Source organism: Rhizobium sp. R634 (assembly GCF_002211305.1).
In the GTDB taxonomy this organism is placed as follows: Bacteria; Pseudomonadota; Alphaproteobacteria; order Rhizobiales; family Rhizobiaceae; genus Rhizobium.
Genome location: NZ_LOKW01000001.1, coordinates 572,859 through 683,895, shown reverse-complemented (window position 1 = coordinate 683,895; position 111,037 = coordinate 572,859). Strand labels below are relative to the sequence as shown.

Sequence of the window (111,037 nt, the reverse complement as noted above, 5' to 3'; positions counted from 1 at the left end):
CTGCGACAGCATGACATTGCCGCCGACGGTCAGGTGCGGAAAGAGGTTGAACTGCTGGAAGATCATGCCGACCTTCTGCCGCAGCGCCTTCAGATGCACCTCGTCATCCATGAGCTGGGCACCGGCCACCGAGATCGAGCCTTGCGTGATCGATTCCAGCCCGTTGATGCAGCGTAGCAGCGTCGATTTTCCCGATCCGCTCTTGCCGATGATGGCGATCACCTCGCCGGGCTCGACATTCAGGTTGATGCCCTTCAGCACCTCGTTGTCGCCGTAGCTCTTGCGGATCTCAGTGATTTCGATGAGCGACATTGAGCTTCCTTTCGAGGATCTGGCTGCTCTTGGACAAGGGCCAGCAAAGCGCGAAATAGATGAGCGCGACGAGGCCGTAGACGGTGAAGGGCAGGAAGGTGGCGTTGGTGACGATCGTTCCGGCCTTGGAGAGTTCGACGAAGCCGATGATCGAGGTCAGCGCCGTGCCCTTGATGACCTGGACGGAAAAGCCGACCGTCGGCGGAACGGCGATCCGCATGGCCTGCGGCAGCACGACGTAGCGCAGCTGCTGCAGCCAGCCCATGCCGAGGCTGGCGGAGGCCTCCCATTGGCCCTTGGCGACGGCTTCGACGCAGCCGCGCCAGATCTCGGCAAGAAAGGCGGCGGTCCAGAGGATCAGCGCCAGGCCCGCCGCAAGCCAGGCCGGCACGTCGATGCCGAACAGGCCGAGGCCGAAGAAGGCGATGAACAGCTGCATCAGCAGCGGCGTTCCCTGAAACAGCTCGATGTAATATTTCGCCAGCGCGCGCAGCCCCTTGCGCTTGCTGATGCGCAGGAAGAGCAGGCAAAGCCCGACCGCGCCGCCGCCGGCGAAGGAGACGAGCGAGAGAAGAATGGTCCAGCGCGTCGCCAGCAGCAGGTTGCGCAGGATGTCCCAGGTGGAAAATTCGATCATCGGGCAAGCCTTCTTGGAAAGATGATCCCGCCGATGACCGCCAGCACCTGCCGGAGCAGGATTGCCAGCACCAGATAGATTGCGGTCGAGACCATATAGGCTTCGAAGGCGCGGAAGGTCCGCGACTGGATGAAATTGGCGGCGAAGGTCAGGTCCTCGGCGGCGATCTGCGACACGACGGAGGAGCCGAGCATGACGATGACCACCTGCGAGGAGAGCGCCGGCCAGATGCGCTGCAGCGAGGGCACCAGCACCACATGGCGGAAGGTCTCGAACGGGCTCATCGCCAGGCTGGCGCCGGCTTCGAATTGACCCTTCGGCGTCGCCTGGATTCCGGCGCGGATGATCTCGCAGCTATAGGCGCCGAGATTGATCACCATGGCGATATTGGCCGCGGTCAGCTCGCCGAGCTGCAGCCCGAGCGAGGGCAGGCCGAAGAAGATGAAGAAGAGCTGGATCAGGAACGGCGTGTTGCGGATGAGCTCGACATAGGTGGCGACAACAGGCTTCAGCCATAAGGGGCCGAGCGCGCGCACCCAGGCGCAGACGATGCCGAGCGAAATGCCGAGCACGCCGCCGATCGCGATGAGCTGCAGGGTGATCAATATGCCCTTGACGATCTGAGGGTAATATTGGAGCAGCCAGCTGAATTCGAAATGATAGCTCAAGGACGTTCTCTCTTTTGCAGAGGGACGGTTGGCGTCATCCCGTCAGGACCGGGATGACGCGCTTTCTCCGTTCGGACCGGAGGCGAGTGGCTTTAGAGATCGGCAGGCAGGTCCGTCTTCAGCCACTTCTGCGAAATGGCGTTGAGCGCGCCGTCCTTCTTTGCCGTGGCGATGATCGTATTGACCTTTTCGAGCAGCGCCGGCTCGTTCTTGTTGAGGCCGATATAGCAGGGCGAGTTCTTGATCAGGAACTTCAGCTCCGGGCGCTTCGGCGGGTTCTTGGCGAGGATCGCGGCCGCGACGACGTTGCCGGTGGCAACGGCTTCGACCTGGCCGGACAGGAAGGCCGAGATCGTGGCGTTGTTGTCCTCGTAGCGCTTGATCGTCACGTCGGAGGCGGCGATCTTGGTGAGTTCCAGATCCTCGACGGCGCCGCGGGTGACACCCACCACCTTGCCGGAGAGATCCTCTACCTTGGCGGCCGCGAGCTCAGCCGGGGCGAAGATGCCGTTGTAGAAGGGCGCATAGGCGGCGGTGAAATCGATGACGGCTTCACGCTCGGCATTCTTGCCGAGGCTCGAAATGACGAGATCGACCTTGTTGGTCTGCAGATAGGGAATGCGGTTGGCGCTGGTCACCGGCACGAGTTCGGTTTTGACGCCGAGCTTTTCGGCAATCAGATTTGCGACGTCGATGTCGTAGCCCATCGGCGCCATGTCGGTGCCGACGCTGCCGAAGGGCGGGAAGTCCTGCGGAATGGCGACGCGGATCGTGCCACGCGCGGTGATGTCGGCGAGCGCATCGGCGTGCGAGGCCGAGCCGAAGCCGATGGTGGCCGCGAGCGTTGCGCATGCGAGGAACAAGCGTCTTGAAAACATGTGTCTAGTTCTCCTTTGAGGTTCAGGTTTTTCTTGCGCCGGACCGGCGGGATGTCTTGGAAGCGGTGTCGGCAGGCAGCGACAGGGAGGTGCGCAGGTCCGACAGCGGATCGGCGCGCGCCGTCAGGTCGAGCCCGGTTTCCACTTCGTCCAGATGTTCGATGGAAAGTTCGGCCGCCCTTACGAAATCCCCCTCGGCCATGGCCTCGAAGATGCGGCAGTGTCCGCGGTGGGACTGGGCCGCATGGAATTCCGATTGGTAGAGCATCGAAATGAGGATGGTCCGCGCGGTCAGGTCGCGCATGATCTCGACGAGAATGGGATTGCCGTGGAGCTCAGCGATCCGGATATGAAAATCGCCCATCAGGCAGGTGAGGCGCCGCCGGTCGCCCGCGGCCATCGCGGCCTTCTCCTCATCGAGATGGGCGTCGAGCACCTTGCGCCCGTCATCGGTCAGCCCGCGCATGCTGCGCAGCAGGCCGGACTCGATGACACGCCGGGCGGCATAGACGGTCATCGCTTCCTCGGCCGAGGGCTCGACCACGAACCAGCCGCGCCGGGGGCTGACCTGGACGATCCCGCGAGTTTCGAGCCGCATCATGGCTTCGCGGACAAGGGTCCGGGAGACGCCGAAAAGCGTTGCGAGCTGGTTTTCGCTGAGGCGCGTGCCTGGCCGGATGCGCGCCGAAAGCACGCCGGAGACAATCGTCTCCTCGATATTCGCCTGCCGGTTCTGCTCGGTATGTAAATCTTGCATACAAGCAAGAAAAGCAAAGCCCGTGCCAGCCCGTGCTGCGTGCTGGGAATCACCGGCCGGGCTGTACAGCACTTTCTAAAATGCTCAGATTCTGGTCTGCCGGAAAGGCAGATGCCGGAAAAATAGAACCAAAAAGAGCGATCTGCCGGCTTTTAAAAGCAGGCCGCTGCCGTTCCGCGTCCTGCGGTTCGGATCATCTTCGGGCCATTTACGGGCTCGTGGGCCGGTCGTTACGGCGCTTCACGCCATCGCGACGCCGAACACGATCACAAGGCCAACCAGCATCACGGCTCCGATATAAATCATCAGGGCGTGACGATCTGCTTCGTGGTTCATCTCTCCTCTCCTTCAGATCTGGCGTTTCGATTTTCGCAAAGGCCCGATCAGCCGCTCGTACTCCTCCTCTGCCTTGCCGTAGGCGTCGGAGGCGAATTCCTCGAGGCCGGCGCGGTCTCTGACGATCACCATGCCGCGGAGGGAGCGGATGAAATGGTTTCCTTCCAGCATGTGCAGGGCGGTGGTGACGCTCGGGCGACGGACCGCCAGCATCAGCGCGATGAACTCATGCGTCAGCTCGAGCTTGTCGCCGTCGATCCTGTCGTGGCACATCAATATCCAGCGCGCCAGGCGTTCGTTGATCTCATGGACCGCGTTGGAAAGCGCGGTAAAACCGGCCTGGGTCGCCAGGACATGGACGCCCTTGTGTAAGAGGCCGGCAAAAGCGGGCTGCGTCCGCATCAGATCCGGCAGCCGGGCCTGCGGCAGCCGGTAGGCGAAGCCCGGCACCTGGACGGCGACTTCCGAAATGCTGACACCGGCATCGATCGCAGCCGCCGTCGGCGCAAAGCCGTCGCGGCCGAACAATCCCGCTTCGACGCGATTGCCCTCGGGCGAGACGTTGATGACGGAGCCGATCCCCGTACACGGGAAGTAGACATAGTCGATCGGCGCATCTGCCTCGACGATGACGAAGCCGCGAGGGGTTTCACAGGGGGCGAGATGGGCCGCAACGGCCCTGTATTCCTCCTCCGGCAAGAGGGCGAGGAGGCGGTTCTCCTTCGGCTGTGTCATCTCTGCCAATGGTCGCCCTCCGTCAGTGCGGGGCTGTTGAGGCAGTATCGCCAGTTCTATTGCCACGGCCGGCTTGCCGGCCTAGGCCGCAAAATTGAAACTCTTTGGCACGGCCTTTGGTTCCTGTCGGAACAGGAGGTCAGCGGAAGGCGTCGTTGCCAGGCTTGCCGGGCTTTGCCGGATCAAGGTCGTAGCGCCCGCCTATGGGGACGGCAATATCGCGGAAATTCGCCGCGAGCTGCCGCAGCTTGCCGCGCACGATCTGCCCTTTCACCGGCAGGCCGTGTCCGGAGACGATCAGTTCCGGCTCCAGCGAGGCCAGCAGCGCCACCGATTTTTCCGCCTCTTCCCAATCAGGCGTGAAATAGCGTGGCGGCCCATGCATCTCAGGCGTCCGCGCGATGGCCTCGTAGGCTGATTCCTGGCCGGTGGTGATGATGGCGTCGCCTGCGATCAGCGTGCGATCGCTTTCGCGCCACAACGAGATGTGGCCGGGCGAATGGCCGGGCGTGTGGAGCCATTTCCACCCCGGCATCCCCGGAACCGTCTGGTCGGACGGCAGAGATTTCAGCCGCGCCCGCACGTCGACAGGCGAGCGTGGGTAGAGCGGCGAAAGCAGGGTCATGGCGCCGCCGCCGGCCAGCGGATCGGCTGGAGGATAGGACGCCTGTCCTTCCAGATATGGTCTTTCCAGCGGATGCGCGTAGACCGGCACGTCCCAGTGACTTGCCAAGCTCTCGACGGAACCGGCGTGATCGAAATGCGCATGGGTCATCACGATGGCGGCAGGGCGAGCATTGTCGCCGAACCGCAGCGAGGCGCAGGCCCTGATGCGGTCGCTCGAGGTCGAAAGACCGGTATCGATCAGCACCCACGGACCCGGCCTCGTCGGATCGCCGTAAAAGACGACGTTGACGATCGACATCGTTCGGTAGGCAAGATCGGGCGCGATGACGCTCGTCCCGTCAGCCGATTTCCTGACGGGCGCAAGGTCGGCATCGGACAAGGGAAGCTGATTGACCATGCCTCAGACCTTTGCCGTCGCGCCCGCCTGGCGCAGCGAGAGGAACTTTGTCGTCAGCGCGACGAGATTGTCGTTGATCCATTCCGCCATCGCCAGCTCTTCAGCCAGATTTGCCTGAAGGCCCGTCACGGCGTTGCCATATCCGCCGGCTTCGGCAATCACGAGCAGCGACTTGTAGGCCGCAGCCTCGAAATTCTCGAAGGCGAAGTTGGCAAAGGCGTTCTTCAGGATTTCGTCGCCGGCAACCGTGTGGCCGAGCGCCGCCATGGATCCACTGAAGGAAAGCGCCAGGTCCTTGAGTGTCGAGTTATCCTCGTTCAAGCCGTCGAGGATCTCCTCCAGCCGGACGATCTGACCATCGGTTTCGCGGATATGCTGATCGAGCTTGTCGGCGACTTCAGGATAGTTCTCGATCCGCTTCAGCTGCGGTTTCATGATGCTCAGCGCCTGGTTTTCCATGGCGTGTGCGTTTCTCAAGCCAACGACGAAGATGTCGCGAATTTCATTCTCTGCCATATCGGGCCTCCTTTTTCGCGAGGTCTAACAACGATGCCTTGCCGCGGTTCCCTCAGGCTCGCGAAATCGAAGCCGGATCTCGCCCAGCGCCGGGAACCGTCGCCCGCCCCGGATGTTGGAACCGCATTTCAACGGCTCGAGCCCAACCGGGAGAACAATCATGACGCTGACATTCAGGCTTTGCCTTCTATTCCTGCTCGCCGCGCCCGCCTTCGCGGCGGACGAGGCTGCGCGTCAAAAGGCAACCGACTTCGCTGCGCGTGCCGCCATGGCAAACATGTTCGAGGTGGAAGCAGCAAAGATCGAACTTGCCAAAGGCAAAGCCGAAGATGCGAAGCAATTTGCGGGCGACATGCTGAAGGATCATGAGCGTGCGGGGGCTACCCTTGCCGATGCCGCCAAGGAGGATGGCATCAGCTTGCCCGCCGCGCTGGACGACGAGCACAACAAGAAGCTTGAAGCACTCAATCAAAGCGATCAGGCTAATCTCGACCAGGCCTATCTTTCGACGCAGGTGGCGGCGCATCAGGAGGCCGTGGCGCTTTTCCATGATTATTCACGAAACGGTCCAGACGGCGCCCTGAAGCGCGCATCGCAGAAGATCCTGCCGGACCTCAGAATGCACCTGACCAAGATACAGGGGCTGACGTCGAAGTGAAGAAGGCGGCGGCGAGACACCATAGCGAGACGGTGTTCACCCGCGCGGAACTCAGCGGCGCCCGCAAGCTGAATGCGGTCCTCGACCTTCTCCCGCGCTATCACACCGACCGGCGCTGGAACGCCAAAGCGGCGCAGGCCGCCATTTGCACGCTTCAGCGCCTGTCTCCCGATCGACTGTTCCGCCGAAGTCGCACCATAGGGCGCACTATCGTCGTCAACGGCCGGCGGATCGGGCTCAGGCTGATCCTTCCCGACGGGGTCCGCCGCGGCCTTTACATCCATTTCCATGGCGGCGCCTGGGTGATGGGCAATGCCCGGCTCGACGACGGCATCACCCAGCCAATCGCCAGAGAGTGCCGGATGCTGGTGGCCGGCGTCGATTTTCATAATGCGATCGACGACCGGCTCGACGTTGCCGTCGACGACTGCAAGGCCGCGGCCGAGTGGCTGGTCGACCATCTTGCCACGCTCGAGGTTGAGCGGGTCATACTCGGCGGTGAATCTTCAGGCGCACATCTCGCAGCGGAAGCGCTCCTTCATCTTCGCGCGAGCGGCAAGGCCAAGCCCGTTGTGGGGTTTATTTCCATGTGCGGCGCTTTCAATCTCGACGGGTCCGAAAGCCTTCGGCAGTCGACCGGCAGAAGCCTGCTGATCGATGCCCCTTCGGCGCTCCGCAACCTCGAGCGGCTGACGCCAAGCCTGTCCGGTCGCGAGGCGAAGGGCCCATTGTTTGCCGATCTCTCGGGCCTGCCGCCCGCCTTGCTGATCGCGGGAGCGCTCGATCCGATCGAGGACGACAGTCTTTCGATGTTCAGGCGGTGGCAGAGCCAAAGCAACAATGCCAACTACGTTGTCTTCCCCGAAGCACCGCACGGCTTCAACCGATTGCCGACGAAGCTGGCGGCAAGGGCAAACGGCCTCGTGAAGATATGGATGTCGCAAGTGCTGGACGGGTCCACTGCCGCAGGTGGCAATTGATCGCGCGCCAACCCGCCTGTCTGTACGCTATTGCACAATGTATTGCTCAATGATTCTAGATGGTTAGGTTCGCCCGCAGCAAGGGCCGCATTATCACCGATGCGCGGATGGACATGAACGATCAAGAATTGAGTTTTCGGAATGAACTTTTGCGCGCCATGGGGCCGCAGGAGCGCGAACTTCTGCTGCCCCATCTGGAGCCCGTCGATCTCGAAGTGCCTCTGATCCTTGAAACTGAGAACAGGCCGGTCGACGACGTCTACATTCTCGAATCGGGGCTTGCCTCGATCGTGGCGAGCTTCCCGGGCGGGCGCGATATCGAGGTGGGCATCGTCGGACGCGAGGGCATGACCGGCGCGGCGGTCATTCTCGGCGGCGTCCAATCGGCGAACCGGACATTCATGCAGGTCTCCGGCCATGGCTTCAAGCTGCCGGCATCGGTTCTTTCAGCCGCGATAGAGGAAAGTCGTCCCTTACGCAGCCTGCTTCTTGCCTATGTCCAGGCGCTGCTCGCGCAGACGACTTCCACGGTGCTTGCCAACGGCCATGCCAAACTGGAGGAGCGGCTGGCGCGCTGGCTGCTGATGGTCCATGACCGGACCGATGGCGCGACCATCTGGCTGACACATGAGTTTCTGGCGGTGATGCTCGGCGTGCGCCGCGCCGGCGTCACCGTTGCTCTGCATCTGCTCGAAGGCAAGGGGCTGATCCGCTCGACGCGGCGGCAGATCGTCATCCTCAACCGGCGGGGCCTGATCGAAGAAGCGCATGGGTCCTATGGCTCGGCCGAAGAGGAATACCGGCGGCTGATCGGCAAGGATCTCGCACGCTGACAGGCGAGCGTTGATGGCGGGGTCAGCCCGATCCCGAGTTGATGCTCTGCTCGTCCTTCTCGGGCAGCGAGCCGGCGCCCGGCGTTTTGCTTTGGTCGATGAGATGATCCTTGGCGTGAGGACCGGCCGGCGGGTTTTTGTCTGTTTCGGCAGGTTTCTTGTCGGCTCCCCCGACGTCGGCCCGCGGCTTTTCATTGTCGTTCATGCGCTGTTCCTCGTCAGGCTGGCTTGAGGGGCCGGCCATTTTTCTTTCGCCCGGCGGCACCGGCCGTGACGGGGGAGGGCGCCGTTTGCGCCGACGCCAGCCTGCCGACCGAGAGCAGCTTTTCTTCGTCGGTCACGCCATGGCGGTAGAGGCGGATCAGCAGCGCCGCGATCTCCTGCATATCGGGCGCGCGCAAGGGCTTGCCCGCCTCGCGGCAGATCACGTTCAAAACCGCCTGCAGATGGTGGAGATCCGCCGAATCGAGTGCTTTCAAATGAATAGACTGAGAATCGAGCATGAGGTTTTCCCCGCTCCCGAGGCCGTCATTCGCGAGTTTTAATAATGGGACTCGAATGAGGCCGAAACAACTCCTCGTCCCCCAATTGTACGGAACCGAACAGCTAATGATAATAGGATGGGTCCCGCCCAAACAAAGCGGCGATCATCGCGTCGATATCGGAAGGACGCCCGCTGACGACGAACCCGCCGGGCGGCGTTGCCGACCGTTCGTCATGAGCGAAGATGAAGGGAATCCGGCGCGTCTCCAGCCATTCGTTCAACCAGAGCATGGCCTCGTCGGAGATCGCGATGTCGATGATCACAGCGTCGAACATCAGGCCTTCGCTCAGGCATTCCATCGCGCTGGAAACGACGACGGGACCGGCGAGCACGGCCTGGAGCGCGACCAGTGCGGCCCTGGCATCCTCCGGAAGGAAGCCAGCCTCACCGATGATCAGAATCGTCTTGCCGGCGACCGGGCTGAGGGACTTCATGGCGGACGCCTATCGTAATCCTCGTTGGGGGGGCGATCATGCTGTTCAGTGCGGTTCGAAGCATCAGGCGGTCCGCGCCTGTACAGTGCCTACCATATCCGAGCCTGTCATGCGACGTTGATTTTGCCCTTACCGCCGAACCCCGGAAGGTCGGCCTTGTTCCCCGCTGCGCCGAATCGGCATGCCGATTGTCTGATCCGTACGCTTCCGCACTAGCAGTTGAAATCGAAGACCCGAAGTTTAGGATTGTCGCATATAATGGGAGGGAGGCGCCCGAATGATCCAGCACGCGGGAATCACCAAGCCGGCGCTGCAGCCCGATGATCTGGCGATGCTGACCGCCGTGCTCCAGGGATGGTGCCGGGAAAGATCATGCGGGATCGACAGCCCGGCAGCCGAACACGTCGCCAGGGAGCTCGTCTCCTGGTTCGAATGCGGCATCCGGGACAGGCACAGGCTCGCCGGCCTGATGCGGCATATGCATCTGGATCTGTCGGACCTGCCGCCCGCTTCGGATGCGGGCTCCTGCGCCGCCGCGCGCGGGAAAACCGGACAAGCGGCGTATCACGATGGATAGGAGCCGGCAAAGCGCGTCGATCAGGCTGGTTTCCTCCGGCCTCAATTTCGCGGATCGGCAGATAGCCCTGCGAGAGATCGTCGACGATATCAGGAGCCTGCGCGATCGCGCGCCGCACGGCGCGTTCGATCGATCCCCGGCGCTCGATCGCCTGCTTCAGATGATCACCGCTGCAGTCATACCGATCGCCAGAGCGGACGACGAAGATTGGGAAAATATTCTTATGGAGCTTCTTGACCTTCGGGCAGCGATGGCGCGTATTGGAACCGGAGCCGCGCAAGCACCCCATTGAGTCGATATTCCTGAGGAAAACGAGAGGGATTGGAGGGCTTTTCCCGGGAACATTACCGCAACTTATGGCATTGTTTCTTCAATAATGGGGCGGCTGATGCCACGATTTTACTTCAACGTCGTTTCAGAGGCCGGCATGGTCCCTGATTTGGAAGGTTCGGAGCTGGCGACGATCGAGGATGCCAGGCAGGAAGCCGTGCAGGATGCGAGAGCCCTCATGAGCGAGGCAATTCTTGCCGGAAGAGACATATCGGCGAGAAAGATTCACATCTGCGACGAAGAAGGCACCCTCATCCTGATCGTTCCCTTCATCGAGACCTTCAGGCGTTCCGTGTAGAGGACCGTCGGATCGGCAGGCCGATCAGACGTTCGTATTCCCGCTCCGGGATGCCGTAGCTGCCGGCCGCGATCTCTTCCAGCCGCTCCCTGTCGAGGATCCGGACGTTGGCGCGGGTCGACCTGATCACTCTCAGCCCTTCGATGACATGCAACTCGTTCGTCACGCCCGAGCGGCGCACACCGAGCATGAGCGCCAGGAATTCATGAGTCAGCGGCAGGTCGTTACCATCAAGCCGATCATGGCACATCAGCAGCCAGCGGGCGAGGCGCTCATGCATGTTGTAGCGCCCGTTGGCGAGCGCCGATTGCGCAAGCTGGATGTCGCAGCAATGCACATAGTTGAGGAACAGATCGTTGGCGGCTGGAAACTCCGCCAGCATGCGTTTGAAATTTCCGACGGAAACCTGCAGGCCGTCGCCGGCGACCTGGATGAAGGTCCGGTTCGGCGTCGTATCCGTCTTCAGGACCACATGCGATCCCGTTATGCCCTCATAGCCGATATGGCCGACTTCGACCGACTCGTCCTCGCCATTCGATGCCACCATCGATGCAAGGCCGCTCTCAATGAAGCAGACATGCTCGTTCACCTGATCGGCTTCGACCAGGACGTGTTTGACAGGCAGGTCGATGGTTTCGGCGTCAGCGATGAGAATGTCGAAGGCCCTAGCAGGAAGGGCTCTCAACAGCAGGTTATGAACATCGCGCTGACCCAGTGCGGCCATTGACTGTCTCCTGCGGGAGGGAGCCCGCGCTCATACCGACAGTCTCCGTGATCACGGTAATGGTCAGCTTATGCGCCAAATCGGCAGGCATAGCTATATTCGTGAAAGGCTTTGTGCGGTTTTGACCAAACGCCGCGATCAAAAGAAAATACGGGATGTCAAAGAAGGCAGGAACGGAGAAGATTTACGACTTCCTCGGCAGAAGCCGTCAGCTCTCTCGCGGCAGCCGGATCACGAAGCCGGCGCCGGGCAGGCGATCCTCGACTTGTAGCTCGGCCTTCAACTGCTGCACGAGCCCGCGCACGATCTTCATTCCGAGGCTTTTTCCATCATTCTCGAAGGCCAGCACCTCCGCGGGCAGGCCACGTCCGCCGTCGGCCACCTCGAGACGGATCGCATCGCCAAGATTGCGGGCGCTGACGGTGACGGCGCCGCAGATATCAGGATAGGCGTGCTTGAAAGCATTGGTCACCAGCTCGTTGACGAGGAGCGCGATCTGGATGGCGCGATCGGCATCGACCATGCATGGATCGGCCTCGACCGTCAGCGTGTGGCGGGAGCTCGATTGCTGCAGGCGCTGACAGAGGCTCGACAGGAAATCCGCCAGATCCACCGTTTCGGTATGCGGCTGGCGCCACAATTGGTCGTGCACTTCAGCAATGGTTCCGACCCTCGCCTCGGCGTCGCGAAGGGCCTGTCCGACTTCCTCCTGTTTGGCCGAGCGGGCCTGCATGGCGAGCACGGCCGCGACCAGAGAAAGGCTGTTCTTGACGCGATGGCTCATCTCGCGGAGCATGATTTCCTGGTGCTCGTCGGCGCAATGACGTTCCGTCTCGTCCCGCAGCACCTTGAGATAGCCGGCACGCTGGGCACGCAGCGGCATGGTCAGGCCGCTGCCCCAGAATGTCGACCCGTCCTTGCGCAGGTGAAACCGTTCGTTCTCCGCTCGGCCACGCTCAAAGGCCGTTTTCATTTCGCGTTCCGGCACGCCCTCTTCGCGGTCTTCGGGGAGAAAGAGAATACGTGCGTCGCGGCCGAGGATCTCAGCTTCCTCGTAACCGAAGATGCGGCAGGCTCCGGTGTTCCAGCTGATAACAAGTCCATCCCGATCGAAAGCAAAAATCGCATAGTCGATCGCGCTCTTGAGGATCAGCTGAAGCCGCTCTTCGCTGGCGCGCAAGGCCTCCTCCGCATGAAGCCTTTGCGTCCGGTCACGGACGATCTTCATCAGGCCGTAGATCTCGCCCGCATTGTTGCGCAGCGGCATCATCAGCCCCGAAGCCCAGAAGGAGCTGCCGTCCTTTCTGACGTGCCAGCGATCGTCGCCGGCCCGGCCGGCGGTGAGTGCCAGCCGGATTTCCCTGAGCAGGACGCCGGCGAGCTGATCCTCGAACGAGAAGAGGAGGCTGCCGTTCTGGCCGATGATTTCGGCGGCCGGATAGCCGAAAAGTTTCGCGGCGCCGGCGCTCCAGGTGAGGATGGTGCCATGGCGATCCATCGCAAAAATGGCATAGTCCGCAGCACTCTCGACGATGTGCCGATAGATTTCCGTTTCCTCGTTTGAAAGAGGATATTGATCCATGCCAGTGCGCCCTCGAACTGCCGTCAATGACATTAGCACTTGCTAAAGCATTTGCACTGCGATGTGCGGTTACGCACAAAACTCGTCACGGAACCTTTTGTCGGCCCATCGTGTTTAGGTCGGAGCGCCTTGCGATCAGCCGTCTCCAATTCATGATTTTCCTGCGGCCGAGCGGACTATGACGCTGGCGGCTGGACACGGTGTTCTCTTGCCAAACAAAGAGCAGAGCGATGCGCGCTTTCGAAAGCGAAAATCTCATCCTGTCGCAGCTGGCGGATCCGGAGCTTCTGGCTCTGGAACGCATACTGGAACCGCTTCCTCTTCCGCGCGATTTCGAGCTCGTCCATCTGGGCATGCCGGTCAGCCATTATTATTTCCTGGAAAACGGCATCGCCTCCATGGTGGCGACGAGCCCCGAGGGCAGGAGGGCCGAGGTCGGCGTGCTCGGCAGGGACGGAATGTCGCCGCCGGCGCTGACTGTGGATGCTGAGCGATTTTCGTTCGATGTGATGATGCAGGTCGGCGGTCACGGCCGCCGTGTGGAAGCCGGCGCCCTGGCAGGTTTCCTGGACGAGCGGCCCGACGTCCGCCGGCTGCTTTCGCGCTTTCTCCATACCTTCTTCACCCAGGTCGCCAGCACCGCGCTTTCGAACGCCGTTCACAAGATCGATGTCCGGTTGGCGAAGTGGATCCTGATGTGCCACGACCGGCTGGAAGGACAGGAGATCGAAATCACCCACGAATATATGGCGAGCATGCTCGGCGTACGCCGCTCCAGCGTCACCGATGCCCTGCATGTCCTCGAAGGCCAGCATCTCATCTATTCCACCCGCGGCCTGGTGATTATCCGCAATCGCACTTCGCTCGAAGCCTTCGCAGCGGACGCCTACAACGTCCCCGGCATAACCGGCCACGACTGGCCGCAAACCAGCCGCCGGCCTCTGGCCATGTACCGCTAAGCCAATTGGATAAGTGCCTGCACGCGCCATCCCGCGTATCCGGCAGCCTGCCATTCCTGCCGGTCGCCGTGTCACTGACCCGGCAGATCCTCTCTCGTCGTCGCGGCACCGGGAAGCGCGTTTTGCGATCCTTCCCGATCGGAAGCGCGCATCGGGGCCGTGGGTTCCTTGCTGACATAGACGCCAAGTCCCAGCGCGCCGATGGCAACGATGAAGGCGCCGGCAATCGCGGCGACAGACCGCTTTCCATCCTGCTTGATCATTCCGAATGCGAGTGCGAATCCGAGAAGGGCTGCGCCTCCCGCCACGGCAAAAAGCCAGATATAATTCATTCTCATGCTCCCGATATCAGGACCACCCAACCCGGAAGATTAGCGAAGGTTCCCGCCTCTTCCGCGACCGCCGGCGCTTCCCCATGCCCGGCATTTACGCGCGGCAGGCGCTTGGCTACTACTTCTGAAATCGTCACCGGAAATGGACCACGCAACATGGCGACCGACAGCACTACACCGTCCAGCCCCGCGATCCCGCTTGCGGCGATCGCGGATTTTTGCAGGCAGATCCTGGTCGCGGCAGGCGCCGACCAGCCGACTGCGGAGGCCGCGACCCGGGCGATGATGCACGGCACCCGCCACGGCATCGACAGCCACGGCGTGCGGCTGCTGTCCCATTATGTGAAGGGACTGGTCGAGGGCAGGCTCAATCCGCGCCCCAGGCTGGCGCTCGCCAGCGCCTTCGGCGCGGTCGCCTCGCTCGACGCCGACAATGCCCATGGGGCGCTGGCGACCTACACGGCCATGGACCATGCGACCCGCCTCGCCAGCGAATTCGGCATCGGCGCGGTCGCGGTTCGGAACTCGTCGCATTTCGGTCCCGCCGGCGCCTATGCGATCGACGCAGCCAGCCGTGGCTTCATCGGCTTTGCCTTTTGCAATTCCGACAGCTTCGTGCGTCTGCATGACGGCGCGATGCGCTTCCACGGCACCAACCCGATCGCCTGCGCCGTGCCGGTCGAGGGGCAGGACCCTTGGCTCTTCGACATGGCGACGAGTGCCGTGCCCTATAACCGAGTGCAACTCTATCGAAGCCTCGGCCGGGAACTGCCGGCCGGCGTCGCCTCCGACGAGCGGGGCCACGACACCAGAGATCCCGATGTGGCCGACATGCTGGCGCCGCTCGGCGGCGAGTTCGGCTTCAAGGGCGCCGGGCTTGCCGGCATTTCGGAAATCCTGAGCGCGGTGCTGACCGGTATGCGGCTGAGCTTCGACATCGCGCCGATGCCGGGGCCCGATTTCTCGACGCCGCGCGGCATCGGCGCGTTCGTCATCGCGCTGAAGCCCGGCGCGTTTCTCGACATCAACACCTTCGATGCCGCCATGAAGCGCTACCTCGACACGCTGCGCAGCTCTCCGGCGCGCGAGGGCTTCACGGTGATGGCGCCTGGCGACCGGGAATGGGCGGTCGCCGCGCAGCGCGAAAGAGACGGCGTGGAACTCGACCCGGCGACGGTCGGCGCCTTCCAGGCGCTCGGCTCCACCTATGGCATCAACGCGCCTGTCTGAGTTTCATGTGGCGGATTGACGCACAACCCGAGCGGTGATACCTGTTGGTTAATTGGTCAGGCCAGTTGACCAGCTGCGGACTTGAGGAGAAGCCGCCGGGGAGGCCAGAATGTTTTCGCCTGTTGAATCGCGCCGCCTCTACAGGCAGGTCGCGGATCAGATTCGTTCGATGATATCAGGCGGCGAGCTTGTCGTCGGTCAGAAGCTGCCGGCCGAGCGCGAGCTTGCCGAGCAATTGTCCGTATCGCGCCCGACGGTGCGCGAGGCGCTGATCGTTCTCGAGGTCGAAGGACTGGTCAACATCCGCATGGGCTCCGGCATCTATGTGGTGCGCCGGCATGCGGTCAGCATGGCGGCAAGCGAAAGCGAGCCGGTGGAGGGGCCTTTCGAGCTGCTGCAGGCGCGCGCCATCATCGAATGCGCCATCGCCGAGGAAGCGGCCGGTCGCGCCAGGCCCGAAGATATCGACGTGCTCGACGAGGCGCTGATGCGCATGAGCGGCGGCGTCAACGATGCCGCGACCGTGCTCGCCGCCGACCGCGCCTTTCATACCGGCATTGCCGCCATCGTCGGCAATGCGACGCTGATCCGCGTGACCGGCGAAATGTTCGATATGCGCATGACCCCTTATTTCGAAAAGCTTGCGAGCCACTTCGAGGGGCCGACGACATGGCGCAAAGCCGTGGACGAGCATCGCGCCATCCGCGATGCGATCGCATCCGGCGATGCGCCGGGCGCGAAAGCTGCGATGCGCGCCCATCTGACGTTATCGCAGAAGAGATTTTCCGAGAGCTTCGGGGAGGAGTTTTCGGGAGAGGAGGAGCGCGGCCGCGACAAGGCGGCCGCGAAAGGAGCCAACAAGACTTAAACCCGAGCTCGGGAGGAGCAAGCAATGAAGACGAGACTGGCAACGATACTTTGCACCGCAGCCGCGATCATGGCGACGACGGCGGTCGCGCACGCCCAGACGGTGTTGAAATGGGCGCATGTCTACGAAACCTCGGAGCCTTTCCACACGGATTCCGTCTGGGCCGCCGAAGAGATCGCCAAGCGCACCGACGGGCGCTACAAGATCGACGTCTATCCGGCCTCGCAGCTCGGCAAGGAAGCCGATATCAACCAGGGCCTCAAGCTCGGCACGGTCGACATCATCATCTCGGGTTCGAGCTTTGCGGCGCGCGACTACAAGCCGATCGGCGTCACATACTTTCCCTATATCTTCCGCAGCCCCGACCATCTGATCGCCTACACCAAGAGCGACGTCTTCCAGCGCCTCGCCAAGGGCTATGAGGACAAGACCGGCAACCACATCGCCGCCGTCAGCTATTACGGCACGCGCCACACGACGTCCAACAAGCCGATCGCCAAATGCGCCGACATGCAGGGCCTGAAGATCCGCGTGCCCGACGTGCCGGCCTATCTCGCCATGCCGCGCGCCTGCGGCGCCAACACCACGCCGATCGCCTTCGCCGAAGTCTATCTCGCCTTGCAGAACGGCACGGTCGAGGCGCAGGAAAACCCGCTGACGACGATCGAGGCAAAGAAGTTCTTCGAAGTCCAGAAGAACATCATCCTCACCGGCCATATCGTCGATCACCTGAACACGGTTGTTTCCAAGCAGCTGTGGGCAAAGCTCTCCGACGAGGACAAGAAGATCTTCGGCGAAGTGATGCAGCAGGCCGCCGAGCGCACCACCAAGACGATCGCCGGCAAGGAAACCAGCCTCGTCGCCACCTTCAAGGAGAAGGGCATCAACGTCACCGAAGTCGATAAGGCCGACTTCGAAAAGAACGTGATGGAAAAGGTGAAGTTCGAAGACTTCGGCTACGAGAAGGCCGATTGGGAAGCGATCCGGGCGATCCAGTAAGAGCCTGCAGCGATAACTGCCCCTCACCCTAACCCTCTCCCCGCTCGCGGGGAGAGGGGACGTGCCTTGCGAGACATAAGCGAGGGACGAAAAGGTCACGGCACATCCCCTTCGCCCCGTTTACGGGGAGAAGGTGGCGGCAGCCGGATGAGGGGCGGGGACGCCGCCGAGCAATAACGAGGTTTGTCGACGCACTGAAAGGGCCGCCATCTCCTCTTTCGTCATGCTCGGGCTTCTGCCCCAAGCATCTGCCCCCGTTCGATAGGGCAGCAGACCCTCGGCACAAGACCGAGGATGACGCCGAGCGAGGAGCGAGGCTCGTCATCAAGGTTAGGCGCGCCGCCCAGGCGCCGCGCCCTCCTTCCCCAACAGGAACAAGGCCGATCATGTCGCAAGAAATTCACACGCCAATCACGGCCGAGGAAATCGGCCACGAATTCGAAGGGCACGCGCCGACCGCCAATGTTGCGGATTATGGCATCGAGGACTGGATCACGCTGATCGTCTTCTGGCTGATGACAGCTTGCGTCTTCCTGCAGTTCTTCACCCGCTATGTGCTGAACGACAGCTACGCCTGGACCGAGGAGATCGCGATCAACTGCCTGATCGGCGTCGTCTTTCTCGGCTCCGCCATGTGCGTGCGCATGTCGCGGCACATTCAGGTGGATGTGTTCTATCACTATATGCCGGCGGGTCTGGCGCGTGTGCTCGCGACCTTCGTCGATATCGTCCGCATCGGCTTCTTCGCCTATGGCTGCTATCTGATGTGGCGCTACGTCGAGATCGTCGCCGACGAACAGATGGTCACCGTCGAGCTGCCGCGCAACATCGTCTTCTATTCCGTCCTTGTTGCCTTCGTGCTGATGCTGATCCGCGCGGTCATCGTCTTCATCGCCAATATGCGCCGCGGCTACTCCGTCCTGGAGCGGCCCGAAGAATTCCAGACCGTCGAGGGTTGATCCGATGCTGCTGCTGCTTGGTTCGTTTCTGCTGCTGATGCTTGTCGGCGTGCCCGTCGCCATTTCGATGGCCGTCGCATCCGTGCTCTATATCGTGCTCTACGATGTGGCGCCCGACATCATCGTCGCCCAGCGCATGATCGCCGGCGTGGAAAGCTTTCCGCTGCTCGCCGTGCCCTTCTTCATCCTCGCCGGCAACCTGATGAATTCGGCCGGCGTCACCGGCCGCATCTACTCCTTCGCCGTCGCGCTCGTCGGCTGGATGAAGGGCGGGCTGGCGCAGGTCAACATCATCGGCTCGGTGATCTTCTCCGGCATGTCCGGCACCGCACTTGCCGATGCGGCCGGCATCGGCACGATCGAAATCAAGGCGATGAAGGACCACGGCTATCCGGTCGAGGCCGCCGTCGGCGTCACGGCGGCGTCTGCAACGCTCGGGCCGATCTTCCCGCCGTCCCTGCCTTTCGTGATCTACGGCATGATGGCCAATGTCTCGATCGGCGCGCTCTTCATGGCCGGCATCCTGCCCGGCGTCGTCATGACGCTCCTGATGATGGTCACCGTTGCCGCCTTCGCCTACAAGAAGCGCTGGGGCTCCGACGCGCCTTTCGATATCAAGCAGCTCCTGTCGGCGGGCATGGAAATCGTCGTGGTGCTGCTGGTGCCCGTGGCGATCTACCTGATGATGCGGGCCGGCCTGTCGATGAATGCCGCTGCCGGCATCGCTCTGCTCGCACTTCTGGCGGCCGATTGGTATTTCGGCTTTTCCGCCGTCATGGCGCTGATGACGCCGGTCATCCTGATCGGCGGCATGACGATGGGCTGGTTCACGCCGACGGAGGCCGCGGTCGCCGCCGTGCTCTGGTCGCTGTTCCTCGGCCTCGTGCGCTACCGCACGATGACGCTCTCGACGCTCGCCAAGGCAAGCTTCGACACGATCGAGACGACGGCCTCCGTGCTCTTCATCGTCACGGCGGCCTCCGTCTTCGCATGGCTGTTGACGGTGAGCCAGGCGGCACAGCTGCTCTCCGATGCGATCCTGTCGATAACCGACAACAAGTGGGTGTTCCTGATCCTGGTGAACCTGCTGATGCTCTTCGTCGGCTGCTTCCTGGATACGATCGCGGCGATCACCATCCTCGTGCCGATCCTTCTGCCGATCGTCGCGCGGTTCGGCATCGATCCGGTGCAGTTCGGCCTGATCATGACGCTGAACCTGATGATCGGGCTGCTGCACCCGCCGCTCGGCATGGTGCTCTTCGTCCTGTCGCGCGTGGCGAAACTCTCGGTCGAGCGCACCACGATGGCGATCCTGCCCTGGCTGGTGCCGCTCTTCCTGGCGCTGATCCTGATCACCTTCATCCCCGCCGTATCGCTCTGGCTGCCGCAGCAGCTCGGGCTGCTGAGATAGGAGGACAGGATGCAGACGCGTCTGGCACGGCTTTACCAGAAGGGCGACCTCAGGGTCGAAACCGACAGCGTTCCGACGCCCGGTCCGGGCGAAGTGCTTCTGAAAATGGCGGCCGCAGGCATCTGCGGCTCCGACCTGCATTATTACCAGGATGGCGGCTTCGGGCCGGTGAGAGTCCGCGAGCCGATCATACCCGGCCACGAGGCGGCGGGAAGGGTGAGCCAGGCGGGCGAGGGGGTCGACCTCAAGGCCGGCGCGCTGGTCGCGGTCAATCCGAGCCAGCCCTGCGGCCAATGCGAATATTGCGCGAAGGGACTGCCGATCCACTGCCTCGACATGCGCTTCATGGGCAGCGCGATGCGCCTGCCGCATGAACAGGGCATGTTCCGGGAATGGCTGGTCGTGCCGGCCAAACAGTGCGTCGAAGTGGGTGCCGCGACGACGCCTGCGGAAGCTGCCTGCAGCGAACCGCTCTCCGTCTGCCTGCATGCGGCATCGCGCGCCGGAGAGATATCGGGCAAACGCGTGCTGGTCACCGGCGCCGGCCCGATCGGCTGCCTGATGGTCGCCGCCGCCCGCCATCACGGTGCCGCCGAAATCGTCGTGACCGATCTCGCCGATGCGGCGCTGGAGCGGGCAAAGGCGATGGGCGCAAGCCGCGCGATCAATGTATCCCGCGATGCGGCAGCACTTGCCGAATTCGAGGCGGGCAAGGGCTATTTCGATCTCGTCTTCGAATGCTCGGCCGCAGCACCCGCCGTCCGCAGCGCCATCGCCGCCATCCGGCCGCGCGGCACGATCGTTCAGGTCGGCGTCACCGGCGAGATCCCGGTCCCGCTCAACGCCATCGTCGGCAAGGAGCTTCATATCCACGGCACGCAGCGCTTCCACGAGGAATTCGCCACCGCCGTCAAGCTGATATCGAGCCGCGAGATCGACGTCCGGCCGATCATCAGCCACAGCCTGCCGCTGGAAGACGCCACGGCCGCCTTCACACTCGCCGGCGACCGCACGGCTGCCTGTAAGGTGCAGCTTACGTTTTAGGGCGCGAAACAGGGAGGTCAGGCCTCATTCGCTGCGTTGGCCAACGTATCGAGGCTTTCGGCGACCCTCCGTCGGCTGTCGGTTGTGGAGCTATTTGGAACAGGTGCGCAACACGACCGTTTCCAGTATAATCGACGTGGCATCGGAGACAAATCCGCATGAACAGGGCTTTTGACAAACCTGCGGAAAGGGTTGTCCTGGTCGTCGAGGATGACTACGTCCTGGCGAGTGATCTCGCTTCGAAACTGAGCGAAATCGGCGTCAAGGTGGCTGGCCCCGCCCCTAACGTCGATCAGGCGCTGAGATATATCGACGAATTTCCGCGGATCGACGTCGCCATTCTGGATATTAATCTCGCGGGAACCATGGTATTTCCGGTCGCCGACGAGCTATCAAGGCGCAAGATCCCCTTCTTTTTTGCAACCGGCTACAGCCGAGACGTTGTTCCTCCCCGGTTTGCCGATCGGATCTTCGTTGAAAAGCCGTTGGACGACGGCGCGATTTTCAACGCGCTTTCCGACTGCCGACGTTCGATCGAAAGGGCCGCCGGCAGTCAAAAGAACATGATCCTCTCGAGGCTTTCCCGCCGCGAAAGCGAGATCATCCGGCCGCATCTGAAACCGGTTCGCCTGGTCCAGGGCGAAATCCTGGAGCAGCAGTTTTCAGACATAACGACCGTGTCCTTCATCGAAAGCGGCGTTGTTTCTCTCGTCGCGTCGTCTCTTGACGGCAGGCAGGTCGAGGCCGGCCTGATCGGGCGTGAAGGCGTGACCGGTGCCGGGCTGTTGGAGGGCGATTGGCGGACGCCTTACAATCTCATGGTACAGATTGAAGGATCCGCTAAACAGATCGACGTCGACAGCTTCCTGCGCCTCACTCATAGAGCCCCGCAACTGCGCTCACTTGCACATTCCTTTTCGCGAGCGCTCGGAATCCAGATCAGCTATACCGCCCTGGCCAACGGGCGATATTCCATCGAGCAGAGACTGGCGCGCTGGTTCGTGATGCTGAATGATCGAACAGACAGTCAGGTCCTCAATCTCACCCATGAATATATGTCTTTCATGCTGGGCGTAAGGCGTTCCGGAGTCACCGGCGCGCTTCATGTCCTGGAGGGCGAAAGGCTGATCCGGTCCGTCCGAGGAAAGGTCATCATCATCGATCGGGCAGGGCTCATCAGCAAGGCTCATGGATCCTACGGCATCCCGGAAGCGGAGTACGAGCGGCTTATGGGATTCTCCTTGAGTGCGACGAAGGAGCCGGAGAGGAATATCGTCGATCAAGCTCATACTTTCGAATTCCCGAAAGCTGCGCAACGAGGACGCCAACAAACGTCTGCAATGAGAACAGCCAGAACGTGGTGACGGCCATAATCCTTTCAAGGCGCAACTTTCGTCGCCGGCGCGAGTTCGGGGACGCGAAGGAGCTGGATCATGCACATCCCGGCAGCGCTCGCGGGGCGCTTCTACCTCATCGTCGAAGACGAATATCTCGCAGCTTCCAGCATGATGGCAGCGCTGGAGGACGCAGGGGCACAAGTCGCCGGACCTGTGTCCACCATCGCCGGCGCTTTGGAGCTCGTCTCCAAGCGCAAGCAGGAGCTTGACGGGGCGATTCTCGACATCAACCTGCGCGGAGAGATGGCCTATCCGGTGGCAGAGACGCTCTTGAAGCGAGAGATCCCATTCGTTTTCGTAACGGGTTACGACTGCCATTCCATGCCTTCACCATTCCAGATCATGCCTTGTCTCAACAAGCCCTGCGATGAGCAAGAACTGCTCATGGTGCTTGCCGACCTGCCGGCACGGCAACGTCCTGGTCCATCCGGGTAACTCATCGGCTATCGGGTCGGAAAGGTTTTCAGTGGAAAAGAGCCATTACACGAAACTCTTCTTCGGGAAGCGCATCCTAATCGTGGAGGACGAATATTTCCTTGCCGATGAAACCCGCAGGAAGCTGGAGGAATTCGGCGCGACCGTCATCGGCCCGGCTGCGAACGTCGGCCGCGCGCTTGACCTGATCGAACGGGAGCATATCGACGCGGCGATCCTCGACGTCTACCTCGGCGACGAGCTGGTGTTTGCCGTCTCCGATGAACTGGAGGACCGAAAAATCAACTTCGTCTTTGCCACCGGTTACGATCCTTCCCATATCCCCACCAAGTATAAGGGCTTCGCGCTCTGCGAAAAGCCGACAGAACTCGCAACCATCGCCTTGGCTCTCTTCGGCCCGGCAAGTGGTTTGGAACGGCCGAATTGATCGCCTCGCTTCACAGCTGCCGGTAGCCGTTCATTTGCCGTGGTCCGCTCGCCGCGACTTGGCCCGGAGCATTAGGCCTCCGCGGTCTATGCCGCTTCGCACAGACTTATCGGGCGCTATGCGGAACCATGAGGGCTCAGCGACTGTTGAGCTTGATCATGAAAGGGAAAAGACGATGTCTTCGAGCGCCAAACGAGATATTATCGCCATCGGCGGATCGGCGGGGAGCGGCGCTGTTCTTCGGACGCTGGTTGCTGATTTACCCGCCGAGCTTCCGGCTAGCGTATTCGTCAGCACCCACATTCCTGCAAACTCACCTGGTTATCTGCCGGAAATCCTCGCGGCCAAATCCAAGCTCCCGGTGACGCAAGCGGTAGACGGCCAGCCGATCGAGCGGGGCCGCATCTACATCGCCGCACCCGATCGCCACCTGCTGCTGATGGGCGAGACGATCAAGTTCGGCGCCGGCCCCCGGGAAAACATGGTCCGCCCATCGATCGATCCGATGTTCCGTTCGGCTGCGCTGTCATTCGGCCCGCGCGTCGTGGGTCTTGTCCTGACCGGGATGCTGAACGATGGAGCTGCGGGATTGCACGCGATCAAAGCCAGTGGCGGGATGACGGTGGTGCAGCACCCGCTCGACGCCGAGGCGGATCAGATGCCCTTGGCGGCGCTTGAAGCTGTCGAAGTCGATCACGTAGCTCCGGCAGCCGATCTCGGCAGACTTCTGACCGACATCGCCGGAAGCGATGCGCCGCCGCATCGCGCTTCGTCGTCGGAGGATCTGCGGCTGGAAGTCGAGATCGCGGCTGGCGCGCGCCTTGGCAGCGCCAATCTTAGTAAGATCGCCGCTCCCACCGCCCTAAGCTGCCCCGACTGTCACGGCGTGCTTTCCGAGATCCGGGGTTCGAGCCCGCTGCGATTTCGGTGTCAGATCGGCCACGCTTACACCGCCGACGCGCTCGCTTCCCACATAGATGAGGTCGACGATGCCATCCGGATAGCGATGAGAGTTATGGAGGAGCGGGTGACGCTGGTCGAGCGCATGGCACGGGACGCCCGCGACACGGGTCGCACCGCCGTCGCCGAACTTTACGAGGCAAGGGCTGTGGAATACCGGCAGTATGCCGCGACCCTGCGCGACGCTGCCCTGACGTCTCTGCGGTTCGGTCGCACGTCCCGTTTCCAGGATCTCTGATAAAGTTGTATCCTTCTGGCGCGCCGACCGTTTAAGGTCGGCGCAACAGAGGCATGGATCGACGATGGCGTACGACGAACGGGAAGACATTGAGCAACAGGCAACCACGCCTGAACGGGATCAACGCGAACAGCCGGTCGTGATCGTCGGCATTGCGGCCTGCGCACAGTCACTCCCGTCGCTGGAGCAGATATTCGCGGACATCGGCGTAAGTCTCGGCGCATCCTACCTCGTCGTGGTGCGCCAGCAGGAGGGGCTCGACGCCGCGGCCGTGCTTGACGCGCTGAAGCGGCAAGAGCGACTGACGGTAACGGTCGCAGTCGATGGGGAGCGGATTCTCCCCAATCATATCTACATCGGCGGCACCGACGATATGATGACGCTGGAAGATGGTCACATCCGCATACGGCCGGCCTCGGAGCCGATCGGCCATCGCGGCACGGTCGACACCATGCTGATCTCGCTGGCCGAACATGCCCATGAGCGCGCGATCGCCTTGGTTCTGGCAGGGCTCGAAAACGACGGCACGGCGGGGGTGGCGGCCACCAAGAAGTTTGGTGGCCTGTCGATCGTCGAGATTGGCGAAAGCGAAGATGGAACCCCCGAGGAAGGCGGAGGAACCTTGGCGATCGCTGACTTGCGCCTGCCGGCGCAGGGCATTGCGACACAGATCGCGCTTTATGCCGCCAATGTTGCCGAGGAAGAAGACGCCGGCCTGGACTACGAGCCGCCGAGCGCCATCGAGGCTCAGATTACGCAGATTGCCACGGTTCTTCGCAATGTCACGAGCCATGACTTCCACGGATATAAGCGCGGGACCTTCACGCGGCGCGTTCAGCGGCGGATGCAGGTGCTGCAGATCGGCAGCATAGACGGATATATCGAACGGCTGCGCGCCAGCCGGGACGAGGTCCAAAACCTGTTTCAGGACCTGCTGATCGGCGTGACGCAATTCTTCAGGGATCCGGCCGAGTTCGAAGCGCTCGAGCGTGAGATTCCAAGACTGTTCCAGGGCAAGGAGCCCGGCGATCAGTTGCGCGTATGGGTGCTCGGCTGCGCCACCGGCGAGGAGGCCTACTCGATCGCCATGCTGCTGCGCGAGCACATGGCCACCATGGATTACCCTCCCGATGTACAGATATTCGCGACGGATCTCGACGCCCGCGCGCTCGGGATCGCGCGCGCCGGCCGTTACTCCGCTGCGATAACATCCCAGGTCCAGCCCGAGCGGCTGGCCCGCTGGTTCGTGCGGGAGGGCGATACCTATTGCGTCGTCAAGGAATTGCGGGAGATGTGTATCTTTTCCCCGCACAACATCGTCAAGGATGCGCCGTTTTCTCGCATCGACATCCTGTCGTGCAGGAACCTGCTGATCTATCTCGACAGCGACCTGCAAAACAGAGTCATACCCATCTTCCACTTCGCGCTCAGGCCAAGCGGAATTCTCTTTCTCGGCTCTTCGGAAAACGTCACCCGCCACGGCAAGCTCTTTGCACCTGTCGACCGTAAAAACCGCCTGTTTCGAAGGCTGGAAACGGCGACCCGCATCATCCCGGATTTCCCGCTCAGTCCGCGCCCGCGCAGCCCCGACAATCCGCTCGCAGCACCGGTTCCTACTTTGCAGACGGGCCGGCTGTCGGCAACGATCAGCCGGCAGGCCGAAGTCGTCGCCGAGCGCTTCGCTCCGGCCTATGTCGTCGTCGATTCGCATTATGACGTGCTGCATTTCTCCGGACGCACCGGCCGTTATCTCGAACCGGCATCGGGCACCGCCACGCTCAACCTCCTGAGCCTTGCCCATCGCGATCTCCGGCTCGATATGCGTTCCGCCCTGCAGCGCGCGACGACGGAAGCAATCAAGATCGAGGTGCCGCGGGTGCTGCTGCGACAGGACGATCGCACCTACGCCGTCAACATAATCGTCGAACCGCTCGGCACCGGCGACGTCACATCGTTGATCGTGCTCTTCCAGGACGCGGGGCAGGTCGCCGAGGGAACGGCGCCCGATGGCGGAAGGCTGACAAGCGAAGAACATGTCCAGCGGCTTGAGACGGATCTGCGCGTGACGCGTGACCGGCTACAGGCGACGATCGAGGAGCTCGAATCGACAAATGAGGAGCTGAAGTCCTCCAATGAGGAATATCAGTCGATCAACGAAGAGCTGCAGTCGGCCAATGAAGAGATGGAAACCTCGAAGGAAGAGCTGCAGTCGGTCAACGAGGAACTGCAGACGGTCAACGGCGAGCTTGCTCATCGCGTTACCGAACTTGACCGCACCAATTCCGACTTGAAGAACCTCCTCGAGGCGACCCAAATCGCCACCGTTTTCCTCGACAACGATCTGCGCGTCAGGAGCTTCACACCAGCGGCGACCGAAATATTCCATCTGCTCGACACGGATGTCGGTCGGCCGCTCGACCATGTCGTATCACGCGTCGCCTATCCGGAACTTCTGGACGACGTTCGCCTCGTCCTTAGAACGCTAGTCCCCGTCGACCGAAAGGTCAGCGATCCGGCCAACAAGAAGCACTACGCCGCGCGCGCACTCCCTTATCGCAGTGTCGACAACTATATCAGCGGCGCCGTCGTCACCTTCACGGACCTGACGGCCACCTATGAGGCCGAAGTTGCGCTTCGGCGGAGCGAGGAGCGCCTGCAGCGCGTTCTGGAGACGGATGCCGTCGGGGTGATTTTCCTGAATGAAGAGGGCGTCATCTTCGACGCCAACGAAGTCTTCTTGAAGATGTCCGGTTACACCCGCTCACAAATGGCGCGCGGCGAGCTTCATTGGCGGCGGCTGACCCCGCCGGAACACCTCGCCGAAAGCCAGGCGCAGATGGAAGCCCTCAGAGAAACCGGCAAGATCGGGCCCTATGAGAAGGAGTATTTCCTCGCCGACGGGTCGCGCCGTTGGATGCTCTTTGCCGGCCGCGACCTCGGCGACGGAACCGTTGCCGAGTTCTGCATAGACATTTCGGCTCGCAAACAAGCGCAAGCGGCGTTGCGGCAGGGCGAGGAGCAGTTCCGGCTCTTCGGGGAAGCCTCTTCCGACGTATTGTGGATTCGCGACGCGGAAACCTTGCAATGGGTCTATCTGACGCCGGCCTTCGAAACCATTTACGGCGTCGATCGCGAGCAGGCCATGACGGGCAATAATTTCCGCAGCTGGGCAGAATTGATCATTCCCGAAGATCGGGAACAGGCGCTCTCGGAGATCGGGCGCGTGCGAAACGGCGAGCGCGTGGAATTTGAGTACCGCATCAGGCGCGCTTCGGATCACGAAATTCGCTGGCTCAGAAATGCCGATTTCCCGCTGTTCGGCGAGGAAGGAAACGTCAAGCAGATCGGAGGCATCGGCCGTGATATCACCGATGAAAAGGCCTCCGCCGACCGGATGAAAGTCCTCGTTGCCGAGCTTCAGCACCGCACGCGCAACCTGATGGCCGTGGTCCGGTCGATGGCCGACAAGACCATGCGCACCAGCACCGATCTGGCAGACTTCCACGAGAGGTTCCGCGACCGCCTGGACGTCCTGGCGCGGGTGCAAAGCCTGCTATCGCGGCTGCAGGAGGGGGATCGCATCACTTTCGATCAACTCATCCGATCCGAGCTAAAGATCCACGGCGCGCCGGAAGGCGAATTGAGCCGTATCACCTTAGAGGGGCCGGAAGGCGTCAGGCTTCGCTCGACGACCGTGCAGACAATGGCGCTGGCGATGCATGAGCTCGGCACGAACGCCGCCAAATACGGAGCGCTCAGCCAACCTCAGGCGCATTTAGCGATCACCTGGCGTGTCGAACAAACGGGGGAAGGCGGAAAACCGTGGCTGCATGTCGACTGGCGCGAGAGCGAAGTCAAGATGCCGCCGCCCGGTTCCGAACCACAAGGGGGTGGCCAGGGTCGCGAGCTGATCGAACGAGCTCTGCCTTACCAGCTCGATGCCAAGACGTCTTTCGTTCTTGGTCAGGACGGCATCCACTGCACGATCGCGATTCCTGTTTCACTCACCAATCTGGTCGAGGACGAAAGCTATGGCTGAGGGGATGCTGCATGAATGCCGCGTGCTCGTCGTCGAGGACGAATTCATGCTTGCTGAGGAGCTGTCCCAGGAGCTGGCGGAGTCCGGAGCCATCGTGATCGGGCCAGCGCAAACTCTCGAGCGTGCGATCGAGCTCCTCGCCTCGTCCGATGTCCTTGACGCAGCCGTCCTGGACGTCAATTTGCAAGGCACGCCGGTTTATCCCGCCGCCGACAGGCTCTTAGAGCGTCATGTCCCTTTCGTATTCACCACTGGCTATGACATAGCTGCGTTACCGGCCCGGTTCGTGTCGACCGGCTGCTGCGCGAAACCCGTCGATATGCCGCGGCTGATAGCTGCCCTGCGGGCTGCTATCGATGCGGCAGGCAAGGCATAGTTCTTTCGCCCGCTATCGGCGGCACATCGAGCCTTTCTGCCGACTGCCGCGGCAACCGGCTCATGCTGCTCCTCGTGGCCACGCTAGAAGTTCCGCTTTGAGCCTGTCCACGTGAGCAAGATGCATGATCTGAGACTCTTCGAAATTCATCAGAAGACGCTTAGCCTCCGTGACGTCGGCGCCGCGATTGGTCAGCTCGGTCAGGATTTGGCGCTGCCGAGCGAGATGCATTTCTCCCGCGGCGACATGCTCGCGAGCCTGCTGCAGATGTCTTTCCACCATCGCCCTATCCATGGCGATCTCCTTCCCCGCCGAGCAGATCATGCGCCTATTCTCTGCCTTAGGAAACGGAAATCGCTGCGGCCCGGCCTCCTGTAAGTGGGGCTCACGTCTTGTAGGCCTGACGCCGGTGCAGCCTCATTCCGTTCCGGCACGCCATTCGCGCCAGGCGAGATGGATTTTCGCGCCGATCGTCGTCAGCGGCTGCGGCGGCAGCAAGACCGGCGCCGCCAGGCGGCTGTAGATCCGGCCGAGTTCGGAATCGTGACCCAGCACCCGTTCGGCGGCGGCGATGCCGGCGGCAGTTGAATTCGATGCGCCGAGCCCGTTGCAGCCGCAGGCGGCGAAGACACCGCGCTCGATCTCGCCGAAGGCCGGCACGTGATTATGCGTCAGCGCCATCGCGCCGCCCCAACGGTATTGCATGCCGACGCCGGCAAGCGTGGGGAAACGGTGAGAAAACTTGCCGTCATGCAGGCGGCCGGCGCTACGGATATCGGCGTCGCCGATCTCGATGCCGGGATTGTAGCTGTAGCGCGAGCGTATGAGGATGCGGTCGCCGCCCTCGGTATCGATGCGCCGCACCGTCGTTCCCATCGGCAGCGCCGGGGTCGCTGCCCATTTCCTTTCGCCGCCGAGCCGACCCGGATCGAATTCCTCCGTCAGAGAGGCATAGGTGAAGACATGGAGGAGGCGCCTACGGAAGAAGCCGAAGCTTTCCGCATGGCCGTTATTGGCCATGATGATCTTGACCGCCCGCACCGATCCACTCGGCGTCTTCACCAGCCAGCCGTCGCCGCAGCGCTCGAAGGAGAGAGCCGGCGTCTGCTCGAACAGCCGCACCGGCTCTTTCAGGCAATCGGCGACGCCTCTGATATAGGCGGCCGGCTGGATGATGACGGTGCCGGGCGAGAACAGGGCCGAGGTAAAGGCCTTCGATCCGGTCACGGCTTCGATCTCCGCGCCTTTGAGCAGGCGATGGGATTCGCCCATCTTCGCAAGCTGCTGCGAATAGGCATAGAGATGCTTGTCGCCTTCGGCGCTCATCGCGATGCTGTAGCGGCCGCAGGGATCGAACAGCTCCTTACCCCAGCCGTTTTCGCCGGCGAGGTCGCTCGCGAGCGCGATCGCCGAGCGCTGCAGCAGCACGGAGTCGCGGAACTTGCCTTCGGATTCGCCGCTGAAATCGTCCGAGGAAACCTCATGCGGCAGGTCGATGATGAAGCCGGAATTGGCGCCGGCCGGACCTTCGCCGATGATACCCGCTTCGAGTATGGCAACCCGCAGCGTCGGGTCGAGCCGGAAGAGGCGATGCGCCGCCGTCAGGCCGGCAAAGCCGCCGCCGATGATCGCGACATCGGCGCTGATCGCTTCGCCCAAGGCCGGGCGCGGCGTGCGCGGCGGAAGTGTTGCCACCCATCCCGACACGCCGGCACGTTTGGGGAGCCTCGATGCGACGAAGACGGTCTTTGCGGCCTTGTTCACAGTCAGATCGCTTCCCGCTCCATGAGCGCTTCGAGGGAACGCTTCAGCGCCGGAAGCTTTTGCGGGGCGAGCGCCCGCAGCGGCTTGCGCGGAACGCCGGCGCCGTAGCCGACCATATCGGCGGCGGCATAGACGGACTGCACGTAATCGCCTTCCCAGATCAGGCCCATTGCCGGCTCCAGGATTTTCCAGAGCGCCCGCACCTCATCCCACTTGCGCTCGGCCGCCGCCGCAACGAGGGCGACTGACGTGCGCGGCGCGAAGTTCGCGCCGCCCCAGATCAGGCCGTCGCATCCGGCATAGAGCGCATAGGGAACGAGAGGATCGGCGCCGTTCATGACGAAACGGCCGGTGCGGATGAGCGCCGCCTGTTTTCCCAAATCGCCGCTGCTGTCCTTGACGGCTGAGAAGCCCGGAATTTCACTGAGCTTGTCGAGAAGCTCCGGCGTGATGGCGACGCCGACCGCCTGGGGCACGTTATAGCCGATGACGGGAAGGCCTGTTCTGGCGACCTCTGCGTAGAAATCGAGAATGCCCTCATCGCCGGTCGGGCCTTCGAAGAAGGGCGGCAGCACCATGACGCCGGCGGCGCCGGCATCGCGGGCGCGCGCCGTCCGTTCCACCACGTCCTCCACCAGCAGCGCCGAAGTCTGGGCGATCACCCTGGCGCGGCCGTTGACGATCTTCGCGCCACGGCTGACCAGCTCTTCGGATTCGGCCTTGGAGAGATAGACGTGCATGCCGGTGCCGGAGCTGAAGAGGAAGCTGCGGACGCCGGCTGCGAGATAGCGCTCGACATTGATTTCAAGCCGCCCGTAGTCGATGCGGCCGGCATCGTCGAACGGCGTGGTGATGGCGAGATTGAGTCCTGGAAAGGGAAAAGCGGTCATCGATGAAATCCCGTTGCGTTGGATGCTATTGTTCCTGGGCGGCTTAGAGAGCCGGCGCTTCCAGCCCCTCGGGGGCCGCGTACATTGCGATGTTGCGACGGGAGAGCTCGATGTGGAGCCGCGCCAGCTCGCCCGAAGCTTCGGCGTCGCGCCGCTCTATAGCCTCGATCATCTCGTCGTGCTGATCGCAGGCGAGCTCGAGTTCTTCCTGCATGCGCGGCGTGTTCGGATGCTGGTAGAAGATCTTGCCGATGCGGGCGTGGTCGATCTGCAGCCGGCGCAAGCTCGGGACGACATAGACATTGTGGGCCATCTCGCCGATCTGGCGGTGGAACTGGTCGTTCTGGAACACCCGGCTTTCCACATCGCAGTCCTCCACCGCCTTGCGGAAGGCGCGCTGGATCTCCTTGAGCACCGCAAGCTCGGCCTTCGTCCGGTTCTCGGCCGCGAGCTTGTTGGCGGTGATGTAGATCATCGGCGCAAGCAGGAAGAAATCGCGCAGCGACTGGTAGCTCATGGCGCTGACCCGGGCGGCGCGGTTCGTCTCGAGGTCGATATAGCCCTCTCCGGCCATCTGCCGCATCAGCTCGCGCACCGGCGGGCGGGAAAGGCCGAATTCTTCGCTCAGCGCCACTTCATCGAGGACCGCGCCCGGGGGCAGTTCCATGGTGAGGATGCGTATGCGCAGCGCAAGTTCGAGACTCGCCTTGCGGTCGGGTCCAGCGATTTCGGGCATCATACGCCTCCGTTCTATTATTCTTTTGATAGACATTAAGTAGACAACGCCGTCACGTCAAGCTTCAATGTCGGCTGGACCGGCCGAGCAGACGCCGGCACCCATCTGGAGGGCAGTTCGTACAGAAAGTGCGATATCGAACGGAAACAAAGGGGAACCGGCTTTGTTAATGATGAACCTACGCAGGAACGTTTCCTTGTCGGGCGTGCATCCGCGACGGGAGCAGGAAAATGGACACACCAACCCAGTGGGCATTTTTTCTCGGTGCGCTGACGTTGGCGAGCCGGATAGCGGCCGTTTTTGGAAGTGCGGAAATCGGCCGCCACCGGCAAAAGGCAGCGGAATATCTGACGTTCGGATTGAGCGCCGCCGCCTTCGTCTCGGCAGTCGCCATGGTCGCCTACCTGGTGATGCGATGACATCGATTACCAGGGTGAGCACTGACCGGAACTTTCCGCGGTCGTCGGGCATCCTGTTCGGCCTGGGACTCGGCGGCTTTTTCGACGGCATTGTCTTTCACCAGCTGCTGCAGTGGCACCATATGTTCAGCGCCTGGTATTCGATCGATTCCGTCGAGAACCTCGAATTCAACACCTTCTGGGACGGCGTCTTCCATTCGGCGACCTATCTGTTTCTTCTCGCGGGCCTGTTCATTCTCTGGCGCGCCGCGCGCCGCCCGCATTTTCGCTGGTCGACCACGGAGTTGATCGGCGCGGTGCTTACTGGCTTCGGCCTATTCAATCTCGTCGAGGGAGTGATCGACCACCACCTGCTCGGCATTCACCATGTCAACGAAACGGTCGACCAGTCGGCGTGGCTCTACTGGGATATCGGCTTTCTGATGTGGGGGGCAGTCATGCTTGCTGCCGGCTGGAATATGATCCGGAGGCCGTATGACTGATCGCAGTGCCTCTCTGCTTCGGGAATTCGGGGCCGCTGCCATCTGGGCAGCGTTCGCGCTGGGTTTCCTCTTCGCCACGCAGCCGGTCTGGGCCTCGCTTCTGTTCGGAGTGCAGATCTCGGCCGAAGACTATCTCTCGATCCGCTGTTTCGGTTTTACACCGTGATCGCAGCCGCGCCGCGACCGTCAGCCCTGGCGTCTCGCGGCGATCGGCGCGGACGGCGCGGCCTGGTGCTGGCGGCGGAAGACCGAGACCTGATTGCGTCCCGCTTCCTTGGCGCGATAAAGCGCCATGTCGGCCTCGTGCTGGAGATTGGCGAGCGAAATGTCGGTGTCGCGCACCGATTTCAGGGCGACGCCCACGCTCAGCGTCACCGAAGGGCCGACGCCGGACGACGGGTTAGGTAGGGCGGCGGCTTCCACGCTCTCGCGGATGCGAGTGGCAACCGCCACCGCCTCTTCTTCGTCGACATCGGGAAGCACGATCAAGAATTCCTCGCCGCCATGGCGCGAGACGAGATCGCGATCGGCGCGCACGCAGCTCTGGATGATGCCGGCGACTTTGACGAGGCAGCGGTCGCCTTCGCCATGGCCGAGCTTGTCGTTCAGCGCCTTGAAGTGATCGATATCGCACATCAGCATGGCCGCGGCGACGCCGGTGTCGCGGCCGCTCAGCCAGAGGCCTTCAAGGGTCTCCATCATCCAGCGCCGGTTGGCGATGCCCGTCAATGGATCGGTTCTGGCGAGCCGCTCCAATCGGGCGTTCGCATCGGCCAGTTCCGCGTTGCGGCGCTGATCCCGGCAGTCCAGGAGGAATGTCTTCTGCGCCAGGATGTTCATCGTTCGCCGGGCGACCACGGTGGCGATGATACCGCAGGAAAAGAACAAGGTCCCGGCGACGACGCTGCCGGCTTCCACGAGCGGATTGTACCACTGCAGGATAAAATAGAGGCTGAGGGCATAACAGGCGATCACGATCGTCCAGGCGAGCGGCACACTGAAGATGGTGATCGCGCTCGTGGCGACGAACAGCATGATGGTCAGATGCCGCTCGTAGAATTCGCCTCCGGCAAAGACGCCGACGAGCGTGACCGACAGCAGAATGAGACACATGCCGCCGAGAAGCGATGCGCGCAGAACGGCGGCGGCGCGCGGCTTGCGCCAGATCAGGGCCGTGGCAATCGCCGCCGGCGGCAGAAGGCAGGCAGGAGCGACCATCGACAGCGCGACGTCACTGGGAAGCAGGAGAGCGTTCAGTGCCAGCGTCAGTACATCGACGAAGGCCACCCATGTCATCCAGGAGCGGATGACCTTCGACGTCTGGCGCCATGACCGTTCCTCAAACCGGCCGCGGAGATCGCCCGTCAGGCGGATATCGCGGGTCCGGCCCGACAAGAGGCGCTCGACTTCGTTCGCCATCGCGGCAGTCAGCGGCCGCGGCGAGAAAGGCCCGGCTGCAGAACCTTCGGAGGAAGTGTTCTTGGCATCGTTCATCCCCCCATTATCTAGCCGCGATCGGAGGCGCGGCAAGGTTCGAGCGTAAACGTCCGGATACGTACGTTGATATTTTGTAAACAAGATTCCGCGTGTGATCCGTGCGGGATCGTTCCGATCATGCTACCAACCCTCTTGCGAGAGGAGACGGGATGAGACTCAAGCTTGTTGCAGTTGCGGTCGCGGCGCTGGCGCCTGTCGTCGCGATGCTCGCCTATAACGAGGTAGCGCTGCGCCACGAACGCAACCAGGAAGTCCGCGCCTCCGCGGCGCAGGCGGCAAGACAGGCATCCTCGGAAGTCGAGCGGATCGTCGAAGGCCTGCACGCCCTTCTCGTTTCGGTTTCCGCCATGCCTTCCGTCCGCAACCTCGACGTCGACGCCTGCAACGCGGCTCTCAAATCGGTCGCCGAGAGCATTGCGAACATCCGTACCATCTTCGTCGTCGGGCTCGACGGCCGGCCGATCTGCGGCAGCATGCCCTTTCCCGACGGCGTGGTGTTTTCCGATCGCGACTATTTCCAGGAGGCGCTGAAGACCAGGAATTTCGCCGTCGGCACCTATGCTGTGAGCCGTCTTTCCGACAAACCGGTGCTGCCGCTCGCCATGCCTTTGATGGAGGGCGATGTCGTCAAGGCCCTCATCGTCAGCGGCATCCGGCTGGACTGGCTGCAGAACCGCATCACCGAGCGCGGTGTGGCGCCCGGCAATGCGGTGACGATCGCCGACGGCAAGGGAATCATCGTCGCGCGCGTGCCCCTTCCCGAGCAGTTCGTCGGCACCGCCATCCCTGAGGAGTATCAGCGCCTTGTCCATGCCGAACAGCCTGATGTGATCGAGATCATGAGCCAGGACGGGACCGAGCGGATTCTCGGCTATCGCCCGATAGCGCTGCCCTCCAGCCCTCTCTATGTCAGCGCCGGATTTTCGAAGCCCGAAGCATTCGCGCCGATCAACCGGGCGACGCTGATGAATACGCTCGCCATCATCGGCGGCGCGCTGTTTTCCTTTGCCGCCGCGATCATCATCGGCAACCGCTTCATCCTCGTGCCGATTTCGCGGATCGCCGAGGTGATGGAGAAGTGGCGCAGCGGCGAGACCACGGCGCGAACCAGGATGACAGGGTCGGACGAGCTCGATGTCGTCGGCGCCACCTTCGACCGGCTGCTCGACGAGCTGGATGAGCGAAGGCGCCGGAACGAAGAGGCGGAGGAGGAGCGCATCCTTCTCGTCCGCGAGCTGGCCCACCGGGTCAAGAACGGCTTCACCCTGGTTCAGGCGATCGCCCGGCAGACCTTCTCGCGCTCCGATCCGGAAAGGTACAATTCTTTCGCCGAAAGGCTTGCGGCGCTCGCCGGCACTTATGACCTCATCCTGTCGCGCGAGGGCTCGGCCTCGCCCGTCCGAGAGATCGTCTCGGCAGCCCTCAGGGCGCATGTCGCCTCGGAGGCGGAACGCATCCGCCTCGACGGGCCGGAAGTCGTTCTGCCCGCCGATATCGCCTTGCCGCTTTCCCTGGTGATCCATGAACTCGCGACCAATGCGACGAAATACGGAAGCCTCGGAAGCGAGGATGGAACCGTCGCCATCGAATGGAAATACGAGAACGGGCGCGTGCTTCTGCTATGGACGGAATCCGGCGGGCCGACGGTGTCGGCGCCGACGAAAAGGGGGTTCGGCTCCGTGCTGATAGAGCGCGCCTTCCCTGCGAAGGCGCAGGCGCGGTCGCGCTCGGACTTCAGACCGGAAGGCCTTGTCTTCGAAGTTATATTCTCGGCGGCGGAACCGGCGGCGAAGGGGGAAGTTGAAAGTTCAGATAGGGATATGGTGCATTCGAGCAAAACATGAAAACCAAGGTAGTCGTGGTAGAGGACGAGCCCCTGCTGCTCATGATGGCGGTCGAAATTGTCGAGGAGGCCGGCTTCGAAGCGCTTGAAGCGCGCGATGCCGACGAGGCCCTTCACCTCCTCGAAACGGTCCCGGGCATCCGGATCCTGTTGACCGATATCGACATGCCGGGAAGCATGGACGGACTGAAGCTGGCGAGGGCCGTGCGTGACCGCTGGCCGCCGGTGGAAATCATTGTCGTCTCCGGCATGAAGCAACCCGACGCCGACGAATTGCCGGAGCGCGGCGTCTTTTTCCCGAAACCCTATGACGGCAGAAAGCTCTCCGATACGCTCGTCCGGATGGCGGCTTAGCAAATGCGGATGGCATGCATCCTTTTGGAATCTGGCGCGTTTTGCCTGCTCCAACAGCAAGGAGACGATCATGTCCAAACGTGAGCTCATAGATACCGGCACCGACAAGCGCTACGTGCGCCGCGACGATCAGGGCCGTTTCAAGGAATCCGACGATGTCGGCCGTTCGTTGTCCGCGGACAAACGGCGCAAGGCAAAGAGCGACGCGAAGCCCGGCGAAGGCGACCGCGGCGACCATTCTGCGAGAAAACACTGAAACCACCCGGAGCAGGCGTTACCGGACGCCGCTCCGGAATTCGGACCTTATGGGCGTTGCAGGTCGATGCGGCTGGTCACGACCGACCGGCCCGAAAGCAGATCCTTATCGACCGTCTGCAGCCGAAGTTTGTTCTGACCGACTTTCTCGATCATCAGCGTTGCCTTCCGGTCGCCATTGACCACACGCGCCCAGGTGACATCCAGGTTCAGCCTGTCGCCCCGCCTGCTGCCGATGAGCCTGGACGGCTGGCCCGACGGGCCGATGTAATTGCCGGAATAGCGCTGGCCCGAGGCCTTGACGTTGGCCGAGAACGTCCGGACGAAAACCGCAAGCCCGCGGCACTTGCCGTTCATCGAAACTGCGGACTGGCTGGCGTCCGATTTCAGGGTGCAGGAGACGTTGAAGTTCGTGCCGCCGATCTTGGTGAGGACCATTCCGGTCCCGCTCCAATCGCCGGCCAGAGACTTCAGAAACCCTGCATCCTGCCCGTGGGCGGGCAGAGAGCAAAGCGAAAGCAAAGTGGCGATCAGCACCGCACGCATGACATCCCCCTTGGTTGCGTGCGGTAAAAACAGATTAGCATGGCAGATTGTTCCCTGCTTCACCTGTCCCGCGGCCGCGAGGCGGCATCGACCTTCCGGAGTTTGAAGAAGTAGCGCCTGATGTCCCCTCGCACGCACATCATGCCGGCGAGTTCATCCTCGCATATTCTGCGAAAATAATCGACGATCGGCTGCCTGTCGTAGATCATTGCGGCGGTGGCGGCATCTTCCAGGGTCTGGAGCTTCAGCGATGCGGTTGTGCCCCGCGCGCGACAGGCCTTCTGCAGATAGGAGAACCCGCTGCGGGCGATGGCCGTCCGGCCGAAGGGCGCCGCCCTGATCGCAAGCCCGATCGGAAAGAAGCCGGGCTCGATCGCCACCAGCCGGCCCGGCCGCCACTGAAAGAGCAGCGCGTCGGCGCGCATATCCGCGTGGAAACGCTTGCCGAACCAGCCGAGATTCTCCAGCACGCCGTCAAGCGGGTGACGCGAAGGGATGCCGGCGCCTTTCCAAAGGCCAAGCATCTCCGCCGGCTGGACCGGCTCCAGCGACCGGAACCAGGCTGTCCTCTCATCCTGCAACGCCGCGCTTTTCATCGATCATCCCTCGCCCTACCATCGGATCATAGGTAGATCTGCCTTTGCCGGCCCACAAGCCGCCGGCTGTTTTCATCGCTTGGCGCTCGGCAACTTCCTTGGGGAGGTGTTCGTTTCAACCGCATGAGCACGGATGACGTTCCAATCTCCGAAGACGAAGCGCCTGTCGAGACGGTCTCCTTCCCCTTCGACAGGATGACCGTGCAGCGCTTCCGCGAGACCTTTCCCCGCGCGCGCTGGAACGACGCGCTTTGCGCATGGACGGTTCCCGGCAAGACGGCCCGGCGGCGCATCGACCGCTGGCTGGCGCACGAAGCCACGCGCACCGATCTGTTCGCCACAGAGAAGGGACGGGACGCCTATGCCTTCGAGCCGATCCTCAGCCCCTATCTCGACGTCATCAAGACGGGTTTCCGCATCCGGACGCCCTTTTCGCGAACTGTTGTCGATGAGTTGCGCCAGGTGCCTTTCGCCCGATGGAACGGCGAGCTTCGTGTCTGGGAGGTTCCCTTCGCCTCCTATGACGAACTCCAGCATCGCTGGGATGCGATCGAGGCCGCGGCGAAAAGAGCCGAACCGGAAGAGCGCCGCAAACGCGCCGAAGCGCGTAAAGGCACAGAGGAAGAGGCGAAGGCCAAGAGCCGCTCGGCCGAGCGCAAACGCCACCGCCTGCCGGTGCCATCAGACGATCTTCCGCCGCTCGACCGCCCGGTGGCGACGAGCGCTTACGGCATCGTCGTCATCACAGACGTGACCGGCGAAATCGTCGATCCCGATCCGGTCTGCGAGTTCTATCCCGATGTCGGCCACGATCATGTATGGGCCAATTGGCGGCTGCCGACTCTGGAGGAACTCGTCCACACCTGGCCGGCCAAGACCGTGGCCGGCGAGCATGACCGCAAGCGCGGCTGGTGGCAGCCTGACATCGAGGAACTCAGGGAGGCCAGGCGGACGGCGCGGTCGCGGGAGCGGAGAAAGTCCCGCTGACGCGACCTGCCGGGCGCCGCCGGCTCACCGGGACTTCTTGTAGAGCTTCTCGGCGATCTCGAACATCTCCTCGGGAGCGTAATCCGGTGTGAAGGCGGAGGGCACGCCGACGAGCTGGTGGATCTTGCCGCCTTCCGGCATGCCCTCGACGACTTCGAGTTCGCCCGGCGGATCGTCGGGAAGCGCCACCTCGTCATTGCTCCAGATGCCGGCGATCTCCTTGTAATCGTTGGGACTCCAAGTGTAGAGGCGGCGATGCGATCCCTCGTCGAGATATTTCTGCGCCTCCGGAATATTGGCGAGCGGAATGTTGGGGCAGGGGAGGAACTTCTCGATCTCGACGCCGGTGATCTTCTTCAGGGCAAGCGCGTAAGCATGCGCGTGCACGGAGCCGCGGACGAGCAGATAGCCGCAGACTTCACGCCCCGTCGGGTCTGTGACGGTCTCGTAGACCCTGAGCTTGTGGAGCCTTGCCCCGCATTCCAGATGGAAATTGTGCAGGAGATCGAAAACGATGTTGCCGGTGGTGGTGATGAAGTCGTTGTTCCACGAGGCGCCGTTGCTGTTGACCGGCATCGCGCCGCCGCCGCCCGACAGGAAGCTTGCGGCAAGGCGGATATCCGCCATGTCCGCGAACGGCGCGTCGGAAATGTCGCCGCCATCGCCTGCATCGCCATCCGGTTTGTCAGGGCCGTTGGCGAGCATGGCGACGCCGTTGCTGACCAGCTCGACATGGCCGAGCTCTTCCGCCGTGATGCTGGCGACCAGGCTATAGAACGGCCGGAGCTTCGACTTGGAGCGGAAGTTGAAGCTCTGGAACATGTAGTTGCCGAGCGTCGACATCTCGCCGTATTTGCCGCCCAGCAGTTCCTGGAGGGCTGCGGCCGCGTTCGGGTCGGCCGCCTTCGGCGCCGGCAATTCCGCCTGCAATTGATCCACGCGCATGAACATCGGGAAGCTCCTTTGGTTGGAAAACGTCCAAACCTCGCTCGGCATCGACGGTTCCCGTGGCTTCCGCGTATTCTTGGTCTACGATTTCGCCTATTGCGGCGGCTTCACCGACAACAGCGTTTCCAGCGACACCGGCCGTAACCCTTGAGCATCGACACCGACATCGTATTGCCGGGGCAAAGGCTTCAGGCGGCCATGGGAATGGCCGTGCAGGTTGAGCGATTTCTTGCCCATCTTGTTCCAGGTGCGGAACGGGTAGTGGCAGAGGACGAGCAGCTGATCGTCGAGCGTCATCTCGTGGTAGTGCTGGACGCTCGTCCAGCCCCTCGCTTCCGTCGTCGTCTGCGGATCGTTATTGCCGATGATCAGGTGCTTTCGCCCGTTCAGCATGGAAAGAAGCTGGTCGCAGTCGCCGCCGCGGGAAGACATGAAGTCGCCGAGATGCCAGATATCGTCCTCAAGCCCGACCACCTCGTTCCAATAGCGTATCAGGGTGACGTCGTGGGAGGCCATGTCGGGAAAGGGGCGCCGGTCGATCCTGAGGATGCGCGGATCTGCGAAGTGGGTGTCGCTGGTAAAATAGATCATCCGACAGAGATGGGGCGCTCGGCGCGGTTGAAAACCCGCCCCTTGCTAATGACCGGGCCTCGGAATCGACTGCTTGACGTCGTCAAGCGACGGGCCGCGGACGATGCGGTAGCGCGCTTCGACCAGATTGTAGATGCCGAAGGCCGCCAGTCCGGCCGCGACGACGATGTAGAGGATGGAGCCGAAAGGAAGCTGCCTCACCCAATCCAGCGCATCGGCCATGCTGCCGGCCTGCTGCGGATCGACGCGAAAACCGGCATAGGCGAAGAAGATGCCCATGATCGCGAACACGAGGCCGCGCGCGACGAGCCCATATATGCAGATCAGGGTCACGACGCCGCTGCTGTCGGCGAGCTTGAGGTAGCGCTCGAACTTCTTGGTGAGGCCTTTGGCCGCGGTTACGACCCCGCCGATGATGAAGCCGAGGCCGACCGCGATGGCCAGGTAGGCGCCGAAGGGTTGCGACATGATCCAACCGGCCAAACCCTTCTCGCCCGAGCCTTCGCCCCCGCCGCCGCTGAAGAGCGCGTGCCCCAGCGCATATCCCGCCAGCCCGAGATAGGTGACGGCGCTGCCGAAAAGGACCGTGCGGATGGCGATCGCCTTGGCGTCGCTGCCATGGCCGTCGCTGTCGGCCAAGGATTGCGCCAGGCGCCAGGCGACGAAACCGAGAAGGCCAAGGCCGATCAGCCCCACCCAGGCGCGGCCGAAAGGCTGTCCCAGAAGCGTCGACAGCGCCGATTTCGTTTCCGGCCGGCCGCCGGCGATGCCGGAAAAGAGCGCGAGACCCGCAATCAGCAGGAAGACGACGCCGCGCGCGACATAACCGCTCTTGGCAAGCAGCTCGAAACGAAATCCCTTTGGCATGATATTCTCCGCGCATCGCCGTGATCGTCATCACTAACGCGCCACCGCGCCGAAAGTTTTCGAAGATCGGCCCGCCGCGAGGAGCTTTCCGCCCCGCCTCAAAAAAAATTTTTGAAACCCTCTTGAACCGAAAAATCTCAAAAACCAGATCATTCGTGTCGGCAGCCCAATGGGGGCCGATCATAGGAGACGCGAGTTTCCGACGCGTCTCCAGTCATCTCGCTTTAAGGAGGATTTGGCTATGAGAAACGACTTCGACTTCGCACCGCTCTATCGGTCCAGCATCGGCTTCGACCGTGTCTTCAATCTCCTCAACAACGCGCAGCGCCTCCAGGCCATCGACGCCTGGCCGCCCTACGACATCGTCAAGATCGGCGAGGATGAATACCGCATCACCATGGCGGTGGCCGGTTATGCCGATGCCGATCTCGACCTCACGCAGGAGCGCAACCTGCTCGTCGTAAAAGGCCACAAGGCCGAGGACAAACAAGGCGAATATCTGCATCGCGGCATTGCCGGCCGCGCTTTCGAGCGCCGCTTCGAGCTCGCCGACCATGTTCGCGTCGAAAACGCTTCGCTGACGAACGGTCTGCTCTCCATCGCGCTGAAACGGGAAGTTCCGGAAGCGATGAAGCCGCGCAAGATCGCTATCGGAGACGGCTCCTTTCAACAGGCGCCTCTTCAGATCGAAGCCGAGCGTCAGGTGGCGTAAGGAGGTTTTGGACATGAAGTCCAGGATCCGCAAGCCCTTCCTGGTCGAGATCAGGAAACGTCGTGGCAAACCCGGAATGGGCAGCCGCAGAGGCGCGATCGCCAAGCTGCTCGAGAAGCTGAGCACCGCTACCCCGGCGCCGGCTGCACGCAGCTGAGGCGGCGCAAGTCAGAAATGAAGGAGGGCCGGCCAGCGTCGGCCCTCCTGTGCTTGCAATAAGAACGTCATCCCCGACCCAGGAGTTGCCGATGCCGGTCCGTAGCGCCGGGCTTCTCGTCTACCGGCTTTCCGAGACGGGGCTGGAGGTGCTGCTCGTGCACCCCGGCGGTCCCTTCTGGGCAAGGAAGGACGAAGGGGCCTGGTCTATCCCGAAGGGACTGGTGGAACCGGGCGAAGACGAGCTGTCGGCAGCGATCCGCGAGACGCGGGAGGAGCTTGGTTTCGACGTATTGGGAGATTACGCACCGCTCGGCGAATACCGCCAGCCCGGCGGAAAAGTGGTGGTCGTCTGGTCGGTGCAGGCGGATCCGGCATTGGATGTCGATAAGATCACAAGCTCGGAATTCCAGATGGAATGGCCGCCGAGATCGGGGCGCCTGCAGAATTTTCCCGAGGTCGATCGAGCCGGGTGGTTTTCCATCGCCGAGGCGGCGGTCAAAATCCTGAAAGGTCAGGCGGCGATGCTCGCGGATCTCGTGACCCAGAGATCTAGCCGACCCCGGTGATCTCAGGGTGGAAGGCGATGATCTTCTCGGGAGGCGGGCTTCCATCGCCGCGGCTTGCGGAAAGCAGAAGTTCGGCGGCGGCCTCGCCCATCTGGCGGCGCGGCGAGATCGAGGTGGCGATCCTGATCGGCAGGGCGCGGGCGACTTCGAGCCCGTTGAAGCCGGCGATCAGTATGTCGCGGGGACTGGAAACCCCGAGCTCGAGACAGGCGAAGGCGCCGCCGGTCGCCATGTCGTCGCTCGCATAGTAGATGCAGTCGAGATCGCGGGTCGCCGCCAGCATGGAGAGCGTCAGCTGCTTGCCATGCGCGATCGAGGAATAGGCCGAATCGATCCGCTCATGCGCGAAGGAGAGGCCGCTTTCGCGCAGCATCTTTTCGAAGCCGGCCTTGCGCTTTCCTGCCCGCAAGTCCCTGTCGAGCGCGCTGCCGATATAGCCGAACCGCCGCCGTCCGGCCGAAAGCAGCGCCGCCGCCATCTCCTCTCCCGCCTTGCCATGCGAAAGCCCGACATTGAAATCGACCGGCGTGCCGTCGAGATCCATCAGCTGGATGACGGGAATATCGGCATGCTGCAGCATCCGCACCGTTTCCGCCGGCTGGTCGAGTCCGGTGACGACGATCGCAGCCGGCCGCCAGGAGAGCATGTCGCGGATGATCTCGCGCTCCTTGGCCATATCGTAATCGGAAATGCCGAAGACCGCCTGCATGCCGGAACCCTGCAAGCCGGCGGAAATGCCCTCCAGCATCTCGGGAAAGACGATGTTCGACATGCTGGGAACGACGACGGCGACGAGGTTCGTCCGCTGCGACGACAGCGAGAGCGCTAGCCGGTTGCCGACATAGCTCAGCCGCTCCGCCTCCTGCAGCACTTTTTCGCGGGTTTCCTTGGAAACGTCGGCTGCGCCGCGAAGCGCCCGCGATACCGTCATCTTGCTGACGCCGGCCGCGGCGGCAATCTCTTCCAGTGTGGATTTGCGCATCCCGATGGATCCTGTCGTCGCACAGCCGCACAAGCGGCACGATAAATTCATAGGCCTTTTTTCCGGAAAAGGAAAACACCCGGCACTTGACATAACTGACAAAAATGGGGCTTGTTACCGATACCGGTATCGATAACACCGCCGGAACAACTTGTGTGGCATCCGGGAGAAGAGCCGTGCAGGACATGAAGAAATCAGCAGTCATTGGTCTCGGCTCGATGGGCTGGGGCGCGGCGCTCTCGCTTCTGAGGGCAGGCTTCACCGTCGGCGGATGCGACGTCCGTCCAGACGTGCTGCAGCGCTTTTTAGAAGCGGGCGGCAAAGCCTCCGACACGCCGGCAGCCGCCGCTCAGGATGCTGCAACCGTCTTCGTCTACGTCGTCAACAGCGCCCAGGTCGAGCACGTGCTTTTCGGCCCGCAAGGCGCGCTGGAAACGGCCGCCGCCGGCACCGTCTTCCTGCTCTGCACCACCATGGCGCCAAGCGCCACGATCGCTATTTCCGAGCGCCTGGAGGCAGCCGGCATGCTGGTCGTCGATGCGCCGGTTTCCGGCGGCCACGTCAAGGCGCTTTCCGGCGAGATCACCGTCATGGCCTCGGGCTCGAACGAGGCTTTCGAGCGCGCCGGCGCAGCCCTCGACGCCGTATCGGCCAAGGTCTTCCGGCTCGGCGACCGGCCCGGCCCCGGCTCCCAGGTCAAGATGATCAACCAGCTTCTGGCCGGGGTCCACATCGCCGCCACGGCGGAAGCGATGACGCTCGCGGCCAAGACAGGCATCGACCTCAGGACGCTCTACGACGTCCTGCGCGTTTCGGCGGGCTCGTCCTGGATGTTCGAAAACCGCGGCGAACATATCGTCGAGGGTGACTACACGCCCCGTTCCGCCGTCGACATCTTCGTCAAGGATCTCGGGATCGTCCGCTCGGAAGCCGAGCGGACCGGGGGCGTGACGCCGCTTGCGGCTACGGCTCTCGCCCTCTTCAAAGAGGCATCCGAGGCAGGCCTCGGGCGCGAGGACGATGCGGCAGTGGCAAAGATCCTGGCGAAAAAATGCGGCGCCACATTGCCCGGCATGGAAGGCTGAGCCCTGATGAAAATCCTGTTCGGCCGGAAGCCCGTCGACAAAGGAGACTGCGTGCATCCTGCCGACGCGATCTTCTGCCCTATATGCGCAGACGCAAGGGCGATGCGACGAGCGGCGCGAACTTGACTGAAGACACCGGCCGACGGGAGGAAGAGCCGATATGCATGTGATGATTTTGGGCGCGGCGGGCATGGTCGGCCGCAAGCTGGTCGAGAAGATCGCGCGCGAGCCGATGGCTTTCGGCCGGCCCGTCACCCGGCTGACGCTGGCGGACGCCTTTCAGCCGCAAGTTCCCAAAACGCTTCGGCCCGTCTCGACCGCGCTGACCGTCGATCTTGCCGCCGCCGGCGCGGCTGACAGGCTGATCGAGGGCCGGCCGGACCTGATCTTCCACCTCGCCGCCATCGTCTCGGGAGAGGCGGAAGCGGATTTCGACAAGGGTTACGCCGTCAATCTCGACGGCACACGCGCTTTGTTCGATGCGATCCGCCAGGCGGGCATGACGAGCGCCTATGTGCCGCGCCTCGTCTTCGCCTCCTCGATCGCTGTTTTCGGAACGCCGTTCCCGGAAGTCATTCCGGACGAATTCTTCACCACGCCGCTGACGAGCTACGGCACGCAGAAGGCGATCGCCGAACTGTTGCTTTCCGATTATTCCCGCCGCGGCATTTTCGACGGCATCGGCATCCGGCTGCCGACCATCTGCGTGCGTCCCGGCGCCCCCAACAAGGCGGCATCGGGTTTCTTCTCCAACATTCTGCGTGAGCCGCTGGTCGGCAAGGAAGCCATACTGCCGGTCAGCGACAGCGTCCGGCACTGGTTTGCGAGCCCGCGTGCGGCCGTCGGCTTCTTCGTCCATGCCGCGACGATCGATACGGCAAGGATCGGCGCGCGGCGCAACCTCACCATGCCAGGCCTTTCCGCACTGGTCTCCGAAGAGATCGAAGCCCTGCGCCGGGTCGCCGGCGACAAGGCGGTCGCGCTCATCAAGCGCGTGCCCGATCCTTTGATCGAACGCATCGTCGCCGGCTGGCCGACCCAGTTCGATGCGGAGAGAGCGTCGTCGCTCGGCTTCAAGGCGGAGACGAGCTTCGACGAAATCCTGAAAGTCCATATCGAGGATGAACTCGACGGGAGGATCGCATGAGCATATCGGCCAGCGGAAAGGCAAGGATCGCGCTAGTCACCGGCGGCGGCACCGGCGTCGGGCGCGCCATATCGCGGGGGCTCGGCGCTGCCGGCTACACGGTCGTCATATCAGGGCGGCGGGCCGACGTGCTTGAGAAGGCCGCAGGCGAGCTTGGCAGCGAAACCGGGGCGGAGTTCTTCGCGGTTTCCGCCGATGTCGGCAATCCGGACTCCGTTCGCGGCCTCTTCGATGCGATCGCGGAAAAATACGGGCGGCTCGATCTCCTGGTCAACAATGCCGGCGTCACCGTGCCTGGTGTGGCGCTGGAAGAGGTTTCGTTCGAGCAGTGGAACGCCATCGTCGCGGCCAATCTCACCGGCGCCTTTCTCTGCACCCAGCAGGCCTTCCGGCTGATGAAGAGCCAGAGCCCGCGCGGCGGGCGCATCATCAACAACGGCTCCGTCTCCGCCACGACGCCGCGCCCGAATTCGGCGCCTTACACGGCAACGAAGCACGCCATCACGGGGCTGACCAAATCCACCGCTCTCGACGGACGCGAATTCGACATCGCCTGCGGCCAGATCGATATCGGCAATGCCGCAAGCAACATGACGACGAAGATCGCCGCCGGCGTGCTGCAGGCAAACGGCAGCATCGCCGCCGAAGCGACGATCGACCCGGCGCATATCGCCGATGCGGTCGTCTACATGGCGGGCCTGCCGCTCGGCGCCAATGTGCTGACCATGACCGTCATGGCGACGAAGATGCCTTTCGTAGGGCGGGGATGAAGAAGCCGGCTGCCGCCGGCCGAAACGATACATACAGTGCTTGCGTAATGCTCATGATCTGGGAGGAGGGAGTATGGCAAACGTTCAATTCGCGGATGTCCGGAAATCATTCGGCGCGCATCCCGTCATCAAAGGGGTGGACATCGATATCGCCGATGGGGAGTTCGTCATTCTCGTCGGCCCCTCGGGCTGTGGCAAATCCACGCTTCTGAGGATGCTGGCCGGGCTCGAAAACATTTCCGGCGGCGAGATCAAGATCGGCGGGCGCGTCGTCAACACGCTGCCGCCGAAGGACCGCGACATTGCCATGGTGTTCCAGAACTATGCGCTTTACCCGCATATGACGGTGGAGCAGAACATGGGCTTTTCGCTCATGCTCAACAAGGCGCCCAAGGCGGAAGCCGAAAAGCGGGTGAAATATGCCGCCGGCATCCTCGGCCTCGACAAGCTGCTCGACCGCTATCCGCGCCAGCTTTCCGGCGGCCAGCGTCAGCGCGTCGCCATGGGCCGCGCCATCGTGCGCGATCCTGAAGTCTTCCTGTTCGACGAGCCGCTCTCCAACCTCGATGCGAAATTGCGCGTCGCCATGCGGGCCGAGATCAAGGAACTGCATCAGCGCCTGAAGACGACGACGGTCTACGTCACCCATGACCAGATCGAGGCGATGACGATGGCCGACAAGATCGTCGTCATGCATGACGGCATCGTCGAGCAGATCGGTTCGCCGCTCGAGCTTTACGACCGCCCCGCCAATCTCTTCGTCGGCGGCTTCATCGGCTCGCCGGCAATGAACATGATCCATGGCAGGCTCGATCCCGAAAACGCCACGCAGTTCGTCGCGGCCAACGGCACCCGGCTGCCAGTCGCCAATCCGCCGGCAAGTGCGGTCGGCCGCGACCTCATCTACGGGCTGCGCCCCGAATACATCTCGCTCGATCCGAACGGCCTGCCGGCCGAAATCGTGGTGATCGAGCCGACCGGCTACGAGACGCATCTGACCGTCCGCCTCGGCGGCAGCGAGGTCAGCTGCGTCTTCCGCGAGCGTGTCGATGCCCGCCCGGGCGAAGCGATCCGCGTGGCGATCGACGCCAAGCATGTTCATCTCTTCGATGCCGAAGGCGGCAGGAGATTGACCGACTGATGCCATCTGGCGGCCGTACGGGAGAGGAGGAGTCTCCCCGGCCGCCGGAGCGCAAGCGTTCCCCGGAGCCTGCTCTCCCGGAAATGCCAGGCCGCCGTTCACCAGCGGGAGGTGGACGCCGGAGAATTGCTCCCGCTGTTTCAATGAGGAGGAATCTCATGACGATCAAGAGACGTGAATTTCTTGCCGCATCGGCAGCCGTTGCCGGTGTCGCCGGTCTTGGCATCAAGCCATCCTTTGCGCAGGCCGAACCGACCTACACGCCGGAAAGCGGCGCGAGCCTCAGGCTGCTGCGCTGGACGCCTTTCGTGAAGGGCGACGAGGATGCGTGGATCGCCAACACCAAGAAATTCACCGAAGCCACAGGCGTGGAAGTGCGCATCGACAAGGAGAGCTGGGAGGACATCCGTCCGAAGGCAGCCGTTGCCGCCAATGTCGGCTCCGGCCCCGATCTCATCATGTGCTGGTTCGACGACGCCCACCAATATCCGGACAAGCTGGTCGATCTTACCGAACTCGGCAATTATCTCGGCAACAAGTATGAGGGCTGGTACGATGGCGTGAAGGGCTATGCCACCCGCGGCGACACCTTCATCGCCATGCCGCTGACGGCGATCGGCAATGCCGTCGTCTACCGCGACAGCCACGTGAAGGCCGCCGGCTTCAACGAATTCCCGAACGATACCGCAGGCTTCCTCGAGCTTTGCAAGGCGATGAAGGCAAAAGGCACGCCCGCAGGCTTCCCGCACGGCAAGGCGGTCGGCGACGGCAACAATTACGCCCATTGGCTGCTCTGGAGCCATGGCGGCAAGATGGTCGACGAAAGCGGCCAGGTGACGATCAACAGCCCGGAGACGCTCGCCTCGATCAACTATGCCAAGGAGCTCTACGCGACCTTCATTCCGGGCACCGAAAGCTGGCAGGACGTCAACAACAACCGCGCCTTCCTTGCCGGCCAGGTATCGCTGATCGCCAACGGCGTCTCCGTCTACTACACGGCGAAGAACGATCCGAAGCTCGCCGAGATCGCGAAGGACATCCGCACGACCAACTTCCCGGTCGGACCGGTCGGCAAGAGCGTCGAGCTTTGCCAGACCAGCTCGCTGCTTCTCTTCAAGCACAGCAAATATCCTGAAGCGGCCAAGGCCTACATCAAGTTCATGATGGAAGCCGACCAGATGAACGCCTGGATCCAGGGCTCCAGCGCCTATTGCTGCCAGCCGCTCAAGGCCTTCGCCAAGAACCCGATCTGGACTGCCGATCCTGTTCACGCGCCCTATGCGCGCGCCTCGGAAAAGCTGCGCCCGAACGGATATGCCGGCCCGCTCGGCTATGCCTCGGCCGCGACCATGGCCGACTATGTGCTGGTCGACATGTACGCTGCCGCCGTCACCGGCCAGAAGTCGCCGGAAGACGCGATGAAGGAAGCCGAACGCCGGGCGAACCGCTACTACCGCGTCTGATCCGGAGCCGAGGCTTGTGGCATGCCCGATATCCGGCATGCCGCATATCCTCCAAAGCGCGTCGCATCAGATCTGATCCATGCGCCGCGCTTTGGTTCCTTGTTTTATGCATGTCGTTATCCCGGAACCGCTGCACACTTCCGGGCGACATGCATCAGGACTGACTGCAATCTGGAGACCAGCAATGTCGACCTTGAAATCCGGGGATACGCGCGGCCCCTCGCTCCTGCAGAACAACAATGTGCTCGGCTTCCTCTTCATGCTGCCGGCCGCCGTGTTCCTCGTCTGCTTCCTCACCTATCCCCTGGGGCTCGGCGTCTGGCTTGGCTTTACCGACACGCGGATCGGCCGGGACGGCATCTTCATCGGGCTGGAGAACTATCAGTTCCTCGCCGATGACGCGGTTTTCTGGCTGTCGGTCTTCAACACCATCCTCTACACGCTGGTCGCCTCGGCGCTGAAATTCGCGCTCGGCCTCTGGCTGGCGCTGCTTCTGAACCAGCACCTTCCGTTCAAATCCTTCTTCCGGGCGATCGTGCTCCTGCCCTGGGTGGTACCAACAGTGCTTTCGGCGCTGGCCTTCTGGTGGATCTACGATTCCCAGTTCTCGATCGTCTCCTGGTCGCTGATGAAGCTCGGCCTGATCGACGCGCCGATCAACTTCCTCGGCGACCCCACCAATGCACGCATCTCGGTCATCGTCGCCAATGTCTGGCGCGGCATTCCCTTTGTGGCGATCTCGTTGCTCGCCGGCCTGCAGACCATCCCGGCCTCGCTGCAGGAGGCGGCCTCGCTCGACGGCGCGACCAGCTGGCAGCGGTTCCGCTATGTGACGCTGCCGATGCTGACGCCGATCATCGCCGTCGTCATGACCTTCTCGGTGCTCTTCACCTTCACGGATTTCCAGCTGATCTACGTGCTGACCAAGGGCGGGCCGGTCAACGCCACGCATCTGATGGCGACACTCTCCTTCCAGCGCGGCATTCCGGGCGGGCAGCTCGGAGAAGGCGCGGCCATCGCCGTTGCCATGATACCCTTCCTGCTCGGCGCCATCATGTTCAGTTTCTTCGGTCTGCAACGCCGCAAATGGCAGCAGGGCGGACAGGATTAAGGAGCAAGCCATGTCGACCAATCTCAAAACGGCCGATGAGGTCCTGACAGACAATGCCGAGGGCATGAGCTATCTGAACCGCCTGCCGCGGCGCGTGGTGATGCTCTACCTGCCGATGGCGGTCTTCGTCTTCGTGCTGCTCTTTCCCTTCTACTGGATGGCGATCACCGCCGTGAAGCCGAACGAGCAGCTGACGGACTACAACAATTACAGCCCCTTCTGGGTGGTCGGGCCGACGCTCGACCACATCAAATACCTGTTCCTCGAGACATCCTATCCCGGCTGGCTGTGGAACACGATGCTGGTGGCCGTGGGCTCGACCGCGCTTTCGCTGGTGGCCTCGGTGTTCGGCGCCTATGCGATCGAGCGCGTGCGCTTCACCGGCTCGCGGCAGATCGGCCTCGTCATCTTCCTCGCCTATCTCATTCCGCCGTCGATCCTCTTCATCCCGCTCGCCTTCATCGTCTTCAAGCTCGGGATCTACGATTCGCGCCTGGCGCTGATCTTCACCTATCCGACCTTCCTCATTCCCTTCTGCACCTGGCTGCTGATGGGCTATTTCCGCTCCATTCCCTTCGAGCTCGAGGAGAGCGCGCTGGTCGACGGCGCCAACCGCTGGCAGATCCTGGTGAAGATCATCCTGCCGCTCGCCGTACCGGGCCTGATCTCGGCCGGCATCTTCGCTTTCACCCTGTCATGGAACGAATTCATCTACGCGCTGACATTCATCCAGTCCTCGGAGAACAAGACCATCCCGGTCGGCGTGCTGACCGAGTTGGTGCGCGGCGATGTGTTCGAATGGGGATCGCTGATGGCAGGCGCGCTGTTCGGCTCGCTGCCCGTGGTCATTCTCTATTCCTTCTTCGTCGACTACTACGTGTCGTCGATGACGGGCGCGGTGAAGGAGTAGCTGTAACGGTTCAGCGGCGGGGATGACTACGTTGTAATCCCCCCGCCAGAGGATGCCGATCAATTCGGCCCTATCGAACGACTGCTTCACAAGATCAGTGCCGAGGCCCAGCTTCCGATAATGGGCCGCACACAGGTCGATGTTGGAAGACAATCATCGACGGGCAGGCTGCGACATTACCTCGCTCTCCAGCCGCTTTTCGCAACGTGATCATCGCGCGTCCTATGCCTTGAACGGAAGGAAGGCTCCTATTGGGAGCATCTCGACCCGGAAAATTCCGCGCGCATGGAGCGCACCGCCTTGTCGACGACGCTCCATTCCAAGTGACGGCGAGGGCAAAAGCCGTGGGGCTCATGGTCGGTTTGGAAGCCATCCAGCCGTTGAAAATCAGGGTTGCTCCCTAAGTGTCCTGATGAAATCCGCTAGCGGATAAATCGACGGGGTTGTCGGCAACAGCGGCTCGAGAGCCGCCGCGATCGCCCGGCAATCATCCGCCGAAAGGGAGCGGAGATTCGACGACACCTTGTTGTAAGCAGGCGTCCCGCGCGAAGCGAGGGAGCGATTTATGACGAACTGCTCCACTTCGCCATCAGACCGTTGTACAAACAACGCGAGTGATCCGCCGTCGGTGGCAAAGGCGCTGTCGGAAACAGATTTGAACATATGCCCTCCATCCAGGGGTCGCCTCGGCGAGCTATGCTCAAGGCCTTCGGCTGATCAGTTTACGGTAATCGACATGTCCTGACCATGAGGATCGAGCCGATATGGAAACCGACTGGATCATCGGGTTCGTCGTGGCTGGCATCGTTGCCGGTCAACTTCCAGGGTACACGGCAAGGGCCTCGCGTCTTTCACTGCCTCGGCAGGGCTGCAATCATTTTGCGCCCGGCCGCCAATTCTTTATTGCAATTCATTCGCAATTGCAGAATATGGAGGGACCGGGGTCGTCTCTTTGCGAACTGTCATGAGGGCAGGCCTCGATTGTGAATTGCAATTCACTCTCAATAGCAACCGGAGACATCCATGCTCGATAAGGTAAGACGGTCGGTTCTGACCGGGATGATGGGAGCGGCGTTTGCGGCCGTGCTGACGGTTCTGCCGGCATCGGCGCAGGAAAAATTCAAGGCGGTGACGACGTTCACCGTCATCGCCGACATCGCCAAGAACGTCGCGGGTGACGCGGCGATCGTTGAATCCATCACCAAGCCGGGCGCGGAAATCCACAACTATCAGCCAACGCCAGGCGATATCCAGCGGGCCCAGGGCGCCCAGCTCGTCCTCTGGAACGGGCTCAATCTCGAACGCTGGTTCGAGAAATTCTTCCACAATCTGAAGGACGTGCCTGAAGTCACCGTCTCCACCGGCGTCGAGCCGATGGGCATTTCCGAAGGCCCCTATCAGGGCAAGCCGAACCCGCATGCCTGGATGTCGCCGACGGCAGCGCTGATCTATGTCGACAATATCCGCGACGCCTTCGTGAAGTACGATCCCGCCAATGCCGAGACCTACAAGGCCAATGCCGAGGCTTACAAGGAGAAGATCAAGGCGACGATCGATCCCATCAAGACGCAGCTTGCCGCCGTGCCCGAGGCCAAGCGCTGGCTGGTGTCGAGCGAAGGCGCCTTCTCCTATCTCGCCCGCGATTTCGGCCTGAAAGAACTCTATCTGTGGCCGATCAACGCCGATCAGCAGGGCACGCCGCAGCAGGTGCGCAAGGTGATCGACGCGGTTCGCAAGAACGGCATCACCGTCGTCTTCTCCGAAAGCACGATCTCCTCGAAGCCCGCCGAACAGGTGGCGCGTGAGACCGGCGCCAAATATGGCGGCGTGCTTTATGTCGACTCGCTGAGCGAGGCCGACGGCCCGGTTCCGACCTATCTCGATCTCCTCAGGGTAACGTCGGATACCATCGCCAAGGGCCTGGCGTCCTCGTCCTGATCGGGCCGGCAGGGCCTCGCCTGCGGGCGGGGCCTGATTCATGTGTTCAAGGGGGTATTGTTCGATGAGTGTTCAACCCGGCCGGCAGAAGCAGGCCGCATCCGGCGTCGAGGGGACCGGGATCCTGGTGGACGGCGCGACTGTCACCTATCGCAACGGCCATACGGCACTGCGGGAGGCGAGCTTCGCCATTCCCACCGGCACGATCACCGCGCTGGTCGGCGTCAACGGCTCGGGAAAATCGACCCTCTTCAAATCGATCATGGGCTTCGTGCGCCTCGCGAGGGGCGATATCCGCGTGCTCGGCATGCCGGTCAAGGACGCGCTGCGAAAGAACCTCGTCGCCTATGTGCCTCAGGCCGAAGAGGTCGACTGGAACTTCCCCGTCCTGGTCGAAGACGTGGTAATGATGGGCCGCTACGGCCACATGGGCATGATGCGCATTCCCAAGGCCGCCGATCATCAGGCGGTGGCGGCAGCACTTGCCCGCGTCAACATGAGCGAATTCCGCAAGCGCCAGATCGGCGAGCTCTCAGGCGGCCAGAAGAAGCGGGTCTTCCTCGCCCGCGCGCTGGCGCAGGACGGAAAGGTCATCCTGCTCGACGAGCCGTTTACCGGCGTCGACGTCAAGACCGAGGAGCAGATCATCAAGCTGCTTCGCGAGCTGCGCGACGAGGGCCGCGTCATGCTGGTTTCGACGCATAATCTCGGCTCCGTGCCGGAATTCTGCGACCGGACGATCCTGATCAAGGGCACGGTGCTCGCCTATGGGCCGACCTTCGAGACCTTCACCCAGGACAATCTGGAGAAGGCCTTCGGCGGGGTGCTGCGCCATTTCGTGCTGAACGACGCCCAGAGCGGCAGGCCGACATCGATCGGCCTGATCAGCGACGACGAACGCCCGCTCGTGCTTCGCGGCGGCAAGGCGACGGCGGGCGCGTCCGACGGGGAAGGCGGAGGCTGGGAATGACGGACATTCTCCTCGAGCCCTTCACCTATAATTATATGTTGACCGCCATGTGGGTCTCGGCACTTGTCGGCGGCGTCTGCGCCTTCCTCTCCTGCTACTTGATGCTGAAGGGCTGGTCGCTGATCGGCGACGCGCTCTCGCATGCGATCGTCCCCGGCGTGGCCGGCGCCTATATGCTCGGCCTTCCCTTCTCGATCGGCGCTTTCTTTTCCGGCGGGCTTGCCGCCGCCGCCATGCTTTTCCTCAACCAGCGCACCAGGCTGAAGGAAGACGCCATCATCGGCCTGATCTTCTCCTCCTTCTTCGGGCTCGGCCTGTTCATGGTGTCGCTCCAGCCGACGGCGGTGAACATCCAGACGATCGTGCTCGGCAACATCCTTGCCATCACGCCGGAGGATACGCTGCAGCTCGCCATCATCGGCTTCGTGTCGCTCGCCATCCTGCTCGTCAAATGGAAGGACCTGATGGTCACATTCTTCGACGAGAACCATGCCCGCTCGATCGGCCTCAATCCGACCGCGCTCAAGATCATGTTCTTCACGCTGCTTTCCGCTTCCACCGTCGCGGCCCTGCAGACGGTCGGCGCATTCCTGGTCATCTGTATGGTGGTGACACCGGGCGCGACCGCCTATCTGCTGACCGATCGTTTCCCTCGGCTGCTTCTCATCGCGGTGATCATCGGCGCGGTCACCAGCTTCACCGGCGCCTATGCGAGCTACTTCCTCGACGGAGCGACCGGCGGCATCATCGTCGTGCTGCAGACGGCGATCTTCCTGACCGCATTCTTCCTCGCGCCCAAGCACGGCCTGCTGGCGGCGCGCCGAAGGGCCGCCGAGGCGCTGGAGGCGGCGCGATGAACATTGCCGAGATGCTGCTTTCGCCCTTCCAGTTCGAATTCATGGTCAATGCGCTTGTCATTTCGGTGCTGGTCGCCGTGCCGATGGCACTCCTGTCCTGCTTCGTCGTGCTCAAGGGCTGGTCGCTGATGGGCGATGCGATCAGCCATGCGGTGTTTCCCGGCGTGGTCATCGCCTATATCGTCGGCTTTCCCTATGCCGTCGGCGCTTTCGTCGCCGGCATGTTCTGCGCCATCGCCACCGGCTTCCTCAGGGACAACAGCCGCATCAAGCAGGACACGGTGATGGGCATCGTCTTCTCCGGCATGTTCGGGCTCGGCCTGGTGCTCTATGTCAAAATCCAGTCCGACGTGCATCTCGACCATATCCTGTTCGGCGATATGCTCGGCGTCTCCTGGCCCGACATTGCGCAGGCAGGCGCGATCGCCGCGGTCACGGCAGGCATTCTCGGCGTGAAGTGGAAGGATTTTCTGCTGCACGCTTTCGACCCGACGCAGGCAAAGGCCGTGGGTCTCAGGATCGGCTTCCTGCATTACGGCCTGCTCGCCCTCATCTCGCTCACCATCGTCGGCGCCCTGCAGGCAGTCGGCATCATCCTTTCGATCGCCATGCTGATCGCACCGGGCGCCATCGCCTTCCTGCTGACCCGCAAGTTCAGCACGATGCTCATCCTGTCGGTCGCCATCGCCGTCACCGGCTCCTTCGCCGGCGTTTACCTGTCCTTCTTCATCGACAGCGCACCCGCGCCGACCATCGTGCTCGTTCTCACCATCGGCTTCGTGCTGGCCTTCATCCATGCCACGCGCCAAGCCGCCCGGATCGACGCCAGCGAGACTGTCTAGGAAGGAACTGACGACAACTGCCTGCCCAGCGCAGGCAGCGATGAATCACCACTTTACAACTAACATGTCAGCCTGCTACACCTGACCCATCAACTGGGAGGAATGAAGTTGACATCTAAATTCGGGCTTTCCGTCGCTCTTGCCACGCCGTTCGACAGCGACGGCAATATTGCGATCGAAGCGATGATCGCGCAGGCGCGGCGCTGCCTTGCCGCCGGATGTTCCAGCGTGACGCTGTTCGGGACGACGGGTGAGGGGTCCTCGATCGGAAGCCAGGAACGGGAACGTGTTCTCGCCGCCTTCCTCGATGCCGGCATCGCGGCAAAGAACATCATCGTCGGCGTGCTGGTCGATGCCGCCGAGGATGCGGCGATGCAGGCCGGCCAGGCTCTTTCGCTTGGCGCCCGCAATATTCTTCTTGCCCCGCCGTCCTATTTCAAGAACGTCAGCGACGACGGCGTCTTCCAGTGGTTTTCGGCAGTGTTCGCCCTGCTGGGCGACAAGGCGCGCGACATCATCGTCTATAATCTGCCGTCGATGACGATGGTTCCGCTCACCGTGTCGCTCATCGGCCGTCTCAAGACCGCCTTCCCCAATATCGTCACCGGCGTCAAGGATTCCGCCGGGGATTGGCCCTATACCGAAAGCCTGCTCAAGGCGCATGGCGATCTCATCATCCTGGTGGGCGACGAGCGGCACCTGGCGCGGGCCGTGCGGCTCGGCGGCCAGGGTGCGATCTCAGGCATGGCCAATTTCGCGCCCCGCGAGCTCAGGCCGCTGGCCGAGGAGGGCAGGGACGACAGCCGCGTAGAGGATTTCGTGGTCGAGATTCTGAAACACCCCGTCATCCCGGCCGTGAAGGCGATGATCGCGCGCACGGCGTCGGAGGAGATCTGGATTTCGGTTCGTCCGCCGCTGGTTTCGATATCCGGCGAAGCGCAAACCCAGCTCGCTCTTGCTTTCGATCATCTTTTCCGCTCGAAAGCCGCATAGGTCAGGCATGTTTGTGGAGGAGGCGATGGACGGAACGGAGGAGCAGCCGACACTGCGGGAAAAGGCGTATGCGAGCTTCACGCGCCATCTCCTTGCGCGTGACGTGCGCCCCGGCCAGTTCGTTTCCCAGCGCCGCCTCGTCGAACTGACAGGGCTGCCGCTCGGCGCCATCCGTGAGCTCATCCCGAGGCTCGAAGCCGAGGGGCTGATCAAGACCGTGCCGCAGCGCGGTCTGCAGATCGCCCACATCGATCTCAACCTCATTCGCGAAGCCTTCCAGCTACGCGTCTTCCTGGAGAAGGAAGCCGTCGCGCTCTTTACCCGGTCCGCATCGGACGAAACGATCGCCAGGCTGATCAAGCAGCACCGGGATATTGCCGACGCCATTCGCAGCGGCGACGGCTCGCACGAGTTGGAATTGCGCGCGCAGGCCATCGACTGGGGCATGCATGACGCCTTCATCGACGCGCTTGGCAATACCATCATCTCGAATGCCTACCGCGTGAACTCGATCAAGATGCGCCTGATCAGCCAGGACCGGTTCCGCATCGACGGCCACGTCGGGCCTGTGATGGGCGAGCATCTGAAGGTGCTCGAGGCGATCGAGCGCCGATCGGCGGAGGACGCCGTCAACAGCCTTGTCGCACACATCAATCATGCAAGGGATCGTGCGCTGGGGATATAATCGGGAAATAAGCCGCCGGCGGTGAGGAGATCGCCGGCACATAAAGGAGGAGGACTCACATGCCATCATTCTTCAATCCGACACGCAGAGGTTTTCTGGCGGGAACCGCCGCGCTTGGCGCGAGCAGCATGCTCGGCATGCGCCCGGCATCCGCCGCCGTCGACTGGAAGCGCTTCACGGGCACCACGCTCGAAGTGAACCTGGTCAAGAGCCCGCGCAGCGAAATCCTTCTGAAGTACCTGCCCGAATTCGAGGAGCTCACCGGCATCAAGGTCAATGCCGAAGCGACGCCCGAACAGCAGCAGCGCCAGAAGACGACGATCGAGCTCAGCTCGGGCAAGCCGAGCTTCGACGTGGTGCATATGAGCTACCACGTGCAGAAGCGGCAGTTCGAAAAGGGCGGCTGGCTTGCCGATATCAGCGGCTTCCTCAAGGATCCCGCGCTGACCGATCCGTCGCTCGTGGAAAGCGATTTCGCCGAAGCCGGGCTCGCCTTCGCCAAGGATGGCGACGGTGTGCTGCGCTCTCTTCCCTTCTCGGTCGATTACTGGATCATCTACTGGAACAAGGCGCTGTTCGAGAAGAAGGGGCTGGCCTACCCGACCAGCTTCGAAGAGCTGGCAAGTGCCGCCGAAGCGCTGACCGACCCCTCGACCAACACCTACGGCTTCGTCGCCCGCGGCCTGAAGAACGCCAATACGCCGGTCTGGACGTCGCTGCTGCTCGGCTATGGTTCGAGCCCGCTCGGCCCCGACGGCAAGCTGCGCACGACGTCGCCGGAAGCGGTCGATGCGGCCAAGCTTTACCAGAAGCTGATGACCAAGACCGCCCCTCCCGGCGTCTCCGGCTTCAACTGGGCGGAGGCGCAGTCGGCCTTCCTGCAGGGCAAGATCGGCATGTGGCTGGACGGCGTCGGCTTTGCACCGCCGATCGAGAACCCGGAAAAGTCGCGCGTCGTCGGCCAGGTCGGCTACGGCATCATGCCGAAAGGCCCGAAGGCACAGGCCGCCGGCACCTTCGGCGACGGGCTCGGCGTGGTCGCGGCCAGCCAGAAGAAGGAAGCCGCCTATCTCTTCTGCCAATGGGCGATTGCGCATGACATGGGCGCACGCCTGCTGCAGGCCGGCGCCGGCGTTCCGTTCCGCCAGTCCGTGCTCGAAGATGCCAAGGTCCGCGAAGGCGTCAAGATGCCGGCCGCCTGGCTCGATGCCGTCGTCGGCTCCGGCAAGATCTCGCAGCTCGCGCTGCCGGTCATCATTCCGGTCACCGAGTTTCGTGATATCTATGGCGTCGGCCTCACCAACATGATCGGCGGCGCCGATCCTGAAGCCGAGTTGAAGGCAGCGACGGCGCAGTTCGAACCCGTTCTGGCGAAAAGCGAGGGATAATGGCCTCGGCAAGCATCGAAACGGCCGCTATGGCCAAGGCGCCGAAAGGAGGGAGCAAGCCGGACCGGTTTGCTCCCAACTACTGGCCCTTCGTCATCCCGGCGCTCATCGTCATCGCAGCCGTCATCGTCTTTCCATGGGTGTTTACGGTGTGGATGAGCGTCAACAGTTGGACGCTCGGTCAGTCGCAGGTCTTTGCGGGGCTGGACAATTATATCCGCCTCGCCACCGACATGCGCTTCTGGGAGTCGCTGTGGCACACGGTGCTCTATACGACGCTCTCCGTGGTCGTCCCCCTGTTTCTGGGGACGCTCGCGGCGCTGATCTTCGATGCCCAGTTTCCGCTGCGCGGCCTCATACGCGGCATATTCGTCATGCCGATGATGGCGACCCCGGTCGCCATTGCGCTCGTCTGGACGATGATGTACCATCCGCAGCTCGGCGTGCTCAACTATCTCCTCTCCTTCGTCGGCATCGGCCCGCAGGAATGGATCTACAATCAGCGCAGCGTCATTCCTTCCCTGGTTCTCGTCGAGAGCTGGCAGTGGACGCCGCTCGTCATGCTGATCGTGCTCGGCGGCCTGGCGGCCGTTCCGCGCGAGCCTTATGAAAGTGCCGAGATCGACGGCGCCAATGTCTGGCAGAAATTCCGCTATCTGACGCTGCCGATGATCGCGCCGTTCCTGATGATCGCGGTGATCATCCGCAGCATCGATGCCGTGAAGAGTTTCGACATCATCTACGCCATGACCCAGGGCGGCCCCGGCACGGCGTCGGAAACCATCAATATCTATCTCTACAACACCGCTTTCGCCTACTACGATATAGGCTATGGCTCGGCCATGGCGGTCGTCTTCTTCATCCTCATCGTCCTGCTCTCCTTCGTCCTGATGATGATCCGGCAGCGCGTGAACTGGTCGGACGGGGAGGCACGCTGATGAAGCGCAAGACGCTCGATCGCATCGGCCTGCTGTTCGTCGCCCTGGTGATGATCTCGCCGGTCGTGCTGTTCTTCCTCTGGATGATCTCGCTTTCGCTGAAATATGAGATCGACAACGGCGCTTATCCGCCGATCTTCATTCCGGAGCGTTTCGCCTGGTCGAATTATCTGAAGGTCTTCGAGGAGAACAATTTCTTCCTCTATCTATGGAATTCGGTGCTGGTGACGGGGGCGGCCACGCTTCTGGCGCTCTTGATCGGCGTGCCGGCCGGTTACGGCATCGCCCGGCTGAAGGCGGAAAAATCCGCGATGGTCATCATGATCGCGCGCATGACGCCGGGCCTTTCCTTCCTGATCCCGCTCTTCCTGCTGTTCCAGTGGCTGAACCTGCTCGGCACGCTGATGCCGCAGATCATCATCCATCTCGTCGTCACCGTGCCGATCGTCGTGTGGATCATGATCGGCTATTTCGAAACGACGCCGATGGAACTGGAAGAGGCCGCGAGCATCGATGGCGCGACATCCTGGCAGGTTTTCCGCCTGGTCGCCCTGCCGATCGCAAGGCCCGGCATCGTCGTCGCCTTCATCCTCTCGGTGATCTTCTCCTGGAACAATTTCGTCTTCGGCATCGTGCTCGCCAGCCGCGAGACGCGCACCCTTCCTGTTGCCGTCTACAACATGCTGTCCTTCGAACAGGTCAGCTGGGGGCCACTGGCGGCAGCCGCTTTGATCGTCACCTTGCCGGTGCTGATCCTGACGGTGTTTGCACAGCGGCAGATCGTGGCCGGCCTGACGGCCGGGGCCGTCAAATGACGAGATGAGACGAAGATCTTGACGGCCTCCTTCGCCTTCGATCCACCGCCCGGTTCAGCGCGCCGCGTGCTCTGCGTCGGCGCGGCGGTTCTGGACACGCTGTTTCGTGTGCGCGCGCTGCCCACCGGCCAGGGCAAGATCCTGCCCTATGAAATGCTGCAGATCGCCGAAGGCATGGCATCGAGTGCCGCCTTCGCCATCGCTCGCCTCGGCGGCAATGCCAGTCTCTGGGGCGCGGTCGGCGACGATGCCACCGGCGACCGCATCATCGCCGATCTCAGCGAGAGCGGCATAGACACGAGCGGCGTGACCGTTGCGCAAGGCGCCCGCTCGGCCGTCTCGACCATCCTGATCGACGATGCGGGCGAGCGCCTGATCGTGCCCTTCTACGATGTGCGGCTGCACGATACGGCAAGGTCCGTCACGCAACGGGAAATCTCGTCCGTCGATGCCGTGCTGGTCGACGTGCGGTGGCCGAAGCTTGCGCTGGCAACGCTGTCGGCGGCGAGAGCGGCGGGCAAACCCGCCATCCTCGACGGCGATGTCGCAGGCGATGGCGTGATCGAGATGCTGGCGCCGGCGGCAAGCCACATCGTCTTCTCCGAGCCGGCCGCCGAGCGGCTTGCCGGAACGGCCGATCCGGTGGAGGTGGTCAGCCGCTTGAAGCGAAAATTCGCGCAGGCCTTCATCAGCGTCACCGCAGGCGAAAACGGCTGCTTCTGGTTCGATGAGCCGACCGGCAACGTCTTTCATCTCGCCGCACCCCGCGTCAAAGCCGTCGATACACTTGCGGCCGGCGATATCTTCCACGGCGCTTTCGCGCTCGCCATCGCCGAAGGCATGCCCATCGAAGAGACGATGCGGCTGTCGTCCATGGCGGCGGCGCTCAAATGCCAGGTGTTCGGCGGGCGCATCGGCGCGCCGACGCGGGCCGAGCTCTGCGATGCGCTGCGGGACTGGGACGCCAGGGCTGTCCCGGCCGGCACTGACGCCCGTGCCCGATAGTCCACACAGGGCGAGCCAAACTCCGCCGCAGACAAATTCTTTCGCCCCGCCTCCGCCATTTTATGTTCTTAATGTGACCAGTGATTCGTTACGGGCGAAGACGGACCATCCACGGGGCATGAAGGAGCATATGATGACGGACGCCAAGAGCAGCATTGTGGGGCTGCGGCCGCATATCACCGTCATTGGCGTCGGTGGCGGCGGCGGAAATGCGATCAACAACATGATCGCGGAGAATTTGGCCGGCGTTGAGTTCATTGCCGCAAACACGGATGCCCAGGTCCTCGCGACCTCGAAGGCCTCCCGGCGCATTCAGCTCGGAGCGCAGGTGACCGAAGGGCTTGGCGCGGGTTCGCTGCCGGAAGTCGGCCGTGCGGCCGCCGAGGAGTCGCTCGACGAGATCATGGACCACCTCAGCGGTTCACACATGTGCTTCGTCACCGCCGGCATGGGCGGCGGAACGGGAACGGGCGCCGCATCGGTGATCGCCCAGGCCGCGCGCTCGGCGGGCATTTTGACCGTCGGCGTCGTCACCAAGCCGTTTTCCTTCGAAGGCAATCGCCGCATGAAGACGGCGGAGGCCGGCATCGAGGCGCTTCGCCAGGCCGCCGATACCGTCATCGTCATTCCCAACCAGAACCTCTTCCGCGTCGCCGACGCGAAAACGACCTTCGCCGATGCCTTCATGACCGCCGACCGCGTGCTCTATTCGGGCGTCGGCTGCATCACCGATCTGATCGTCAAGGAAGGCCTGATCAACCTCGACTTCGCCGATGTGAAGTCGGTGATGCGCGGCATGGGGCGGGCGATGATGGGCACGGGCGAAGCTTCCGGCGAAGGCCGCGCCATGAAGGCGGCCGAGGGCGCGATCGCAAACCCGCTGCTCGACGATCTCTCGATGAAGGGCGCCAAGGGCGTTCTGATCTCGATTTCGGGCGGTTCCGATATGACGCTGTTCGAAGTCGACGAGGCCGCGAGCCGCATTCGCGACGAAGTGCAGGCGGATGCCGAAATCGTCGTCGGCGCCATCTTCGACCGCAATCTCGACGGCAGGTTCCGTGTCTCCGTCGTGGCGACCGGCTTGGAGGGCAGCGGCTTCGGCGCCATGCCCGGCGTTGCCCAGGAAAATCTGCAGATCCCGCGCATTCTGCAGTAGCCCAGCCTAAAACCCGCAAGCGAGAGGGGGCGGCGGCAGCGTAAGCGCTGACCGACGCTCTTTCCCTCCTCAGGGAACAAGTAGTTCCCATAATCATTTGATGGTTCATGAAAACCGTCACATCGATCGCAACGCTTGTTTTGCTTTTTTCCCTCGACACGGCAAATGCGCTGGAGCTGTCGCCGGAGGCCGTCAACACAGCCTCCCTCGATTCGCTCGCAACTGAGCGTCCGAAGAAACCGTCGCCGGACCCGGATCCCGCAATCGTGCGCCTCCAGGTGCTTCTCGACCGCGCCGGCGCCTCTCCTGGCGTGATCGATGGCCTCTATGGCGAGAATGTCGGCAAGGCTGTTGCCGGCTTCGAGGCGATGAACAAGCTTACCGAGGATGGAAAACTCGATCCCGAGGTGATCACCCGGCTCGAAGCCGGTCCGCCGATCCTCGAAAGCTACGTCATCACCAAGGAAGACGCCGCCGGTCTCGTCGACCGTATTCCCGAGGACTATGGGGAAAAGGCGAAGATGGCGAGCATGGGATATACCAGCGTGGAGGAGAAGCTCGCGGAGCGGTTCCACATGGATATCGATTTGATGAAGGCGCTCAATCCCAGCGCGGACTTTGCGCCGGGCAAGACGGTACAAGTCGTGGTAACGGGATCTCCAAGAGACGGAAAGGTCAAGCGCATCGAGGTGAACGGCAAGACGGGGCAGGTGCTGGCCTATGACGCGCGCGGCGCGCTGCTTGCGGCCTATCCGGCAACGGTCGGCAGCGAAGACAATCCTTCCCCCAGCGGCACACACAAGGTCAAGGGCGTCGCCCGCATGCCCGTCTATCGCTACGATCCCAAAGTGAATTTCAAGCAGGGGAAAAACAACAAGGTCCTCACCATCCCCAAAGGACCGAACGGGCCGGTCGGCAGCATCTGGATCGACCTGACCGAGCCGACCTACGGCATTCACGGCACGCCCGATCCCGAGCTGATCGACAAGGTCGGATCGCACGGCTGCGTCCGCCTGACCAATTGGGATGCGGAAGAACTCGGCGGGATGGTGAAGCCGGGCGTGATGGTCAAATTCGTCGAGTAAAGTTCGCCTGCAACAGCTCTGCAACGAGCTTCATGCGAAGCCAGCCCCCGACTTCGATCTGCTCTAGAAATCGGCGACTTTGCCCCAGGCCGATCGCTTGAAACGTTCGGGGTGATAAGGCTTGGGATCGACGATCGGCGTATCGCCGCTGATCATATCGGCGATCAGATGGCCGGCGCCGGGGCCGATACCGAAGCCATGGCCGCTGAAGCCGGCGGCCAGGATGAAGCCCGGAATCGATGTGATTTCGCCGATGCCGGGCACGCCATCCGGCGTGCTGTCGACATAACCGGCCCAGGCGGCGGTAATCTTCGTATCGCGCAAGGCAGGCAGCAGTTCGAGCGCCCGCGCATGGGTGCGCCGGATCGTCGGCTGATCGACCTTCGGATCGAGGATGCGCATCCGCTCCATCGGCGTCGGCGCGTCCAACCGCCAGCGCCGCAAGGTTTCGTGGCCCGATCTCACGCCTTCCAATCCGCCGGGCGCAAGGCTGCGCCAGCGCCGGATGAACATCGGCAGAAATTGCTGGGCGTACCGGAATTGCTGCGGCGTCGGATCGACGCGCCCGCCGCCGCTGATGGCCAGCGTATAACCGCCGTCACTGCGGCGCGTCGCGGAAACGGCCGATGTATGCAGCGCATCCGGCAGCACCCCGACAGGGGATGACACCGAAAGGATCGAGGAGCGGATCGAGGCCTGCGGGAAACGGATGCCGAGCTGATGGCAGAAGGACGAGGCCCAGGCGCCGCCGGCAAGAACTGCGACCTTGGTGCGAATGGTGCCGTGTTCGGTCACGACGGCGGAAAGGCGGCCGCCTTCGGTCTCGATGCCGCGGGCGGCGCAAGACTGGCGGATCGTGCCGCCGAGCTTCAGGATCGCCCGCGCCACGGCCGGAGCCGCATTGGCCGGATCAGCCGTCCCGTCCGTCGGCGAGAAGACGCCGCCCTTCCACGGCTTGCCTGTCGCGCGGCCGCGCTCCGTCGCCTGAGCGCCGTCGAGCATATGCGTGGTGACGCCGGCAGTGCGGGCAAAATCGCGCCAGCGCGCCCAGCCGGCCAGTTCCTCATCGCTGTCGCTCAGATAGAAAAGCCCGCAGCGGCGAAAACCGGTATCCTCGCCTGACACCGCTGCGAAACGCTCCCAGAGATCGAGGCTCTTCGTCGCCATCGGCAGCTCCCGCGCATCGCGGTTCTGCTGGCGGCACCAGCCCCAGTTCCGGCTCGATTGTTCCGCGCCGATCCGGCCCTTCTCGACGAGAACCACCTTCATGCCGCGCAGCGCCAGATAATAGGCCGTAAACACGCCGATGATGCCGCCTCCGATCACCACGGCATCGGCAGCGGCGGGAAGCTTCAGGGGCGTTTCAACGAGTTTCAGCGGCGCCGGCATGGGGTATTCTCCGTTTGCGGCGTAATCTAGCGGGATTCGCCGGTAAGGCGTTGCTGGAGTTCGGCCGGCCGGCAGCAGAACATGCCGTCTTGCGCGAAGCGGGCAGACAGTTGTGCTTCGCGCATGCTCGCAAAACGAAATAGACAGGCAGGTGCAATGTGTTACCTTCGATCAAGGGAAACCGGCAGCATAATCTGCCGCATCCTGTATCGGCCATAACCCGAAAAGGTGCTTCGTGAAACTCGATCGTATCGACGTCAAGATCCTCCACGAATTGCAGAAGAACGGGCGCATCACCAATGTGGAACTGGCCGATCTCGTCGCCCTTTCTCCGAGCCCCTGCCTGATGCGCGTGAAAAAGCTGCAGGCGGAGGGATATATCGAAGGTTACTCGGCCCAGATCAATGTCGGCAAGCTCGGCCAGACCCTCACTGTCTTCACGGAGATCACCTTGAAGAACCACCGCCAGATCGATTTCGCCCGCTTCCTGGCGGCGATCGAGAAGGTCGAGCAGGTCATCGAATGCCATCTCGTTTCCGGCGGCTACGACTACCTCGTCAAATTCGTCACCTCGGGGATCGGCGAATACCAGACGATCATGGAGCGCCTCACCGACATGGATGTCGGCATCGACAAATATTTCAGTTTCGTCGTCCTGAAATCGCCGATCGTCAGAGCACATATGCCGCTGACGAGCCTGTTTCCGCTCTAGGAAATAGGGCCACTACACCGCCTCTGAAGGTCTGTGCGCTAACTCCTGCTATAGGCGCGCACCAGTTCCGGATCCTGCGTCAGCCCGTCGAGCCAGGCGGGATCGAGCTTCGGCACCGAGGAGAAGAGCAGCTGGGAGTAGGGATGCTGCGCCGTCTTGATCTTTTCCGGCGTGATTTCCTCGACCTTCCTGCCGCCATACATGACGACGATCTCGTCGCAGATCGCTTCCACGACGGAGAGGTCGTGGCTGATGAAGATGTAGGAGAGGCCGAGCTCCCGCTGCAGCTCCTTGAGGAGATCGATCACCGCGGCTGCGACCACCGTATCGAGCGCCGAGGTGATCTCGTCGCAGAGGATCAGCTTCGGATCGGCGGCAAGCGCCCGGGCGAAATTCACGCGCTGCTTCTGTCCGCCGGAAAGCTCTGCCGGCCGGCGATGGCGCAGGCTGCGCGGCAGGCGGACCATGTCCATCAATTCGTCGATGCGGGCGCTGCGCGCCTTGGCGGGCATGGCGTGGTAGAAGACAAGCGGCCGGTCGAGGATGTCCTCGACGGATTTTGCCGGGTTGAGCGCCGTATCGGCATATTGGAAGACGATCTGCATCTCGCGCAGCTGGTCGCGCGAGCGCTCGCGGGCGCTGTGGCCGAGCTCCTTGCCGTCGAAGACGATCTTGCCGAAGGCGGCCGGCAAGATACCGGCAATGGTGCGGGCAAGGGTCGACTTGCCGCAGCCGGATTCGCCGATAATGCCGAGGTTGCGTCCCTTCTCGACCTTGAGACTGACATTCTCGACGGCGCGTACCAGAGGCAGGCCATCGGCCTGGCGCTGGCCGTAACCGGCAACGACGTCCTGGATGGTCAGCAGCGGCGCCGGCACGGCCTCGATATCGGCTTCCGGATTGCGCGCCTTCGGCTCGAAGGCGGCGAGCAGCTCGCGCGTATAGGGATGTTTTGCCGCGGTCAGGATTTCTTCCGTCGTGCCGGTCTCCTGGACCTCGCCGCCCTTCAGCACGACGATCCGGTCGGCGATCTGGGCGACGACCGCAAGGTCATGCGAAACGTAGACGCCCGATATGCCGCCCGCTTTCATCGCCGACTTGAAGGCGCGCAGCACTTCGATCTGCGTCGTCACGTCGAGCGCCGTCGTCGGCTCGTCGAATATCATCAGCTTCGGATTACCGATCAGTGCCATCGCCGCCGACAGGCGCTGCAGCTGGCCACCGGAAACCTGGTGGGGATAACGGCTGCCGATGATCTCAGGCTCGGGCAGCGAAAGTGCCCGGAAAAGCTCGACCGCACGGCTCCTTGCCTCGTCCGTGGACATCAGCCCGTGGATACGGGTGACTTCGATCACCTGATCCATGATCGATATGGCGGGATTGAAGGCGGCGGCAGCCGATTGCGGCACATAGGCCACTTCGGTGCCGCGCAGCCTGGCGCGCTGCTTTTCGCCGAGCTTGACCATGTCCTTGCCGGCAAGCGAGACGCTGCCGCCTGAAATGCGACAGCCCGGCCGCGAATGTCCCATCAGGGTGAGCGCGATCGTCGTCTTGCCCGAGCCGCTTTCGCCGATCAGGGCGACGATCTCGCCTTCCGATATGTCGAGGCTGACGCCCCGGATGATTTCGACGCGCCGGCCGGAATCGGTGGTGGCTTCGACCCGGAGGTCGCGGATTTCGACGAGATTGGTCATCACTCGCTCCGATCGCGGATTTTCTGCGGCAGGTTGTCGATCAACAGGTTCACGCTGATCGTGAGGCTGGCGATCGCAAGCGATGGGAACATGACGGCAGGAGCCCCGAAAGGCAGACCGCCGATGTTCTCACGCACCAGCGCGCCCCAGTCCGCATAGGGTGGCTGCACGCCGAGCCCGAGGAAGGAAAGGCCGGAGAGCAGGAGAACGATGAACACGAAGCGGAGCCCGAGATCGGCAAGCACGGGACCGACGATATTCGGCAGGATTTCCGAGCGGATCAGATAAAGGGTGCTTTCGCCGCGGATACGGGCGACGGTGATGAAGTCCATGGAATTGACGTTGACGGCGAGCGCCCGGGCGAAACGGTAGGAGCCCGGGATGTAGATCACCGAAAGCGTCAGGATCAGCACCGGGATCGACGACCCGACGGCTGCAACCACGACCAAGCCGAAGAGCTTGCTCGGAATGGAATTCAAGGCATCGAGAAAGCGGGAGAGCAGCGTATCGAGCCAGCCGCCGGCGACGGCCGCGATCATGCCGAGCACGACGCCGCTGAAGCAGGCGATCGTCACCGCCGCCAGCGAGATGCCGACCGTATAGCGCGCGCCCATCAGGATACGAGAGAAGACATCGCGGCCGAGATAGTCAGACCCCATCCAGAACTGCTGGGACATCGGCCCGAAATAATCGGTATCGACGATCTCGCCGACCGGGTAGGGGATGAGCAAATGCGCGAAGATCGCGATGAAGGCCCAGAACAGGATGACGGCAAGCCCCAGGAGGCCGACGAGATTGAAGCGATAGCCGAGCCGGCGCGTCACGGCGGGCCGTTGTTCGATATGGGATGTCATCGCAGCCTCGGATTGGAAAGAATGGCGACAATGTCGGCAAGCGTGATGAGGATCAGGTAGCCAAGGCAGAAGATCATTGCGCAGCTCTGGATCAGCGGCAGGTCGCGTGTGGCGACCGCATCGACCATCAGTTTCGCGATGCCGGGATAGTTGAAGATGGTCTCGACGATGATCACCCCGCCAAGCAGATAGGAGAGCGACAGCGCAATCGCGTTGACGATCGGGCCGAGCGCATTGGGAAGCGCATGCCTGAGCACGATGCGGGTGCGCGACGCGCCTTTCAGAAGCGCCATCTCGACATAGGGCGTGCTCAGCGTTTCCACGACCGCGGCGCGCGTCATGCGGATCATCTGCGCTGATACGACGAAGGTCAGCGTGATGACAGGCATGGCGTAAACGCGCAGCATGTCGGCAAAGGTGTGGACTTCATTGGCGAGCGAAAGTGCCGGCAGCCATTTGAGATAGACGGCAAAGATCAGCACCGCCGAGGTCGCGACCATGAACTCCGGCACCGATATCACGCCGATCGTCAGGATGGTGACGGCACGGTCGTAGATCGAGCCGCGCAGCATCGCCGCGGTAATGCCGAGCGTCAGCGCGATCGGCACGGAAAACAGCGCGGTGACGCCGGCAAGCTTCATTGTATTGGCGAAGCGGCCACCGATCAGCTGGCTGATCGGCATGTCATTGGCATAGGACGTGCCGAGATCGCCTGCGAGCAGGCCGGAGAGCCAGTGAAGGAAACGCAGGAAGGCCGGCTCGTCCAGATGCATGGCCTTGCGAAGGCCTTCGACGGCTTCCGGCGTCGCCGCCTGCCCGAGCAGGATAGTCGCCGTATCGCCGGGCAGCATCGTCGTGGCGAAAAACACGGCAAAGGAGACGATCACCAGTGTGACCAGGGCAACGAGCAGCCGGCTCGATATGAGGGACAGCACCTCTTTGTTCATGCGCGCGCTCCCTTCGGCATTCTGCTGAGATTATAACGCAATCGGGAAGGCATGCCGGGGACAATTTCCGTCCCCGGCCATCTGCCTCCTCAGGCTTCGAGCCAGACATATTCCGCGAAGGCATAGCCCATCTGGCCGCCGAGCGGATTGGGTTCCAGGCCCTTGAGCTTGGCGGAGGTCGCGTCGACGTTGGAGATATAGGCCGGAATGATGGTGCCGGCCTGTTCGGCGACCATGCCCTGCATCTCGTCGTAGATGGTCTTGCGCTTCTCCTGGTCGAGCAGGCCGCGCGCTTCCACCAGCATCTTGTCGAATTTCTCGGACTTGTACTGGCTTTCGTTCCAAGGCGCGTCCGATGCGTAGAGCAGCGAAAACAGAATGTCGGGTGTCGGGCGCGGATTGATGTTGCCGAAATGAACCGGCGCCTTGAGCCAGTAATTGTCCCAGTAACCGTCCGAGGGAACGCGCTGGACGTCGAGCTTCATGCCGATCTCGGCGCCTGCGGCCTGGATGATCATGGCCATGTCGATCGAGGAGTTGGCCGCTTCCGAAGCGATGATCGGGATCGACTGCCCGAGCACGCCGGCCTTCTGAAAGAGAGACTTCGCCTTGTCGGGATCGAAGGATTTCGGCTTGAGGCTGGCATCGCGATAGAAATTCACCGGAGAAACCGGCTGATCGTTGCCGACCTCGCCGAGGCCGCGCAGCGCCGATTTGACGATCTGCTCGCGGTTGACGAGATACTTCATGCCTTCGATGAAGGCCTGCTTGCTGCCGGGCTCCATATCGAGGCGGATATTGAGGTTGGTATAGTTGCCGGAGGTCGTCTTCGACAGCACGAAACCAGCGCCCTGGCTCTCGATCAGGCGCATCGAGCGCGGATTGATCGAGGCGGCGAGGTGGATGTCGCCGGATAGCAGCGCATTGACGCGGGCATTGTCGTCGCTGATCGCGAAATATTCGAAGGAATCGACGTTCGGGCCGGATTTCCAGTAGTTCTTGTTCTTGATGCCGACCGAGCGCACGCCGGGCTCGAAAACCTCCTTGACGAAGGCGCCGGTGCCGTTGGCCTTGGAAAAATCGGTGGTGCCGTCGGCGACGATCATGAAGTGGTGCATCGACAGGATCGTCGGCAAGTCGGCGTTCGGATTGGCGAGCGTGATCTCCGCGGTCTGCTTGTCCACGGCCTTTACGCCTGATATCTGCGCCGCGATCTTGGCGACCTTGGAGCCGACTGCCGGATCGAGATGACGCTTCAGCGAGAAGACGACGTCATCAGCCGTCAGCGGCTTGCCGTCATGGAAGGTCACGCCGCTGCGCAGCTTGACGGTCCAGACTTTCGCATCCTTGGATTCGATCGCCTCGGCAAGCTCCATCTGCGGCGTGCCCGTCTTATCGAGGAAGGTCAGGCGGTTGTAGAAGGAGCAGCAGCGCACATAGTCGGTCGAAAGCGAAGCCTTCGCCGGGTCGAGCGTGTCGGCCGTCGAGGACGACCAGCCGGCCGCCTTGAGCGTGCCGCCGGCCACGGGCGTGGCGGCGACCGCCTGCGAGGCGCGGCCGAGGATGAGGCCGCCCGCCGACATGGCGACGCCGCCGGCCAGCATCAGCTGCAGAAGTTCGCGCCGGGTCGCGCCACGGCGGATGGCGTTTTCGATCATTGCGTCGTCCGACGCGGTCCAGTTGTTGATTTTATCGCTCATGTCATTCCCCTTTTGTCGTCCGGTTGGGGGCTGCCCATCTTTGCGAGCTTGGCCCGAGGTTGCATTGCTTCGAGATCAATTCCGCGCTGCGGCCACCGCTTCGGCGAGCCCCGCCATCGAGGTGAAGTGGTAGTCGGGCTCGGTGAATTCGGCCGGCTCGATGGTGCCGCCATATCCCTTCTGCGCAAGGCGGCGCTCGATCCAGCAATTGGTCATGCCGAGCGCACGCGAGATGCCGATGTCATGATATTGGCTCTGGGCCACGTGCAGAATATCGCTTTTGGACGCGCCCTCGCCGGCCACGAAATCGAAAACGCTCTCGAAGAAAGCCGGATCCGGCTTTTCCGTGCCGGTATCGTCGGCCGTGAAAGCGGCATGGAACGGATTGCCGAGCGCGTCGGAGAAATGGTCGAAGGCCCAGCGGCGGGCATTGGTCATGGCGATGAGCCGGTAGTCGCGGGCAAGCCGCGCCATGGCGGCTGCGCTGTCGGGAAATGCCTTCCATGTCCTGGCGGAATCGCGCAGGCGCTCGCCATAGGCCTTGTCGACAGGCAGGCCGAGATCGGGCGCGATGACGAGATAGACGCGCACGAGATCATCCGGGAAAAGGATCGCATCCTCGCTGTAGCGGGCGGCGCGATAAAGTGTCAGCGCCTGCTCGCCGTCGATAGTCACGCCCGCCTCGGCGGCGATCTCCTGAAGGCAGGACTTCAGGCCGCCTTCAAAATCGATCAAGGTCCCGACGACGTCGAAACTCATATATTTGAATTCAGGCAGAGACTTCGTCATTTCGTGTCCCCAGTGTCGGGCGCATGCCGCTTCAACCGCGGCCGCTTCGCAAAAATCTATCTCGTTCCCAGGCCCGGTTTTGCCGGGGTTCTTATGATGAGCCCCCTATTTTAAAGGGGCGCTTGGCTTCTGCTCATCTGGAGTTTGGCACCTTCTCCGCATGGATTGCGCCGAATAGGCGCCGTGACGCGGCACAAAATTCTGAATATCGGCATCCCGCGGTATTTCCTCGGCCGAGGTTCAATCCCTCAGCGCCCGCCTGACGTCGGGGTCTTCCAATGTCTGGTCGAGCGTCTTGGCGGTCCGTTCCAGGATCGCGTCGATATCGGCATCGGTGCAGCAGAGCGGGGGGGCATAGCCGAGAACGCCGTTGGCGAAGGCGCGGATCACCAGGCCGTTTTCCCAGGCGCGGTCGAAAATGCGCCGCGCGGGCTGCGCTTCGGCGGGAAGCGGCGTGCGGGCCGTCTTGTCGGTCACGAGTTCGATTGCCGCCAGCATGCCGCGTCCGCGCACATCGCCGACCAGAGGATGGTCCCTCAACGCTTCGAGCCCCGCCATCAGCCGGGCGCCGGCTTTGACACCGTTCTCCAGCAGGCCGTTCTCATAGAGCTTCAGCACCTCCAGCGCCACGGCGGCACTGACCGGATGGGCGGAATAGGTATAGCCGTGACCGATCGCCGAAGCGCCCGCGCTCTCGGCGATCACCTGATAGACGTGATCGGCCATGAAGACGGCGCCCATCGGCACATAGCCCGATGTCAGCCCCTTGGCTGTCGTCATGAAATCGGGCACGACATCCTCGTGCGAGCAGGCAAAGAGCGGCCCGGTGCGGCCGAAGCCGGTGATCACCTCGTCGGCGACAAACAGAATATCGAGCTCGCGGCAGAGGTCGCGCATGGCCTTGAGCCAGCCGCTCGGGGGAACGATGACGCCGCCGGATCCCTGGATCGGCTCGGCATAGAATGCGGCGACGCGATCCGCGCCGATCGCCTCGACCTTGGCCCGTAGCGCGGCGAGCGATGCCGCGATGATCGCCTGCGGATCGTCGCCGGCGGGGTTGCGATAAGGGTAGGGCGACGGAATCTTGTGCTGCCAGTCGAACGGAATGCCGAACCCGGCATGAAAGGCGGGCAGTGCGGTCAGGCCGGCACCAACCGTCGAGGAGCCGTGATAGCCGTGCTCGATCGAGATGAACTGGTCGCGCTGCGGCTTTCCGCGCGCATTCCAGTAGTAGCGGATGAAGCGGACCGTGCTGTCGACGGCGTCGGAGCCGCCGAGCGTGAAATAGATGTGGCTGAGATCTCCCGGCGCCCGCTCGGCAAGCTCGGCGGCAAGGCGGATGGCCGGTTCCGAACCCAGGCCGAAATAGGCCGTCGCATAAGGCAGTTCGCGCATCTGGCGCATCGCCGCCTCGACGATCGACTCGTGACCATAGCCGGCATTGACGCACCAGAGACCAGCGAAACCGTCGATCAGCTGGCGGCCATAGGCATCGGTGACCGTCGCGCCCTTGGCGGAGGCGAGAACCCGCACGCCCTGCGCTTCATGGCCGCGATAGGAGGCGACCGGATGAACGAGATGAGCGCGGTCGAGCTCGATGAGGGAATTGCTGTACATGAACGTCTCCTGCCTCAGCCGAGGGCCTGATTGACGAGTGCGAAAGTGGCGGTGGCCGGATCGGCGGCGCGCGGAATTGGCGGCTTTGCCATGGCGATCCCGCCGCCGACATGGGCGAGGCCGTGGGTGGCAAGCCAGGGGGCAAGCCCGGTATCGGCAGTCGTATCGACACGCAAAAAGCGTCCGGGCCGGCGGGCGATGAAATGCGCGATGAGGGCCTTGGCATCATCGAGGCTACCGGCGACGACGGGACCGATGACCTCGCCGCGGCCGAAAACCCGCAGCACGGCGAAGCCGCAGATGCGGCCGTCCCGGCGCAGCACCGCGACCTCGCCGATCTTGGCGAGATAGGCGATCAACCGCCTGCGATCGGCGCCGAAGGCGCGATGGTCGAGTTCGATGATCGCATCGATGTCGGCGCCGGTCGCAGCTTCCGTTCCCGGCAGGGCAGCGATCTCTCCCGCAACGCCTTGATGCTGCAGGACCGTGCCCGTCTGCAGGAAGCCGAGCTTTTCATAAAGCGGCAAACCCTCTTTCGTTGCGACCAGCCGGAGAGGCCGGCTGCCGGCGGTCTCCAATGCGGCATCCATCAGCTTGCGGCCGAGGCCGCGTCCACGCATCGCCTCGTCGACGATCACCATGTTGATGGTGGCACAGTCGGCCTCGTACATGGTCGTCAGCACCGTTCCGACGACGCGGCCCGCTTCGATCGCGACCGCACCTTCGCTGAGGGCAAGTGCCATCTGCCAGTCTTCCAGCCGGTGCGGCCAGCCCGCCTGCCGGGAGAGGGAGACCGCCGCTTCCAGGTGTTCGGGGCCGAAGGCCGCGAGGTCGATCTGACGTGTCTGCATTGGGATGTCCTTCATCTCTTGCCGGCAAGTGTGGTGCAGTATCGACCGGCAGATTGTCTGAAGGCCACGATCCCGGCAGTATCTTATAGCGTTGGTCGCACACTCCGCCGCATCTTATGCTGGCAGGCGCACACGCTTCGCAAATCCTCCCGGCGAAATGAGCGGCCGTGGCGGCGGCCATGCGCAACCTTCTGCCAAAGCCGGCTCAGGATACGAAACATTCTGCTTTGCCGGTCCGGATTTCAGTCGAGCGGACGTCTGCACCGCGGCCTATGATGATGGCAGACGAAACAACTGGAAACGCTCAGGATACCGTCATGGCTCACTTCCGTCCGAAATACATCACCTTCGATTGCTACGGCACGCTGACCAACTTTCAAATGGCGGAAGCGGCCCGCGATCTCTATGGCGAACAGCTCGACGAAGCGCGCATGGCAGAGTTCATCAAGAACTTCGCGGCCTATCGTCTCGACGAGATCCTGGGCGACTGGAAGCCTTATAACGAGGTTGTCCATAATTCTCTCGAACGGGCCTGCAAGCGCAACGGCATAATATTCCGCGAGGAAACCGCGCGCATGGTCTATAAGCGCGTGCCGACCTGGGGGCCGCATGCCGACGTTCCGGCAGGCCTCGCCAAGGTCGCCAAGGAAATCCCGCTGGTGATCCTCTCCAACGCCATGAACGCGCAGATCATGTCGAACGTCGAGAAGCTCGGGGCGCCGTTCCATGCGGTCTATACCGCAGAGCAGGCCAACGCCTACAAGCCGCGCTTCCAGGCCTTCGAATATATGTTCGACATGCTGGGCTGCGGTCCCGAAGACATTCTCCATTGCTCTTCGTCCTTCCGCTACGACCTGATGTCGGCCCATGATCTGGGGATCAAGAACAAGGTCTGGGTCAATCGCCGCCACGAGCCTGCCAATCCCTATTACGGCTATGTCGAGGTTCCCGATATTTCGGGTCTGCCCGGCGTCGTCGGGCTCTGAGGACGCGAGGCGATGAAGCTTCAATCCTACTGGCACGATACCGCTCCGGTTTTCGCCAATGCGGCGCAGGGGCCTGTCGAAGGTCATTATGACGTCGCGGTCGTCGGCGCCGGCTTTACCGGGCTTGCGGCAGCGCGCCAGCTCGCCAAGGCGGGTGCGCGCGTCATCGTGCTGGAGGCGGAGAGGGTCGGCTGGGGAGCCTCCGGGCGCAATGGCGGCCATCTCAACAACGGCCTTGCCCACAGCTTCATCGGCGCCAAGGCCGAGCTCGGCAAGGAGCGCGCCATCGCGCTCTACCAGGCGCTCGACGCCTCGATCGACACCATCGAGGCGATCGTCGCCGAGGAGGAGATCGACTGCAATTTCCGCCGCGCCGGGAAACTCAAGCTCGCCTCCAAGCCGCAGCATTTCGATGCGATCGCCCGCAATTTCGAGGCGGTCCACGCCGAAGTCGATCCCGAAACGGCCCTGCTGTCGGCGAGCGACCTGAAAAACGAGGTCGGCGCGGCCTTTCATGGCGCGATGCTGTCGAAGAAAAGCGCCATGATGCATATGGGGCGCTATGTCGTCGGACTGGCGGAAGCGGCCGGACGCCATGGCGCGATCATCGTCGAAAACGCTGCCGTCACCGACCATCGCCAGGCGGATGGCCGGCATGTGCTGAAGACCGCCAAGGGCGTCGTGACCGCGGATCAGGTGCTGATCGCAACCGGCGCCTATACAACGCCCAACTTCGGCTATTTCCGCCGCCGCATCATCCCGGTCGGCAGCTTCATCATCGCCACCCGGCCGCTGACACAAGCGGAGATCGCCGCGACCATGCCCGGCAACCGCACCTGCGTGAACTCGATGAACATCGGCAACTACTGGCGGCTCGCGCCCGACAACCGGCTGATCTTCGGGGGCAGGGCGCGCTTCTCCGCCACCTCGGATCAACGCTCCGATGCCAAAAGCGGCGCGATCCTGCGCGAGAGCCTCAGCCGCATCTTCCCGCAGCTTGCCCATGTCGAGATCGATTATTGCTGGGGCGGGCTGGTCGACATGACCAAGGACCGCTACCCCCGCGCCGGATATCAGGACGGCGCCTGGTATGCGATGGGCTATTCCGGCCATGGGGCGCAGCTCTCCACCCATCTCGGCATGACGATTGCCGACGCAATCCTCGGCCGCCCGGACCACAACCCGTTGAAGGGTCTGGAATGGCCGGCGGTTACAGGCCATTTCGGCAAGCCCTGGTTCCTGCCGCTGGTGGGGCTCTATTACAAGATACTCGACAAGGTTCAGTAAGCCGGCTGCATCCTTTTCCTCCCAAACAAATAGAGGGGTTGCGTTCGCAACCCCTCTATTTGTTTTATCGGCATGAACCGCTCAGGCGAGGCCGCCGATATGGAAGGATTTCATTTCGAGATATTCCTCGATGCCGGCCTGCGCGCCTTCGCGGCCGAGCCCCGATTGCTTGACGCCGCCGAAGGGCGCGACCTCGGTCGAGATGGCGCCGGTGTTGAGGCCCACCATGCCGAATTCGAGCGCTTCGCCGACCCGCCAGGCGCGCTTGAGGCTTTCCGTATAGAAATAGGCGGCGAGACCGTAGGGCGTGCCGTTGGCGATGGCGAGCGCTTCCTCCTCGGTCTCGAAGCGGAAGAGCGGCGCGACCGGACCGAAGGTCTCTTCGCTGGCAAGCTGCATCTCGGTGGTCGCGCCGGTCAGCACCATCGGGGCTGTATATTGCCGGCCGGCCGGCAGCTCCGGTCTTCTGGTGACGATCGCGGCACCCTTGGCGAGCGCATCGTCGACATGGCGGTTGATCTTGTCGATCGCCGCCTCGTTGATCATCGGCCCGATCGCAATGCCCGTTTCCGTTCCCGGGCCGACCTTCATCCTGTCGACACGGGCCGCGAGCTTTTCGGCAAACGCGTCATAGACGCCGGCCTGGACGAGAATGCGGTTGGCGCAGACGCAGGTCTGGCCGCCATTGCGGAATTTCGAGACGATCGCGCCCTCGACGGCGGCATCGATGTCGGCATCGTCGAAGACGATGAAAGGCGCGTTGCCGCCGAGTTCCAGGGAAAGCCGCTTGACGCTGTCGGCGGCACCCCGCATCAACAGCGAGCCGACGCGGGTCGAGCCGGTGAAGGAGATCTTGCGGACCGCCTCATTGGCCATGATCTCGTTGCCGATCCCGGTCGGCATGCCGGTGACGATGTTGATCACGCCGGCCGGAATGCCGGCCTTTTCAGCAAGCCAGCCGATGGCGAGCGCCGAAAACGGGGTGAATTCCGAGGGCTTGATGACGACGGTGCATCCGGCGGCAAGCGCCGGTGCCACCTTGCGGGTGATCATCGCATTCGGAAAGTTCCAGGGTGTGATGATGCCGCAGACGCCAACCGGCTCCTTCAACACGACGATACGGCGGTCCGGCGTCGGCGAGGGGATGGTGTGGCCGCCGATACGGCGGGCCTCCTCGGCAAACCATTTGACGAAGGAGGCGCCGTAGCGGATCTCGCCGCGCGCCTCATCAAGCGGCTTGCCCTGTTCCGTGGTCAGGATCAGCGCCAGATCCTCGATATGGTCAATCATCAGCGCGTGCCAGGCCTCCAGCAGCGCGGCGCGCTCGGCATGGGTCTTTTTCTTCCATGGACCATAGGCAGCCTCGGCGGCTTCGATCGCGGCGCGCGTTTCGGCGGCTCCCATGTCGGGCACCGTGCCGATGACCGTCTGCGTGGCCGGATCGGTGACCTCAACGCTGTTGCCGGATGCGGCGGCAATCCATTTTCCGCCGATGAGCGCCTGTTGCCGGAAGAGGCCGGCTTCCTTCAAGTTCTGCATCTGTCTATCCCCGATGAAGACGTTACAACTGAGCGAGAATGGAGGCGGTGATCGCCTCGGTCCTGTCCTTGCCCGGGACCGTGCCGATGCCGCAGGCGGTGGTCCATTCGATCGCCTTGATGATGGCGCCGGCGGCGGCTTTCTCGCCGAGGTGATCGAGCATCATGGCACCGGACCAGATGGCCGCGATCGGATTGGCGATGCCGAGATGGGCGATGTCGGGGGCCGACCCATGCACGGGTTCGAACATCGACGGCGCGCTGCGATCGGGATTGATGTTGGCGGAGGCGGCAAAGCCCAGCCCGCCCTGGATGGCGGCGCCGAGATCGGTGAGGATATCGCCGAAGAGATTGGAGGCGACGACCACGTCGAGGCTTTCCGGCGCCATCACCATGCGCGCCGCCATGGCATCGATGTGATAGCTCGTGACCTCGACATCGGCATATTCATCGGCCAGCTTGCGGGTGATCTCGTCCCAGAAGACCATCGAAAATTTCTGCGCGTTCGACTTCGTCACCGAGGCGAGCTTGCCGCGGCGGGCGCGCGCCTGTTCGAACGCGAAGCGCAGGATGCGTTCGACGCCCGTCCGGGTGAAGATCGACGTCTCGACGGCGACCTCGTCCGCCATGCCCTGATGGACGCGGCCGCCGGCGCCGGAATATTCGCCCTCGGTGTTTTCGCGGATGCAGAGGATATCGAAGCCTGCGGATCTCAGCGGACCCTGCACGCCGGGCAGCAGCCGATGCGGGCGGATATTGGCATATTGCACGAAGCTCTTGCGGATCGGCAGCAAAAGGCCGTGCAGCGACACCGAATCCGGCACCTCCGCCGGCCATCCCACAGCGCCGAGCAGGATGGCGTCGAAGCCGCGTAGCGTCTCGATGCCATCGGCCGGCATCATCGTACCCGTCTCTTTGTAGAAGGCGCAGGACCAGGGAAATTCCTGGCCATCGAGGGTGAAGCAGGCCTTGTCGGCCGCCTTCTGCAGCACCGACCAGGCGGCTGCGGTGACATCACGCCCGATGCCGTCGCCGGGAATGAGAGCGATCCGATGGGTTGTCATGGCGATATCCTCCTCAAAGGCTGATCAAGACGCTCTTGCTCTTGCGGTTGGCGTGATAGGCCTCGCGGCCGAGATCCTTGCCGATGCCCGACTGCTTGTAGCCGCCGGTCGGGAGGATATGGTCGCGCGAGCGGTTGTATCGGTTGACCCAGACCGTCCCGGCCTGCAGGCGGCGGGTCAGCCGGATTGCCCGCGAAAGGTCCCGGGTGAAGAGCCCGGCGGCAAGGCCGTAGGTCGGATGGTCGGCCAGTGCGAGCGCCTCTTCCTCGTCCCGGAAGGTCTGGAGCGTCAGCACGGGGCCGAAAATCTCTTCGGTAATGGCGGGCGAATTCCGATCGATCCCGGCGATCAAGGTTGGCCCGTAGAAATAGCCGGGCGCTTCCATCGGCATGCCACCCGTCAGGCATTCGCCGCCGGCCTCGACCGCCGCCGAGACGATCGAATGAATGCGGTCTTGCTGCCTTTCGGAAATGATCGGCGAATATTGCGCCGCGCCATCCCAGGTCGGGGCGGTAGCCGCTATCTTCATCCGGGCGACGAGCGCCTCGACGAGCGGGGCGGCAGCACCTTCCTCGACGATGAGGCGGGAGCCCGCGATGCAGGCCTGGCCGGCATTGCTCATGATGCCGGCGGCAATCGCAGCCGCCGTCCTGTCGAGATCCGCATCGGTGAAAACGAGCTGCGGGCTCTTGCCGCCAAGCTCTAGCGTCATCGGCTTGACACCGGTGCGGGCGATATTTTCCATGATCGCCGATCCCGCGCGCGTCGAGCCGGTGAAGCTGACCTTGCCGATATCGGGATGTCCGGTGATCGCCGTGCCGGTAACAGGACCATCGCCCAGCACGACATTGATCAGGCCGGCGGGCAGGCCGGCGCGAAGCGCGAGTTCGGCAAGCCGAATGGTCGAGAAAGGCGTGATCTCGGACGGCTTCAGAACCACGGCATTGCCGGCGGCGAGCGCCGGGCCGAGCTTCCACGCCGCCATCGATACCGGAAAATTCCACGGCGTGATCGCGCCGACGACCCCATAGGGCTCGGTCATGATCATGCCGAGATTGCCGTCGTCGGTCGGCACCAGATCGCTGCCTTCCTTGTCGGCAAACTCGGCGAAGAAGCGGATCTGTTCGGCGGAGACCGCGATGTCGCCTTCCACCAGATGGCCGACGGGGCGGGTCGACGACAGCGCCTCCAGCCTTGCGAGCTCGGGCGCTTCCTGCTCGATCAGATCGGCCCATCGGTGCAGCACCTTCAGGCGCTCGCGCGGGCGAATGCCGCCCCAGTTGCTGTCTTTCAGCGCGGCCTTCGCCGATTGAACGGCATGGTCGACCAGATCCTCGCCGGCAACGGGGCAATCGGCATAGGCCTTGCCGTCGGATGGGCGGCGCATGGGAATGACGCCCTCGGCCGGGATGAGGCGATCTCCGATGAGATGGCCGATGGGAAGGGAAATTCTGTCGGGATCGAAACTCAGGGTCATGGCAATACCTCGGATCACTGAAACGAGGCTAGCCGAACGGGCGAAGTAGCTTGATCCGATGAGGGCGGGGAGGGCAGCGGAAAAACCCGTTCTGCCGCCGCCCGGCAGCTTATTGTTTTGCGTCCCGATGAGCATGGTGGCATCGGAACGCGGAGGCCCTCTCACGCCATGACGGTGACGTAGATCTTGCGGACCGTCTCGATGGTCTTCCAGACGCCGACGAAACCGGGCTTCATGACGAAGCTGTCGCCCGCCTTGTAGACGACGGGATCCCCGCCTTCGGGCGTCAGTTCGACGACGCCGGAGAGGATGTGGCAGAATTCGAAGGTCTCGCCTTTGATCGAGCGGGTGACGCCGGGCGTGGCCTCCCAGACACCGGTGTGGATCATCTCGCCGCGCGCGATATCCTGCGCCCAGGTCTTGAATTGAGGGTCGCCGGAGATCAGCCGCTCGGGAAGCGGCACGTTTTCGCGCGGCGCAAAGGAAGGGTTGGGATCGATGGTCTTGAGAAGCGGCATGGAGTTTTCCTTTCGAGGTTGAACGTGTCAGTAGCCGCGACGGCGGTCGATGAGGCCGACCGGATCGGATCCGGCGCGCACCCGCTTGATGTTTTCGGCAACGGCGCGGGCGGCGGTCTGGGGCTGGGTGACGCTCGCGACATGGGGCGTCAGCAGGATGCGCGGGTGGCCCCAGAAGGCGTGGTCCGCCGGCAGCGGTTCGGGATCGGTGACGTCGATCACAGCGCTGGAGAGATGGCCGCTGTCCAAAGCCGCAATCAGCGCTTCATGATCGAGCTGCGGCCCGCGGCCGGTATGAATGATCGCCGCGCCCCGCGGCAGGCGGCTGAAAAGATCGGCATTGAGAAACCCGCGGGTTTCATCGGTCAGCGGCAGGAGGCAGACCAGGATATCGCTCTCGGCAAGCATGGCCTTGAGGCCGGCATCTCCGGCGTGGCAGCTCACCCCCTCGATATCATGCCGGGATCGGCTCCAGCCCGACAGCGCAAAGCCGAAAGGCTTCAGCCGCTCGAGCACGGCCCGGCCGAGAACGCCGAGGCCGAGCACGCCGATGCGGCGCTCCGAGGCCTGAAGCTGCGGCAGAGCCTGCCAGAGCCGGTCGCGCTGCTGGCCGATATAGGCGGGCAGGTTGCGGTGGAGCGCCAGCGCGGCAAGCGTCACATATTCCTGCATCATCCGCACGATGCCGTCTTCGACCATGCGCACCATCTTCACGTGATCCGGCACCTCGGCGATCTGGAACTGGTCGACCCCGGCGCCGATGGAAAACAGCACTTCAAGATTGCGGTAACGAGAGAGGTCAGACGGGACCGTCCAGGTGATCAGGTAGCGCACCGCCTCGGGATCGACGGTCGCGGGGTCCATCGAAAAATCCAGATCCGGCAGTTCGCGCGCGAAGATCTCCTGGAATATTGCGCCGCGGCGGGCATCGGAATTGAAGAGAAAGGTCATTATCTTCATCCTTTCAGTCTTGCCGAGGTCAGGCGCGGCAGCGGGCGGCGAGCGCCTCAACCATCGCCTGGCAGGCAGCGAGTTCGCTCGTCAGAATGAACTCATCGGGCTTGTGGGCGCGGGCAATATCACCAGGACCGCAGATGATCGCATCCACGCCCGCGCGCTGGTAGAGACCGGCTTCGGTGCCGTAGCTGACGGCTGCGAGCGGCGCTTTGCCGGTTAGTTCCCCGAGGAGACCGGCAAGCGGTGCGGTCGGCGCGAGCGAGAGGGCCGGATAGGCGCTCAGTATTTCCCATTCGACGGCAAAGCCGCGTGCCTTCTCCGCTTCCGCCGCGTCGCGCACGAGAGCAAGCAGGGAGACGGGATCGATGCCGGAGATTGCGCGCGCCTCCACTTCCAGCGTGCAGACTTCAGGAATGATGTTGACGGCCTGACCGCCGCTGATCGTTCCGGCCTGCAGGGAGGAATAGGAAGGCTCGAATGCGCCGTCGAACGGCCCTTGCGTCAGATCCTTTGCCGTTGAAATTGCCGCATTGAGCACGTTCGCCATGGCATGGACCGCGTTGAGACCGAGATCGGGCCGGGAAGAATGGCCGGAGCGGCCCTTGATGGTGATGCGCGCCGCGGCCTTGCCCTTGTGGGCGAGGATCGCCTGCATGCCGCTCGGTTCGCCGATCACCGCGCCGAGGGGCGGCGCGCAGAGATCGGGCAGCCTTGCAAGGAGATGAGGCACGCCGCGGCAGCCGGCCTCCTCATCATAGGAAAAGGCGAGGTAAATCGGCCGGGCGAGGGGGCTTGCCGTCAACGCCGGCACGGCGGCAAGGGCGGCGGCCAGGAAGCCTTTCATGTCTGACGTGCCGCGGCCATAGAGCCGCTCCCCTTCGGCTCTCAGCACGAAGGGATCGGCGCTCCAGCCGGCTCCCCTGGCGGGGACGACATCCATATGGCCGGAGAGGATGTAGCCCGGCCTGTCGGCGGGGCCGATGGTCGCGAAGAGATTGGCGCGGTCGCCCTCGGGCCCGGGAAGAATATGCGCTTCGATCCCGAAGGAGCGGAGATAGGCCGCGATCCAGCCGACGATGGCGCCATTGGGTGTGCCGACGACGGAGGGAAAGCCGATGAGCTTTTGGAGGATCTCGACTAGCGGCATGGAAGAGCTGTGGGCGCTGACTTGAGAAGACATTCCAACCTCTTGCGTGAAGGACGAGATCGCCGACTGGACTCTTTTCCAGGACGCGAGGCTTTAGATGCCGAAAGCTTCGCTGATTTGGTTGATTGTTGCGCCGGCATCGAATTGACCAGCGATTTCTGCTGGCGGGTTTCCTATAGTCTGGCTGGGAGGAGACGTCGGATTCTGCGTTTGGCCGGCGTTGTCATGGGGATCAATTTCTGGAGGACGCGCGTGAGTGCTGGGAAATCGAGACTGGTCGACAGCTTCGAGATGCGCATCGCCGACATCAATACGGTCGATCTCCAACAGTTGCATACGCTCTCGATCGGTGTCGGCTGGCCGCACCGCGCCGACGACTGGCAATTCGTCCGCGAGCTCGGCAAGGGCGTGGTGGCGCTTGACGAAGCGGGCCGCGTTTTGGGCTCCGCCATGTGGTTTCCCTATGGCAGGGATTTTGCCACGATCGGGCTCGTCATCACCTCGCCGCGCCTGCAGGCCCGGGGCGCCGGCCAATGGCTGATGGATCACGTTCTGAACCAGGTTCCCGAAGGCAATTGGGGCCTCAACGCCACGCGGGCGTCGCGACGGCTTTATCGCTCCCTCGACTTCACCATGGAAGCCGTCGTCTCCCAATGTCAGGGCGAGGCATCCTTGCCCCCTGAGGCGGAGACACCGCCCGGCGCCGAAATCCGGCCGCTCGGCATGGCCGACCTCGCCGCCATCGCCGCGCTTGATGCACAGGCCTTCGGCGCGGACCGTACCGCACTGCTCAAGCAGACTCTCCCCGCTTCCAGCGGCCTCGGATTGTTCCGGGACGGAAAGCTCGAGGCCTTCTCCTTCTGCCGGCGGTTCGGCCGCGGGCACGTCATCGGCCCGGCGGCGGCCGCCAGCGATGCGGACGCCATCGCCGTCATTCGCCCGCATGTCGCGGCGCATGCGGGCAAGTTCCTCCGGCTCGACACGCGCGAGAAAAGCGGAGCCTTTTCCGACTTCCTCTCCCATTGCGGTCTTGCCGTCTTCGACACCGTCACCACCATGTCGCGCGGGCGCCCCTGGCCGGAAGTCCGCGAACGCCGCCCCGCCGGCACGCCGAAAATATACGCTTTGGCCGGTCACGCGCTCGGCTGAACTGGAAAAGCCATCCCATGGCAAGGGCTGGCCTTTGGTCTTTGCTGTGTTAACTAGTTGTCTGGTGATTTTCCGTCGACCGTACAGTTCGCGAAGAATCCGATATTCCATGCGTGCGGGGAGCCGAATGAGCAACAGACAGCAGAAGCAGGCCGAAATACCTTTGTCGCCGATGGCTCAGGCGTCGCCGGAGCGACGGAGATCCCTGGCGATCGGGCTTCTGCGCGCGCGCGAAGCAGTCATGAGCCACTTCCGGCCGATCCTGGCGGCGCACGACGTCACCGAGCAGCAGTGGCGGGTGATCCGCGTGCTCTCCGAAGCGGGAATGCTCGATGCGAGCGAGGTGGCGGACAAGGCTTCGATCCTGGCGCCGAGCCTGACGCGCATGATCCGCTCGCTTGAGGAGCGCGGTTTCATCACCAAGCACAAGGACAAGGCTGACGGCCGGCGCGTGCTGTTGCGCATCACGCCGGCGGGGCAGGCCATGGTGGACGAGGTCATGCCGGAGAGCCTGAAGGTCTATGCCGATATCGGCGCCCGCTTTGGCGCCGAGCGGGTCGAAGAGCTCCTGGATATGCTCGACGAACTGGCGGCGTTGAGGCTCGAAGGCGCTCCGGAGGGTGAGGAATAGGCCCTCTTAATTAATGTGTTAAAGATATGATTGACGATCGGACCGGCCTGTTGCAGTCTTTAGCGATGCTGACACTGTTGGGAGGCAGAGTTGGACCTGTTGCAGAACCGCAGCCTTGTCGATCGCACATGGTCGCCGACACCCTACGATCAGTGGGCGGACGACCTTCATAACATCTGCGGGAATTTCAACGCGCATACGATGGAGCGCGGCGACAAGGTGATCGGCACGGCAAGCCGCATCGACGTGTGCGGCATGGAATTCGCCCATGTCTCCAACGATCTCGATTATGTCCATCGCGGCTGGGACGACATTCGCCGCGATGCGCACGAGCATCTGTTCCTGATCATGCAGCTCGAGGGCGCCTGCGGCGTGGAGCATTCCGGCCGGCAGAACATCCTCGACGTCGGCGAATGCATCCTCGTCGATTCCACGCGCCCGACCACGTTCTTTTTCCGCGGCCACTTCTCCAATCATCTCTCCCTGCATCTGCCGCGGCAGTTGATGTATTCGGGCAGCAAGGTGGAATTCGACGTGGGCCGCAAGCTTTCGGCCGGCGATCCGATGGCGGTGATGCTGCGCGCGCTGATCGCCAAGATGATGACGACGCCGGAAAGCGAGGCGGCCTCGCCGCATCTGCGCCAGCTGATGTTCGACACGACTCGCCAGGCATTTCTGTCGACCGACATCCAGACCGCAAGCCTGAATTCCCTGCATGACAGCGCCGGCAGGCGCATGCAGATGGTCGATATACTGATCGACAAACACCTGACCGACAGCGATCTCAACGCAAAATGGCTGGCGACGCGGCTCGGTGTATCGATCCGCACGCTGCAGCAAGATTTCCACTGCATGGGCATGACCTGCACCACCGTCATCCGCGACAAGCGCCTGCGCTTCGCACGCGAGAAGATCGAGCAGTTGAAGGAGCAGCGCAACGCGACGACCATCGCCGAGGTCGCTTATTCCGCCGGCTTCAACGACATTTCCTATTTCAATCGCAGCTTCAAGGAGCTGTTCGATTGCGCCCCGAGCGAGCTGCTTCGTTCCGGCGAACCGGTGCAGAAGATGATCTGAAGCGCAATCTGCGCTTCCGTCCAAGCCGCGGCGCGTTTCTCCCCAAGACGGCTTTTCCAGCGAAAGTCATAGTTCTCCTCGATCTCACGGGAGGAGAATATCGTGAAGCAGTCTACCCTGCTCATCAGTGGCGAAATCGTCGCCACGACCGATCATGCGCCGGTCACCAACCCATCGACCGGCGAAGTCGTCGGCTATATGCCGCTTGCCCAGGAGGCCGATCTCGACAGGGCCGTCGCCGCCGCCGCCGAAGCCTTCAAAGGCTGGTCGCGGACGTCGAACGAGGAGCGGGCAGCGGCCTGCCGGGCGATCGCGGAGAAGATCGGCGAGCATGCCGAAGAACTGGCGCAGATCCTGACCCGCGAACAGGGAAAGCCGCTCAACGGTCTCGGCTCGCGCTTCGAAATCGGCGGCGCGCTCGCCTGGACGCGGCATACGGCCGAACTCGATCTGCCGGTCGAAATCCTGCAGGACGACAATGAGGGCCGTGTCGAGCTGCACCGCAAGCCGATCGGCGTCGTCGGCTCGATCACGCCGTGGAACTGGCCTGTGATGATCGCCTGCTGGCACATCATGCCGGCGGTGCGCGCCGGCAATACCGTCGTCATCAAGCCGTCGCCCCTGACGCCGCTTTCGACCATTCGCCTCGTCGAGATCATCAACGAGGTGCTGCCGGCCGGCGTCGTCAATGTGATCACCGGCGAAAACAGCATCGGCGCCGCCCTTTCCGCCCATCCGGGCATTGCCAAGATGACCTTCACCGGCTCGACCGAGACCGGCAAGAAGATCATGGCCTCGGCGGTGGCCACCTTGAAGCGGCTGACGCTGGAGCTCGGCGGCAACGATGCCGGCATCGTGTTGCCCGACGTCGATCCGAAGAGCATCGTCGAGGGCCTGTTCTGGGGCGCCTTCATCAACAACGGCCAGACCTGCGCGGCGCTGAAACGCCTCTACGTGCATGACAGCATCTATGAGGAGGTCTGCACCGCACTTGCAGACTATGCCGGCAATATCGCCATCGGCGACGGCCTGGACGAGGCAAGCATCCTCGGCCCGGTGCAGAACGAATTGCAGTTCAACAAGGTGCGCGATCTCGTCGACGATGCGCGCGCAAAGGGCGGCCGCATCCTGACCGGCGGCGCGCCGCTGGACCGGCCCGGCTATTTCTACCCGATCACGCTCGTCGCCGATGTCGACCACGGCGTCCGGCTGGTCGACGAGGAGCAGTTCGGCCCGGCTTTGCCGATCATCCGCTACAGCGATCTCGACGAGGTGATCGCCCGTGCCAACCAGAATCCGGCCGGCCTCGGCGGCTCGGTCTGGTCTGCCGATGTCGAGAAGGCGAAGCGCTATGCGATGCAGCTTGAATGCGGTTCGGTCTGGATCAACAAGCACGGCGCGATCCAGCCGAACGCGCCCTTCGGCGGCGTCAAGCAATCCGGCATCGGCGTCGAATTCGGCGCCGAAGGGCTGAAGGAATTCACGACGATCCAGACGGTGCTGAGCTGAGCCATGACGACTTACGATTACATCATCGTCGGAGGCGGATCCTCGGGCTGCGTGCTGGCCAACCGCCTGTCGGAAAACCCGGCGCACAAAGTGCTCCTGATCGAGTCCGGCCGCCGCGACGCCGATCCGTGGATCCATATCCCTGCCACCTTCTTCAAGGTGCTGGGCAAGGGGATCGATATCCATCCCTATGCATCGAACCCCGACAAAGGGCTGAACGGCCGGCCGAGCATCGTGCCGCAGGGCAATGTGCTTGGCGGCGGCAGCTCGGTCAACGCGATGATCTATATTCGCGGCCATCGCAACGACTACGACACCTGGTCGCAGATGGGCTGCCAGGGCTGGTCCTATGACGACGTGCTCCCGGCCTTCCGCTCGCTGGAAAGCAACGAGCGGCTGAACGGCCAATTCCATGGCAAGAAGGGCGGCCTGCACGTCTCCGATCCGCGCCACCGGCATCCGCTGAGCGAGGCGTTCGTCAAGGCGGCGACCGAAATCGGCATTCCCCATAATGACGATTTCAACGGCGCCGATCAGGCCGGTGTCGGCTTCTATCAGAGCACCACCCATGGCGGCCGGCGCTGGAGTTCGGCCCAGGCTTTCCTGCGCGAAGCGGAGAAGCGGCCGAACCTCACCGTGCTGACCGAGCGCAAGGTGGCGCGCGTCCTGTTCGAGGGTCAGAGGGCCGCCGGCGTCGAACTGCTCGACGGCACGACTTTCAAGGCGTCGCGCGAAATCGCGCTCACATCGGGCGCCATCGCCACGCCGAAGATCCTGCAATTGTCCGGTATCGGCGACGGCGCGCATCTTTCCTCGCTCGGCATCAAGGTCGTCGCCGACCTGCCGGGCGTCGGCGCCAACTATCAGGATCATCTCGAAGTGCCGGTGCAGGGCGAAACGCACGAACCGATCTCGATCCTCGGCCATGACAAGGGCCTGCGCGCCGCCGGCCACATGCTGCGTTACCTGACATCGCATCGTGGGCTGCTGTCGTCCAATGTCGTCGAATGCGGCGGCTTCGTCGATACCGCAGGCACCGGCCAGCCGGATGTGCAGTTCCATGTGTTGCCCGTGCTGATCGGTTTCGTCGACCGCGAACCGGAGCCCGGCCATGGCCTCAGCATCGGGCCATGTTATCTCAGGCCGCGGTCGCGCGGCTGGATCAGGCTGAAGAGCGCCGATCCCAGGGAGCAGACGGATTTCAACGCCAACCTGCTCTCCGATCCCGCCGATATCGAAACCCTGGTGCGCGGCGTCGAGACCGCGATCCGCATCCTCGATGCGCCGGCCCTTGCCAAGCTGGTCAAGCGCCGCGTGCTGCCGAAGCCCGGCGTCGAAAAGGATCCGGAGGCGCTCCGCGATTACATCAGGCAGTCGGCCAAGACTGTGTTTCATCCGGCGGGAACGGCGCGCATGGGCCGCGCCGACGATCGCATGGCCGTCGTCGGACCCGACCTCAAGGTGCCCGGCGTCGAGGGGTTGCGCGTCTGCGACGCCTCGGTGATGCCGACGCTGGTCTCGGGCAATACCAACGCGCCGACGATGATGATCGCGGCAAAGGCCGCAGCATTCATGACAGGAAAGGCGATTTCCGGCTGAGCCCGGCATCGCCCATCGCACTACCCCGTGGGGAGCGGGGCAACAACTGGAGGAGACAATGCCTATCAATCCAAAAGGGCTGGCAATCGGCCTGCTGCTGACGCTCGTTTCGGCGTTCAGCGCCCATGCCGCCGCATCCTGCGGCGACAATAGCGGCAAGCCGGCGACCGGCGAACCGATCGTGATCGGCGCCATCACCGGCAAGACCGGACCGGACGATTTCTCGAACTCAACCCGGGCCGCAAAGGCCTATTTCGACTGCCTGAACGCCAATGGCGGCATCAAGGGACGGCCGGTCGAATATCTGGTCGAGGACGACCAGTGGAATCCCGAGACCGCCGCGCAGCTCGCGGCCAAACTCGTCAATGACGAGAAGGCCGTGCTGATGGTCGGCAATTCGAGCTTCGTCGAATGCGGCGCCAATGCCGATTTCTACAAGAAATCAGGCATTCTCGTCGTCGCCGGCGTCGGCGTTCCCCGCGAATGCTTCTTCGCGGCAAATTACGCGCCCACCAATGCCGGTCCGCGCGTCTCGATGCTCGGCGCCATGGGCTATGCGCTCGATCATCTGAAGGCGAAGTCGGTGGTCTGCATCGGTCCGAACATCCCGAACGTCGGCACATGGTCCTGCGACGGAATCATCCAGCTCGCCAAGGAGAAGGGCCTGACGGCCGAGACGATCCTGATGGACCCCGGCACCGCCGATTCCACATCGACCATCCTGCAGGCGGCGGCTTCCAAGCCCGACGTGATCATCCTCGGCCTGCCCAAGGGCGTGACGGTGCCGCTGCTGACCGCCGCCGAGGAGCAGGGGCTGAACCAGAGCATCAAGTTCCTGAGCGCTGCCTCTGCCTATGATCTCTCCGTGCCCGGCACGATCGGCGCCGGCTGGGACGGCAATTTCATCGTCAACATGGAGTTCAACGATCTCGAAGCGACGACGCCCGACAATCAGAACTGGCTCGCCGTCATGGATCAGTACGGCCAGAAATCCGATCCGCGCGATACCTTCGCCCAGGCCGGCTATCTCGCGGCAAGGATCGCCGAAACGGCGCTGATGACGCTCGATCCCGCCAACATCAACCGCGAAACCGCATCGGCGGCCGTGCGTGGGATCAAGAGCTTCAAGAGCGATATCTTCTGCGCCCCCTGGTATTTCGGCGAGGGCCAGACCCGCCACAACGCCAATTCGACGACGCGCATGGCGGTCAGCGAAGGCGGCAAGTGGAAAGTCGTCTCCGACTGCGCTCCGTCGCCGGATCCCGAGTTGAAGGACATCCGCGCCTTCGAAAAGTCCGCCGGTCTCAACTGAGCCTGCGTCTGCCATCGTGCTCCGCGGCATCACCCCCGCGGGGCACGATAAGTCCCAGAGGATCGGCTTATGAACATTCTTCCTTTCATCATATCGGGGCTCGGGATCGGCGCCGTCTATGCCTTGTCGGGCGTCGGCCTCGTCGTGCTGTTTCGGGCGACCGGCGTTCTCAATTTCGCTTTCGGCGCCTTCGGCGCGATCGGCGCGCATTGCGCCTGGCAGCTGCTCGAGTGGAAGATGCCGCTCGCCGTCGCCATCCTTGCCGCCGTTGCCGTCTCGACGGCGATCAGCTTTCTCTACGGGCGGATCTTCGCGCCGATGCTGTCGCATCGCGATACGGTCGTGCGCGCCGTCGGCACGCTGGCGCCGGCGCTCGTGCTGATCGCCGTCATGGGTGTCCTCTGGGGCGAGCTTCCGCGCCGCCTGCAGTTTCCGACCGACCAGATGTTCGTGTCGCTCTTTGCCGTGCGCCTGACCTATACCCGTATCATCGCTCTTCTTCTTGCCGTCGCCATTGTCGTCGCGATCACCTTGCTGCTTTCCCGCACGCGGCTTGGCCTCGACATGCGCGCGCTGGCCAACGACCGTGATCTCAGCGCCGTGCTCGGCGTGCGCGTCCTCCATACCGAGACGGCCGCCTGGATTATCACCGGTATCTTCTCCGGCCTTGCCGGCCTGCTGCTTGCCGATCTCGTGCGGCTGCAGGGCACCTTCCTGACGCTGCTGGTCATCCCGGCCATTGCCGCAGCGATCCTCGGCCAGTTGCGCTCGCTCTGGGAGACGGCCGCCGCCGGCATCCTGATCGGCATTGCGGAGGCGGCGCTGACGCCCCTTGCCTGGATATCGCCCTATCGCGCCGCCGCACCCTTCATCATCGCGCTTGCCGCCGTCACGATCCTCGGAGGCACGGCGAAGGCCGCGTTGAAAGACCGATGAGCGTTCAGCCGCAAACTATCGCCTCCAACGCCGAAGGCCTGTCGATGATGCGCCTGCCGAAGCAGCTTTTGCATGTTCCCGTGACGATGGCGATCTTCGCAGCCGCGGTCGCTTTTCTCGCCAATTCCTTCTGGCTTTCGGCGGCAACCTCGGCCGTCGCGCTGTCATTGTCGGTGGCCGGCCTTGCCATTCTCTACGGCCAGCTCGGCCTGGTTTCGCTCTGCCAGTTCGCCCTCGTCGGCGTCGGCGGCTGGGTGACGCTGCGCGTCGGCCATGCCTTTCGCCCGCCCTTCGAAGTAAGCCTGCTTGCCGGCGGTATCGTCGCCTCCGCGGTCGGGCTCGCCTTCGGTGTGCCGGCGCTCAGGCTGCGCGGCCTTTATCTCGCGCTCGTCACCCTCATGCTCGCGGGCGCCTTCCAGATCGTCATCAGCGCCTGGGGTTTTCCCGATGGCGGTCCCGGTTTTCTCGGCCGGGCCGACGGTTCGGGGCGCGAGATGCTGGCAAGACCCGTGGTGGCTGACGGCGAGGTTGCCTATTTCCTCTATGTCTGCGTGGCGGCGGCAATCGGTCTTTTAATCGCGCAATGGCACAAGCTTGCGCGTCCCGGCAGGGCCTGGGCGCTGATCCGCAAGGGCGAGACCGTCGCGGTCGCGAGCGGCGTCAACGTGCTGGTCTACAAGGCCTGGGCCTTTGCGCTCAGCGGCCTGCTCGCCGGCCTTGCTGGCGGGCTGCTGGCCGGCAATGTCGGCCAGCTCGACGGGCGCGCCTTCGGTGCATTCGAGAGCCTCAACCTCTTCGCGCTCGCCATCGTCGGCGGCGTCTTCAACTGGTACGGGGCGCTGATCGCTGGGCTTCTCTTGCGCGCGGTGCCGGCGCTGCTCACCGATCTCGGCATCGACGGTTATGTGACGATCGGCATTTTCGGCATAGCGCTGTTTCATGCGCTGGCGACGGCGCCGGCCGGCATTGCCGGGCAGATCGCGGCATTGATCGCCCGTCTGAACGGCGGCCTATCGAGAGGGAGGGGACGATGATTACCATCAACAATCTCGTCGTCCAGTTCGGCGGTGTGAGGCCGATCAATGAGCTCAGCGCTGTGCTGACGGCGCCGGTCGCAGGGCTGATCGGCCCTAACGGCGCCGGCAAGACGACGCTGCTCAACGTGCTTTCCGGCTTCGTTCGACCGGTTCAGGGAACGGTGTCGCTCGGCGCTGAGGCGCTGTTGCCGATGTCGCCGCTCCAGCGCGTGCGCGCCGGCCTGCGCCGCTCGTTCCAGACCGAGCAGGTCGTCGAAGACCTGACCGTAGCCGGCAACATCGCGGCGATCGCCGATCATGTCGTCGGCGCGGCGCATCGCTCCGAAGCGGTGGATGAGGCGCTCTCCTTCGTTGGCCTGACCGCGGTTGCCGACCGGCTGGGCCAATCGCTCAATCTTTTCCAGCGCCGTCTGGTCGAGCTGGCGAAATGCGTCGTCGGCAAGCCGAAGCTCATCCTGCTGGACGAACCGGCCGCCGGACTGACCGAGGAGGAGGGAAAGGTGTTCCGCGAACTGGTACTGCGCATTCCGGCCGAATTCCGCGCGCAGGTTCTGGTCATCGATCACGACGTCGAGCTCATCAGATCCATGTGCAGCCAAACCATGGTGCTCGACTACGGCAAGCTGCTGGCGCTCGGCCCGACGCAGGCCGTGCTTGCCGATCCGAACGTGCGGCGCGCCTATCTGGGGGAGTTCTGAGATGAGCGGGATTTCCGAGGTCCGCGTCGAAAACCTCGTCGTCGAACGTGGCGGCAAACGCGTCATCCACGATATCTCCTTTTCGGTCGCGGCCGGCAAGGTGACGACCCTGCTCGGCGCCAATGGGGCGGGCAAGTCGAGCACGGTCATGGCCATGGCGGGCGTTCTGCCGCGCGGCGGCGCGGTGCGCCTGGGAGACATCGCGCTCGAAGGATTTGCACCCGACCGCATCCGCCGCGCGGGCCTTGCGCTCGTTCCCGAGGGGCATCGCGTGCTGGGGCAACTGTCCGTGGAGGACAATATCCTCGTCGCCGCGTTCGATCCGTCGGCGGTTGCGCGACGGAAAGGGCTGGAGCGCGCCTATGAGATCTTCCCCGAGCTTGCCGAGCGCCGGCGCCAATCGGCATCGGATCTTTCCGGCGGCCAGAAGCAGATGGTGGCGATGGCCCAGGCTTTCGTCGCGAAGCCACGCTTCATGATCGTCGATGAGCTTTCGCTCGGCCTCGCGCCTGCCGTGGTCAAGCGTCTGGCCGAAGCGCTGAAGATTGCCGCCGCCGGCGGCATCGGCGTGCTGCTGATCGAGCAATTCGCCAATCTCGCGCTGGATCTTGCCGACAAGGCTCTGGTGCTGGAGCGCGGCCGCCTCGTCTTCGACGGCCCCGCCGCCACGCTGAAAGCGCAGCCGGACATTCTTCATGGCGCCTATCTGGCGAGCTGAGACGAGGAGACCGTCATGCGTTTTGCCGCCGATCACCGCCATGTCGAGACGGCTCGGGGCCGGGAATTCGCAGGGCTTGCCCGCACGCTGTTCGGCAATGTCAGGCTCGATTTCGGTGGCGCCGACGAGGAAAAGAGCGCGATGCTCTCGGCTATGCTCGGAGCATGCCGGCTGACGCGGCTGGAAGCCGACCGGCATGTCGTCTTCGGCGAACGGGTGACGGCCGGGCCTGAGGATCCCGATGCGATCAAGCTGATCCTGCAGACAGAGGGCAGCGCCTCGATCGGACAAAGCGGCGTGCAGGCGCCGGTTGCCGCCAATGCGCTCGTCATCTACGACCCGCGCCGGCCCTATGTTCTGACCAACAGCACGCCGGTCCGCCAGCTGCTGCTGCAAATGCCGCGGCAGGCGCTGCCGCAGGCCGCGGTCGAGCGGCTGGCAGCACCCTTCACCGCACATGCCGGGCAGGACGGCATGTGCGGCATTCTGCTGTCGCTGATGGAATCGACCATGCAGGAAATCGGCCATCTCGACGAGGCGCGGCGTTCGAGCGTCGGCCAGACGATGATCGATCTCGTCCGCACCATGATCGGCGAGGGGCGGCCGCAGCGGCTGGTCGCCGATCCCCTCGATCTCTTGCTGGCCCGCATCAAGGCGTTCATCGCCGGCAATATCGCGCGGCCGGATCTCACCGTCGCCATGATCGCACGGCGCATGGGCTGTTCGGTGCGCTACGTCTATCGCGCATTCGAGGCCGAGCGGCTGACGCCGTCGGATTATATCTGGGACCTGCGGCTGCAGCTGGCTGCGGCAAAGCTGCGCGAGGCCGGCGGCCATAGCGGTGAAATATCCGGTATCGCCTTTGCGCTCGGCTTTTCCTCCAGCGCGCATTTTTCGCGGGCGTTCCGCGCCCGCTACGCTGTTTCGCCGTCGCAATGGCGCAAGGCCGCGCTTTCCTGAGGCGGCCCGGCTTTGCCCCGGGCCACGCGGATTTTATCGCATCGATTCCGCGACGCGCAGCGTATCGGTGAACTGCTCGAAGCGCCGGATCTTGCCGTCCGCCACGCGCCAGGCATGAACGACGCGGGCCTTGAAGGATTTGCCGGTCTGCCGGTGGGTGCCGCTATAGTCACCGATGGCGATGACGTCGTCGCCTGCATCGAGGAGGCGCTCCAGCTTGAATGTATAGCCATCGAATGTTTCGCCGAGCGCCTGGAAGACGTGTCTGAAGACTTCCTGCGGACCGACATAGGTGCCGGCGCAGGGAAAGCCGTCCATTTCGGTCCAGCGGCAGTCGGATGCGATGTCGGCCAGCATGCCGTCCATATCGCGGCGGTCGTTGGCGTCGTAATGCGCCTTCACGATGTCGAAAGCTCTTTTCATTGTCTTGTCCTCACACCGGTTCCTGGCCCGGCAGGTAATAGGTCATCGAAGCCTTGCGGATGAAGGCGCCAGCCGGGCTGTTCTGGATGCGTCCGTCGCCGGTGATGCCGAGGAATTTGCCGGTCGAGCGCATGTCGTCGAAATTGTAGAAGAAGGTTGAGGCGACCGGGATTTTGAACTCCCGGAAGGTGAAGACGTATTGGTTCTCGTCGAACTTGTAGGTGGTCGTCAGATCGACGTCGCCATGGCCGCGCTGCACGCCGACAAGGCATTGCCAGGCATAGCGCTGCGAGGAGAGGTAGGTGTGTTCGTAGACATGGTTGGGGCTGTAGGTGAAATGCGCCCTGAGCCCGATGAGATCGCGGCTTTCCGCCGGCTCCGGCCCGCTCGCAACGCCGCTCTCGATGATCCCAGGCCGGAAGATGTGCGCCACCTGCGGTTCGCCGGCGGCATCCTTGGCATCGCGGACGATCGAATAGATCGAAAGCGCTCGGCGACTCCCCACGTTGACGATCAGCGTTTCGGCCTCCCGCGGGCGGCCGGCGAAGACGATCTCGATGAAATAGGTGTTCGGCGCGACCTCGATCACCTCAGCCTTGTCGGTGGCGCCTTCCTTGCCGTCCGACCATTCGGCCTCGCCTTTGCCGATGGCAAGGTCGAGCAGACGGCCGTCATCGAAACCGATCCTGTAGGAAGAACCGGCCAGCGCGTCGCTCGCCGGCAGGCGGTTGGTGTCGATGCCATAGGCGAATTCGTCGTAGGTTTTCCAATCCTTCGGATTTTCGTTCATCGTACTCTCCTCCTGTCATTCTGCGAAAGCGAGCGTCGGCAGGTCGACCGTGCCGGCGCCGCCGTCCACGGTCAGGATCGCGCCGTTGATCATCGAAGCCTCCGGCGAGGCCAGGAAGCAGACGGCGTTGGCGACATCCTCGGCGCTCGCCGGGCGGCCGAGCGGCACGTCCTTGGTGACGAGCGCATAGGCCTCTTCGATGCTTTTCAGCTTGAACTTCTCGACGATCACCTGCATCTGCTCGTCGGCCATGTCAGTCGTCACCCATCCCGGGCAGACCGTGTTGGTGCGTATGCCCTTGCGGCCGTAGTCGCGTGCCAATGACTTCGCAAGGCCGATGCAGCCATGTTTCATGGTGACGTAACCCGCCGCATCCGGCCCGGCGAACAGCCCGGCGATCGAGGCGAGAACGACGATATTGCCCTTGCTGCGGATCAGATGCGGCAGGGATTCGCGGGCGCTGACAAAGGCGGTGTTGAGGTTGAGCCGGGTGGCAAGATCCCAGGTCTCATCGGACATGCTGATCGTCGGCCCGACGCCGTGGCCGCCGGCATTGGCGATCAGCACATCGAGCCCACCGAATGTCTCGACAACAGTTTCGAGCGCGGCCCGCATCGCAGCGCCATCGGCCGCATCGGCGGTAATAACGGTGGCGCCGATCTCATCGGCGACGGCGCGAAGCGGCGCGGGGCGCCGTCCGACGAGCACGACGTTGCCGCCTTCCTGCCGGATGCGCCGGGCGACGGCAGCGCCTATGCCCGTGCCGCCGCCGGTGATCAGCGCCGTCTTGTTGCTGAAACGCATATCTCTTCCTCCTGGATCTTTCGATCATCATGGTCGAAAGGCCGGGAGGCGTCCTGTCCAGCTGTGCAGTCCGTTTTGACTGAGCGTGCAAAAACGATACGGGAAAGGTCAGTAGACCTTCACGTCGCCCGCGGGCCTGGCCGGTTCGGCCTTGTGGAAGTCCTCGAGCAGCTTGGCGGTGGCATTGGCAAGCAGCATGACGTCGTTGCCGATCGCGACGAAGGTGGCGCCGAGTTCGAGATAACGCTTGGAGAGGGCGAGATCGCCGATCAGGATGCCGGCGGCCTTGCCATGCGACTGGATCCGGGCAAGCGCCTTTTCGACTTCCGCCTGCACTTCGGGCGCTCCCGGCCTGCCGAGGTAGCCCATGTCGGCGGCGAGATCGGACGGGCCGATGAAGACGCCGTCGACGCCCTCGGTCGTCGCGATCGCATCGAGGGCTGCGAGCCCCGCCCGGCTTTCGACCTGCAGCAGCAGGCAGATCTCGTCATTGGCGGTCTGGAGATAGTCGGGAATGCGGTTGAAATCGGAAGCGCGGGCGAGAGCCGCGCCGACGCCGCGCACGCCCTGCGGGGGATAACGCACGGCGCGGACCATGGCTTCCGCCATCTCCTTGCTGTCGACCATCGGAATGAGGAGCGTCTGCGCGCCGATATCGAGCATCTGCTTGATGATCCAGGTCTCGCCGACCGGCGGGCGGATCACCGCATGGCTTGCCGATCCCTTCATGGCCTGTAGCTGCGAGGCGAGCAGCGGCACGTCGTTCGGCGCATGTTCGGCATCGAGCAGCAGCCAGTCGTAACCGGCGCCGGCGCAGATTTCGACCGTATAGGGGCTGGCGAGCGCCTGCCAGAGGCCGATCTGCGCCCGCCCCTCTTTCAGGGCCTGCTTGAAGAGGTTCCTGGGCGCCGGCATGTTTCACTCCTTCATGCAAAATAGAGACCGACCGAGCCGTACGGGCCGAAATCGGCATGAATGGTGTCGCCGTGCCGCGCCTCGATCGGACGGATGAATGAACCAGCCAGCACGATCTGTCCAGCCTCGATGCCATCGCCATAGTGCGCCAGCCGGTTGGCAAGCCAGGCGACGCCGCGGGCAGGCTGGTTCAAGACGCCGGCCCCGAGGCCGGTTTCCTCGACCTCGGCATTGCGGCTGACGATCACACCCATCCAGCGCATGTCGATCTCATCGGGCCGCACGGCGCGGCCGCCGGTGACGATGCCGGCATTGGCGGCATTGTCTGAGATGGTGTCGACGATGGTGCGCGCCTTCTTCGTCTCGGGATCGACGCGCAGGATGCGGGTGTCGAGGATTTCGAGCGCCGGCGTCACATAGTCGGTGGCGTTGAGCACATCGAAAATCGAGATGCCCGGGCCTTTCAGCGGCGCCTTCATCACGAAGGCGATCTCGGCCTCGATGCGCGGCTGGATGAAGCGATCGGCCGGGACGGTGGCGCCGTCCTCGAACATCATATCGTCGAAGAGCACGCCGGAATCGGGAATGTCGATATTGAGCGCATATTGCATCGCCTTCGACGTTAGCCCGATCTTCCAGCCGATCGGCTTGCGGCCGCGCGCGATCTTCTTCTTCACCCAGGCGCTCTGGACTGCATAGGCATCGTCCATCGTCATTTCAGGATGCTTCAACGATAGGAGTCCGGTCTGGACACGCGTCCGCTCTGCCTCGTCAAGGTTCAGCGCAGCCTGTTCGATGTCGTTTGACGTCAGCATCTCACACCTCGTCGGCGATCGTGTTTCTCAGGATGCCGAGGCCATCGGCCTCGACTTCGACGACATCGCCTGATTTCAGCCAGATCGGCGGATCGAAGCGGGCGCCGGCGCCCGTCGGCGTGCCGGTGACGATGACGTCGCCGGGAACGAGCGTGGTGAAGGTGGAGATGTAATTGACGATCTTGCGGAAGGAGAAGATCATCCGGCTGGTGCGGTCGCTCTGGCGCACCTCGCCGTTGACGCGGGTTTCGAGCCTGATATCGGCAAGCTGGCTTTCATCCCGATAGGGCACGAGCCACGGACCAATCGCGCCGGTGCGGTCGAAGTTCTTGCCCTGGGTGACGTTGAACTTGGCATGCCGCACCCAGTCGCGGATCGTACCTTCGTTGCACAGCGACAGAGCCGCGATGTGGGAAAGGGCGTCGGCTTCGGCGATCCGCCGGCCGCCCTTGCCGATGACGATGACGATCTCGCCCTCATAGTCGAGCTGCGGGCTTTCCGGCGGCCGGATCAAAGGCTGGTCATGGCCGGTAAAGGAGCGCGGGAAACGGATGAACAGCGACGGGTTGGAAGGCGCGGCCTGACCGTCCTTGTATTCCTCGTTGCGGTCGGGGAAGTTGACCCCGACGCAGATGATCTTCTCGGGTGCCGGAACAGGGATCTCATAGGTGATCTGGTCGAAGAAGAAGTCGGGGGCAAAGCCGCTGGCCTTGTCGAGCAACCGGTCGAAAGCGGCGTCCGCGACGACCTCACGCAGCGTCGGCCAGGATGAGCCATAGCGCTCCGACAGATCGACGATCCCCTGGTTGCCCACGAGACCATAGCGGCTCCGTCCATCGGCAAAGAAGGTGGCAAAGCGCGGATGTGTCATAGGGTGCTCCTAAGCCTCAGGCGATGCCGCCGAGGCAGACATATTTGATTTCGGTGAATTCCTCGATGCCGTATTTCGAGCCCTCGCGGCCAAGGCCGGAAAGCTTGACGCCGCCGAAGGGGGCTTCGGCCGTCGAGATCAGCCCGGTGTTGACGCCGACCATGCCGTATTCCAGCGCCTCGGCCACCCGGAAGACGCGGGCAAGGTCCTTGGCGTAGAAATAGGAGGCAAGGCCGAACTCGGTGTCATTGGCCTGGGCGATGACATCGGCCTCGTCCTTGAAGCGGAAGAGCGGCGCCACCGGCCCGAAGGTCTCTTCCTTGGCGACAGCCATGGCAGGAGTGACGTCGGCGAGCACCGTCGCCTCATAGAAGCGTCCGCCGAGCCGGTGGCGACGGCCGCCGGCAACGACCCGGCCGCCCTTCGACAGCGCATCGGCGACATGCTCCTCGACCTTGGCAAGGGCAGACTCGTCGATCAGCGGGCCGAGATTGATGCCCTCGTCGAAACCGTTGCCTGTTTTCAATGCGCCGACCGCCTTGGAGAGCTTCTCGGCAAAGGCGTCATAGACGCCCTCCTGCACATAGAGCCGGTTGGCGCACACACAGGTCTGGCCGTTGTTGCGGAACTTGGCGATCAGCGCGCCTTCGACCGCCGCATCGAGATCGGCATCGTCGAAGACGATGAAGGGGGCATTGCCGCCAAGCTCCAGCCCGAGCTTCTTGATGGTCGGGGCGCTCTGCTTGTAAAGCTCGGCGCCGACTTCGGTCGAGCCGGTGAAGGTCAGCTTGCGCACGATCGGGCTTGCGGTCATCTCGCCGCCGATCGCGCGTGCCGAACCGGTGAGCACGCTGAACAGGCCCTTGGGGAAGCCGGCGCGTTCGGCCAGGATGGCAATGGCGATCGCCGAAAACGGCGTCTGCGAGGCCGGCTTCAGCACCATGGCGCAGCCGGCGGCAAAGGCCGGTCCGGCCTTGCGGGTGATCATCGCATTGGGGAAATTCCACGGGGTGATGGCGGCGACGACGCCGATCGGCTGTTTCATCACCAGGATGCGCTTGTCCTTCTGGTGGCCGGGCACGATGTCGCCATAGAGGCGCCGGGCCTCCTCGGCAAACCATTCGATGAAGCTTGCGCCATAGGCGATCTCGCCCTTGGCCTCGGCGAGCGGCTTGCCTTGTTCTGCCGTCAGGATGCGGCCGAGATCGTCCTGATTGTCCATCATCAGTTCGAACCAGCGCCGCAGGATCACCGCGCGCTCCTTGGCGGTGCGCGCCGCCCACTCTTTCTGCGCAACCTCGGCTGCAGCAATCGCCGCCTTCGTTTCGGCAGCCCCGAGATTGGGAACGCGGCCGAGGATCTCGCCGGTGGCGGGATTGTCGACGGCAATGCCATCCACCCCGGCCTCGATCCACGCGCCGCCGACCAAGGCCGCCTGGCGGAACAATGTTGCGTCCTTCAATTGCATGACTGTCTCCTCTTTGCGGGAATTGCCCTCGGATACCCGATCTCGGACAATTGCCCCTCATCCGGCTGCCGCCACCTTCTCCTCGCTTGCGGGGCGAAGGGACACGCCGCAACCTCTCCGTCCCTCACCGAAGTCTCGCGGGGCACGTCCCCTCTCCCCGTCGAAACGGGGGTCCGAAGGACGGGTCGAGACGCGTGGCTCGACCCGGCAAGTTAAGGTGAGGGGCGGCCACTCGTTGAATCGGACAGCAGTGGCTCTAAGGCGCGATGATCGGCTGTGCCTTCAAGTCGGGCTCGACCACCTCGGCGCCGGCAAACAGGCTGCCATGTTCAAACCAGGATTTGGGAGCCGGCGCGCCCCAGAGCGTCTGGCGCTGCGGATCCTTGAGATCCCACTTGATCGGCTCAAGATCGGGATCGACCGTCTGATAGTCCGAGCAGTAGATCTCGATGCGGTGGCCGTCGGGATCGAGGATATAGAGGAAGAAGGCGTTGGAGATGCCGTGGCGGCCGGGGCCGCGCTCGATGTTAGCGACCCAGCCGGTGGTCGCCATCAGGTCGAGCAGGTCGATGATGTTGAGCGGCGTCGGGACCCAGAAGGCGGTGTGGTGCAGACGCGGGCCGCGGCCGTTGGTGAAGGCGATGTCGTGCACGCCGCCCTTGCGATGCGTCCAGGCGGCCCAGAGACGGCCGGTCTCGGCATCCTCGGTATATTCGGTGACGCGGAAGCCGAGTTCGTTATAGAAGGCCACGCTTTCGTCGACATTCGGCGAGAAGCAGTTGAAGTGATCGATGCGCAGCGGCTTGACGCCCTTGTAGAGCGCATATTTCTGATGGATCGGCGGAAGGCGGTCCATCTTCGAATAGAATTCGAGCGGAATGCCGTGCGGATCGCGGGTGCGGAAGGTGCGCGCCTGATAGGGGCGCTCGAGCCATTCGACCGGCAGGCCCTTGTCCTTGAAGAAATGGGCGGCCTTGTCGAGATCCTCCTCGCCGAAGACCTTGAAGCCGAGATCGCGGGCTTCGGCCTTGGCGGATTTCTTCAGCACGATGCAGTGATGGCCGCGTTCCTCCATTGCCCTGAGGTAGATCGTATCGGCGGTCTCGTCCGTCACCTGCAGGCCGAGCGTATCGACATAGAAGGCGCGGGACTTGGCGAGGTCGGTGACGCCTAGTTCGACATGGCTGAGACGCACGATGTTGAAGGGCGGATAGAGATTGGGTGTCGGCAGGGGCATGGGTTCCTCCTCTTATGCGTACTTATCTATTGGCGGCTCAGCCGCCGAGTTTCTGGATGGCGTGCGGCTTGGTGGCGAAGGCGACGTTCTTGGTTTCCATATAGAAATCGAAGGACCAGTCGCCGCCGTCGCGGCCGATGCCTGAATTCTTCACGCCGCCGAAGGGCGTCGGCAGGTGGCGGACGTTTTCCGAGTTCACCCAGATCATCCCGGCATCGAGATGGTCGGTGAAGCGGAAGGCGCGGGTGACGTCCGAGGTCCAGAGATAGCCGGTCAGGCCGTACTGGACGTCGTTGGCAAGCGCCAGCGCATCGGCCTCGTCTTTGAAGGGAATGGCCGTCAGTACCGGCCCGAAGATTTCCTCCTGGGCGATGCGCATCCGGTTGTTGGCGCCGGTAAAGAGGGTGGGGGAGACGTAGCAGCCGCCGCCCGGGCCATCGAACTTCTCGCCGCCGGCAGCCAGTGTCGCGCCTTCGGAGCGGCCGATCGCGATATATTCCAGCACCTTCTTTTCGTGCACGGGGTGGATCAGCGGACCGATGACCGTCTCGGGATCGAGGGGATGGCCGACCTTGATGCGTCTCGCCTTTTCGGCGACGAGCGCGGTGAACCTGTCGTAGACGCTGTCTTCGACTAGCAGGCGCGAGGACGAGGTGCAGCGCTCGCCGTTCAGCGAATAGATCATGAAGACGGCGGCATCGGCCGCGCGTTCGAGATCGGCATCGGCAAAGACGACGACCGGGTTCTTGCCGCCGAGTTCGAAATGCACGCGCTTCAGCGTGTCGGCGCCCTGCTTCATGATCATCGAGCCGGTGCGGCTCTCGCCGACGAAGCCGATCGCCTTGATCAGCGGATGTTCGGTCAGCGCCTTGCCGGCATCCTCGCCGAAGCCGTTGACGAGGTTCCACACGCCCTTGGGCAGGCCGGCCTCTTCGGCGATTTCGACGAGCAGGCGGGCCGTCAGCGGCGAAAATTCGGCCGGCTTGTGGACGATGGTGCAGCCGGCGGCAAGGGCCGGCGCGATCTTCCAGGTCGACAGCATGAAGGGCGTGTTCCACGGCGTGATGATGCCGACCGGGCCGATCGGCACGCGCGTCGTCACGTTCACCTGGCCGTCGGCGCGCAGCGCCTTGCCGTCGCGGGCCTCCGGCGCGCGGTCGGCGAAGAAGCGGAAATTCTCCGCACCACGCAAGGCGGCCTTGGCCATGAATTTCAGCGACTGGCCGGTATCCATGCATTCGACGAAGGCGATCTCTTCGGCACGTGCGACGATCGCGTCGGCGATCTTATGCAGCAGCTTCTTGCGCGCATCACCCGGCATGGCGGCCCATTCGCCAAAGGCTGATTTGGCGGCTCTGGCAGCCCGGTCGATATCCGCGGCAGTGCCGCGGGCGACGGTGGCGAGCGGCTTCAGATCGACCGGCGAGAGGGTCTCGAAGGTGGCGCCGTTACCGCCTGCCATATCCTCGCCGCCGATGCGGTTGAGGACGCCGCGCTCCTTGAAGCGGGCAAGATAGGTTTCGGCTTTTGCGATGTTTTCCTGCAATGTCGGCATCGTCGATTTTCCTGATGTTGTCCCGTCCCGCGCGGCGGGTTTTGTCACTTGCCGCGCAGCCGCGGATGGATGGCGTTCTTCTTCCAGCTCAGCTCCGCATCGATCTCGCGGATCTCCAGCGACAGGGCGAAATGCGGCGTAGCGAAGAGGGGACCGAGCACGTCCGTCGCCGCCGCAAAGATCGCTTCTCCCGTGCGCTTCTTCTCCTCAGCCGTTCGCCCCTTGCCGATGCGGAAGTTCAGATCGACGAAAGCGTTCTCGGCAAGCTGATCGGCGATCGCATAGTGATCGGCGCGAAGGGCACGCACGCGCACCGCGCCGATCTCGAAAAGGCCTGTCTCCAGCACGGTCTTCAGCAGCGTCCGGCAGAGGGCGGCAATATCGGCGCGGCCGTCGAGATTGGCCGAATATTCGATCGTGAGATGCGGCATCGATCCTCCCCGATCCGTATTTACTTAACACGTTAATAAATTTGCCGGAGATGTCAAGCGTTGGCATCGAGCTTTCTTGCGAGCTCCAGACTTTCGCCGACATAACGCGACAGGCGTTCGGTAGCGCCCGGGATTTCAGGCCGTTCGGCAAGCCAACCGATATAGGTGAGGCTCCGCAGAACCATGAACAGAGGCAGGCTTTGCAGCGCTGCATCGGAAAGCCCGCGCCGGCTGCGATAGCCTGAGATCAAGGCATTCTCGATGGCAGGGTAGGCGGGCTCCTGGCGGTTCTTCAGCAGCGCCGTGGCGAGGTCGAAGAGACGGAAACCATAGCCGGCATCGTCGAAATCGATGAAGGCGACCTGGTTTTCGTCTCCCGTCAGGTAGATGTTCTCGCGCACCAGATCGGCATGGATCAGGCCATAGTCGAGGCCGTTTCGCTGCGCATCGGCAAGCTGGCGGCGCAAATCACCGCACAATGCCGAGAGCGCGGCGGCGTCGTCGCGTGAAAGCCCCGGACAATCCCAGAAGCGACCCCAGAGGGGGCTTTCTCCAAGCAGGCCTTCGGCGTCCCATGCGGGGCGGCGGAACCCTGGCGGCGGCGTCCATGCATCGGCGAGATCATGCAGGGTCGCCATCGCATGGCCGATGCGGAAGAAGATATCCGCTTGGGTTTTCGCCGATTGCGACAGCGGCGTGCCGGTCTGCCCGAGGGCCGCGCCGTCGATCCAGCTGACGACATCGGCATGATGCTCGGGAAATTTTCGGTTAGCCGGCAGGCGGACAAGGTTGCGCCCATCGCCTGTTGGTACGGGGCTCGGCACGTCGAGGCCGCCGTTCCGCAGCACCGCCATAAAGGCGAGTTCCGAGTGCAGGCTGGTTTCGTCGTGATAGCCCGGCCGATGTAGCCGCAGGGCGGCCGATTGCCCGTCGGCCAGGGTGATGCGGAAGACGGCATTCTCCCGGTATTTCAAGAGAACCGGTTCGTCCGCCAGGGACGCCCAATGTTCGAGCGCTTCCCGCGCGCGTTCCTGCAAGGCGTCCCGAATGGTCTGCGGCAATTGATCGGCCATCTCAGCCTCACAGGCCCGACAGCACGTCGTCGAAGACCGACAACATCAGATCGGCATTTTCCCGGGAGAAGGGCATCGGCGGGCGGATCTTGGTGGCGCATTGATGGATGCCGATCTTGCCCATCAGCACGCCGCGCTCACGCATTTCATTGACGATCCGGCTTGCCTCGGCGACAGCCGGCTCCTTCGTCGCCCGGTCCAGCACGAATTCCATGCCCATGAAGAGGCCGCTGCCGCGCACGTCGCCGATAATCGGATGTTTCTGCGCCAGCCGCTTGAAGGCGTCACGGGTGTATTCGCCGACATTGCGGGCGTTCTCGATCAGCTTCTCCTCCTCGATCACGTCGAGAACCGCCATGGCGGCGGCGCAGGAAACGGGGTTGCCGCCGAAGGTGTTGAAGTAGCGGAAGGCCTTGCGGAAGGCGTTCAGCACCTCGGCATTGGCAACGACGCCGCCCACCGGATGGCCGTTTGCCATCGGTTTGCCGAGCGTCACGATATCAGGAACGATGCCGGCGCGTTGGTGGCCCCACATATCGGAGCCGGTGCGGCCGAAACCGGGCTGCACCTCGTCGGTGATGACGAGGCCGCCGGCCTTGCGCACGGCCGCGACCGTCTTGTCGAGAAAGCTCGGCGGCAGATCCGGAAAGCCTTCATTGGCGAAGAACGGGTCGATGATCAGCGCGGAAAAACCGTGCGGGCTTTCCTGCAGCGAGGCGATCGCCGCCTCGACCTCGGCCGCGAAGGCTGAGGCAAAGGCTTCGCCGCCTTCGCCGCCGAGCGGGCGGTAGCTGTCGGGCGCCGGCACATGGCGGACATGGCCGCCGAAGCCGCCGACCGGCGGCATGCGGGTCGAGAGCTGCGATACGGCCGCCGTGTTGCCGTGATAGGTGTGGTTGGTGGCGATGACGCCGGTCTTGCCAGTGACGGCCTGGGCCATGCGCAGCGCCACGTCGTTCGCCTCGCTGCCGGTGCAGGTGAGGATCGCGGCGTCCAGGCTGCTGTCGAAGGTTGCGGTCAGGCGTTCGACATAATCGAGGATGCCTTCGTGCAGGTAGCGGGTGTGGGTGTTCAGCGTCGAAGCCTGGCGGGTGATCGCTTCGACCACGCGCGGATGGCAATGGCCGACATGCGGCACATTGTTGTAGCAATCGAGATATCGCCGGCCGTCGGCATCCCAGAGCCAGACGCCTTCGCCGCGCACCAGATGCACCGGATCGTTATAAAAGAGCGACATGTTGCGGCCGAGAAGGCGCTCACGCCGGGCGATGAGAGCTGCGTTGCCGGACATGATCAGCTCCTCGCGGCGGCAAGGCCGGCGTCGAGCGCCGTCAGGATCCGCTGCACATCGTCCGCCGTGACAATCAGCGGCGGCGACATGATGACATTGGCGCCGGAGGTGCGCACCAGCGCGCCGGCCTCATAGGCGATATCCTGTACCTTCTGCATCACATCCTTCGATGCGGCGCTCTTCTTCTTCCGGTCGCTGACGAGTTCGAGCGCGCACATCAGGCCCTTGCCGCGCACGTCGCCGATCAGTTCATGCCTGTCCTGCAGCTTCCTGAGACCGGCGATGAGTTCCTCTCCGCGGACGGCTGCATTGTCGGGGACGTTCAGCCGCTTCGTCTCCTTGAGCGTCGCCAGCGCGGCCGCCGCGCCGGCCGGGTGGCCGGAATAGGTGTAGCCGTGGCCGATGCTGCCGAATGCGCCCTTGCTGCCTTCGAAGACCTCCGCCACCTTGTCGGAGATCATGACGGCGCCGAAGGGGAAATAGCCGTTGGTAATCGCCTTGGCGGTCGACATCAGATCCGGCTTGACACCCCAGAGACGCGAGCCCGTCCAGGCGCCGGTGCGCCCGAAAGCGGTGATGACTTCATCGGCGATCAGCAGGATGCCGTGGTGGTCGCAGATCTCGCGCATCAGCGGCAGGAAGGTTTCGTGCGGGACGATGACACCGCCGGCCCCCAGCACCGGTTCGACGATCAGGGCGGCGATAGTGTCCGCCCCCTGGAATGCGATCTCGTCTTCGAAGAGCCGGCCGATCGCGGCGGCGATTTCCGCACCATCGGTGGTGTTAAACGGGTTGCGATAGGAAAAGGGCGCCGGCAGGTGGAAGACGCCCGGAAGCAGCGGTTCGTAATTGCGGCGGAAGTTCTGGTTGCCGTTGACGGATGCGCCGCCGAAATGCGTGCCGTGATAGCCCTTCTTCAGCGCGACGAATTTGGTGCGCTCCGGCTGCCCGTTGATCTTGTGATATTGCCGGGCCAGCCGCAGGCAGGTCTCGACCGAATCCGAGCCGCCCGAGGTGAAAAAGGAGCGGCTCAATCCGTCCGGCCTGAACCATTCCGCAAGCTCGTAGGAGAGCTCGATCAGCGGTGAATTGGTCGTGCCGCGGAATGTCGAATAATAGGGCAGTTCGTCGAGCTGGTCGCGGATCGCCTTTTTCACCGGCTCGCAGGAATAGCCGAGATTGACGTTCCAGAGACCGCCGACGGCATCCAGCACCTTCTTGCCGTGGATGTCGACGATCTCGACGCCTTCGCCCGCATTGATGATGCGCGGCGGTTGGGCCTGCATTTCGGCCGGATGGGCCATCGGGTGCCACAGGTGGCGAGCGTTGTTTTCGATTATGAAGTTGGTTTCACGCATCTCAATTCCTCTCGTTCAGAGGCCCAGCATCGCAAGGGCGCGGGCATAGCTTTCGGCAGGGCGGGTGACGTCGAAATGCACATGCGGCAATCCGACGGCTTCGGCGCCCTCGATGTTCTTCTTCTGGTCGTCGACGAAAACGCAGGCTTCGCGCGGCAGGCCGAGTTCGGACAGCACCTGCTCATAGGCGCGTAGATCGGGCTTCAGGATCTTGGTGTAGGTGGCATCGACGATGACGTCGAAGAGGTCGATCAGCGGGAAGCGTTTGCGGAATTCGACGCCGTAGAAGAGATCGAGTTCGTTCGACAGGATCGCGAGCTTCAACCCCCCTTGCTTGGCCCGCAGGATGGCGTCGCGCGCCTCCGGCCGCAGCACCAGTTCGGGTTCGGCGCCGCGGGCGCGGCGCACGAAGGTCTGCATGTCGGCCCAGTTCTCGCCGACCATCCGGCCGATCTCGCCGGCGCGCGTCAGCCAGTAATCACGTTCGGTGATCTCGCGGTTCTGCATCGCCACCCAGAGCGGGTCGGTCGCGGTGTCAAACGGCCCAAGCCAGGTGAGCGAGCCTGGGGGAAGGCCGAGCGTGCGCTCGGTGATGTCATGTGTCTCGAACAGGGTGCGGGTGACCACGCCGCCGAAATCGAGGATGAGGGCGCGTTCGCTCGTCATGGCCTTCCTTCCGGAATGATGCCCTCGGTCACCCAGCTGTCGAAAACGGCAAGGGCTGCGGCCGAAAAGGATGGGGAATTGATATGCGCGTCGACTTCCTGGAACGAGACGAATGGCGGGATGGCGCTGCGCATCTCGTCGAGGAAGGCGGCAAGGCCTTCCGGATCGTGCAGCGGCTCGTCTGGCTTGTCCCATTCCTGCAGCCCTTCGGTCGGCAGCAGGAAGGCGACCCTGGCCTCGGCCCGCGCCAGTTTCCGGCCGATCACGCGCGCCACTTCCCGCCGCCCATCCGGCGAGGTCGTCACCGATCCGATCAGCCGGTTATGGGCATGGTAGGGGCGATCGGCGAAGATATCCGGCAGCCTCTGCCAGGCCTGGAGATCGACCATGTCGACGGCGCCGGGCGCAACGATCTGCGGAATGCCGGCCCGTCCTGCATTTTCGAGCCTGTCCGGCCCCGATGTCACCACCGTGCCGTAATGATGATTGCTGACCTCCTGGATGCAGAAATCGAAGACAGCGGCAAAGCCGGCCTCGGCGGCGATGGCTTCGAACGCGCGGCCGCCCATGCCAGTCGAGTGGAAGACGGCGAGGTCGTAACCGCGCTTTTCCAGTTCGGGCCGCAGGTGCTTCATATATTTCAGGCAGGAGGAGCCGAGCGAGGTCATGCCGATCAGCGGGCGGGTGCGATCCGGTTTGGTTCCGTGCTTTGCCGCGCCGACGACGGCTCCGCAGGCCTGCGACAGCACCGAGCGGCAAATGCTGTTGAGGCCGTAAAGGCCGCCGGCCCACAGGATCATCATCAGGTCGGGTGCAATGCGCTCGGGCGGGATCAGATGCGAATAGGCGATGGTCGAAACCACAAATTTCGGAACGCCGAGCGGCAGGACGGCGGCGACGTCGAGGGCCAGATCCGTGCCCATCGAGCCGCCGAGCACGATGATGCCATCGACGAGCCCGTCCCTGTAGAGCCGCAGCGTCAGCGCCGCCGCACCTCTGGCCATGGCCGCCATGGCGCTGTTTTCATCGCCGCTTTCGGCAATCGCCGCAATCGAGGTGGCGGCGGCCTTGGCGATGTCGTGCTTGGAATAATCGGGAACGTAGGGCGGGTCGCCGAGAATGCTGACATCGACCATGACGGGGTGGCCGCCGGCTTCGGCGATGACGGACGCCATGAATTGCAGCTCATCGCATTTGGTGTCACCGGTTCCGATGACGAGGATCCTTGGCAGGGGAGCCGCAGGGCTCATCAATCTCTCCTCCTGGTTTTTGGACTGGTTCCCGTGAGTCTTTCCGACCCGTAGTATTTTTCTGAAATCGCATTGGCGGCGGCGATGGCCTGCGCTCCGAAGTCGTGAATGGCCGTCTTCGTGGTGCGCGAAAGGGGCGCTGCGACGGCCACGCAGCCGATTGGCCGTCCGTCGGGCGCGCGCACCGGCGCTGCGGCGCTGATGACGCCGGCCTCGAGGCCCTGATGGCTGATCGAAAAGCCGCGTGCCGCCGTCTCATCGAGCAGGGCGCGGATCAGTTCGGGATCGACGACGGTGTGGTCGGTAAATTTTTCGAGCGGCTTTTGCAGCGCGGCGTCGATCTCCCTGGCCGGGCAGAAGGCGAGGAAGGCAAGGCCGGATGCGGTGGCATGAAACGGCAGGATGCTGCCGACATCGACGATGATGCGGTGGGCGCGTGGCGGATCTTCCACATGGATGGTTGACAGCCTGCCGCCGGAAAATTCCGAGAGATGCACCGTCTCCGCCGAGGATTCGGCGAGCGTCTTGATGAAGGGCACAGCCACCCGCAGGAAGGGGTAGCGCGCCTCGCGGATGCGGGCGAGCCGAACCGGCGCCGATCCGATCCTGTAGCGGCGGCTGTCGGCATCCTGCTCGACGAAGCCGTGTTTTTCCAACTCCACCAGAAAGCGCCGCGCCGTCGCCTTGTCGAGCGAACACAGCCGGGCGATGTCTGTGAGACCCACCTCCTTGTCCAGCCGTGACAGGGTGTCCAGCAATGAAAGCGCCTTTCCGATCGTGCTCATGGTTCTTCCTCTTGGGGTAGGGTTCATGTCCTGGCTTGTCGCATCCGGCTTTACGCCATCCGCCAAATCAGCCCGCAAACCCGTGCCGCGGCACAATAGCAGCGACCCAAGATACTTAACATGCGAAATAACTTGACAGAGGCCGGGATTGTTTGCAAGTCT

At 63.2% G+C, this 111,037-nt stretch carries 118 protein-coding genes (1 of these 118 running past the window's edge); 62 read left to right on the top strand and 56 right to left on the bottom strand.

Annotated elements, in window-relative coordinates:
• The 8 genes from ATY77_RS03070 to ATY77_RS03035 all read right to left on the bottom strand — a co-directional run.
• Positions 1–312: the start of an amino acid ABC transporter ATP-binding protein gene (locus ATY77_RS03070; protein ID WP_088686015.1), read on the bottom strand. The gene continues 414 nt to the left of window position 1, outside the view; 312 of the gene's 726 nt are visible here — the first part of the coding sequence; it begins with the start codon at positions 310–312; its stop codon lies off the left edge, out of view.
• Complete coding sequence (locus ATY77_RS03065) at positions 290–949, bottom strand: amino acid ABC transporter permease (protein WP_088686014.1); 660 nt, start codon at positions 947–949, stop codon at positions 290–292. Before ATY77_RS03065 ends, ATY77_RS03070 begins: the two co-directional genes overlap by 23 nt.
• Positions 946–1,617, bottom strand: coding sequence for an amino acid ABC transporter permease (locus ATY77_RS03060; protein ID WP_088686013.1), 672 nt, complete (start codon positions 1,615–1,617; stop codon positions 946–948). The genes ATY77_RS03065 and ATY77_RS03060 overlap by 4 nt, the downstream gene beginning before the upstream one ends.
• A gap of 92 nt (positions 1,618–1,709) precedes the next feature.
• Positions 1,710–2,495 (bottom strand): transporter substrate-binding domain-containing protein, encoded by a 786-nt coding sequence (locus ATY77_RS03055; RefSeq protein ID WP_088686012.1) that lies wholly within the window; start codon positions 2,493–2,495, stop codon positions 1,710–1,712.
• A gap of 22 nt (positions 2,496–2,517) precedes the next feature.
• Entirely contained in the window at positions 2,518–3,252 is a 735-nt protein-coding gene (locus tag ATY77_RS03050) for a GntR family transcriptional regulator (RefSeq protein WP_088686011.1), read from the bottom strand.
• 348 nt (positions 3,253–3,600) lie between these two features.
• Positions 3,601–4,323: a Crp/Fnr family transcriptional regulator gene (locus ATY77_RS03045; RefSeq protein ID WP_190237579.1), complete on the bottom strand. Its 723-nt coding sequence runs from the start codon at positions 4,321–4,323 to the stop codon at positions 3,601–3,603.
• Between the two features lie 139 nt (positions 4,324–4,462).
• On the bottom strand, positions 4,463–5,347 hold the full coding sequence (locus tag ATY77_RS03040) for an MBL fold metallo-hydrolase (RefSeq protein WP_088686009.1): 885 nt from the start codon (positions 5,345–5,347) through the stop codon (positions 4,463–4,465).
• A 3-nt stretch (positions 5,348–5,350) separates the two neighbouring features.
• The gene (locus ATY77_RS03035) at positions 5,351–5,863 is read right to left on the bottom strand and encodes a ferritin-like domain-containing protein (RefSeq protein WP_088675928.1); all 513 of its coding nucleotides are present in this window, start codon (positions 5,861–5,863) and stop codon (positions 5,351–5,353) included.
• 160 nt (positions 5,864–6,023) lie between these two features.
• Between ATY77_RS03035 and ATY77_RS03030 the strand changes: the two genes are divergently transcribed.
• The 3 genes from ATY77_RS03030 to ATY77_RS03020 all read left to right on the top strand — a co-directional run bounded on the left by ATY77_RS03030 (position 6,024) and on the right by ATY77_RS03020 (position 8,334).
• Positions 6,024–6,521 carry a DUF4142 domain-containing protein gene (locus ATY77_RS03030; protein WP_088686008.1) on the top strand — a complete coding sequence of 166 codons (498 nt, stop codon included), beginning with the start codon at positions 6,024–6,026 and terminating at the stop codon, positions 6,519–6,521.
• Complete coding sequence (locus tag ATY77_RS03025; protein WP_245314272.1) at positions 6,518–7,501, top strand: alpha/beta hydrolase fold domain-containing protein; 984 nt, start codon at positions 6,518–6,520, stop codon at positions 7,499–7,501. The genes ATY77_RS03030 and ATY77_RS03025 overlap by 4 nt, the downstream gene beginning before the upstream one ends.
• A 113-nt stretch (positions 7,502–7,614) precedes the next feature.
• A complete protein-coding gene (locus ATY77_RS03020; RefSeq protein WP_088686249.1) occupies positions 7,615–8,334 on the top strand; it encodes a Crp/Fnr family transcriptional regulator in 720 nt (239 codons plus the stop codon).
• Positions 8,335–8,356: 22 nt separating this feature from the next.
• On the opposite strand, the gene ATY77_RS03015 is transcribed toward ATY77_RS03020, so the two are convergent.
• From ATY77_RS03015 to ATY77_RS03005, 3 genes are all read right to left on the bottom strand, one after another.
• The gene (locus tag ATY77_RS03015) at positions 8,357–8,539 is read right to left on the bottom strand and encodes a hypothetical protein (RefSeq protein WP_088686248.1); all 183 of its coding nucleotides are present in this window, start codon (positions 8,537–8,539) and stop codon (positions 8,357–8,359) included.
• Between the two features lie 13 nt (positions 8,540–8,552).
• Positions 8,553–8,837: a hypothetical protein gene (locus ATY77_RS03010; protein ID WP_088686007.1), complete on the bottom strand. Its 285-nt coding sequence runs from the start codon at positions 8,835–8,837 to the stop codon at positions 8,553–8,555.
• A 103-nt stretch (positions 8,838–8,940) separates the two neighbouring features.
• On the bottom strand, positions 8,941–9,312 hold the full coding sequence (locus ATY77_RS03005) for a hypothetical protein (protein WP_088675924.1): 372 nt from the start codon (positions 9,310–9,312) through the stop codon (positions 8,941–8,943).
• A 277-nt stretch (positions 9,313–9,589) separates the two neighbouring features.
• Between ATY77_RS03005 and ATY77_RS03000 the strand changes: the two genes are divergently transcribed.
• From ATY77_RS03000 to ATY77_RS02990, 3 genes are all read left to right on the top strand, one after another.
• Positions 9,590–9,889, top strand: a complete 300-nt coding sequence (locus ATY77_RS03000) for a hypothetical protein (protein WP_088675923.1) — start codon at positions 9,590–9,592, stop codon at positions 9,887–9,889.
• The gene (locus tag ATY77_RS02995; protein WP_088686006.1) at positions 9,882–10,181 is read left to right on the top strand and encodes a hypothetical protein; all 300 of its coding nucleotides are present in this window, start codon (positions 9,882–9,884) and stop codon (positions 10,179–10,181) included. The genes ATY77_RS03000 and ATY77_RS02995 overlap by 8 nt, the downstream gene beginning before the upstream one ends.
• Positions 10,182–10,277: 96 nt before the next feature.
• Positions 10,278–10,517: a hypothetical protein gene (locus ATY77_RS02990; RefSeq protein ID WP_088676091.1), complete on the top strand. Its 240-nt coding sequence runs from the start codon at positions 10,278–10,280 to the stop codon at positions 10,515–10,517.
• On the opposite strand, the gene ATY77_RS02985 is transcribed toward ATY77_RS02990, so the two are convergent.
• Positions 10,501–11,241: a Crp/Fnr family transcriptional regulator gene (locus tag ATY77_RS02985; RefSeq protein WP_088686005.1), complete on the bottom strand. Its 741-nt coding sequence runs from the start codon at positions 11,239–11,241 to the stop codon at positions 10,501–10,503. The two genes, ATY77_RS02990 and ATY77_RS02985, sit on opposite strands and share 17 nt — an antisense overlap.
• Before the next feature lie 208 nt (positions 11,242–11,449).
• The gene (locus ATY77_RS02980) at positions 11,450–12,823 is read right to left on the bottom strand and encodes a PAS domain S-box protein (RefSeq protein WP_088686004.1); all 1,374 of its coding nucleotides are present in this window, start codon (positions 12,821–12,823) and stop codon (positions 11,450–11,452) included.
• Between the two features lie 230 nt (positions 12,824–13,053).
• Here ATY77_RS02980 and ATY77_RS02975 point away from each other — a divergent pair, with 230 nt between their 5' ends.
• On the top strand, positions 13,054–13,782 hold the full coding sequence (locus ATY77_RS02975) for a Crp/Fnr family transcriptional regulator (RefSeq protein WP_088686003.1): 729 nt from the start codon (positions 13,054–13,056) through the stop codon (positions 13,780–13,782).
• 71 nt (positions 13,783–13,853) lie between these two features.
• Here the strand turns inward: ATY77_RS02975 and ATY77_RS02970 are convergent, their stop codons facing one another.
• Positions 13,854–14,114: a hypothetical protein gene (locus ATY77_RS02970; RefSeq protein WP_088675918.1), complete on the bottom strand. Its 261-nt coding sequence runs from the start codon at positions 14,112–14,114 to the stop codon at positions 13,854–13,856.
• Positions 14,115–14,270: 156 nt separating this feature from the next.
• Here ATY77_RS02970 and ATY77_RS02965 point away from each other — a divergent pair, with 156 nt between their 5' ends.
• From ATY77_RS02965 to ATY77_RS02910, 12 genes are all read left to right on the top strand, one after another.
• Positions 14,271–15,344, top strand: a complete 1,074-nt coding sequence (locus ATY77_RS02965; RefSeq protein ID WP_088686002.1) for an Ldh family oxidoreductase — start codon at positions 14,271–14,273, stop codon at positions 15,342–15,344.
• A 109-nt stretch (positions 15,345–15,453) separates the two neighbouring features.
• Complete coding sequence (locus tag ATY77_RS02960) at positions 15,454–16,212, top strand: FadR/GntR family transcriptional regulator (RefSeq protein WP_088686001.1); 759 nt, start codon at positions 15,454–15,456, stop codon at positions 16,210–16,212.
• Between the two features lie 24 nt (positions 16,213–16,236).
• The gene (locus ATY77_RS02955; protein ID WP_088686000.1) at positions 16,237–17,211 is read left to right on the top strand and encodes a sialic acid TRAP transporter substrate-binding protein SiaP; all 975 of its coding nucleotides are present in this window, start codon (positions 16,237–16,239) and stop codon (positions 17,209–17,211) included.
• 386 nt (positions 17,212–17,597) lie between these two features.
• Positions 17,598–18,170, top strand: coding sequence for a TRAP transporter small permease (locus ATY77_RS02950; RefSeq protein WP_088675914.1), 573 nt, complete (start codon positions 17,598–17,600; stop codon positions 18,168–18,170).
• A 4-nt stretch (positions 18,171–18,174) separates the two neighbouring features.
• A complete protein-coding gene (locus ATY77_RS02945) occupies positions 18,175–19,581 on the top strand; it encodes a TRAP transporter large permease (protein WP_088675913.1) in 1,407 nt (468 codons plus the stop codon).
• Positions 19,582–19,590: 9 nt separating this feature from the next.
• A complete protein-coding gene (locus ATY77_RS02940; RefSeq protein WP_088685999.1) occupies positions 19,591–20,625 on the top strand; it encodes an L-idonate 5-dehydrogenase in 1,035 nt (344 codons plus the stop codon).
• Between the two features lie 158 nt (positions 20,626–20,783).
• On the top strand, positions 20,784–21,989 hold the full coding sequence (locus ATY77_RS02935) for a helix-turn-helix domain-containing protein (RefSeq protein ID WP_088685998.1): 1,206 nt from the start codon (positions 20,784–20,786) through the stop codon (positions 21,987–21,989).
• Positions 21,990–22,058: 69 nt separating this feature from the next.
• Positions 22,059–22,457 (top strand): response regulator, encoded by a 399-nt coding sequence (locus ATY77_RS02930; protein ID WP_088685997.1) that lies wholly within the window; start codon positions 22,059–22,061, stop codon positions 22,455–22,457.
• Between the two features lie 31 nt (positions 22,458–22,488).
• A complete protein-coding gene (locus ATY77_RS02925) occupies positions 22,489–22,884 on the top strand; it encodes a response regulator (protein WP_088675909.1) in 396 nt (131 codons plus the stop codon).
• Between the two features lie 175 nt (positions 22,885–23,059).
• A complete protein-coding gene (locus ATY77_RS02920; protein WP_088685996.1) occupies positions 23,060–24,082 on the top strand; it encodes a chemotaxis protein CheB in 1,023 nt (340 codons plus the stop codon).
• Positions 24,083–24,146: 64 nt separating this feature from the next.
• On the top strand, positions 24,147–28,121 hold the full coding sequence (locus ATY77_RS02915) for a CheR family methyltransferase (RefSeq protein ID WP_088685995.1): 3,975 nt from the start codon (positions 24,147–24,149) through the stop codon (positions 28,119–28,121).
• Positions 28,114–28,497, top strand: coding sequence for a response regulator (locus ATY77_RS02910; RefSeq protein WP_088685994.1), 384 nt, complete (start codon positions 28,114–28,116; stop codon positions 28,495–28,497). The genes ATY77_RS02915 and ATY77_RS02910 overlap by 8 nt, the downstream gene beginning before the upstream one ends.
• A gap of 60 nt (positions 28,498–28,557) precedes the next feature.
• Here the strand turns inward: ATY77_RS02910 and ATY77_RS02905 are convergent, their stop codons facing one another.
• The 4 genes from ATY77_RS02905 to ATY77_RS02890 all read right to left on the bottom strand — a co-directional run bounded on the left by ATY77_RS02905 (position 28,558) and on the right by ATY77_RS02890 (position 31,890).
• The gene (locus ATY77_RS02905) at positions 28,558–28,791 is read right to left on the bottom strand and encodes a hypothetical protein (RefSeq protein WP_088676090.1); all 234 of its coding nucleotides are present in this window, start codon (positions 28,789–28,791) and stop codon (positions 28,558–28,560) included.
• Positions 28,792–28,914: 123 nt separating this feature from the next.
• Complete coding sequence (locus ATY77_RS02900) at positions 28,915–30,261, bottom strand: FAD-binding oxidoreductase (RefSeq protein ID WP_088685993.1); 1,347 nt, start codon at positions 30,259–30,261, stop codon at positions 28,915–28,917.
• A 2-nt stretch (positions 30,262–30,263) separates the two neighbouring features.
• Entirely contained in the window at positions 30,264–31,151 is an 888-nt protein-coding gene (locus tag ATY77_RS02895; protein WP_088685992.1) for a dihydrodipicolinate synthase family protein, read from the bottom strand.
• 43 nt (positions 31,152–31,194) lie between these two features.
• Positions 31,195–31,890: a GntR family transcriptional regulator gene (locus ATY77_RS02890; RefSeq protein WP_088685991.1), complete on the bottom strand. Its 696-nt coding sequence runs from the start codon at positions 31,888–31,890 to the stop codon at positions 31,195–31,197.
• A gap of 227 nt (positions 31,891–32,117) precedes the next feature.
• Here ATY77_RS02890 and ATY77_RS02885 point away from each other — a divergent pair, with 227 nt between their 5' ends.
• The 3 genes from ATY77_RS02885 to ATY77_RS32750 are packed head-to-tail and all read left to right on the top strand — an operon-like array spanning position 32,118 to position 32,954.
• Positions 32,118–32,306 carry a hypothetical protein gene (locus ATY77_RS02885; RefSeq protein ID WP_088685990.1) on the top strand — a complete coding sequence of 63 codons (189 nt, stop codon included), beginning with the start codon at positions 32,118–32,120 and terminating at the stop codon, positions 32,304–32,306.
• On the top strand, positions 32,303–32,788 hold the full coding sequence (locus ATY77_RS02880) for a DUF2243 domain-containing protein (RefSeq protein ID WP_088685989.1): 486 nt from the start codon (positions 32,303–32,305) through the stop codon (positions 32,786–32,788). The genes ATY77_RS02885 and ATY77_RS02880 overlap by 4 nt, the downstream gene beginning before the upstream one ends.
• Positions 32,781–32,954 carry a hypothetical protein gene (locus ATY77_RS32750; RefSeq protein WP_190237566.1) on the top strand — a complete coding sequence of 58 codons (174 nt, stop codon included), beginning with the start codon at positions 32,781–32,783 and terminating at the stop codon, positions 32,952–32,954. The genes ATY77_RS02880 and ATY77_RS32750 overlap by 8 nt, the downstream gene beginning before the upstream one ends.
• 20 nt (positions 32,955–32,974) lie before the next feature.
• On the opposite strand, the gene ATY77_RS02875 is transcribed toward ATY77_RS32750, so the two are convergent.
• Positions 32,975–34,282 carry a GGDEF domain-containing protein gene (locus ATY77_RS02875; RefSeq protein ID WP_088685988.1) on the bottom strand — a complete coding sequence of 436 codons (1,308 nt, stop codon included), beginning with the start codon at positions 34,280–34,282 and terminating at the stop codon, positions 32,975–32,977.
• 152 nt (positions 34,283–34,434) lie between these two features.
• Between ATY77_RS02875 and ATY77_RS02870 the strand changes: the two genes are divergently transcribed.
• From ATY77_RS02870 to ATY77_RS02860, 3 genes are all read left to right on the top strand, one after another.
• Positions 34,435–36,129 (top strand): HWE histidine kinase domain-containing protein, encoded by a 1,695-nt coding sequence (locus ATY77_RS02870; protein WP_088685987.1) that lies wholly within the window; start codon positions 34,435–34,437, stop codon positions 36,127–36,129.
• Entirely contained in the window at positions 36,126–36,482 is a 357-nt protein-coding gene (locus ATY77_RS02865) for a response regulator (RefSeq protein ID WP_088685986.1), read from the top strand. Before ATY77_RS02870 ends, ATY77_RS02865 begins: the two co-directional genes overlap by 4 nt.
• A gap of 70 nt (positions 36,483–36,552) precedes the next feature.
• Entirely contained in the window at positions 36,553–36,738 is a 186-nt protein-coding gene (locus tag ATY77_RS02860) for a hypothetical protein (RefSeq protein WP_088685985.1), read from the top strand.
• A gap of 47 nt (positions 36,739–36,785) precedes the next feature.
• Here ATY77_RS02860 and ATY77_RS02855 read toward each other — a convergent pair whose 3' ends face one another.
• Together ATY77_RS02855 and ATY77_RS02850 are read right to left on the bottom strand one after the other, a co-directional pair.
• Positions 36,786–37,283 carry a hypothetical protein gene (locus ATY77_RS02855; RefSeq protein WP_088685984.1) on the bottom strand — a complete coding sequence of 166 codons (498 nt, stop codon included), beginning with the start codon at positions 37,281–37,283 and terminating at the stop codon, positions 36,786–36,788.
• 59 nt (positions 37,284–37,342) lie between these two features.
• Positions 37,343–37,879, bottom strand: a complete 537-nt coding sequence (locus tag ATY77_RS02850; protein ID WP_088685983.1) for a GXWXG domain-containing protein — start codon at positions 37,877–37,879, stop codon at positions 37,343–37,345.
• A 123-nt stretch (positions 37,880–38,002) separates the two neighbouring features.
• Between ATY77_RS02850 and ATY77_RS02845 the strand changes: the two genes are divergently transcribed.
• Positions 38,003–38,866, top strand: coding sequence for a hypothetical protein (locus tag ATY77_RS02845; RefSeq protein ID WP_088685982.1), 864 nt, complete (start codon positions 38,003–38,005; stop codon positions 38,864–38,866).
• Positions 38,867–38,890: 24 nt separating this feature from the next.
• Here ATY77_RS02845 and ATY77_RS02840 read toward each other — a convergent pair whose 3' ends face one another.
• From ATY77_RS02840 to ATY77_RS02830, 3 genes are all read right to left on the bottom strand, one after another.
• The gene (locus ATY77_RS02840; RefSeq protein ID WP_088675893.1) at positions 38,891–39,817 is read right to left on the bottom strand and encodes a manganese catalase family protein; all 927 of its coding nucleotides are present in this window, start codon (positions 39,815–39,817) and stop codon (positions 38,891–38,893) included.
• A gap of 90 nt (positions 39,818–39,907) precedes the next feature.
• A complete protein-coding gene (locus ATY77_RS02835) occupies positions 39,908–40,405 on the bottom strand; it encodes a metallophosphoesterase family protein (RefSeq protein ID WP_088685981.1) in 498 nt (165 codons plus the stop codon).
• Between the two features lie 45 nt (positions 40,406–40,450).
• Positions 40,451–41,272: a DUF1206 domain-containing protein gene (locus tag ATY77_RS02830; RefSeq protein WP_088675891.1), complete on the bottom strand. Its 822-nt coding sequence runs from the start codon at positions 41,270–41,272 to the stop codon at positions 40,451–40,453.
• Positions 41,273–41,513: 241 nt separating this feature from the next.
• Between ATY77_RS02830 and ATY77_RS02825 the strand changes: the two genes are divergently transcribed.
• The 3 genes from ATY77_RS02825 to ATY77_RS02820 all read left to right on the top strand — a co-directional run bounded on the left by ATY77_RS02825 (position 41,514) and on the right by ATY77_RS02820 (position 42,709).
• Complete coding sequence (locus tag ATY77_RS02825; RefSeq protein WP_088685980.1) at positions 41,514–41,984, top strand: Hsp20 family protein; 471 nt, start codon at positions 41,514–41,516, stop codon at positions 41,982–41,984.
• A gap of 13 nt (positions 41,985–41,997) precedes the next feature.
• A complete protein-coding gene (locus ATY77_RS32745) occupies positions 41,998–42,141 on the top strand; it encodes a hypothetical protein (RefSeq protein ID WP_190237565.1) in 144 nt (47 codons plus the stop codon).
• Between the two features lie 91 nt (positions 42,142–42,232).
• The gene (locus tag ATY77_RS02820; RefSeq protein ID WP_088685979.1) at positions 42,233–42,709 is read left to right on the top strand and encodes an NUDIX domain-containing protein; all 477 of its coding nucleotides are present in this window, start codon (positions 42,233–42,235) and stop codon (positions 42,707–42,709) included.
• Here ATY77_RS02820 and ATY77_RS02815 read toward each other — a convergent pair.
• Positions 42,693–43,691 carry a LacI family DNA-binding transcriptional regulator gene (locus tag ATY77_RS02815; RefSeq protein WP_088685978.1) on the bottom strand — a complete coding sequence of 333 codons (999 nt, stop codon included), beginning with the start codon at positions 43,689–43,691 and terminating at the stop codon, positions 42,693–42,695. The two genes, ATY77_RS02820 and ATY77_RS02815, sit on opposite strands and share 17 nt — an antisense overlap.
• Before the next feature lie 185 nt (positions 43,692–43,876).
• On the opposite strand from ATY77_RS02815, the gene ltnD reads away from it, so the two are divergent.
• From ltnD to ATY77_RS02780, 7 genes are all read left to right on the top strand, one after another.
• Complete coding sequence (gene ltnD, locus ATY77_RS02810) at positions 43,877–44,776, top strand: L-threonate dehydrogenase (protein ID WP_245314271.1); 900 nt, start codon at positions 43,877–43,879, stop codon at positions 44,774–44,776.
• A 160-nt stretch (positions 44,777–44,936) separates the two neighbouring features.
• Positions 44,937–45,923, top strand: a complete 987-nt coding sequence (denD, locus tag ATY77_RS02805) for a D-erythronate dehydrogenase (protein WP_088685976.1) — start codon at positions 44,937–44,939, stop codon at positions 45,921–45,923.
• A complete protein-coding gene (locus ATY77_RS02800) occupies positions 45,920–46,693 on the top strand; it encodes an SDR family oxidoreductase (protein ID WP_088685975.1) in 774 nt (257 codons plus the stop codon). The genes denD and ATY77_RS02800 overlap by 4 nt, the downstream gene beginning before the upstream one ends.
• A gap of 73 nt (positions 46,694–46,766) precedes the next feature.
• Positions 46,767–47,834 carry a sn-glycerol-3-phosphate ABC transporter ATP-binding protein UgpC gene (ugpC, locus tag ATY77_RS02795; RefSeq protein WP_088685974.1) on the top strand — a complete coding sequence of 356 codons (1,068 nt, stop codon included), beginning with the start codon at positions 46,767–46,769 and terminating at the stop codon, positions 47,832–47,834.
• A gap of 158 nt (positions 47,835–47,992) precedes the next feature.
• Positions 47,993–49,297 carry an ABC transporter substrate-binding protein gene (locus ATY77_RS02790; RefSeq protein WP_088685973.1) on the top strand — a complete coding sequence of 435 codons (1,305 nt, stop codon included), beginning with the start codon at positions 47,993–47,995 and terminating at the stop codon, positions 49,295–49,297.
• A gap of 184 nt (positions 49,298–49,481) precedes the next feature.
• Positions 49,482–50,408 (top strand): sugar ABC transporter permease, encoded by a 927-nt coding sequence (locus ATY77_RS02785; RefSeq protein WP_088675883.1) that lies wholly within the window; start codon positions 49,482–49,484, stop codon positions 50,406–50,408.
• Between the two features lie 10 nt (positions 50,409–50,418).
• Positions 50,419–51,318: a carbohydrate ABC transporter permease gene (locus ATY77_RS02780; RefSeq protein ID WP_040112047.1), complete on the top strand. Its 900-nt coding sequence runs from the start codon at positions 50,419–50,421 to the stop codon at positions 51,316–51,318.
• A gap of 387 nt (positions 51,319–51,705) precedes the next feature.
• On the opposite strand, the gene ATY77_RS02775 is transcribed toward ATY77_RS02780, so the two are convergent.
• Positions 51,706–51,981, bottom strand: coding sequence for a hypothetical protein (locus ATY77_RS02775; RefSeq protein ID WP_088675882.1), 276 nt, complete (start codon positions 51,979–51,981; stop codon positions 51,706–51,708).
• 360 nt (positions 51,982–52,341) lie between these two features.
• Here ATY77_RS02775 and ATY77_RS02770 point away from each other — a divergent pair, with 360 nt between their 5' ends.
• The 12 genes from ATY77_RS02770 to ATY77_RS02715 all read left to right on the top strand — a co-directional run bounded on the left by ATY77_RS02770 (position 52,342) and on the right by ATY77_RS02715 (position 63,990).
• A complete protein-coding gene (locus ATY77_RS02770; protein WP_088675881.1) occupies positions 52,342–53,256 on the top strand; it encodes a metal ABC transporter substrate-binding protein in 915 nt (304 codons plus the stop codon).
• Positions 53,257–53,320: 64 nt separating this feature from the next.
• A complete protein-coding gene (locus ATY77_RS02765) occupies positions 53,321–54,226 on the top strand; it encodes a manganese/iron ABC transporter ATP-binding protein (RefSeq protein ID WP_088675880.1) in 906 nt (301 codons plus the stop codon).
• Positions 54,223–55,083 (top strand): iron/manganese ABC transporter permease subunit SitC, encoded by an 861-nt coding sequence (gene sitC, locus ATY77_RS02760; RefSeq protein ID WP_088685972.1) that lies wholly within the window; start codon positions 54,223–54,225, stop codon positions 55,081–55,083. Before ATY77_RS02765 ends, sitC begins: the two co-directional genes overlap by 4 nt.
• On the top strand, positions 55,080–55,925 hold the full coding sequence (locus ATY77_RS02755; protein ID WP_088685971.1) for a metal ABC transporter permease: 846 nt from the start codon (positions 55,080–55,082) through the stop codon (positions 55,923–55,925). The genes sitC and ATY77_RS02755 overlap by 4 nt, the downstream gene beginning before the upstream one ends.
• Before the next feature lie 108 nt (positions 55,926–56,033).
• Positions 56,034–56,918, top strand: coding sequence for a dihydrodipicolinate synthase family protein (locus ATY77_RS02750; RefSeq protein ID WP_088686247.1), 885 nt, complete (start codon positions 56,034–56,036; stop codon positions 56,916–56,918).
• 7 nt (positions 56,919–56,925) lie between these two features.
• On the top strand, positions 56,926–57,603 hold the full coding sequence (locus ATY77_RS02745; protein WP_190233669.1) for a GntR family transcriptional regulator: 678 nt from the start codon (positions 56,926–56,928) through the stop codon (positions 57,601–57,603).
• Positions 57,604–57,662: 59 nt separating this feature from the next.
• On the top strand, positions 57,663–58,991 hold the full coding sequence (locus ATY77_RS02740; RefSeq protein ID WP_088685970.1) for a sugar ABC transporter substrate-binding protein: 1,329 nt from the start codon (positions 57,663–57,665) through the stop codon (positions 58,989–58,991).
• Entirely contained in the window at positions 58,991–59,929 is a 939-nt protein-coding gene (locus ATY77_RS02735) for a sugar ABC transporter permease (RefSeq protein WP_088675875.1), read from the top strand. The genes ATY77_RS02740 and ATY77_RS02735 overlap by 1 nt, the downstream gene beginning before the upstream one ends.
• Positions 59,929–60,744 (top strand): carbohydrate ABC transporter permease, encoded by an 816-nt coding sequence (locus tag ATY77_RS02730; protein ID WP_088685969.1) that lies wholly within the window; start codon positions 59,929–59,931, stop codon positions 60,742–60,744. The genes ATY77_RS02735 and ATY77_RS02730 overlap by 1 nt, the downstream gene beginning before the upstream one ends.
• Positions 60,745–60,762: 18 nt before the next feature.
• Entirely contained in the window at positions 60,763–61,749 is a 987-nt protein-coding gene (locus ATY77_RS02725) for a sugar kinase (protein ID WP_088685968.1), read from the top strand.
• 133 nt (positions 61,750–61,882) lie between these two features.
• Positions 61,883–62,905: a cell division protein FtsZ gene (gene ftsZ / locus ATY77_RS02720; protein WP_088676087.1), complete on the top strand. Its 1,023-nt coding sequence runs from the start codon at positions 61,883–61,885 to the stop codon at positions 62,903–62,905.
• 107 nt (positions 62,906–63,012) lie between these two features.
• Positions 63,013–63,990: a L,D-transpeptidase gene (locus ATY77_RS02715; protein ID WP_088685967.1), complete on the top strand. Its 978-nt coding sequence runs from the start codon at positions 63,013–63,015 to the stop codon at positions 63,988–63,990.
• Between the two features lie 63 nt (positions 63,991–64,053).
• On the opposite strand, the gene ATY77_RS02710 is transcribed toward ATY77_RS02715, so the two are convergent.
• The gene (locus tag ATY77_RS02710) at positions 64,054–65,379 is read right to left on the bottom strand and encodes an FAD-binding oxidoreductase (protein WP_088685966.1); all 1,326 of its coding nucleotides are present in this window, start codon (positions 65,377–65,379) and stop codon (positions 64,054–64,056) included.
• A 235-nt stretch (positions 65,380–65,614) separates the two neighbouring features.
• Between ATY77_RS02710 and ATY77_RS02705 the strand changes: the two genes are divergently transcribed.
• Positions 65,615–66,091, top strand: a complete 477-nt coding sequence (locus ATY77_RS02705) for an Lrp/AsnC family transcriptional regulator (RefSeq protein WP_008532606.1) — start codon at positions 65,615–65,617, stop codon at positions 66,089–66,091.
• Between the two features lie 38 nt (positions 66,092–66,129).
• On the opposite strand, the gene ATY77_RS02700 is transcribed toward ATY77_RS02705, so the two are convergent.
• The 7 genes from ATY77_RS02700 to ATY77_RS02670 all read right to left on the bottom strand — a co-directional run bounded on the left by ATY77_RS02700 (position 66,130) and on the right by ATY77_RS02670 (position 74,543).
• A complete protein-coding gene (locus tag ATY77_RS02700; RefSeq protein ID WP_088685965.1) occupies positions 66,130–67,785 on the bottom strand; it encodes an ABC transporter ATP-binding protein in 1,656 nt (551 codons plus the stop codon).
• Positions 67,785–68,639, bottom strand: coding sequence for an ABC transporter permease (locus ATY77_RS02695; RefSeq protein ID WP_088675870.1), 855 nt, complete (start codon positions 68,637–68,639; stop codon positions 67,785–67,787). Before ATY77_RS02695 ends, ATY77_RS02700 begins: the two co-directional genes overlap by 1 nt.
• Complete coding sequence (locus tag ATY77_RS02690; protein ID WP_088685964.1) at positions 68,636–69,586, bottom strand: ABC transporter permease; 951 nt, start codon at positions 69,584–69,586, stop codon at positions 68,636–68,638. The genes ATY77_RS02695 and ATY77_RS02690 overlap by 4 nt, the downstream gene beginning before the upstream one ends.
• 89 nt (positions 69,587–69,675) lie before the next feature.
• A complete protein-coding gene (locus tag ATY77_RS02685; RefSeq protein ID WP_088685963.1) occupies positions 69,676–71,286 on the bottom strand; it encodes an ABC transporter substrate-binding protein in 1,611 nt (536 codons plus the stop codon).
• Positions 71,287–71,361: 75 nt separating this feature from the next.
• Positions 71,362–72,075 carry an HAD-IA family hydrolase gene (locus ATY77_RS02680; RefSeq protein ID WP_088685962.1) on the bottom strand — a complete coding sequence of 238 codons (714 nt, stop codon included), beginning with the start codon at positions 72,073–72,075 and terminating at the stop codon, positions 71,362–71,364.
• A gap of 240 nt (positions 72,076–72,315) precedes the next feature.
• Entirely contained in the window at positions 72,316–73,692 is a 1,377-nt protein-coding gene (locus tag ATY77_RS02675) for an aspartate aminotransferase family protein (protein ID WP_088685961.1), read from the bottom strand.
• A gap of 14 nt (positions 73,693–73,706) precedes the next feature.
• A complete protein-coding gene (locus ATY77_RS02670; protein WP_190237564.1) occupies positions 73,707–74,543 on the bottom strand; it encodes a GNAT family N-acetyltransferase in 837 nt (278 codons plus the stop codon).
• A 317-nt stretch (positions 74,544–74,860) separates the two neighbouring features.
• On the opposite strand from ATY77_RS02670, the gene ATY77_RS02665 reads away from it, so the two are divergent.
• Positions 74,861–75,529, top strand: a complete 669-nt coding sequence (locus ATY77_RS02665; protein ID WP_088685959.1) for a haloacid dehalogenase type II — start codon at positions 74,861–74,863, stop codon at positions 75,527–75,529.
• Positions 75,530–75,541: 12 nt separating this feature from the next.
• Positions 75,542–76,816 carry an FAD-binding oxidoreductase gene (locus ATY77_RS02660; protein ID WP_088685958.1) on the top strand — a complete coding sequence of 425 codons (1,275 nt, stop codon included), beginning with the start codon at positions 75,542–75,544 and terminating at the stop codon, positions 76,814–76,816.
• Positions 76,817–76,897: 81 nt separating this feature from the next.
• On the opposite strand, the gene ATY77_RS02655 is transcribed toward ATY77_RS02660, so the two are convergent.
• The 6 genes from ATY77_RS02655 to argE form a co-directional block, all read right to left on the bottom strand.
• Positions 76,898–78,355 carry an NAD-dependent succinate-semialdehyde dehydrogenase gene (locus tag ATY77_RS02655; RefSeq protein ID WP_088685957.1) on the bottom strand — a complete coding sequence of 486 codons (1,458 nt, stop codon included), beginning with the start codon at positions 78,353–78,355 and terminating at the stop codon, positions 76,898–76,900.
• Between the two features lie 22 nt (positions 78,356–78,377).
• Positions 78,378–79,418: a tartrate dehydrogenase gene (locus tag ATY77_RS02650; RefSeq protein WP_088685956.1), complete on the bottom strand. Its 1,041-nt coding sequence runs from the start codon at positions 79,416–79,418 to the stop codon at positions 78,378–78,380.
• Positions 79,419–79,431: 13 nt separating this feature from the next.
• Positions 79,432–80,895 (bottom strand): aldehyde dehydrogenase family protein, encoded by a 1,464-nt coding sequence (locus ATY77_RS02645; RefSeq protein ID WP_088686246.1) that lies wholly within the window; start codon positions 80,893–80,895, stop codon positions 79,432–79,434.
• Positions 80,896–81,056: 161 nt separating this feature from the next.
• Complete coding sequence (locus ATY77_RS02640; protein WP_088675860.1) at positions 81,057–81,413, bottom strand: cupin domain-containing protein; 357 nt, start codon at positions 81,411–81,413, stop codon at positions 81,057–81,059.
• Between the two features lie 27 nt (positions 81,414–81,440).
• Positions 81,441–82,364, bottom strand: a complete 924-nt coding sequence (locus ATY77_RS02635; RefSeq protein WP_088686245.1) for a glyoxylate/hydroxypyruvate reductase A — start codon at positions 82,362–82,364, stop codon at positions 81,441–81,443.
• Between the two features lie 28 nt (positions 82,365–82,392).
• Positions 82,393–83,517: an acetylornithine deacetylase gene (argE, locus tag ATY77_RS02630; RefSeq protein ID WP_088685955.1), complete on the bottom strand. Its 1,125-nt coding sequence runs from the start codon at positions 83,515–83,517 to the stop codon at positions 82,393–82,395.
• Between the two features lie 225 nt (positions 83,518–83,742).
• Here argE and ATY77_RS02625 point away from each other — a divergent pair, with 225 nt between their 5' ends.
• From ATY77_RS02625 to ATY77_RS02575, 11 genes are all read left to right on the top strand, one after another.
• Entirely contained in the window at positions 83,743–84,666 is a 924-nt protein-coding gene (locus ATY77_RS02625) for a GNAT family N-acetyltransferase (protein WP_190237578.1), read from the top strand.
• Positions 84,667–84,838: 172 nt separating this feature from the next.
• A complete protein-coding gene (gene hpaR / locus ATY77_RS02620) occupies positions 84,839–85,297 on the top strand; it encodes a homoprotocatechuate degradation operon regulator HpaR (protein ID WP_245314294.1) in 459 nt (152 codons plus the stop codon).
• A gap of 90 nt (positions 85,298–85,387) precedes the next feature.
• Entirely contained in the window at positions 85,388–86,374 is a 987-nt protein-coding gene (locus ATY77_RS02615) for a helix-turn-helix domain-containing protein (protein WP_088685953.1), read from the top strand.
• A 102-nt stretch (positions 86,375–86,476) separates the two neighbouring features.
• Positions 86,477–87,883, top strand: a complete 1,407-nt coding sequence (locus tag ATY77_RS02610; protein WP_088685952.1) for an aldehyde dehydrogenase family protein — start codon at positions 86,477–86,479, stop codon at positions 87,881–87,883.
• 3 nt (positions 87,884–87,886) lie between these two features.
• The gene (locus ATY77_RS02605) at positions 87,887–89,482 is read left to right on the top strand and encodes a GMC family oxidoreductase N-terminal domain-containing protein (RefSeq protein WP_088685951.1); all 1,596 of its coding nucleotides are present in this window, start codon (positions 87,887–87,889) and stop codon (positions 89,480–89,482) included.
• A gap of 58 nt (positions 89,483–89,540) precedes the next feature.
• Positions 89,541–90,794 (top strand): ABC transporter substrate-binding protein, encoded by a 1,254-nt coding sequence (locus ATY77_RS02600; protein ID WP_088685950.1) that lies wholly within the window; start codon positions 89,541–89,543, stop codon positions 90,792–90,794.
• A 69-nt stretch (positions 90,795–90,863) separates the two neighbouring features.
• The gene (locus tag ATY77_RS02595) at positions 90,864–91,730 is read left to right on the top strand and encodes a branched-chain amino acid ABC transporter permease (protein ID WP_088685949.1); all 867 of its coding nucleotides are present in this window, start codon (positions 90,864–90,866) and stop codon (positions 91,728–91,730) included.
• Positions 91,727–92,764: a branched-chain amino acid ABC transporter permease gene (locus tag ATY77_RS02590; protein WP_088685948.1), complete on the top strand. Its 1,038-nt coding sequence runs from the start codon at positions 91,727–91,729 to the stop codon at positions 92,762–92,764. Before ATY77_RS02595 ends, ATY77_RS02590 begins: the two co-directional genes overlap by 4 nt.
• Positions 92,761–93,465 carry an ATP-binding cassette domain-containing protein gene (locus tag ATY77_RS02585; protein ID WP_088685947.1) on the top strand — a complete coding sequence of 235 codons (705 nt, stop codon included), beginning with the start codon at positions 92,761–92,763 and terminating at the stop codon, positions 93,463–93,465. Before ATY77_RS02590 ends, ATY77_RS02585 begins: the two co-directional genes overlap by 4 nt.
• Before the next feature lies 1 nt (position 93,466).
• On the top strand, positions 93,467–94,183 hold the full coding sequence (locus ATY77_RS02580; protein ID WP_088685946.1) for an ABC transporter ATP-binding protein: 717 nt from the start codon (positions 93,467–93,469) through the stop codon (positions 94,181–94,183).
• Positions 94,184–94,198: 15 nt separating this feature from the next.
• Complete coding sequence (locus ATY77_RS02575) at positions 94,199–95,143, top strand: helix-turn-helix domain-containing protein (RefSeq protein ID WP_088685945.1); 945 nt, start codon at positions 94,199–94,201, stop codon at positions 95,141–95,143.
• 33 nt (positions 95,144–95,176) lie between these two features.
• Here the strand turns inward: ATY77_RS02575 and ATY77_RS02570 are convergent, their stop codons facing one another.
• The 16 genes from ATY77_RS02570 to ATY77_RS02495 all read right to left on the bottom strand — a co-directional run bounded on the left by ATY77_RS02570 (position 95,177) and on the right by ATY77_RS02495 (position 110,875).
• Positions 95,177–95,566, bottom strand: coding sequence for a nuclear transport factor 2 family protein (locus tag ATY77_RS02570; RefSeq protein ID WP_088685944.1), 390 nt, complete (start codon positions 95,564–95,566; stop codon positions 95,177–95,179).
• 10 nt (positions 95,567–95,576) lie between these two features.
• Positions 95,577–96,356 carry a MoaF C-terminal domain-containing protein gene (locus ATY77_RS02565; RefSeq protein WP_088685943.1) on the bottom strand — a complete coding sequence of 260 codons (780 nt, stop codon included), beginning with the start codon at positions 96,354–96,356 and terminating at the stop codon, positions 95,577–95,579.
• Positions 96,357–96,371: 15 nt separating this feature from the next.
• The gene (locus ATY77_RS02560) at positions 96,372–97,160 is read right to left on the bottom strand and encodes an SDR family oxidoreductase (RefSeq protein ID WP_088685942.1); all 789 of its coding nucleotides are present in this window, start codon (positions 97,158–97,160) and stop codon (positions 96,372–96,374) included.
• Positions 97,161–97,268: 108 nt separating this feature from the next.
• Positions 97,269–98,075, bottom strand: a complete 807-nt coding sequence (gene hpaI / locus ATY77_RS02555) for a 4-hydroxy-2-oxoheptanedioate aldolase (protein ID WP_088685941.1) — start codon at positions 98,073–98,075, stop codon at positions 97,269–97,271.
• Positions 98,076–98,086: 11 nt separating this feature from the next.
• Positions 98,087–98,890 carry a 2-oxo-hept-4-ene-1,7-dioate hydratase gene (gene hpaH / locus ATY77_RS02550; RefSeq protein ID WP_088685940.1) on the bottom strand — a complete coding sequence of 268 codons (804 nt, stop codon included), beginning with the start codon at positions 98,888–98,890 and terminating at the stop codon, positions 98,087–98,089.
• 1 nt (position 98,891) lies between these two features.
• Positions 98,892–99,761: a fumarylacetoacetate hydrolase family protein gene (locus ATY77_RS02545; RefSeq protein ID WP_088685939.1), complete on the bottom strand. Its 870-nt coding sequence runs from the start codon at positions 99,759–99,761 to the stop codon at positions 98,892–98,894.
• A 16-nt stretch (positions 99,762–99,777) separates the two neighbouring features.
• The gene (gene gabD / locus ATY77_RS02540; RefSeq protein WP_088685938.1) at positions 99,778–101,229 is read right to left on the bottom strand and encodes an NADP-dependent succinate-semialdehyde dehydrogenase; all 1,452 of its coding nucleotides are present in this window, start codon (positions 101,227–101,229) and stop codon (positions 99,778–99,780) included.
• Between the two features lie 256 nt (positions 101,230–101,485).
• Complete coding sequence (gene hpaD, locus ATY77_RS02535; protein ID WP_088685937.1) at positions 101,486–102,466, bottom strand: 3,4-dihydroxyphenylacetate 2,3-dioxygenase; 981 nt, start codon at positions 102,464–102,466, stop codon at positions 101,486–101,488.
• A gap of 37 nt (positions 102,467–102,503) precedes the next feature.
• Positions 102,504–104,021 (bottom strand): 5-carboxymethyl-2-hydroxymuconate semialdehyde dehydrogenase, encoded by a 1,518-nt coding sequence (gene hpaE / locus ATY77_RS02530; RefSeq protein ID WP_088685936.1) that lies wholly within the window; start codon positions 104,019–104,021, stop codon positions 102,504–102,506.
• A gap of 44 nt (positions 104,022–104,065) precedes the next feature.
• Positions 104,066–104,452 (bottom strand): 5-carboxymethyl-2-hydroxymuconate Delta-isomerase, encoded by a 387-nt coding sequence (locus tag ATY77_RS02525; protein ID WP_088685935.1) that lies wholly within the window; start codon positions 104,450–104,452, stop codon positions 104,066–104,068.
• 53 nt (positions 104,453–104,505) lie between these two features.
• Complete coding sequence (locus ATY77_RS02520) at positions 104,506–105,525, bottom strand: homoserine kinase (RefSeq protein WP_088685934.1); 1,020 nt, start codon at positions 105,523–105,525, stop codon at positions 104,506–104,508.
• A 7-nt stretch (positions 105,526–105,532) separates the two neighbouring features.
• Positions 105,533–106,816: an aspartate aminotransferase family protein gene (locus ATY77_RS02515; RefSeq protein WP_088685933.1), complete on the bottom strand. Its 1,284-nt coding sequence runs from the start codon at positions 106,814–106,816 to the stop codon at positions 105,533–105,535.
• Between the two features lie 2 nt (positions 106,817–106,818).
• Entirely contained in the window at positions 106,819–108,174 is a 1,356-nt protein-coding gene (locus tag ATY77_RS02510; protein ID WP_088685932.1) for an aspartate aminotransferase family protein, read from the bottom strand.
• Positions 108,175–108,189: 15 nt separating this feature from the next.
• Positions 108,190–108,840, bottom strand: a complete 651-nt coding sequence (locus ATY77_RS02505; protein ID WP_088685931.1) for an HAD-IA family hydrolase — start codon at positions 108,838–108,840, stop codon at positions 108,190–108,192.
• A complete protein-coding gene (locus tag ATY77_RS02500) occupies positions 108,837–110,090 on the bottom strand; it encodes a Tm-1-like ATP-binding domain-containing protein (protein WP_088685930.1) in 1,254 nt (417 codons plus the stop codon). Before ATY77_RS02500 ends, ATY77_RS02505 begins: the two co-directional genes overlap by 4 nt.
• Positions 110,090–110,875 (bottom strand): IclR family transcriptional regulator, encoded by a 786-nt coding sequence (locus tag ATY77_RS02495; RefSeq protein ID WP_088685929.1) that lies wholly within the window; start codon positions 110,873–110,875, stop codon positions 110,090–110,092. The genes ATY77_RS02500 and ATY77_RS02495 overlap by 1 nt, the downstream gene beginning before the upstream one ends.
• Positions 110,876–111,037: the final 162 nt, after the last annotated feature.

Bases quoted from the DNA above. Each gene is read 5' to 3' on its own strand.
- ATY77_RS02830 (WP_088675891.1), bottom strand. From the start codon at position 41,272: ATGCCAAAGGGATTTCGTTTCGAGCTGCTTGCCAAGAGCGGTTATGTC.
- ATY77_RS02970 (WP_088675918.1), bottom strand. From the start codon at position 14,114: ATGAATTATATCTGGCTTTTTGCCGTGGCGGGAGGCGCAGCCCTTCTC.
- ATY77_RS02880 (WP_088685989.1), top strand. From the start codon at position 32,303: ATGACATCGATTACCAGGGTGAGCACTGACCGGAACTTTCCGCGGTCG.
- ATY77_RS02525 (WP_088685935.1), bottom strand. From the start codon at position 104,452: ATGCCGCATCTCACGATCGAATATTCGGCCAATCTCGACGGCCGCGCC.
- ATY77_RS02570 (WP_088685944.1), bottom strand. From the start codon at position 95,566: ATGAAAAGAGCTTTCGACATCGTGAAGGCGCATTACGACGCCAACGAC.
- gabD (WP_088685938.1), bottom strand. From the start codon at position 101,229: ATGCAATTGAAGGACGCAACATTGTTCCGCCAGGCGGCCTTGGTCGGC.
- ATY77_RS02960 (WP_088686001.1), top strand. From the start codon at position 15,454: ATGTTTTCGCCTGTTGAATCGCGCCGCCTCTACAGGCAGGTCGCGGAT.
- ATY77_RS02905 (WP_088676090.1), bottom strand. From the start codon at position 28,791: ATGGATAGGGCGATGGTGGAAAGACATCTGCAGCAGGCTCGCGAGCAT.
- ATY77_RS02595 (WP_088685949.1), top strand. From the start codon at position 90,864: ATGAACATTCTTCCTTTCATCATATCGGGGCTCGGGATCGGCGCCGTC.
- ATY77_RS02560 (WP_088685942.1), bottom strand. From the start codon at position 97,160: ATGCGTTTCAGCAACAAGACGGCGCTGATCACCGGCGGCGGCACGGGC.
- hpaD (WP_088685937.1), bottom strand. From the start codon at position 102,466: ATGCCCCTGCCGACACCCAATCTCTATCCGCCCTTCAACATCGTGCGT.
- ATY77_RS02935 (WP_088685998.1), top strand. From the start codon at position 20,784: ATGAACAGGGCTTTTGACAAACCTGCGGAAAGGGTTGTCCTGGTCGTC.
- ATY77_RS02815 (WP_088685978.1), bottom strand. From the start codon at position 43,691: ATGCGCAAATCCACACTGGAAGAGATTGCCGCCGCGGCCGGCGTCAGC.
- ATY77_RS02775 (WP_088675882.1), bottom strand. From the start codon at position 51,981: ATGTTCAAATCTGTTTCCGACAGCGCCTTTGCCACCGACGGCGGATCA.
- ATY77_RS02680 (WP_088685962.1), bottom strand. From the start codon at position 72,075: ATGACGAAGTCTCTGCCTGAATTCAAATATATGAGTTTCGACGTCGTC.
- ATY77_RS02605 (WP_088685951.1), top strand. From the start codon at position 87,887: ATGACGACTTACGATTACATCATCGTCGGAGGCGGATCCTCGGGCTGC.
- ATY77_RS02845 (WP_088685982.1), top strand. From the start codon at position 38,003: ATGAGCACGGATGACGTTCCAATCTCCGAAGACGAAGCGCCTGTCGAG.
- ATY77_RS02565 (WP_088685943.1), bottom strand. From the start codon at position 96,356: ATGAACGAAAATCCGAAGGATTGGAAAACCTACGACGAATTCGCCTAT.
- ATY77_RS02965 (WP_088686002.1), top strand. From the start codon at position 14,271: ATGGCGACCGACAGCACTACACCGTCCAGCCCCGCGATCCCGCTTGCG.
- ATY77_RS03065 (WP_088686014.1), bottom strand. From the start codon at position 949: ATGATCGAATTTTCCACCTGGGACATCCTGCGCAACCTGCTGCTGGCG.
- ATY77_RS02575 (WP_088685945.1), top strand. From the start codon at position 94,199: ATGCGTTTTGCCGCCGATCACCGCCATGTCGAGACGGCTCGGGGCCGG.
- ATY77_RS02930 (WP_088685997.1), top strand. From the start codon at position 22,059: ATGCACATCCCGGCAGCGCTCGCGGGGCGCTTCTACCTCATCGTCGAA.
- ATY77_RS02640 (WP_088675860.1), bottom strand. From the start codon at position 81,413: ATGCCGCTTCTCAAGACCATCGATCCCAACCCTTCCTTTGCGCCGCGC.
- ATY77_RS02500 (WP_088685930.1), bottom strand. From the start codon at position 110,090: ATGAGCCCTGCGGCTCCCCTGCCAAGGATCCTCGTCATCGGAACCGGT.
- ATY77_RS02685 (WP_088685963.1), bottom strand. From the start codon at position 71,286: ATGAGCGATAAAATCAACAACTGGACCGCGTCGGACGACGCAATGATC.
- ATY77_RS02915 (WP_088685995.1), top strand. From the start codon at position 24,147: ATGGCGTACGACGAACGGGAAGACATTGAGCAACAGGCAACCACGCCT.
- ATY77_RS02635 (WP_088686245.1), bottom strand. From the start codon at position 82,364: ATGACCTTTCTCTTCAATTCCGATGCCCGCCGCGGCGCAATATTCCAG.
- ATY77_RS02950 (WP_088675914.1), top strand. From the start codon at position 17,598: ATGTCGCAAGAAATTCACACGCCAATCACGGCCGAGGAAATCGGCCAC.
- ATY77_RS02545 (WP_088685939.1), bottom strand. From the start codon at position 99,761: ATGACACATCCGCGCTTTGCCACCTTCTTTGCCGATGGACGGAGCCGC.
- ATY77_RS02645 (WP_088686246.1), bottom strand. From the start codon at position 80,895: ATGACCCTGAGTTTCGATCCCGACAGAATTTCCCTTCCCATCGGCCAT.
- ATY77_RS03030 (WP_088686008.1), top strand. From the start codon at position 6,024: ATGACGCTGACATTCAGGCTTTGCCTTCTATTCCTGCTCGCCGCGCCC.
- ATY77_RS02785 (WP_088675883.1), top strand. From the start codon at position 49,482: ATGTCGACCTTGAAATCCGGGGATACGCGCGGCCCCTCGCTCCTGCAG.
- ATY77_RS02585 (WP_088685947.1), top strand. From the start codon at position 92,761: ATGATTACCATCAACAATCTCGTCGTCCAGTTCGGCGGTGTGAGGCCG.
- ATY77_RS02745 (WP_190233669.1), top strand. From the start codon at position 56,926: ATGTTTGTGGAGGAGGCGATGGACGGAACGGAGGAGCAGCCGACACTG.
- hpaI (WP_088685941.1), bottom strand. From the start codon at position 98,075: ATGCCGGCGCCCAGGAACCTCTTCAAGCAGGCCCTGAAAGAGGGGCGG.
- ATY77_RS02840 (WP_088675893.1), bottom strand. From the start codon at position 39,817: ATGTTCATGCGCGTGGATCAATTGCAGGCGGAATTGCCGGCGCCGAAG.
- ATY77_RS02715 (WP_088685967.1), top strand. From the start codon at position 63,013: ATGAAAACCGTCACATCGATCGCAACGCTTGTTTTGCTTTTTTCCCTC.
- ATY77_RS02740 (WP_088685970.1), top strand. From the start codon at position 57,663: ATGCCATCATTCTTCAATCCGACACGCAGAGGTTTTCTGGCGGGAACC.
- ATY77_RS02600 (WP_088685950.1), top strand. From the start codon at position 89,541: ATGCCTATCAATCCAAAAGGGCTGGCAATCGGCCTGCTGCTGACGCTC.
- ATY77_RS03010 (WP_088686007.1), bottom strand. From the start codon at position 8,837: ATGCTCGATTCTCAGTCTATTCATTTGAAAGCACTCGATTCGGCGGAT.
- ugpC (WP_088685974.1), top strand. From the start codon at position 46,767: ATGGCAAACGTTCAATTCGCGGATGTCCGGAAATCATTCGGCGCGCAT.
- ATY77_RS03045 (WP_190237579.1), bottom strand. From the start codon at position 4,323: ATGACACAGCCGAAGGAGAACCGCCTCCTCGCCCTCTTGCCGGAGGAG.
- ATY77_RS02955 (WP_088686000.1), top strand. From the start codon at position 16,237: ATGAAGACGAGACTGGCAACGATACTTTGCACCGCAGCCGCGATCATG.
- ATY77_RS02755 (WP_088685971.1), top strand. From the start codon at position 55,080: ATGAACATTGCCGAGATGCTGCTTTCGCCCTTCCAGTTCGAATTCATG.
- ATY77_RS02650 (WP_088685956.1), bottom strand. From the start codon at position 79,418: ATGACAACCCATCGGATCGCTCTCATTCCCGGCGACGGCATCGGGCGT.
- ATY77_RS02505 (WP_088685931.1), bottom strand. From the start codon at position 108,840: ATGACGAGCGAACGCGCCCTCATCCTCGATTTCGGCGGCGTGGTCACC.
- ATY77_RS02770 (WP_088675881.1), top strand. From the start codon at position 52,342: ATGCTCGATAAGGTAAGACGGTCGGTTCTGACCGGGATGATGGGAGCG.
- ATY77_RS02860 (WP_088685985.1), top strand. From the start codon at position 36,553: ATGTCCAAACGTGAGCTCATAGATACCGGCACCGACAAGCGCTACGTG.
- ATY77_RS02910 (WP_088685994.1), top strand. From the start codon at position 28,114: ATGGCTGAGGGGATGCTGCATGAATGCCGCGTGCTCGTCGTCGAGGAC.
- ATY77_RS02580 (WP_088685946.1), top strand. From the start codon at position 93,467: ATGAGCGGGATTTCCGAGGTCCGCGTCGAAAACCTCGTCGTCGAACGT.
- ltnD (WP_245314271.1), top strand. From the start codon at position 43,877: ATGAAGAAATCAGCAGTCATTGGTCTCGGCTCGATGGGCTGGGGCGCG.
- ATY77_RS02945 (WP_088675913.1), top strand. From the start codon at position 18,175: ATGCTGCTGCTGCTTGGTTCGTTTCTGCTGCTGATGCTTGTCGGCGTG.
- ATY77_RS02670 (WP_190237564.1), bottom strand. From the start codon at position 74,543: ATGCAGACACGTCAGATCGACCTCGCGGCCTTCGGCCCCGAACACCTG.
- ATY77_RS02590 (WP_088685948.1), top strand. From the start codon at position 91,727: ATGAGCGTTCAGCCGCAAACTATCGCCTCCAACGCCGAAGGCCTGTCG.
- ATY77_RS02870 (WP_088685987.1), top strand. From the start codon at position 34,435: ATGAGACTCAAGCTTGTTGCAGTTGCGGTCGCGGCGCTGGCGCCTGTC.
- ATY77_RS02660 (WP_088685958.1), top strand. From the start codon at position 75,542: ATGAAGCTTCAATCCTACTGGCACGATACCGCTCCGGTTTTCGCCAAT.
- ATY77_RS02780 (WP_040112047.1), top strand. From the start codon at position 50,419: ATGTCGACCAATCTCAAAACGGCCGATGAGGTCCTGACAGACAATGCC.
- sitC (WP_088685972.1), top strand. From the start codon at position 54,223: ATGACGGACATTCTCCTCGAGCCCTTCACCTATAATTATATGTTGACC.
- ATY77_RS03050 (WP_088686011.1), bottom strand. From the start codon at position 3,252: ATGCAAGATTTACATACCGAGCAGAACCGGCAGGCGAATATCGAGGAG.
- ATY77_RS03000 (WP_088675923.1), top strand. From the start codon at position 9,590: ATGATCCAGCACGCGGGAATCACCAAGCCGGCGCTGCAGCCCGATGAT.
- hpaE (WP_088685936.1), bottom strand. From the start codon at position 104,021: ATGCCGACATTGCAGGAAAACATCGCAAAAGCCGAAACCTATCTTGCC.
- ATY77_RS02875 (WP_088685988.1), bottom strand. From the start codon at position 34,282: ATGAACGATGCCAAGAACACTTCCTCCGAAGGTTCTGCAGCCGGGCCT.
- ATY77_RS02700 (WP_088685965.1), bottom strand. From the start codon at position 67,785: ATGACCAATCTCGTCGAAATCCGCGACCTCCGGGTCGAAGCCACCACC.
- ATY77_RS02895 (WP_088685992.1), bottom strand. From the start codon at position 31,151: ATGACCGCTTTTCCCTTTCCAGGACTCAATCTCGCCATCACCACGCCG.
- ATY77_RS02940 (WP_088685999.1), top strand. From the start codon at position 19,591: ATGCAGACGCGTCTGGCACGGCTTTACCAGAAGGGCGACCTCAGGGTC.
- ATY77_RS02990 (WP_088676091.1), top strand. From the start codon at position 10,278: ATGCCACGATTTTACTTCAACGTCGTTTCAGAGGCCGGCATGGTCCCT.
- ATY77_RS02790 (WP_088685973.1), top strand. From the start codon at position 47,993: ATGACGATCAAGAGACGTGAATTTCTTGCCGCATCGGCAGCCGTTGCC.
- ATY77_RS03020 (WP_088686249.1), top strand. From the start codon at position 7,615: ATGAACGATCAAGAATTGAGTTTTCGGAATGAACTTTTGCGCGCCATG.
- ATY77_RS02890 (WP_088685991.1), bottom strand. From the start codon at position 31,890: ATGATGCCCGAAATCGCTGGACCCGACCGCAAGGCGAGTCTCGAACTT.
- ATY77_RS02765 (WP_088675880.1), top strand. From the start codon at position 53,321: ATGAGTGTTCAACCCGGCCGGCAGAAGCAGGCCGCATCCGGCGTCGAG.
- ftsZ (WP_088676087.1), top strand. From the start codon at position 61,883: ATGACGGACGCCAAGAGCAGCATTGTGGGGCTGCGGCCGCATATCACC.
- ATY77_RS02820 (WP_088685979.1), top strand. From the start codon at position 42,233: ATGCCGGTCCGTAGCGCCGGGCTTCTCGTCTACCGGCTTTCCGAGACG.
- ATY77_RS02920 (WP_088685996.1), top strand. From the start codon at position 23,060: ATGTCTTCGAGCGCCAAACGAGATATTATCGCCATCGGCGGATCGGCG.
- ATY77_RS32750 (WP_190237566.1), top strand. From the start codon at position 32,781: ATGACTGATCGCAGTGCCTCTCTGCTTCGGGAATTCGGGGCCGCTGCC.
- ATY77_RS03015 (WP_088686248.1), bottom strand. From the start codon at position 8,539: ATGAACGACAATGAAAAGCCGCGGGCCGACGTCGGGGGAGCCGACAAG.
- ATY77_RS02800 (WP_088685975.1), top strand. From the start codon at position 45,920: ATGAGCATATCGGCCAGCGGAAAGGCAAGGATCGCGCTAGTCACCGGC.
- ATY77_RS02980 (WP_088686004.1), bottom strand. From the start codon at position 12,823: ATGGATCAATATCCTCTTTCAAACGAGGAAACGGAAATCTATCGGCAC.
- ATY77_RS02655 (WP_088685957.1), bottom strand. From the start codon at position 78,355: ATGCAGAACTTGAAGGAAGCCGGCCTCTTCCGGCAACAGGCGCTCATC.
- ATY77_RS02695 (WP_088675870.1), bottom strand. From the start codon at position 68,639: ATGACATCCCATATCGAACAACGGCCCGCCGTGACGCGCCGGCTCGGC.
- hpaR (WP_245314294.1), top strand. From the start codon at position 84,839: ATGGCTCAGGCGTCGCCGGAGCGACGGAGATCCCTGGCGATCGGGCTT.
- ATY77_RS02690 (WP_088685964.1), bottom strand. From the start codon at position 69,586: ATGAACAAAGAGGTGCTGTCCCTCATATCGAGCCGGCTGCTCGTTGCC.
- ATY77_RS02625 (WP_190237578.1), top strand. From the start codon at position 83,743: ATGGGGATCAATTTCTGGAGGACGCGCGTGAGTGCTGGGAAATCGAGA.
- argE (WP_088685955.1), bottom strand. From the start codon at position 83,517: ATGCCGCTAGTCGAGATCCTCCAAAAGCTCATCGGCTTTCCCTCCGTC.
- ATY77_RS02710 (WP_088685966.1), bottom strand. From the start codon at position 65,379: ATGCCGGCGCCGCTGAAACTCGTTGAAACGCCCCTGAAGCTTCCCGCC.
- ATY77_RS02975 (WP_088686003.1), top strand. From the start codon at position 13,054: ATGCGCGCTTTCGAAAGCGAAAATCTCATCCTGTCGCAGCTGGCGGAT.
- ATY77_RS32745 (WP_190237565.1), top strand. From the start codon at position 41,998: ATGAAGTCCAGGATCCGCAAGCCCTTCCTGGTCGAGATCAGGAAACGT.
- ATY77_RS02865 (WP_088685986.1), top strand. From the start codon at position 36,126: ATGAAAACCAAGGTAGTCGTGGTAGAGGACGAGCCCCTGCTGCTCATG.
- ATY77_RS03005 (WP_088675924.1), bottom strand. From the start codon at position 9,312: ATGAAGTCCCTCAGCCCGGTCGCCGGCAAGACGATTCTGATCATCGGT.
- ATY77_RS02885 (WP_088685990.1), top strand. From the start codon at position 32,118: ATGGACACACCAACCCAGTGGGCATTTTTTCTCGGTGCGCTGACGTTG.
- ATY77_RS03035 (WP_088675928.1), bottom strand. From the start codon at position 5,863: ATGGCAGAGAATGAAATTCGCGACATCTTCGTCGTTGGCTTGAGAAAC.
- ATY77_RS02730 (WP_088685969.1), top strand. From the start codon at position 59,929: ATGAAGCGCAAGACGCTCGATCGCATCGGCCTGCTGTTCGTCGCCCTG.
- ATY77_RS03040 (WP_088686009.1), bottom strand. From the start codon at position 5,347: ATGGTCAATCAGCTTCCCTTGTCCGATGCCGACCTTGCGCCCGTCAGG.
- ATY77_RS02835 (WP_088685981.1), bottom strand. From the start codon at position 40,405: ATGATCTATTTTACCAGCGACACCCACTTCGCAGATCCGCGCATCCTC.
- ATY77_RS02995 (WP_088686006.1), top strand. From the start codon at position 9,882: ATGGATAGGAGCCGGCAAAGCGCGTCGATCAGGCTGGTTTCCTCCGGC.
- ATY77_RS02520 (WP_088685934.1), bottom strand. From the start codon at position 105,525: ATGGCCGATCAATTGCCGCAGACCATTCGGGACGCCTTGCAGGAACGC.
- hpaH (WP_088685940.1), bottom strand. From the start codon at position 98,890: ATGCTGACGTCAAACGACATCGAACAGGCTGCGCTGAACCTTGACGAG.
- ATY77_RS03055 (WP_088686012.1), bottom strand. From the start codon at position 2,495: ATGTTTTCAAGACGCTTGTTCCTCGCATGCGCAACGCTCGCGGCCACC.
- ATY77_RS02510 (WP_088685932.1), bottom strand. From the start codon at position 108,174: ATGCGTGAAACCAACTTCATAATCGAAAACAACGCTCGCCACCTGTGG.
- ATY77_RS02735 (WP_088675875.1), top strand. From the start codon at position 58,991: ATGGCCTCGGCAAGCATCGAAACGGCCGCTATGGCCAAGGCGCCGAAA.
- ATY77_RS02825 (WP_088685980.1), top strand. From the start codon at position 41,514: ATGAGAAACGACTTCGACTTCGCACCGCTCTATCGGTCCAGCATCGGC.
- ATY77_RS02515 (WP_088685933.1), bottom strand. From the start codon at position 106,816: ATGTCCGGCAACGCAGCTCTCATCGCCCGGCGTGAGCGCCTTCTCGGC.
- ATY77_RS02850 (WP_088685983.1), bottom strand. From the start codon at position 37,879: ATGAAAAGCGCGGCGTTGCAGGATGAGAGGACAGCCTGGTTCCGGTCG.
- ATY77_RS02855 (WP_088685984.1), bottom strand. From the start codon at position 37,283: ATGCGTGCGGTGCTGATCGCCACTTTGCTTTCGCTTTGCTCTCTGCCC.
- ATY77_RS02495 (WP_088685929.1), bottom strand. From the start codon at position 110,875: ATGAGCACGATCGGAAAGGCGCTTTCATTGCTGGACACCCTGTCACGG.
- ATY77_RS02675 (WP_088685961.1), bottom strand. From the start codon at position 73,692: ATGTACAGCAATTCCCTCATCGAGCTCGACCGCGCTCATCTCGTTCAT.
- denD (WP_088685976.1), top strand. From the start codon at position 44,937: ATGCATGTGATGATTTTGGGCGCGGCGGGCATGGTCGGCCGCAAGCTG.
- ATY77_RS02665 (WP_088685959.1), top strand. From the start codon at position 74,861: ATGGCTCACTTCCGTCCGAAATACATCACCTTCGATTGCTACGGCACG.
- ATY77_RS02985 (WP_088686005.1), bottom strand. From the start codon at position 11,241: ATGGCCGCACTGGGTCAGCGCGATGTTCATAACCTGCTGTTGAGAGCC.